The organism is Mycobacterium sp. (assembly GCF_046091765.1).
GTDB lineage: Bacteria > Actinomycetota > Actinomycetes > Mycobacteriales > Mycobacteriaceae > Mycobacterium.
This window is the reverse complement of record NZ_JBJTCF010000094.1, coordinates 1-91,433: the sequence shown is the minus strand read 5'-3', so window position 1 is coordinate 91,433 and position 91,433 is coordinate 1. Positions and strand designations below refer to the sequence as shown.

At 69.3% G+C, this 91,433-nt stretch carries 59 protein-coding genes, 3 tRNA genes and 1 pseudogene; 27 read left to right on the top strand and 36 right to left on the bottom strand.

Translation table 11 applies throughout. The annotated features are described in order from the left end of the window. The coding region (locus tag ACKOB8_RS10450) for an acyl-CoA dehydrogenase family protein (RefSeq protein ID WP_526377148.1) at positions 1–159 on the top strand (159 nt) is incomplete at its 5' end. A 123-nt stretch (positions 160–282) separates the two neighbouring features. Here ACKOB8_RS10450 and ACKOB8_RS10445 read toward each other — a convergent pair. The 4 genes from ACKOB8_RS10445 to ACKOB8_RS10430 all read right to left on the bottom strand — a co-directional run bounded on the left by ACKOB8_RS10445 (position 283) and on the right by ACKOB8_RS10430 (position 2,432). Then, positions 283–1,575 (bottom strand): HNH endonuclease signature motif containing protein, encoded by a 1,293-nt coding sequence (locus ACKOB8_RS10445; RefSeq protein WP_526377143.1) that lies wholly within the window; start codon positions 1,573–1,575, stop codon positions 283–285. Positions 1,576–1,729: 154 nt separating this feature from the next. Next, positions 1,730–2,167 carry a GNAT family N-acetyltransferase gene (locus ACKOB8_RS10440; RefSeq protein WP_526377142.1) on the bottom strand — a complete coding sequence of 146 codons (438 nt, stop codon included), beginning with the start codon at positions 2,165–2,167 and terminating at the stop codon, positions 1,730–1,732. Positions 2,168–2,232: 65 nt separating this feature from the next. Continuing rightward, positions 2,233–2,305, bottom strand: a tRNA-Arg gene (locus ACKOB8_RS10435). Between the two features lie 38 nt (positions 2,306–2,343). Beyond that, positions 2,344–2,432 (bottom strand) — tRNA-Ser (locus ACKOB8_RS10430). A 75-nt stretch (positions 2,433–2,507) separates the two neighbouring features. Between ACKOB8_RS10430 and hisC the strand changes: the two genes are divergently transcribed. Together hisC and ACKOB8_RS10420 are read left to right on the top strand one after the other, a co-directional pair. Further along, on the top strand, positions 2,508–3,614 hold the full coding sequence (gene hisC / locus ACKOB8_RS10425; protein ID WP_526377141.1) for a histidinol-phosphate transaminase: 1,107 nt from the start codon (positions 2,508–2,510) through the stop codon (positions 3,612–3,614). 10 nt (positions 3,615–3,624) lie between these two features. Continuing rightward, complete coding sequence (locus ACKOB8_RS10420) at positions 3,625–4,461, top strand: crotonase/enoyl-CoA hydratase family protein (protein WP_526377140.1); 837 nt, start codon at positions 3,625–3,627, stop codon at positions 4,459–4,461. A gap of 25 nt (positions 4,462–4,486) precedes the next feature. Here ACKOB8_RS10420 and ACKOB8_RS10415 read toward each other — a convergent pair. After that, positions 4,487–4,573: transfer RNA gene (locus tag ACKOB8_RS10415), tRNA-Ser, on the bottom strand. Between the two features lie 43 nt (positions 4,574–4,616). Between ACKOB8_RS10415 and ACKOB8_RS10410 the strand changes: the two genes are divergently transcribed. After that, positions 4,617–5,594 carry an NAD(P)H-quinone oxidoreductase gene (locus ACKOB8_RS10410; RefSeq protein WP_526377139.1) on the top strand — a complete coding sequence of 326 codons (978 nt, stop codon included), beginning with the start codon at positions 4,617–4,619 and terminating at the stop codon, positions 5,592–5,594. A gap of 12 nt (positions 5,595–5,606) precedes the next feature. Here the strand turns inward: ACKOB8_RS10410 and ACKOB8_RS10405 are convergent, their stop codons facing one another. Next, a complete protein-coding gene (locus ACKOB8_RS10405) occupies positions 5,607–6,803 on the bottom strand; it encodes a cysteine desulfurase-like protein (protein WP_526377138.1) in 1,197 nt (398 codons plus the stop codon). Between the two features lie 75 nt (positions 6,804–6,878). On the opposite strand from ACKOB8_RS10405, the gene ACKOB8_RS10400 reads away from it, so the two are divergent. Genes ACKOB8_RS10400 through wzm form a run of 5 tightly spaced genes read left to right on the top strand, consistent with a single transcriptional unit; the run spans position 6,879 to position 11,986 of the window. Then, positions 6,879–8,885: a DUF6541 family protein gene (locus ACKOB8_RS10400; RefSeq protein WP_526377137.1), complete on the top strand. Its 2,007-nt coding sequence runs from the start codon at positions 6,879–6,881 to the stop codon at positions 8,883–8,885. Between the two features lie 26 nt (positions 8,886–8,911). Continuing rightward, on the top strand, positions 8,912–9,418 hold the full coding sequence (locus ACKOB8_RS10395; RefSeq protein ID WP_526377136.1) for a proteasome activator: 507 nt from the start codon (positions 8,912–8,914) through the stop codon (positions 9,416–9,418). A gap of 14 nt (positions 9,419–9,432) precedes the next feature. Next, complete coding sequence (gene wzt, locus ACKOB8_RS10390; protein ID WP_526377135.1) at positions 9,433–10,245, top strand: galactan export ABC transporter ATP-binding subunit Wzt/RfbE; 813 nt, start codon at positions 9,433–9,435, stop codon at positions 10,243–10,245. After that, entirely contained in the window at positions 10,242–11,159 is a 918-nt protein-coding gene (glfT1, locus tag ACKOB8_RS10385; protein WP_526377134.1) for a galactofuranosyltransferase GlfT1, read from the top strand. Before wzt ends, glfT1 begins: the two co-directional genes overlap by 4 nt. Then, positions 11,156–11,986 carry a galactan export ABC transporter permease subunit Wzm/RfbD gene (gene wzm / locus ACKOB8_RS10380; RefSeq protein ID WP_526377133.1) on the top strand — a complete coding sequence of 277 codons (831 nt, stop codon included), beginning with the start codon at positions 11,156–11,158 and terminating at the stop codon, positions 11,984–11,986. Before glfT1 ends, wzm begins: the two co-directional genes overlap by 4 nt. A gap of 4 nt (positions 11,987–11,990) precedes the next feature. Here the strand turns inward: wzm and ACKOB8_RS10375 are convergent, their stop codons facing one another. Continuing rightward, positions 11,991–12,425 (bottom strand): pyridoxamine 5'-phosphate oxidase family protein, encoded by a 435-nt coding sequence (locus tag ACKOB8_RS10375; protein ID WP_526377132.1) that lies wholly within the window; start codon positions 12,423–12,425, stop codon positions 11,991–11,993. Positions 12,426–12,500: 75 nt separating this feature from the next. Between ACKOB8_RS10375 and ACKOB8_RS10370 the strand changes: the two genes are divergently transcribed. The 7 genes from ACKOB8_RS10370 to ACKOB8_RS10340 all read left to right on the top strand — a co-directional run bounded on the left by ACKOB8_RS10370 (position 12,501) and on the right by ACKOB8_RS10340 (position 26,750). Continuing rightward, complete coding sequence (locus ACKOB8_RS10370; protein ID WP_526377131.1) at positions 12,501–12,911, top strand: GtrA family protein; 411 nt, start codon at positions 12,501–12,503, stop codon at positions 12,909–12,911. A 31-nt stretch (positions 12,912–12,942) separates the two neighbouring features. Continuing rightward, positions 12,943–14,340: a decaprenylphosphoryl-beta-D-ribose oxidase gene (dprE1, locus tag ACKOB8_RS10365; RefSeq protein ID WP_526377130.1), complete on the top strand. Its 1,398-nt coding sequence runs from the start codon at positions 12,943–12,945 to the stop codon at positions 14,338–14,340. After that, positions 14,341–15,105: a decaprenylphospho-beta-D-erythro-pentofuranosid-2-ulose 2-reductase gene (gene dprE2, locus ACKOB8_RS10360; protein ID WP_526377129.1), complete on the top strand. Its 765-nt coding sequence runs from the start codon at positions 14,341–14,343 to the stop codon at positions 15,103–15,105. A gap of 1 nt (position 15,106) precedes the next feature. After that, complete coding sequence (locus ACKOB8_RS10355) at positions 15,107–16,966, top strand: arabinofuranosyltransferase (protein WP_526377128.1); 1,860 nt, start codon at positions 15,107–15,109, stop codon at positions 16,964–16,966. A gap of 42 nt (positions 16,967–17,008) precedes the next feature. Further along, positions 17,009–20,215, top strand: coding sequence for an arabinosyltransferase domain-containing protein (locus ACKOB8_RS10350; RefSeq protein WP_526377127.1), 3,207 nt, complete (start codon positions 17,009–17,011; stop codon positions 20,213–20,215). A gap of 101 nt (positions 20,216–20,316) precedes the next feature. Further along, entirely contained in the window at positions 20,317–23,511 is a 3,195-nt protein-coding gene (locus ACKOB8_RS10345) for an arabinosyltransferase domain-containing protein (protein ID WP_526377147.1), read from the top strand. Beyond that, positions 23,508–26,750: an arabinosyltransferase domain-containing protein gene (locus tag ACKOB8_RS10340; RefSeq protein ID WP_526377126.1), complete on the top strand. Its 3,243-nt coding sequence runs from the start codon at positions 23,508–23,510 to the stop codon at positions 26,748–26,750. The genes ACKOB8_RS10345 and ACKOB8_RS10340 overlap by 4 nt, the downstream gene beginning before the upstream one ends. Positions 26,751–26,775: 25 nt before the next feature. On the opposite strand, the gene ACKOB8_RS10335 is transcribed toward ACKOB8_RS10340, so the two are convergent. The 3 genes from ACKOB8_RS10335 to ACKOB8_RS10325 form a co-directional block, all read right to left on the bottom strand. Beyond that, positions 26,776–27,969, bottom strand: a complete 1,194-nt coding sequence (locus tag ACKOB8_RS10335) for a serine/threonine-protein kinase (RefSeq protein ID WP_526377125.1) — start codon at positions 27,967–27,969, stop codon at positions 26,776–26,778. A 65-nt stretch (positions 27,970–28,034) separates the two neighbouring features. Continuing rightward, positions 28,035–28,805, bottom strand: coding sequence for an SCO6745 family protein (locus ACKOB8_RS10330; RefSeq protein WP_526377124.1), 771 nt, complete (start codon positions 28,803–28,805; stop codon positions 28,035–28,037). Between the two features lie 79 nt (positions 28,806–28,884). After that, positions 28,885–29,469 carry a carboxymuconolactone decarboxylase family protein gene (locus ACKOB8_RS10325; protein ID WP_526377123.1) on the bottom strand — a complete coding sequence of 195 codons (585 nt, stop codon included), beginning with the start codon at positions 29,467–29,469 and terminating at the stop codon, positions 28,885–28,887. Positions 29,470–29,522: 53 nt separating this feature from the next. Here ACKOB8_RS10325 and ACKOB8_RS10320 point away from each other — a divergent pair, with 53 nt between their 5' ends. From ACKOB8_RS10320 to pks2, 3 genes are all read left to right on the top strand, one after another. After that, positions 29,523–30,035 (top strand): nitroreductase/quinone reductase family protein, encoded by a 513-nt coding sequence (locus ACKOB8_RS10320; protein ID WP_526377122.1) that lies wholly within the window; start codon positions 29,523–29,525, stop codon positions 30,033–30,035. 177 nt (positions 30,036–30,212) lie between these two features. After that, complete coding sequence (locus tag ACKOB8_RS10315; protein WP_526377121.1) at positions 30,213–31,955, top strand: fatty-acid--AMP ligase; 1,743 nt, start codon at positions 30,213–30,215, stop codon at positions 31,953–31,955. Positions 31,956–31,958: 3 nt separating this feature from the next. Further along, positions 31,959–38,510 (top strand): sulfolipid-1 biosynthesis phthioceranic/hydroxyphthioceranic acid synthase, encoded by a 6,552-nt coding sequence (gene pks2, locus ACKOB8_RS10310; RefSeq protein WP_526377120.1) that lies wholly within the window; start codon positions 31,959–31,961, stop codon positions 38,508–38,510. On the opposite strand, the gene ACKOB8_RS10305 is transcribed toward pks2, so the two are convergent. The 20 genes from ACKOB8_RS10305 to glf all read right to left on the bottom strand — a co-directional run bounded on the left by ACKOB8_RS10305 (position 38,500) and on the right by glf (position 78,387). Beyond that, a complete protein-coding gene (locus ACKOB8_RS10305) occupies positions 38,500–39,741 on the bottom strand; it encodes a phthiocerol/phthiodiolone dimycocerosyl transferase family protein (RefSeq protein ID WP_526377119.1) in 1,242 nt (413 codons plus the stop codon). The genes pks2 and ACKOB8_RS10305 overlap by 11 nt on opposite strands. Before the next feature lie 30 nt (positions 39,742–39,771). Then, on the bottom strand, positions 39,772–40,593 hold the full coding sequence (locus tag ACKOB8_RS10300; RefSeq protein WP_526377118.1) for an ABC transporter permease: 822 nt from the start codon (positions 40,591–40,593) through the stop codon (positions 39,772–39,774). Then, positions 40,593–41,405: an ABC transporter permease gene (locus tag ACKOB8_RS10295; protein ID WP_526377117.1), complete on the bottom strand. Its 813-nt coding sequence runs from the start codon at positions 41,403–41,405 to the stop codon at positions 40,593–40,595. The genes ACKOB8_RS10300 and ACKOB8_RS10295 overlap by 1 nt, the downstream gene beginning before the upstream one ends. Further along, a complete protein-coding gene (locus tag ACKOB8_RS10290; protein WP_526377116.1) occupies positions 41,402–42,397 on the bottom strand; it encodes an efflux ABC transporter ATPase subunit, DrrA-related in 996 nt (331 codons plus the stop codon). Before ACKOB8_RS10290 ends, ACKOB8_RS10295 begins: the two co-directional genes overlap by 4 nt. A 10-nt stretch (positions 42,398–42,407) precedes the next feature. Then, positions 42,408–46,799, bottom strand: coding sequence for a type I polyketide synthase (locus ACKOB8_RS10285; RefSeq protein ID WP_526377146.1), 4,392 nt, complete (start codon positions 46,797–46,799; stop codon positions 42,408–42,410). Positions 46,800–46,819: 20 nt separating this feature from the next. Beyond that, positions 46,820–52,216: a type I polyketide synthase gene (locus tag ACKOB8_RS10280; RefSeq protein WP_526377115.1), complete on the bottom strand. Its 5,397-nt coding sequence runs from the start codon at positions 52,214–52,216 to the stop codon at positions 46,820–46,822. Next, on the bottom strand, positions 52,213–57,648 hold the full coding sequence (locus ACKOB8_RS10275; protein WP_526377114.1) for an acyltransferase domain-containing protein: 5,436 nt from the start codon (positions 57,646–57,648) through the stop codon (positions 52,213–52,215). The genes ACKOB8_RS10280 and ACKOB8_RS10275 overlap by 4 nt, the downstream gene beginning before the upstream one ends. Then, positions 57,645–59,378, bottom strand: coding sequence for a fatty-acid--AMP ligase (locus tag ACKOB8_RS10270; RefSeq protein ID WP_526377113.1), 1,734 nt, complete (start codon positions 59,376–59,378; stop codon positions 57,645–57,647). Before ACKOB8_RS10270 ends, ACKOB8_RS10275 begins: the two co-directional genes overlap by 4 nt. A 241-nt stretch (positions 59,379–59,619) precedes the next feature. Continuing rightward, positions 59,620–60,306, bottom strand: coding sequence for a thioesterase II family protein (locus ACKOB8_RS10265; RefSeq protein WP_526377112.1), 687 nt, complete (start codon positions 60,304–60,306; stop codon positions 59,620–59,622). Between the two features lie 2 nt (positions 60,307–60,308). After that, the gene (locus tag ACKOB8_RS10260; protein WP_526377111.1) at positions 60,309–61,859 is read right to left on the bottom strand and encodes an acyl-CoA carboxylase subunit beta; all 1,551 of its coding nucleotides are present in this window, start codon (positions 61,857–61,859) and stop codon (positions 60,309–60,311) included. After that, positions 61,849–67,149: a polyketide synthase Pks13 gene (gene pks13, locus ACKOB8_RS10255; protein ID WP_526377110.1), complete on the bottom strand. Its 5,301-nt coding sequence runs from the start codon at positions 67,147–67,149 to the stop codon at positions 61,849–61,851. The genes ACKOB8_RS10260 and pks13 overlap by 11 nt, the downstream gene beginning before the upstream one ends. Next, a complete protein-coding gene (fadD32, locus tag ACKOB8_RS10250) occupies positions 67,146–69,038 on the bottom strand; it encodes a long-chain-fatty-acid--AMP ligase FadD32 (protein WP_526377109.1) in 1,893 nt (630 codons plus the stop codon). Before fadD32 ends, pks13 begins: the two co-directional genes overlap by 4 nt. Before the next feature lie 202 nt (positions 69,039–69,240). Then, positions 69,241–70,257 (bottom strand): carboxylesterase Culp6, encoded by a 1,017-nt coding sequence (gene culp6 / locus ACKOB8_RS10245; RefSeq protein ID WP_526377108.1) that lies wholly within the window; start codon positions 70,255–70,257, stop codon positions 69,241–69,243. A gap of 4 nt (positions 70,258–70,261) precedes the next feature. Further along, positions 70,262–70,780: a DUF732 domain-containing protein gene (locus ACKOB8_RS10240; RefSeq protein WP_526377107.1), complete on the bottom strand. Its 519-nt coding sequence runs from the start codon at positions 70,778–70,780 to the stop codon at positions 70,262–70,264. Between the two features lie 84 nt (positions 70,781–70,864). Next, a complete protein-coding gene (locus tag ACKOB8_RS10235; RefSeq protein ID WP_526377145.1) occupies positions 70,865–71,761 on the bottom strand; it encodes an alpha/beta hydrolase in 897 nt (298 codons plus the stop codon). Between the two features lie 110 nt (positions 71,762–71,871). Continuing rightward, positions 71,872–73,815 (bottom strand): terminal beta-(1->2)-arabinofuranosyltransferase, encoded by a 1,944-nt coding sequence (gene aftB / locus ACKOB8_RS10230; protein ID WP_526377106.1) that lies wholly within the window; start codon positions 73,813–73,815, stop codon positions 71,872–71,874. Then, positions 73,793–74,701, bottom strand: coding sequence for a decaprenyl-phosphate phosphoribosyltransferase (locus ACKOB8_RS10225; RefSeq protein ID WP_526377105.1), 909 nt, complete (start codon positions 74,699–74,701; stop codon positions 73,793–73,795). Before ACKOB8_RS10225 ends, aftB begins: the two co-directional genes overlap by 23 nt. Next, entirely contained in the window at positions 74,698–75,246 is a 549-nt protein-coding gene (locus ACKOB8_RS10220) for a phosphatase PAP2 family protein (RefSeq protein WP_526377104.1), read from the bottom strand. Before ACKOB8_RS10220 ends, ACKOB8_RS10225 begins: the two co-directional genes overlap by 4 nt. Beyond that, complete coding sequence (locus ACKOB8_RS10215) at positions 75,239–77,164, bottom strand: glycosyltransferase family 2 protein (protein WP_526377103.1); 1,926 nt, start codon at positions 77,162–77,164, stop codon at positions 75,239–75,241. Before ACKOB8_RS10215 ends, ACKOB8_RS10220 begins: the two co-directional genes overlap by 8 nt. Beyond that, a complete protein-coding gene (glf, locus tag ACKOB8_RS10210; RefSeq protein WP_526377102.1) occupies positions 77,161–78,387 on the bottom strand; it encodes a UDP-galactopyranose mutase in 1,227 nt (408 codons plus the stop codon). The genes ACKOB8_RS10215 and glf overlap by 4 nt, the downstream gene beginning before the upstream one ends. Positions 78,388–78,637: 250 nt before the next feature. Between glf and ACKOB8_RS10205 the strand changes: the two genes are divergently transcribed. Both ACKOB8_RS10205 and ACKOB8_RS10200 read left to right on the top strand, forming a co-directional pair. Further along, a complete protein-coding gene (locus ACKOB8_RS10205; protein WP_526377101.1) occupies positions 78,638–79,612 on the top strand; it encodes a hypothetical protein in 975 nt (324 codons plus the stop codon). A 159-nt stretch (positions 79,613–79,771) separates the two neighbouring features. After that, positions 79,772–81,394: an N-acetylmuramoyl-L-alanine amidase gene (locus ACKOB8_RS10200; RefSeq protein ID WP_526377100.1), complete on the top strand. Its 1,623-nt coding sequence runs from the start codon at positions 79,772–79,774 to the stop codon at positions 81,392–81,394. A gap of 23 nt (positions 81,395–81,417) precedes the next feature. On the opposite strand, the gene ACKOB8_RS10195 is transcribed toward ACKOB8_RS10200, so the two are convergent. Genes ACKOB8_RS10195 through ACKOB8_RS10185 form a run of 3 tightly spaced genes read right to left on the bottom strand, consistent with a single transcriptional unit; the run spans position 81,418 to position 83,745 of the window. Further along, entirely contained in the window at positions 81,418–82,233 is an 816-nt protein-coding gene (locus ACKOB8_RS10195) for a Cof-type HAD-IIB family hydrolase (protein ID WP_526377144.1), read from the bottom strand. After that, positions 82,230–82,976, bottom strand: a complete 747-nt coding sequence (locus tag ACKOB8_RS10190; protein WP_526377099.1) for a lysophospholipid acyltransferase family protein — start codon at positions 82,974–82,976, stop codon at positions 82,230–82,232. The genes ACKOB8_RS10195 and ACKOB8_RS10190 overlap by 4 nt, the downstream gene beginning before the upstream one ends. A gap of 1 nt (position 82,977) precedes the next feature. Further along, positions 82,978–83,745, bottom strand: coding sequence for a lysophospholipid acyltransferase family protein (locus ACKOB8_RS10185; RefSeq protein ID WP_526377098.1), 768 nt, complete (start codon positions 83,743–83,745; stop codon positions 82,978–82,980). Between the two features lie 81 nt (positions 83,746–83,826). Between ACKOB8_RS10185 and ACKOB8_RS10180 the strand changes: the two genes are divergently transcribed. Then, positions 83,827–85,377, top strand: a complete 1,551-nt coding sequence (locus tag ACKOB8_RS10180) for a Rieske 2Fe-2S domain-containing protein (RefSeq protein ID WP_526377097.1) — start codon at positions 83,827–83,829, stop codon at positions 85,375–85,377. Positions 85,378–85,384: 7 nt separating this feature from the next. Further along, positions 85,385–85,723, top strand: a complete 339-nt coding sequence (locus ACKOB8_RS10175; protein ID WP_526377096.1) for a hypothetical protein — start codon at positions 85,385–85,387, stop codon at positions 85,721–85,723. Positions 85,724–85,732: 9 nt separating this feature from the next. Here ACKOB8_RS10175 and serS read toward each other — a convergent pair whose 3' ends face one another. Continuing rightward, positions 85,733–86,986, bottom strand: coding sequence for a serine--tRNA ligase (gene serS / locus ACKOB8_RS10170; RefSeq protein ID WP_526377095.1), 1,254 nt, complete (start codon positions 86,984–86,986; stop codon positions 85,733–85,735). A gap of 95 nt (positions 86,987–87,081) precedes the next feature. On the opposite strand from serS, the pseudogene ACKOB8_RS10165 reads away from it, so the two are divergent. From ACKOB8_RS10165 to ACKOB8_RS10155, 3 genes and pseudogenes are all read left to right on the top strand, one after another. Next, positions 87,082–88,185: pseudogene (locus ACKOB8_RS10165) on the top strand (septum formation family protein); the annotation flags it as partial. A gap of 19 nt (positions 88,186–88,204) precedes the next feature. Next, a complete protein-coding gene (locus ACKOB8_RS10160; RefSeq protein ID WP_526377094.1) occupies positions 88,205–88,555 on the top strand; it encodes a metallopeptidase family protein in 351 nt (116 codons plus the stop codon). A 48-nt stretch (positions 88,556–88,603) separates the two neighbouring features. Next, the gene (locus tag ACKOB8_RS10155) at positions 88,604–88,795 is read left to right on the top strand and encodes a hypothetical protein (protein WP_526377093.1); all 192 of its coding nucleotides are present in this window, start codon (positions 88,604–88,606) and stop codon (positions 88,793–88,795) included. A 7-nt stretch (positions 88,796–88,802) separates the two neighbouring features. Here ACKOB8_RS10155 and ACKOB8_RS10150 read toward each other — a convergent pair whose 3' ends face one another. Both ACKOB8_RS10150 and pheA read right to left on the bottom strand, forming a co-directional pair. Next, complete coding sequence (locus tag ACKOB8_RS10150; protein WP_526377092.1) at positions 88,803–89,507, bottom strand: histidine phosphatase family protein; 705 nt, start codon at positions 89,505–89,507, stop codon at positions 88,803–88,805. Then, the gene (gene pheA, locus ACKOB8_RS10145; protein ID WP_526377091.1) at positions 89,504–90,424 is read right to left on the bottom strand and encodes a prephenate dehydratase; all 921 of its coding nucleotides are present in this window, start codon (positions 90,422–90,424) and stop codon (positions 89,504–89,506) included. The genes ACKOB8_RS10150 and pheA overlap by 4 nt, the downstream gene beginning before the upstream one ends. 44 nt (positions 90,425–90,468) lie before the next feature. Between pheA and ACKOB8_RS10140 the strand changes: the two genes are divergently transcribed. After that, positions 90,469–91,236: a CPBP family intramembrane glutamic endopeptidase gene (locus ACKOB8_RS10140; protein WP_526377090.1), complete on the top strand. Its 768-nt coding sequence runs from the start codon at positions 90,469–90,471 to the stop codon at positions 91,234–91,236. Positions 91,237–91,433 lie beyond the last annotated feature (197 nt).

The following is a 91,433-nucleotide window of genomic DNA, read 5'->3' as shown; positions in this document are numbered from 1 at the left end:
ATCCTCGGCGGGATGGGAATCTCCGACGAGACCCCGGTCGGCATGATCTTCTCCGACATGCGCGCCTTCCGGCTCTACGACGGACCGACCGAGGTGCACAAGTACGCCATCGCCCGCCAGGTGCTGCGCAGTCCGGCCAGCGAACCCGGTCCGGGTTAACCGGGTCTCCCCGCGGCCGGTTTCCCTTTGGGGTGACGGTAGGAGATCAGGTCCGCACATCTCTGTTGGGATGAGCGAGCCGCCCGTCGCCTGCGGGGAAATGGCGTTCTGAGCCGGTCGCAATCAGTTCGACGTAACCGTGGGTGGGGGTTCGAAGGGTTCGAAGGGTTCAAAGGGTTGGTACCACCACCAGTTGGCGCGTTCGCCGGTGGGTCCGGGATAGGCCGGCACGGCCGGCGGCGGTCCGGTGGGGGGTCGGGCCAGTGATCCGGATTGCAGAGGTTGGCCGTCGCAGTCGGTGACGCGCAGGCGGTCGGCGGGTCCGGTGATGGTGATCGCGCCCCTGTGGTGCATCCGGTGGTGGTAGGGGCAGAGCAGGACCAGGTTGGACAGTTCGGTGCGGCCACCGTCTTCCCAATGCCGGATGTGGTGGGCGTGCAGACCACGGGTGGCCCCGCAGCCGGGCACCGCACAGGTGGGGTGGCGGTGTTCCAGGGCGCGGCGCAGGCGGCGGCTGATCGTGCGGGTCGAGCGGCCCGCACCGATGGGTTCGCCGTCGCGTTCGAACCAGACCTCGCAGGTGGCATCACAGGTCAGGTACTGGCGGTCGGACTCGGAGAGCAACGGGCCCAGGTGCAGGGCGCCGATGCGTTCGCTGAGGTCGAGGTGAACCACCACGGTGGTGCGCTGGCCGTGCGGGCGGCGTTGGGCCTCGGTGTCCCAGCCGGTCTCGACCAGCCGCAGGAAGGCATCGACCGTGGTCGGCATCGGGGGATGCTCCCCGTCGGTGGTTGCGCCGGTGTTGTCCCGGTCGTGTTTCCACTCGGCGACCAGGGCATCGCGGTGAGACTGCAGCGCGGCCTCCAGAATCGCCGACTCCACCGGGGGCAAGGTGAGCCGCCAGACATCGAACCGACCGCCGGAGGTCCCGGAGGTCCCGGAGTTCTTGGTGATCGAGGCCTGCGGGTCGGGCCGGGGTTCAGGTTCAGGGCGCGGCTCCAGGCCGACCGCGGTGCGCAGCTGGCTGACCGTCGCCACCGCGGCCAGCTCCGCGTAATGCTCATCAGAGCCGTCGGCGGCGCGGGAGGCGATCACCCCGACCTGGTCCAGGGAGAGCCGGCCCTGGCGCAGTGCCTCGGTGCAGCGGGGGAACTGCGCGGCCCGCCCGGCCACGGTGGCGATGGTGTGGGCGTTGGCCGGGGAGCAGCCGGTCTTCCAGGCCACCAGCGCCGGTACCGACCGCGCCCCGGTGGCGCCCCACAAACCGTCGCGGTCGATCTCGGCGACGATCGCCACGATGCGCCCGTCGACCGCGTTGCGCTGGCCGGTCAACTCGGCCAACTCCTCGAGCAGCGCCTCACACCGCTCGGCGGGACTCACCTCCGAAACGGCGATTGACGCTGCGCGGGCTGTCATACCGTCATCATCACAGCGGCGTCCGACAGAAATCGGGTGCGGCCCCGGCACCCCCGGAGTGATTTCGCTCAGGGCGGAACTTGGTCTGCCGATGTCCCCTGGGTGAGACGTTCAGCGGTGCCGAGCCGGCCGGCTCGGAATCTGCGGCCGGTTTCTAGAGCGCCTTCTGGTACTGAACAAAGCCGCTCTTGTCCGCTATGCGGTCATACAGCAGCATCGCCTGCGTGTTGGACTCGTGGGTGAGCCACCAGACGCGCGAGGCGCCGGCCTCCGAGGCACTGGCGTACACGTGTTCGATCAGCGCGCGCCCCACCCCCTTGCCGCGGGATTCCGGGTCGGCGAACAAGTCCTGGAGATAGACATAGTCGCTCTCCGTCCAGCAACTGCGGTGCTGGATGTAGTGCACCATGCCGATGAGCCGGCCGTCGTCTTCGGCCACGGCACAGTGCATGGGCTCGGCAGGATCGTGGAACCGGGCCCAGGTGATGGCCGTGGTGGCTTCCGGGATGTCGGTCTTGTAGAAGACCTGATATCCCTTCCACAGGGGCAGCCACTGGTCGTGGTCTTCGGCTCGGGCCATTCGCACGCGCATGGGTCGACTCCTGATCCCCGTCTGATTCCCGTCGAGCTCGGCGAGACATTTCCGCAGCGAGTGAGCGCGCCCGAAGGGATTCGAACCCCCAACCTTCTGATCCGTAGTCAGATGCTCTATCCGTTGAGCTACGGGCGCATTCTTCAGTTGTTCGTGGCTGAGCTGGTCAGCCGCGGCGGAGGCGAGAGGATTTGAACCTCCGGTCCCCTTGAAGGGGGACAACTCATTAGCAGTGAGTCCCAATCGGCCACTCTGGCACGCCTCCTGAACCAGAGGGAGCCTACCGGAGTCGGCCGACCGCCCGAAGCGCGACGTCGCAGCACCCGCCTAGACTTGGCCGGTGACCGTGCGACTGCGCCCTGAGCTGGCCGATCTGCCGGCCTACACGCCGGGCAAGAGCGTGCCGGGCGCGATCAAGCTGGCCAGTAACGAGACCGTCCAGAACCCGCTGCCCAGTGTGCTGCAGGCGATCGCCGCGGCCACTGAGACCATCAACCGCTATCCGGACAACGGACACGTCGCGCTGCGCGAGCAGCTGGCCGAGCACGTGGGGTTCGGGCCCGAGCGGATCGCCGTCGGCTGCGGGTCGGTAAGCCTGTGCCAGCAGCTGATCCAGATCACCTCCAGCGTCGGCGACGAGGTGATGTTCGGCTGGCGAAGCTTCGAGGTCTATCCCCTGCAGGTGCGCGTGGCCGGAGCCGCCGCGGTCGCGGTTCCGCTGCGCGAGCACGCGTTCGACCTCGACGCGATGCTCGCCGCGATCACCGACCGCACCCGGCTGATCTTCGTGTGCAACCCGAACAATCCGACCTCGACCGTCGTCGACCCGGGCGAGCTGTCCCGGTTCGTGGCGGCGGTGCCACCGGAGATCCTGGTCGTGATCGACGAGGCGTACGTGGAATACATCCGCGACGGCCTGGTCCCGGACAGCCTCGGGCTGGCCCGGGCCTACGACAACGTCGTCGTGCTGCGGACGTTCTCCAAGGCCTACGGGCTGGCCGGGCTCCGGGTGGGCTACGCCGTCGGTGACCCCGAGGTGATCACCGCGCTGGGCAAGGTCTACGTCCCGTTCACCGCGAGCTCGGTCTCCCAGGCCGCAGCGATCGCCTCCCTGCAGGCCGCCGACGAACTGCTGGCCCGCACCGATGCCGTGGTCATCGAGCGGCGCCGGGTCAGCGACGAGTTGTCAGCCCTGGGATACGGGTTTCCGCCCTCCCAGGCGAACTTCGTCTGGCTGCCGCTGGCCGGGCGCACGGCGGACTTCGCCGCGCGCGCCGCGCAGGCCCGGGTGTTGGTGCGCCCCTACGCCGACGAGGGTGTCCGCGTCACCATCGGCGCGGCCCAGGAAAACGACGCCTTCCTGCGGTTCGCGCGGCAATGGATCAGTCATGGGACCAGTCATGGGATCAGTCATGCCGCCGACGGGATCGGGGCCGGCGCGACGTAACCTTGTCGGCATGGGCGCTGCGCTGGAGTCACTCACCGTCGAAGTCAAAGACAACGTCGCACAGGTCACCCTGATCGGGCCGGGCAAGGGTAACGCCATGGGTCCGGCCTTCTGGGCCGAGATGCCGGTGGTGTTCGCCGAGCTCGACGAAGACCCCGAGGTCCGCGCGATCGTGCTGACCGGCTCCGGGAAGAACTTCACCTACGGGCTGGATCTGTTGGCGATGGGAAACACGCTGTCCGACACGATGTCCACCGGCAAGTCCGGGCAGGTCTCCGCGCGCCCGCGCGCGGAGTTCCACTCCACCGTCAAGCGGATGCAGCGTTCGATCAGCGCCGTCGCGGACTGCCGCACCCCCACGATCGCGGCGATTCACGGCTGGTGCATCGGCGGCGGCGTCGACCTGATCAGCGCGGTGGACATCCGCTACGCCAGTGCCGATGCCACCTTCTCGGTGCGGGAGGTCAAGCTGTCGATCGTCGCCGATGTCGGCAGCCTCGCCCGGCTTCCCTTCATCCTGTCCGACGGGCATCTGCGGGAGCTGGCGCTGACCGGTAAAGACATCGACGCGGCCCGCGCCGAGCGGATCGGTTTGGTCAACGACGTGCTGCCGGATGCCGAGGCCGCCCTCGCCGCCGCGCATGCCACGGCCGCCGAGATCGCGGCGAACTCGCCGCTGGTCGTGCGCGGCATCAAGGACGTCCTCGACGAGCAGCGCACCGCCGCCGTCGCCGCGAGCCTGCGCTACGTGGCGGCCTGGAACGCCGCGTTCCTGCCGTCACAGGACCTCAAGGAGGGCATCTCCGCCCTGCTGGCCAAGCGCACGCCGCACTTCACCGGCGACTGAGACGTGATCGACGACGACCGCTGCGCGGTGGCGGAGGGATTTGAACCCCCGGACGGTTTTAGCCGTCTCTCGCTTTCAAGGCGAGTGCATTAGGCCGCTCTGCCACGCCACCGCCGTTCAGCGTAACCGGCTCGCGCCCAGGTAGCGTGGCCCGCGTGCACGCGGTGATCACCGACGATTCCGGGCAGGTGCGCTGGGGTGAGACGCCCACGCCTACCGCGGGCCCCGGCGAGGTACTCATCCGGGTCGCCGCAGCCGGGGTCAACCGCGCCGACCTGCTGCAGGCGGCCGGCAAGTACCCGCCGCCGCCGGGGGCGAGCGACATTCTCGGGCTGGAGGTGTCCGGCACGATCGTCTCCTGTGCTGCCGAGGGATTCGACGAGGGACAGCAGGTTTGCGCGCTGCTCGCCGGAGGCGGTTACGCCGAATACGTCGCCGTCCCGGCCGCGCAGGTGCTGCCGGTGCCGGCCGGGGTGGGCCTGCACGACGCGGCGGGCCTGCCTGAGGTCGCGTGCACGGTGTGGTCCAACCTGGTGATGGCGGCCCAGCTGACATCCGGGGAGACCCTGCTCGTCCACGGCGGAGCCAGCGGGATCGGAACGCACGCCATTCAGGTGGCCCGCGCGCTGGGAGCCACGGTCGCGGTCACCGCGGGATCCCCGGCCAAACTCGAGTTGTGTCGCGAGCTGGGTGCCGACATCCTGATCTGCTACCGCGACGAGGATTTCGTCACCGCGGTGCGCGAGGCGACCGGCGGGCACGGCGCCGACGTGATTCTCGACATCATGGGCGCGTCCTATCTGGACCGCAACATCGCTGCGCTGGCCAAGGACGGCCGCTTGGTGATCATCGGGATGCAGGGCGGCATCAAGGCCGAACTGAACCTCGGGGCGCTGCTGGCCAACCGGCTGCGGGTGATCGGTACGGCGCTGCGCAGCCGGCCCGTCGACGGCCCGCACGGCAAGGGCGTGATCGTCGCCGCCGTCATCTCCTCGGTGTGGCCGCTGATCGCCGACGGGACCGTCCGCCCGGTGATCGGCGCCCGGTTCCCGGTGCAGGATTTCGCCGAGGCCCACCGCGCTCTGGCGTCCGGCGAGACGTCCGGGAAGGTCATTCTCACCGTCGCCGCCTGAGCCGCACGGATTTCAGCCTAGCGACGCCAGCGTCCGAACCAGGTGGTCGACCTCGCCTGTCGTCGAATAGTGCGCCAGCCCCACGGTCACCGCGCCGCCGACCTCGTTGACCCCGAGGGTGTCGAGCACCGGTGAGGTCGAATCGGCGGTCGCCAGCACCCCGTTGTCGGCCAGTCGCTGGACGACCTGCTGTGCGGGCACCCCCTCGACGACGAAACCGACTACCGGGATGCCGCTGCCGGGGCTGCCGAGCATCGTCACCAGCGGTAGCGACCGCAGAGCCGCCAGCAGATAGGAGAAGAGTCCGTCGAGGTACTCCGCAGCGGATTGTATTGAGTGGGAGAGTTTTTCACGCCTGTCGCCTTCGGCGGCCTCGTCCAAAGACGCCAGGTACTCGACACTGGCGACAACGCCCGCAAGCAGTGCGTACTGGTAGCCGCCGACTTCGAGACGGGCCGCGCCGCGCGCGCGACGATCGGTCGACACCGATTTGAAGGTGTCGATGACGGCGGGATCGCGAAACACCAGCGCACCGATCGGAGGCCCTCCCCAACTCAGGGCGTTGAGCGCCACGACGTCGGCGGCGGCCTCATGGATGTCCAACAGCCAGTACGGCGCGGCGGCGGAGTGGTCGACGACCACCAGGGCACCGGCGTCATGGGAGTGTTTGACCACCAACCCCAGGTCGGTGATGGTTCCCAGGGTCGGCGACGCCGAACCGATCGCCACCAGCCGGGTATCCGGGCCGAGCAGGCTCTCCCACTGCCAGTCGGGCAGCTCACCGGTCTCGACGTCCACCTCGGCCCACGTCACCCGGGCTCCGTACCGATTCGCCGCACGCGTCCACGGCACGATATTGGCGTCGTCGCTGAGTCTGCTGACCACGACATCCAGACCCAGGCCGGAGCGGGACGACGACGCATCGGCCAGCGAGGTCAGCAGCGCGGCCCGGTCCGGGCCGAACACCACCCCGGCGGGATCGGCGTTGAGCAGATCGGCGACCGCCTGGCGGGCAGCCTCGAGCATGGCCAGGCTGCGCCGTGCGAAAGGGTGCGGACTCGCGACGTTGGAAGCCGAGCTACGGAACGCCGTAGCGACGGTGGAGGCGACCGATTCGGGGACCGCCATTCCCGACTGCGCGTCGAAGCGTGTCCAGCCGTCCCCCAACACCGGGTGCAGACCCCGCACGCGCGCGACGTCGTAAGCCATCCCCGAACCACCTTCGACGGTCGGCGCGGACAACCCAGCCTGCGATTATCCGAACCCCCTCACCATACTAGGGCGGTGAACTTCGGCACCGGAGTGCTCAGCGCCGTTCTTGTGCTGACCGTTCCGGGTGTCGTGGTCGCGCGGGCGGGCGGTCTGCGCTGGCCGCTGGCGGTCGCGGTCTCCCCCGCGCTGACCTATGGCGTCGTCGGGCTGGCGATCGTTCCCTTCGGTGCGGTCGGAATCCGGTGGAACGCCCTGACCGCGCTGCTGTCGTTGTCCGCGGTTGCCGGCCTGGCGTTCGAGGCGCGCCGGGTGCTGACCCGCCGGCTGGGCGGGTCAGGCCCCGCCTCGGACGCCGGTGACCGATCGGACCGATCGGACCGACCAGACCCACCGGAGTTGGCCGCCGCCGCGGGAGTGCTCCTCGGTGCGGTCGCGATCGGTTACGCCGCCTGGCGCGGCATACCGGATTGGCAGTCGATCCCCAGCACCTGGGACTCGGTGTGGCATGCCAACGCGATCCGCTGGATTCTCGACACCGGTCAGGCCTCACCCACCCACGCCGGAGATCTGCGCAACATCGAGACCCGCGCCGCGCTCTACTACCCCTCGACGTTTCACGCGCTGGCCGCGGTGCTGGCTCAGCTCACGTCTGCCGCGCCCGCGACCGCCTACACCCTGAGCTCGCTGGCCGCGGCGGTGTGGCTGCTTCCGCTGAGCGCCGGACTGCTGACCTGGCACCTGCTGATCGGCCGGGTCAGCCGGTGGCAGACCGCCGGGGCGGCGGCCACCGCGGGCGCGCTGTCGGCGTCGTTCACCGCCGTTCCCTACATCGAGCTCAACACCGCCTCGGCGCCCAACATGGCCGCCTACGGGATCGCCGTGCCGGCCTTCGTGTTGATCACCTCGTCGCTGGCTCACCGCGACCGGATTCCGCTGGCGATCCTGGCCTCGATCGGAGTCTTCTCGGTGCACATCACCGGCGGCGTCGTGCTGGCGACGTTCGTCGTGGCCTGGTGGTTGCTGGACGCCCTGCGCAACCCGGTCCGCGGCCGGGCAGCCGACTTCGCGACCCTGCTCAGCATCGCGCTGCCCACTCTGCTGCTGATGCTCCCGCAGTTCCTCGGGGTGCTGCAGCAGACCGAGATCATCACCGGCCACGAGTTCCTCACCCACGAGGGACGAAAGCGGGCGCTGCTCGACGCCGTGCTGCAGCACACCCGCCACCTCAACGACTTCCCCGTTCAGGGTGCGCTGATCGCGCTCGCCGGCATCGGCCTCGTGCTTTGTGTCCGCAAGCGGATCTGGTGGCCGGTGGCGGTCTGGCTGCTGCTGGTCATGTCGATCGTGTACTCCTCGGCCCGGTTCGGTGGCCCGGTCGGCAAGGCCGTCTTCGGCTCCTACAGCGACCTGTTCTACAGCGATCCGAGGCGCCTGTCCGCGGTGGTAACGATGCTGCTGACCCCGATGGCCGGGCTTGCGGTGTTCGGCGCGGTGGCGCTTGTGGTGGCCGGGGCGCGCCGGGTGACCGGGAAGGTGACCGCACACCCGCCGGGGCGGCCGTTCTGGGTCGGACTCACCGCGGTGTCGCTGACCGCGGTGTGCATCGGTCTGGCGGTGCACTATCTACCCCGCCACCAGTTCTTGATGGGCGACAAGTACGACCGGGTCGTCGTCGACGACAAGGATCTGCAAGCCTTCGCCTATCTGGCCGCGCTTCCCGGGGCGCACGACACCGTGATCGGCAACGCGAACGTCGACGGCACGGCCTGGATGTACGCGGTCGCCGGACTGCGCCCGCTGTGGACGCACTACGACTACCCGGTTCAGCAGGGTCCGGGCTACAACCGCTTCATCATCTGGGCCTACGCCGACGATGCCGACCGCGACCCGCGGGTGGCCGAGGCCGTGCGGGCGCTCAACATCCGCTACATCCTGACCAGTAAACCGGTGGTCAGAGGGTTCGCCATGCCGGACGGGCTAGTGTCACTAGACGAGTCGCAGTCGTGGGCGAAGATCTACGACAACGGCGGGGCCCGCATCTACGAGTGGCGCGGAGCACCGCCGAAGGACGCGCGGTGAGTGGATGCGAGGGGAATGCTGAACGAATGACGGCGAACACCGACGACGACAACATCGAGATCATCACCGGTCCCGGCGCCGGCGAGGCCGAGGACGACGCGGAGACGCGCTCGGTCACCGAGCTGGTCGAGCAGCCCGCCAAGGTGATGCGGATCGGCACGATGATCAAGCAGCTGCTGGAGGAGGTCAGGGCCGCGCCGCTGGACGACGCCAGCCGCAGCAGGCTGCGCGAAATCCACGCCACCAGCGTCCGTGAACTCGAGGAGGGTCTGGCGCCGGAGTTGCGCGAGGAACTCCAACGCCTGGCGCTGCCGTTCTCCGAGGAGACGGTGCCCTCCGACGCGGAGTTGCGGATCGCCCAGGCTCAACTGGTCGGGTGGCTGGAGGGACTCTTCCACGGAATCCAGACGGCACTGTTCGCCCAGCAGATGGCGGCGCGCGCGCAACTGGAACACATGCGCCAGGGGGCGCTGCCTCCCGGCATGATGCCCCCCGGTGGCCCGGCGGGCCACGGAACCGGGCAGTACCTGTAGAGCAGACGGTCACGTTGGCAACCGACCCCTACATCGAGACCCGCGACGCCTGGGTCGAATTCCCGATCTTCGACGCCAAGACGCGCTCGCTGAAGAAGACCGTCCTGGGCCGGGCCGGCGGGGCGATCGGTCGCACGGGCGACAACGTCGTGGTCATCGAAGCGCTGCGGGACATCACGCTGACCCTGCGCAACGGCGACCGGGTCGGACTGGTCGGCCACAACGGCGCCGGCAAGTCGACCCTGTTGAGGCTGTTGTCGGGAATCTACGAACCGACCCGCGGCCGCACGATGGTGCGGGGCCGGGTCGCGCCGGTCTTCGACCTCGGCGTCGGGATGGACCCGGAGATCACCGGCTTCGAGAACATCATCATCCGCGGGTTGTTCCTCGGGCAGACCCGCAAGCAGATGACCGCGAAGGTCGACGAGATCGCGGAGTTCACCGAACTCGGCGACTACCTGTCGATGCCGTTGCGGACGTACTCCACCGGCATGCGGGTGCGGCTGGCGATGGGTGTGGTGACCAGCATCGACCCGGAGATCCTGCTGCTCGACGAGGGCATCGGCGCGGTCGACGCCGACTTCCTCAAGAAGGCACAGTCGCGGCTGCAGGCACTGGTGGAGCGTTCGGGAATCCTGGTCTTCGCAAGTCACTCCAACGAATTCCTCGCCCGGTTGTGCAAGACGGCGATGTGGATCGACCACGGCTCGGTAAAGATGACCGGCGGCATCGAAGAGGTCGTCCGCGCCTACGAGGGAGAGGATGCGGCCCGCCACGTGCGCGAGGTGCTCGCCGAGACCCAGGGAGGGTGGGCCGCCCAGCAGTGACCGCAGCCGAAAGCGACAAGGTGTTCGCCGTGGTGGTCACCCACCGCCGGGCCGACGATCTGGCCAAATCACTGGATGCGGTGAGCACGCAAACCCGGATGATCGACCACCTGATCGTCGTCGACAACGGATCCGACGACCGTGTGCGTGATCTGGTTGCCGGTCAACCGGTGTCGACCACCTACCTCGGCTCCCGGCGCAACCTCGGCGGCGCCGGGGGCTTCGCCCTGGGCATCCTCCACGCCCTGGCACTCGGAGCGGACTGGGTGTGGCTGGCCGACGACGACGGCAGACCGGGCGACGCCGGGGTGCTGGCCACGCTGCTGGCCTGCGCGAACCGGCATGGGCTGGCCGAGGTCTCGCCCATGGTGTGCGACATCGACGAACCCACCCGGCTGGCCTTCCCGCTGCGCCGCGGGGTGGTCTGGCGCCGCCGCGTCGACGAGCTTCGGGACGGTGGCGGTGACCTGCTGCCCGGCATCGCATCCCTGTTCAACGGTGCGCTGTTCCGCGCGGAGGCCTTCACCGCCGTCGGGGTGCCGGATCTGCGCCTGTTCGTCCGCGGTGACGAGGTCGAAATGCATCGCCGGCTGGTGCGCAGTGAACTTGCGTTCGGCACCTGCCTGGACGCCGTCTATCTGCACCCCTGCGGCAGCGACGAATTCAAGCCGATCCTCGGCGGGCGGATGCACACCCAGTATCCCGAGGACCCGGTCAAGCGGTTCTTCACCTATCGCAACCGGGGCTATCTTCTGAGCCGGCCCGGGATGCGCCGACTACTCCCGCAGGAATGGCTGCGATTCGGCTGGTACTTTCTGGTCACCCGCCGGGATCCGAAAGGCCTGCGCGAGTGGGTCCGGGTACGCCGGCTGGGCCGCGAGGAAAGATTCGGGATGCCGGGAGACCGACGATGACGTTCATCGACGCGGCCGCGCAGTCCAAGACCTTCAGCCGGGCCTGGGCGGATCTGCTTGACGGCTTCGCCAAGCGGGAACTGTGGCTGCATCTGGGCTGGCAGGACATCAAGCAGAAATACCGGCGTTCGGTCCTGGGACCCTTCTGGATCACCATCGCCACCGGCACCACCGCAGTGGCGATGGGACTGCTGTACGCGAAGCTGTTCAAACTTCCGCTGTCCGAACACCTTCCCTACGTCACGCTCGGGCTGATCATCTGGAACATGATCAACGCCGCGATACTGGAGGGCTCCGAGGTCTTCATCGCCAACGAGGGTCTGATCAAACAACTGCCCACCCCGCTCAGCGTCCACGTCTACCGGCTGGTCTGGCGTCAGATGATCCTGTTCGCCCACAACATCGTGATTTTCGTCGTGATCGCCGTGATCTATCCCAAACCGTGGTCGTGGGCCGATCTGACCGTCATCCCCGCCCTGGCGCTGATCATGCTCAACTGCGTCTGGGTGTCGTTCTGCTTCGGGATCCTGGCCACCCGGTACCGCGACATCGGGCCTCTGCTGGCCTCACTGGTCCAGTTGCTGTTCTTCATGACGCCGATCATCTGGAACGCGAACACCCTCGAGCAGCAGGGTGCGCAGCGGTGGGCGAAGATCATCGAGCTCAACCCGCTGCTGCACTACCTCGACATCGTGCGCGCACCGCTGCTCGGCGCCGATCAGGAACTCCGCCACTGGGTGGTGGTGCTGACCCTGACCGCGATCGGCTGGTGTGCGGCCGCGCTGGCACTGCGCCAGTATCGGGCGCGGGTGCCCTACTGGGTGTAGCGGCTCAGCCCGGCAGATGCCCGTCATCGGGTTCGGGGCCGAACCGGAAGTGCCTGCCGCTCACTTCGGTTGGGGTGATCCGGACGTAGCGCAGCTTCTTCGTCGCGATCCACGGGAGCAGCTGGGCGCGCTCGGCCTCGTGGATCTCCTCGGCTGAGTTGAGGATCTTCGCGGTGCCCCGCACCACGACACTCCATCCTTCCGCGACGTTGTGGTCGTCCGCCTCGAACAGCACCCGTTCGTTCATCACCGTGGCGAACAGTTTCGTGCCCTCCGCGGTCCGGAAGAGCAGGGTGTGGCGCTGGGTGACGAAGTTGACCGGGAAGATCTCCAGCTGATCACCGATCGAGGTGACCAGCCGGCCCAGCGCAACACCGGACAGCAACTGCCAGGACTCGTCCTCGCCGAGGACCGTTACCGGAGCCTGTTCGACGCTCATGCGCGAAATTGTCGCGGCCCGGTTCGCCACCGCGCAAGGGTCAAACGGCCCCTGTCGCCAAGTAAGATTCCGGCGATGGCCGAGACCGCGTCGCCGACACCGCTGAGCCTGCGGACCCAGGTGTTGCGGTTCGTCCTCACCGGTGGTTTCTCGGCGGTGGTGGACTTCGGGCTCTACCTGTTCCTCTACCGCAGCGGACTGCAAGTCGACACCGCCAAGGCGATCGGGTTCGTCGCCGGCACACTGACCGCCTACCTGATCAACCGGCGCTGGACCTTTGCCGCCGACCCGAGCCGGGCCCGGTTCGCCGCGGTGATGGCGCTGTACGCATTGACCTTCGTCGTCCAGGTCGGCCTCAACCACGTGTGTCTGCGGCTGTTCGACTACCGGGACTGGGCGGTCCCGGTGGCGTTCGTAATCGCCCAGGGCACCGCGACGGTGATCAACTTCGTCGTCCAGCGGGTGTGGATCTTCCGGGTCCGCTGAGCCGGCCCGACCGCGCGGTACCCTCATCACGATGTCCGCCACCGGTCTGACCAGCACGAGGCTGCAGCACCTGAGCGGCTGGGGCCGCACCGCCCCCAGCGTCGCCCAGGTGCTTTCGACGCCGGACCCGGAGGTCATCGTCAAGGCCGTCGCCGAGGTTGCCGGCGACGTCGCCGGCGGCCGCCACCGGGGCGTCATCGCCCGGGGGCTGGGCCGCTCCTACGGTGACAACGCGCAGAACGGCGGGGGCCTGGTCATCGACATGACCCCGCTCAACCGTATCCACTCCGTCGACGCCGCCACCCGGGTGGTGGACGTCGACGGCGGGGTCAGTCTGGACCAGTTGATGAAGGCGGCGCTGCCCTGCGGGTTGTGGGTGCCGGTGCTGCCCGGCACCCGTCAGGTCACCGTCGGGGGGGCGATCGGCTGCGACATCCACGGCAAGAACCACCACAGCGCCGGCAGTTTCGGCAATCACGTCCGCTCGATGGAACTGCTCACCGCCGACGGGCAGGTGCGGACACTCGTCCCCGACGGCCCCAGCGCGCCGCTGTTCTGGGCAACCGTCGGCGGCAACGGTCTGACCGGCATCATCCTGCGGGCGACCATCGAGATGACGCCCACCGAAACCGCGTACTTCATCGCCGACGGCGACGTGACCTCCGGTCTGGAGGAGACGATCGCCATCCACAGCGACGGCAGCGAGGCCAACTACACCTACTCCAGTGCCTGGTTCGACGCGATCAGTCCGCCGCCCAAGCTGGGTCGGGCGGCCGTCTCGCGCGGATCACTGGCCCGGGTCGACCAGTTGCCGGCGAAGCTGCAGCGTGACCCGCTGAAGTTCAGCGCACCGCAGCTGTTCACCTTTCCCGACATCTTCCCCAACGGGCTGGCCAACAAGTACACCTTCGGCCCGATCGGCGAACTGTGGTACCGCAAGTCGGGAACCTACCGCGGCAAGATCCAGAACCTGACGCAGTTCTACCACCCGCTGGACATGTTCGCCGAGTGGAACCGGGCATACGGACCCGCCGGGTTTCTGCAGTACCAATTCGTCGTTCCGACCGAAGCGGTCGAGGAGTTCAAGGCGATCATCGTCGACATCCAGCGCTCCGGGCACTACTCCTTCCTCAACGTGTTCAAGTTGTTCGGGCCGGGTAACGACGCCCCGCTGAGCTTTCCGATCCCGGGCTGGAACATCTGTGTCGACTTCCCCATCAAAGCCGGTCTCAACGAGTTCATCACCGGCCTGGACCGCCGGGTGCTGGAATTCGGCGGGCGGCTGTACACGGCCAAGGACTCCCGGACGACGGCGCAGACGTTCCACGCCATGTACCCGCGCATCGACGAGTGGATCGCCGTGCGCCGCAGCGTCGACCCCGACGGCGTCTTCGCCTCGGACATGGCCCGGCGACTGGAGCTGCTCTAAATGGTCCTCGATGCGGTGGGCAATCCCCAGACCGTTCTGTTGCTCGGCGGTACATCAGAGATCGGCCTGGCGATTTGTGAGCGCTACCTGCGTAACGCGCCCGCCCGGATCATCCTGGCGGCGCTGCCCGACGACCCCGGTCGGGAATCCGCCGCGGCGCAGATGCGCGCCGCCGGCGCGACGTCGGTGACCCTGGTCGACTTCGACGCGGTGAACACCTCAACCCATCCGGCCGTCATCGACGAGTGCTTCAGCGCAGGCGACGTGGATGTGGCGATCGTCGCCTTCGGTTTACTCGGCGACGCCGAGGAACTCTGGCAGAACCAGGCCAAGGCGGTCCAGATCGCCGAGATCAACTACACCGCGGCGGTGTCGGTCGGTGTGTTGCTCGGCGAGAGAATGCGCGCCCAGGGTTTCGGGCAGATCATCGCGATGAGTTCAGCTGCCGGAGAGCGGGTCCGGCGGTCGAACTTCGTCTACGGATCCACCAAAGCCGGTCTCGATGGCTTCTACCTCGGCCTGGGTGAGGCACTGCGCGAGTTCGGAGTCAGGGTGCTGGTGATCCGGCCCGGCCAGGTGCGCACCCGCATGAGTGCGCATGTCAAAGAGGCGCCGCTGACCGTCGACAAGGAGTACGTCGCCGAACTCGCCGTCAGTTCCGCGTCGAAGGGCAAGGAACTGGTCTGGGCTCCGGGAGCCTTTCGCTACGTCATGATGATCCTCCGGCACATCCCACGGTCGATTTTCCGCAAGCTACCGATCTAGCATGCGGAGCGCGCTGACGACCGTCGCCCACATGGCCGCGGCAACCGTGGTGGCGATCCTTGTCTCGGTCCTGGCGCTGGCGTCGATCTCGCGAGTCGACTGGCCGGCTTTCCCGTCCTCGAATCAGCTGCACGCGCTGACGACGGTGGGTCAGGTCGGGTGTCTGATCGGGTTGATCGCGGTCGGACTGGCGTGGCGGCGCGGCAGGAAGGGAGTCGCGCGACTGGGTGCGGCGCTGTTTCTGTCGGCGTTCGCGGTGGTGACCCTGAGTATGCCGCTCGGCGCGACCAAGCTGTACCTGTTCGGCATCTCGGTGGACCAGCAATTCCGGACCGAGTACCTCACCCGGCTGACCGATACCGCCGCGCTGCGCGACATGACCTACTTCGGCTTGCCGCCGTTTTATCCCCCCGGCTGGTTCTGGATCGGCGGGCGGGCGGCGTCGCTCACCGGGACTGCCGGCTGGGAGATCTACAAACCGTGGGCGATCACCTCGATCGCGATCGCTACCGCGGTGGCCATGGTGCTGTGGTCGCAGCTGATCCGATTCGAGTACGCACTCGCCGCGACCGTGGCGAGCGCCGCCGTCACCCTGGCCTTCAGCTCACCCGAGCCCTACAGTGCCGTGATCACCGTCCTGATCCCGCCGGTGCTGGTGCTGGCCTGGGCCGGACTGCGGGCACCCGGAACCCGCCGCGGCTGGGCCGCCGCCGCCGGGGTCGGTGTTTTCCTCGGGTTCGCCGCGACCTTCTACACGCTCCTGCTGGCCTATACGGCCTTCACCGTAACGCTCATGGCGGCCGCGGCCGCGGTGATCCGGCGAAGCCTCACACCGCTTCTGCGACTCGCCGTGACCGCAGCCCTCGCCGTCGCGATCGCGGCGATCACCTGGTTGCCGTTCCTCATCCGGGCCGCACGAAGCCCGGTCAGCAATGCCGGCAGCCCCCAGCACTACCTGCCCGGTGACGGGGCGGTGCTGAACTTCCCGATGGTGCAGCCGTCGCTGCTGGGCGCCCTGTGCCTGCTCGGCACCCTCTGGCTGGTCTGGCGCGCCTGGTCCTCGGTTCGCGCCGCGGCACTGGGCATCGGTGTGCTCGCTCTGTACGTCTGGTCGATCCTGTCGATGCTGACCACCCTGGCCGGAACGACGCTGCTGTCGTTCCGGTTGCAGCCCACCCTGACCGTATTGCTCTCGGCGGCAGGGGTTTTCGGGTTCATCGATGTCGCGCGGTGGGCGGCCGCACGATGGAGTCGTCGGGCCCTCGGGGCGGCAGTGGCCATCGGCCTGATCGGCGCCATCGGCTTCAGCCAGGAGATCCCGAACGTGCTGCGGCCCGACATCACCGTCGCCTACACCGACACCGACGGCGACGGCCAGCGCGGGGACCGCCGGCCACCGGGTGCCGAGAAGTTCTACCGCCAGGTCGACGCCGCCATCCAACAGGCCACCGGGCGGCCGCGGGACGAAACCATCGTGATGACCGCCGACTACAGCTTTCTCTCCTTCTATCCCTACTACGGGTTCCAGGGACTGACGTCGCACTACGCCAACCCGCTGGCCCGGTTCGACGAACGGGCCGCCGCGATCGAGTCGTGGAGCGAGCTGACCGGCGCCGACGAATTCGCCGCCGCTCTGGACGCGCTGCCCTTCGAACCGCCCACGGTGTTCCTCATGCGCCGCGGCGGTGCGGCGGGCTCCGCGGACACCTTCACGCTGCGGTTGGCCGAGGACGTCTACCCCAACCAGCCCAACGTCCGCCGCTACACCGTCGAGTTGCCCGCCGGGCTGTTCGGCCCGCCGCATTTCCAGGTCAGCACGATCGGGCCCTTCGTCCTGGCGATCCGCAACCCCACCGGGTAGAGCGCGCGAATTAGGATTGCGCCCCGTGGCGAGGCTGATCTGGTGAGGCGGAGGGACTACCGGACCGCCCGTGTCGTCGCCGCCGTCGCCGGGCTGCTGGGAGCCGCGCTGGCGATCGCGACGCCGTTCCTTCCGGTGAAGCAGACCACCGCCGAGTTGACCTGGCCGCAGAACGGCACCCTGGCCAGCGTCACCGCCCCGCTGATCGGTTACGTGGCGACGGATCTGACGATCAGCGTGCCGTGCCGCACCGCTGCCGGGCTGATCGGGAACCCGACCGCGACGGTGCTGCTGTCCACGGTGCCCAAACAGGCCCCCAAGGCCGTCGACCGGGGTCTGCTGATCCAGCGTGCCAACGCCGAACTCGTCGTCGTCGTGCGCAACACCCCCGTGGCGGCGGCGCCGATGGGCCAAGTCCTCAGCCCGGCCTGCCAGAAGCTGGTGGTCACCGCGCGGGCGGACAAGGTCAGTGCGGAGTTCGTCGGCCTGGCCAAGCCTGCCGATCCGGCGGGCGGCGACGATACCGGTTCGTCGCTGCGCGGCGAACGCGGCGGATATGACTTCCGCCCGCAGATCGTCGGGGTGTTCACCGATCTCTCCGGCCCGGCACCGCCCGGGCTGAGCCTCTCGGCGACCATCGACACCCGCTACAGCAGCGCACCGACACCGGCGAAGACCGCGGCGATGGTGCTCGGGGTGGTGCTCACCGTGGTCGCCCTGATCGCCCTGCATGTGCTCGACACCGCCGACGGCGTCCGGCACCGGCGGATCCTGCCGCCGCGCTGGTGGTCGGTGAGCGGGTTGGACGCACTGGTCCTCACGGTGCTGGTGTGGTGGCACTTCGTCGGTGCCAACACCTCCGACGACGGCTACATCCTCACCATGGCCCGGGTGTCGCAGGGCGCGGGCTACATGGCCAACTACTACCGCTGGTTCGGAACGCCGGAGGCGCCGTTCGGGTGGTACTACGACCTGCTGGCGCTGTGGGCGCAGATCTCCACCGCGAGCATCTGGATGCGCCTGCCGACACTGCTGATGGCCATCGTCTGCTGGTGGCTGATCAGCCGGGAGGTGATCCCCCGGCTCGGATACGCGGTCAAGGCCAGCCGAGTCGCCGCCTGGACGGCCGCCGGGATGTTCCTGGCGGTCTGGCTGCCGTTGAACAACGGCCTGCGCCCCGAACCGATCATCGCGCTGGGCATCCTGTTGACCTGGTGCTCGGTGGAGCGCGGCGTGGCGACCAGCCGGCTGCTGCCGGTCGCGATGGCCTGTGTCGTCGGGGCGCTGACGCTGTTCTCCGGCCCCACCGGCATCGCCTCGATCGGAGCGCTGCTGGTGGCGGTCGGGCCGCTGCGCACCATCCTGCGCCGCCGCTCTGCCCAGTTCGGGGCGCTGCCGCTGCTGGCCCCGATCCTGGCGGCGGCCTCGGTGACGCTCATCCTGATGTTCTCCGACCAGACGTTCGCCGCGGTGGCGCAGGCCAACGCACTCAAGCGCGCCGTGGGGCCCAGCCTGAGCTGGTTCGACGAGCACACCCGATACGAGCGGCTGATGCTGGCAACCCCGGACGGCTCGATCGCCCGCCGCTTCGCGGTTCTGGTGCTCATCGTTGCGTTGGCGGTGTCGGTGGCGACGGTGCTGCGCCGCGGTCACATCCCCGGTACGGCGGCGGGACCCAGCCGGCGCATCATCGGCATCACCATCATTTCGTTCCTGGCGATCATGTTCACCCCCACCAAGTGGACGCACCACTTCGGCGTGTTCGCCGGGCTGGCCGGCTCGGTCGGGGCGCTGGCCGCGATCGCGGTGTCGCCGGCGGTGATGCGGTCGCGCCGCAACCGGGCGGTCTTCGCCGCTGTGGTGCTGTTCGTGGTCGCGTTGTCCTTCGCCAGCGTCAACGGATGGTGGTACGTCTCCAACTTCGGTGTGCCGTGGGGAAATCAATTCCCCGAGTGGCGGCTGGGTTTCACCACCGTGCTCTTCGGACTGTCACTGATCGCCCTGCTGACGGCCGCGTGGTTCCACTTCTCCGATCGCGACGGACCCGGGCGGCCGCGGGCGGCGCCGCTGGCCTTCGCGGCGTGGGCGCTGGTGGTCTTCGAGGTGGCTTCGCTGACCCTGGCGATGATCAACCAGTATCCGGCGTGGTCGGTGGGCCGCTCCAACCTCGAGGCACTGACCGGCAGGACCTGCGGGCTGGCCAACGACGTGATGGTCGAGCTGAATCCCAACGCCGGGATGCTCACACCCGTCGGTGTCGCGGTCGGCGCCGGACTCGGTCCGGTCACCGCAGAGGGCTTCAGCCCCAACGGTATTCCGGCCGCCCTGTCAGCCGATCCGGTGATGGAGCCCCCCGGCGGGGGCAGCCTCGTCGACTCGGCCGATGAGCAGACCGCTGCCGTTGACGGGGATACCGACGGCGGCGTCGCGGGCGGGATCCTGGCGGTGGCCGGAGTCAACGGATCCCGGGCGCGGCTGCCCTACGGCCTCGACCCGGCGACGACGCCGGTGATGGGCAGTTGGCGGTCGGGAACCCAGCAGCCCGCGGTGCTGCGCTCGGCGTGGTACCGGCTGCCGCCGCCCGATGCCCGCGGCGGGGATACCCCGCTGCTCGTGGTCTCGGCCGCCGGGCGCTTCGATCCGGAGGAACTCTCCGTGCAGTGGGCCACCGACGCCGACGCCGACGCAGGCCGGGCCGGCGGCGCGATGTCCTTCGCGGACATCGGTCCCGCGCCCGCCTGGCGCAACCTGCGCGCGCCGCTCTCGGCGATCCCGGCGGAGGCGACCGTCGTCAGACTCGTCGCCACCGACGACGATCTCGCGCCGAAGCACTGGATGGCCGTGACGCCGCCGCGCATCCCGACTCTGCAGACCCTGCAGCAGGTCGTCGGTTCGCGGGATCCGGTGCTGCTGGACTGGCTGGTGGGCCTGGCCTTCCCGTGCCAGCGGCCGTTCGGTCACGACAACGGCGTGACCGAGATTCCGGCGTGGCGAATCCTGCCCGACCGGTTCGGGGCCGAGGCCAACTCACCGGTGATGGACAACATCGGCGGCGGACCGCTGGGCATCAGCGAACTGCTGTTCCGGGCGACGACGGTGCCGACGTATCTCAGGGAAGACTGGTTTCGCGACTGGGGGGCGCTGCAGCGCCTTGAGCTCTACTATCCCGACGCCACCCCGGCCCGGCTGGACGTGGGCTCCACCGTCCGCAGCGGACTGTGGAGCCCCGCGCCGCTGCGCCCGACGTAGGTCCCGGTCGCCTACCATCGAGCCTCGTGCCCAGCGACCGCGCCGAGTCCGTCCGGATCGCCCGGCTCGTCGCGGTCGTCGCTGGTCTGGCGGGCGCGTTGATGTGCGCACTGGTTCCGCTGCTGCCGGTCCACCAGACCACCGCCGCCATCATGTGGCCGCAGGGCACCGGCCCGGACGGAAACGTCGGCAACGTCACCGCGCCACTGGTCTCGGGAGCGCCCGAAGCCCTCGAGGTGTCGATTCCCTGCTCGGCGATCGCCACGCTGCCCCCCGCGGGCGGATTGGTGTTCGCGACCAATCCCCAAGGCGGCATCGACGCCACCCGCAACGGGCTGTTCGTGCGGGCCAACGCCGATTCCGTGGTGGTCGCCTTCCGTGATGCGGTCGCCGCGGTGGCACCCCGCACGGCCGTCGCGTCCGGGGCCTGCAGCACGCTGCGGGTGAGGGCCGACCCGGCCGCGGTCACCGCGGAATTCGTCGGGATCCCCGGCGCGGCGGGCTCCCTGCCGCCGGACAAGAAGCCACAGGTGACCGGAGTCTTCACCGAACTGAAGGTGCCGGCGCAGCCGGGGTTGTCCGCGCGCATCGACATCGACACCCGCTTCATCACCAGCCCGACCGCACTCAAGCTGGCCGTGCTGGCCGCCGGCCTCGGGTGCGTCCTCGCCGCGATCACCGCACTGGGAGTGCTGGACCGCCGCAACTGCCGCGCGCCGGCGACGACCGGGCGCCGCCGCACGCCGCGGCACTGGGCCACCGACACCGCCGTCATCGGGACCCTCGCGGTGTGGCACGTCGTCGGCGCGATCTCCTCCGACGACGGCTACAACCTGACCATGGCGCGGATCTCCGGCGAAGCCGGCTACGTCGCGAACTACTACCGCTACTTCGGGACCAGCGAGGCGCCCTTCGACTGGTATCAGTCCGCGCTGGCCCAGTTGGCGTCGGTCAGCACCGCCGGGGTGTGGATGCGGCTGCCCGCCACCATGGCCGGCATCCTGAGCTGGCTGATTCTCAGCCACCGGATCCTGCCCCGACTGGGCTCGGGGGTATCGGGCCTGGCGCACAGCCGGGTGGCGGTCGCCACCGCCGGCGCGCTGTTTCTGGCCGCCTGGCTGCCGTTCAACAACGGACTGCGCCCCGAGCCGCTGATCGCGCTCGGCGTTCTGCTGGTGTGGATGCTCGTCGAGCGCACCATCGCCACCCGGCGTCTGGTTCCGGCGGCGGCGGCGATCGTGGTGGCCGTGTTCTCTGTGACACTGGCCCCGCAGGGACTCGTTGCCGTGGCCCCGCTGCTGGTCGGCTCGCGCGCCATCGCCGCGATCATCCGAGGGCGCCGGTCCACCGACGGCGTCCTGGCGGATCTGGCACCGCTGGCGGGCGCCCTGGCGGTGATCTTCGCGGTGGTCTTCCGGGACCAGACACTGGCCACCGTGGCCGAATCGGCGAGAATCAAATACGTTGTCGGGCCAACGATTTCGTGGTATCAGGACTTTTTGCGCTACTACTTCCTCACTGTCGAGGAGAACGTGGAGAGCTCCCTGACCCGGCGCTTCGCGGTTCTGGTGATGCTGCTCTGCCTCTTCGGGGTACTCGCGCTGCTGCTGCGCCGCGGCGGGGTGACCGGGGTGGCCCGCGGACCGGTCTGGCGGTTGATCGGCAGCACCGCGGTGGGCCTGCTGCTGCTCACCTTCACCCCCACCAAATGGGCGGTGCAGTTCGGGGCGTTCGCCGGTCTGACCGCCGCTCTGGGCGCGGTCACCGCGTTCGCCTTCGCCAGAGTCGGGCTGCAGAACCGGCGCAATCTGGCGCTGTACGTCACCGCGCAGCTGTTCGTTCTGGCCTGGGCGACGTCGGGAATCAACGGGTGGTTCTACGTCGGCAACTACGGGGTGCCCTGGTATGACCGCCAACCGGTGGTGGCCCACCGTCCGGTCACGACACTGTTCCTCGCCCTCGCGGTCCTGACCGGTCTGGTCGCCGCCTGGCTGCACTTCCGGATGGATTACACCGGGCGCACCGAGGCCAAAAACACCCGGCGCAACCGCGTGCTGGCCGCCACCCCGCTGCTGGTCTTCGCGACGATCATGGCCCTGCTCGCGGTCGGATCCATGGCCAAGGGCTTCGCGCAGCGCTATCCCGCCTACACCACCGCCAAGGCGAACCTCGCCGCGTTGCGCTCCGGACTCGCCGCGAGCAGTTGTGCGATGGCCGACGACGTCCTGGTCGAGGCCGACACCAACGCCGGGATGCTCACCCCCGCACCGGGGCAGACCTGGGGCCGCTACGGACCGCTGGGCGGGGCGAACCCGATCGGTTTCTCCCCCAACGGGATCAGCGACACCCTCGAGCCCACGGAGCCGTTCGTCGCGAACCCCGGCACGGTCAACTCCGACGGCTCACCGAACAAACCCAACGCCGGCGTCGCCTACGCGGGCGGCACCGGCGGGGGCTACGGACCCGTCGGCGTGAACGGCTCGCGGGTCTTCCTGCCGTTCGGACTCGATCCGGCGACCACCCCGGTGCTGGGCTCCTACCGGGAGAACACCGTGGCGGCCAAGGCCACCTCGGCCTGGTATGCGTTGGGGCCGCGAACGCCGGACCGTCCGCTGGTGACCGTCGCCGCGGCAGGAGCGATCTGGTACTACGACGAGGAGGGCGGTTTCAACTACGGCCAGTCGTTGAAGCTGCAGTGGGGCGTCCGCCGGCCCGACGGCACCTTCGAGGGCCTCAACCTGGTTCAGCCGATCGACACCATCGCTCAGAAGGCCTGGCGCAACCTGCGTTTCCCGCTGGCGTGGGCACCGCCGGAAGCCAACGTGGCCCGCATCGTCGCGGACGACCCGAATCTGAGTACCGATCAGTGGTTCGGGTTCACCCCGCCCCGGGTGCCGGTGCTGCAGACCGCCCAGCAGTTCCTGGGCACCCAGACCCCGGTGCTGATGGACATCGCCACCGCCGCGAACTTCCCCTGCCAGCGCCCCTTCGCCGAACGGCTCGGCGTGGCGGAGTTGCCGCAGTTCCGCATCCTGCCCAACCTCAAACAGGTGGTGGTGTCGTCGAACATGTGGCAGTCCGCCCGGTCGGGTGGGCCGTTCCTGTTCATCCAGGCGCTGCTGACGACCTCCACCGTGCCGACCTACCTGCGCGACGACTGGTACCGCGATTGGGGCGCGATCGAGCGCTACATCCCGGTGGTACCGGCCGGGCAGGCCCCCGACGCCGCCATCGAGCAGGGCTCCATCCGGGTGTTCGGATGGAGCCGCAACGGACCGATCCGGGCGCTGCCATGACCCAGACGCTGCCCGCCGTGGCCCGCGGGCCCGCTGCCGAGGTGACGGTCATCCGGTGGCTGGCGATCGTCTCCGGGCTGGTGGGGTTCGTGCTGTCGGTGCTGACCCCGCTGCTGCCGGTGGTCCAGACCACCGCGACGCTGAACTGGCCGCAGAACGGGCAACTGTCCAACGTCACCGCGCCGTTGATCTCCCAGGCCCCGGTCTCGCTGACGGCGACGGTGCCCTGCGACCTCGTCCGCGCGATGCCACCGGCCGGGGGAATGGTGGTGGGCCTGGCGCCCCAGAAGGGCCGCGACGCCGCACTGAACTCACTGTTCGTCACCGTCACCGGCCAACGGGTCGATATCACCGACCGCAACGTGGTGATCGCCAGCGTGCCGCGCGAGAAGGTCGCGTCACCCCAGTGCCGGCACATCGAGATCACCTCCACCCGGGCCGGCACCTTCGCCACGTTCGTCGGCCTGGCACCGGGCACCGACGAGCAGGGGGCGAACGCCGCCCAGCGCGGTGCGGAGTTCCTGCGGTCCGGCTTCCCCGATCCCAACCTGCGCCCGGCGATCGTCGGGGTGTTCACCGACCTGACCGGCCCGGCTCCCCCGGGACTGAATATCACCGCGGTGATCGACACCCGGTTCACCACCACACCGACCACGCTGAAACTCGCCGCGATGCTGCTGGCGTGGGCCGCGACGGCGGTGGCGATGACGGCGCTGTGGCGGCTGGACCGGCTCGACGGCCGCCGCATGCACAAGCTGATCCCGCAACGCTGGCGCACCCTGACCGCGGTCGACGTGACCGTCGTGAGCAGCTTCCTGGTCTGGCATGTGCTGGGCGCCAACTCTTCCGACGACGGCTACATCCTCGGGATGGCGCGCGTCGCCGACCGGGCCGGCTACATGTCGAACTACTTCCGCTGGTTCGGCAGCCCGGAGGATCCGTTCGGCTGGTATTACAACCTGCTCGCCCTGATGACCCACGTGAGTGACGCCAGCATCTGGATGCGGCTGCCCGACCTGGTCTGCGCACTGCTGTGCTGGCTGCTGCTCTCGCGTGAGGTGCTGCCCCGGTTGGGGCCGGCGGTGGCGGCCAGCAGGCCGGCGCTGTGGGCGGCGGGGCTGGTCCTGCTGGCCGCCTGGATGCCGTTCAACAACGGCCTGCGCCCGGAGGGACAGATCGCGACCGGCGCGCTGATCACCTACGTGCTCATCGAACGCGCCATCAGTTCGGGACGACTGACCCCCGCGGCGTTCGCGATCCTCACCGCGGCGTTCACCCTGGGCATCCAGCCGACGGGTCTGATCGCCGTGGCCGCCCTGATCGCCGGAGGTCGGCCGCTGCTGCGGATCCTGGTGCGCCGCCGCGCGGCCGTCGGAACCTGGCCGCTGGTGGCACCTCTGCTGGCCGTCGGAACCGTGATCCTCACCGTGGTGTTCGCCGACCAGACCCTGGCGACCGTGCTCGAGGCGACCAGGATCCGCACCGACATCGGTCCCAGCCAGGAGTGGTACACCGAGAACCTGCGCTACTACTACCTCATCCTGCCCACCGTCGACGGTTCCCTGTCGCGCCGGTTCGGATTCCTGATCACCGCGCTGTCACTGTTCGTCTCGATGTTCATCATGCTGCGCCGCAAGCGCGTTCCCGGCATCGCCCGCGGCCCGGCCTGGCGGCTGATGGGCGTCATCTTCGGCACCATGTTCTTCCTGATGTTCACCCCCACCAAGTGGGTCCACCACTTCGGCCTGTTCGCCGCGGTCGGAGCGGCGATGGCGGCGCTGGCCACGGTTCTGGTGTCACCGGCGGTGCTGCGCTGGTCCCGCAACCGGATGGCGGTGCTGACGGCGGTGCTGTTCCTGCTGGCGCTGTGCTTCGCCACCACCAACGGCTGGTGGTACGTGTCCAGCTACGGGGTTCCGTTCAACAACGACATGCCCAGTATCGCCGGGGTCAGTGTCAGTGCGATCTTCCTCGCTCTCTTCGCCCTTTCAGCCGCCTATACGCTCTGGCTGCACTTCGCGTCCCGCTCGCGCGGGCAGGGCCGCGTCACCCGCACGATGACCGCCGCGCCGATCCCCCTCGCCGCCGGGTTCATGGTCGTGGTGTTCATCGCGTCCATGGCCATCGGGGTCGTCCGTCAGTACCCCACCTACTCCAATGCCTGGGCGAACCTGCGGGCCCTGTCCGGCGGGTGCGGACTGGCCGACGACGTCCTCGTCGAACCGGACACCAACGCGGGTTTCCTGCGCCCACTGGCCGGCCAGTACGGCAGGCTGGGCCCGTTGGGCGGCACCGGGCCGGTCGGCTTCACACCGAACGGCGTGCCGGAAAAGATTGTGGCCGAGGCGATCCGGATCAACACCCCGATGCCGGGGGTCGACGGCGACTGGTCGGGTCCGACCCGCCTGCCCGCACCCGGGGTCAACGGCTCGACGGTTCCGCTGCCCTACGGCCTGGATCCGGCCCGCGTCCCGGTGGCGGGCAGCTACGTCGACTCCGCGCAGCAGGAGAGCCTGCTGACCTCCGCCTGGTATCAGCTTCCCCCCGACGACGGCGGCCATCCGCTGGTGGTGGTCACCGCCGCCGGCACCATCGCCGGCAACAGCGTGCTCAACGGCCGCACCGACGGACAGACCGTCGAGTTGGAGTACGCCAAACCGGGACCGGACGGCGGCCCGGTACCCGCGGGCCGGGTCGAGCCCTACGACCTCGGCCCGGCCCCGTCGTGGCGCAACCTGCGATTCGCGCGTTCGCAGATTCCCGCTGACGCCACCGCGGTGCGGATCATCGCCGAGGACCGGTCGCTGTCGCTGGGCGACTGGATCGCCGTCACGCCGCCGCGGGTGCCCGAACTGCGCACCGTGCAGCAGTACGTCGGTTCGGCCCAGCCGGTGCTGATGGACTGGGCGGTCGGTCTGGCCTTCCCGTGTCAGCAGCCGATGCTGCACGCCGATGGCGTCACCGAGGTGCCCACGTTCCGGATCACCCCGGACTACACCGCCAAGAAACAGGACACCGACACCTGGCAGGACGGCCGCAACGGCGGCCTGCTGGGAATCACCGACCTGCTGCTGCGGGCGCGGGTGATGGCGACCTATCTCTCCGCGGACTGGGGCCGCGACTGGGGATCGCTGCGCAGGTTCGACACCGTCGTCGATGCCGCGCCGGCCGAGTTGGTGCTGGGCAGCGCGACCCGCAGCGGACTGTGGACTCCGGGGCCGATCCGGATCAAGCCCTAGCCCGGACCCCCTCGGTCCCCGCCGGTCACGAGGCGCCGCGCAGCCGGTCGGGCTGGGTGGACCAGACCGTCGTCGAACCCGGTCCGTCGGAACGTGCGCAGTAGGCCGGGGCCCCGGTCTGATCGACCGCGGCCGCGCCGAGCACCGCGCAGTCGGCGCCGATCAGCACCACCGGCAGGTCCATCCGGGACGCGACGGCCGGCGGTGGGAGCGACGGAGCTACCGGTGGCACGGAGTCGCGACCGCCACGATGGTGACTCGACAGCAGCACCGCGGCGGTCGCCGCGCCGGCCACCAGAAGCGCTCCGGCAGCCGCGGCGGCCCAGCGCAGCCGGCGCGATCCGCGCTGCGGCATCCGGTGGCGCGGCGCCGCGCCGTGTTCGGCCCCGGCCGCCCGCAGCATCGACAGCGCGAAGTCGCGGCAGCGTTCGAAGCGATCGGCCGGATCTTTGGCCATCGCCTTGGTGAAGACCGGTCCGAATCGGGCCAGATCGGGTCGCTGGGCTGCGATGTCGGGAGGCTCGGAACTGAGGTGGTGGCTGATGACGACCGTCGGGTTGGTGTAGGCGTAGGGCGCCGCTCCGGTCAGCAGGTGGTAGGCCGTCGCGGCCAGCGCGTACTGGTCGGCCCGGCCGTCGATCTGCTCTCCCTTGAGCTGCTCGGGGGCGGCGTAGCTGACCGTCCCGATGGTCATGTCCGCACCGGTGAGATTGCTGACGCGGTCGATGTGGCGGGCGACGCCGAAGTCGACCAGCATGATCCGGTCGTCTCCGGTCTGCCGCTGGCCGAGCAGAATATTCGCCGGTTTGATGTCGCGGTGCAGCAGCTGGCGGCTGTGGGCGTAGTCCAGCGCGTCGGCGACCGCCGCGACGATGCGAATCACCTCGGCCGGTGGCAGACCTTCGGGATGCTGATGCAGCAGCCGCGCGGCGTCGATGCCGTCGACGAACTCCATCGCGATCCACAGCCGGCCGTCACTCTCGCCCCGGTCGTAGATGGTGACGATGTGCGGGTGACGCAGGGTGGCCACCGTCTCGGCTTCGAGGGTGAAGCGCTGGCGGTACTCGTCGTCATGACTGACCGAGTTGCCGAGCACCTTGAGCGCGTCCCGGCGGGGAAGGCGGGGGTGTTGCGCCAGATAGACATCGCCCATGCCGCCGGACCCGAGGGTCCGCAGGATGGTGTAACCAGCGACGACCTGGCCGTCGGCTAGCGGCATGGGGGCATCCTAGGGAATCGGACGGCGAGGGCAGACCCGGCTGCCCGGGCACGACGGCATGGTAGTCAGACGCCCATCGGCGGGGGCGCGGATGACCTCAACACCGCCAGGGCCGCGGTGCTCAATCGCGCCAACTCGTCGGCTTCGGCCCGGGTCAGCGCGCTGCGGATGAGCTCGGCCATCCGCCGGTTGGTGCTGTCCTCGACTTCGCGATAGCGCTCCTGTTTGTCCTCGGTGTCGTCGGGATAGGGCGGCTGCCAGCCCATGAACGCGGCGTACTTCGGGCCGTGCGAGAGCAGGTGGGCCTCGACCGGCGCGATACCCGAGAGGGTGAGTGCGTTGAAGTGCACGGCCGCGCGCAACTCGCGCAGTACGAACATCACCTGGAAGGCTCGGGCCGGCGCATCGTCGGCCAGCGGCATGGCCCGCCAGCCCGCGTACAGCGGCAGCCCAGGCTCAGGGGCCGCGGCGATCACCCTCTGTCCCAGTTCGGCGATGCGGTCCAGCCCGTCTGCCCCGGCCAGATAGCTGCGCGCGAAGTCGGCGACCTGCTCCCAGTACCACCGGGCGCTGGTGGACGCGTCGTGGGCAGCCACCCCCCGCTCCCACGATGCACCGGCATGACCGGGCTCGAACACGACGAACACCGCCGTGACCGTTGTCGCGGTGGCATCGCCCAGCACTCCGCCGCGACCGGCGAAGTACGCCGAGAACGGGTCGGAGTAGCCGGCCTCCATGCCCTTGGCCATGGTGCCGGGGCTGAGCATGAAGATGCCGATCGCCTCGCCCATCGCTGCGCCGAGGGTGGGGACCGCATCCGTGTCGGCGGTGCTCATCGTGAGGCTCCTCGTGTCATCCCTCGAGGGTGGGCCATCCATGGGCATTCCGTCGCGTATTCGCGCAGAGCGCACACCGTCAGTCCGGGTAGTCCATCGGGACGCCCAGGGTGTTCAACCACATGGCCAGGGCGTCGTACTGGCCGACCAGCATGACGAACTCGATGAGCTGGCGTCGGTCCAGATGGGCGGCCAACCGCTGCCAGGTCTGCTCGGAGACCGCACGGGTGGCGATGAGCTCGTCGACGGCGGTGAGCATCACCTGATGACGCGGGGCGAGTCCGTCCGCGGGCCAGGCGAAGACCGCCGCCTGGGTCTCGAGGTCGACGCCGCGCTTGAGGGCCAGCCGCCGGTGCTGCTGCAGCTCGTATTCGGAGTTGCGGAGATGTCCGACCCGAAGGATCACGACTTCGGTATCGCGCAGCGGCAGCCGGCCCCGGCGCAACAGCACGCCCCCGAACGGTCCCCAGGCCCAGAACAACCGCCGATGCTGGGCGAACACGGTGAACAGGTGGATCTCGGGGACCCCCCAGATCCGCGCGGAGATCTTGCAGAACAACCACCCGAACCAGCCCAGCTCGCGGCGCCCTCCCGGCGGGATGCGCGTGGGTACCACCGGGGGCGCGGGATCGGGTCGGTCAGCGGGAAGTCCGGGCGTGGCCACCCCACCATTCTGGCCCGCTGGCCCACAGCGGAGACGTGTAGGGTTGCGGGGCTATGAACTCCGGTTCGTTTCCGGCGGTCCGGTCGGGTCCCAGTCGCGACAACCCGCTGTTCCGCCCGCTCGACGCCTTCACCGCCTCGAAGTACGGCTCGCGGGTGGTCCGGATGCTCATCCCGATCGATCACTGGCTGATGCGCCGCACCAAGGGGCGGTTCACCTTCCTCGGCCCGCTGCGGGTGCCGACGCTGGTGCTCACCACCACCGGCCGCAAGTCCGGCGAGCGCCGCGAGATCGTGCTGACCTACATGCGCGACGGTGACCGGCTCTATGTCGTCGCCAGCAACTCCGGCGGCCCGAAGCACCCGGCGTGGTCGCTGAACCTGCTGGCCGACCCCAGCGCCTGGGTGACCATCAAAGGCCGCCAGATCCCGGTCACGGCGGCCCAGGTCACCGGCGAGGAATACGACCGGATGTGGAAGGTTTTCACCAGTTACTCGCGGGTGTTCCCGGCCTACCGCGGCCGGATGGTCCGGGAGCTGCGGATGTTCGCGCTCAGCAAACGCTAGTCGGACCGCGACGCGGATTACCCATCCGCCGGTGAACGCGGCTATCCTGACGCAAACCCGGCGTGCACCGTGGGGCCCCGGGCCGGGGCGGACAGCGTGTGCCCCACTGCGCTTCGGATCACGGCCGAGACCAGGACCGGTCACCTACCTAATCAGTGACAAGAGGGTGAGACAACGATGACCGCGCCATCGCTTCCCGCGCTGCTGCGCACGCGCGCCGCCGACCGTCCCGACGCCCCGGCGTTCACCTTCGTGGACTACGCGCTGGACCCGAACGGCTTCTCGCAGACCCTGACATGGTCGCAGCTGCTGCAGCGTTCGCTGAACCTGGCCGACGACTTGCGGCAGAGCGGAGCAGTCGGTGACCGCGCCGCCATCCTGGCCCCGCAGGGTCTGGACTACATCGTCGCGTTCTACGGCGCGCTCGAGGCGGGCTTGGTCGCGGTGCCCCTGCCGGTGCCGCTCCTGGGCGCACACGACGAACGGGTGACGGCCGCCCTGCGCGACTGCACCCCGTCGGTCATCCTCACCACCTCAGACACCGTGGACGCCATCTCCGGGTACGCCCGCGCCGACGGCGGCAACCAGGCACCCGCCATCATCGAGGTCGACTCGCTGGACCTCGACGTCCCGGCGGACGTCCCGCCCAGCACCCACTCGCCCGACAGCGTGGCCCACCTGCAGTACACCTCGGGTTCGACCGGGCAGCCGACCGGCGCCATGATCACCCACCGCAACCTGCTCACCAACTTCGACCAGATCGCCGATGCGTTCTTCGAGGACCGCGGCAGGGTGCCGCCGGCCGACATGAACATCGTCGGGTGGATCCCCTTCTATCACGACATGGGGCTGATGCTGGGCATCGCGCTGCCACTGGCCTGGCAGTGCCCCGCCTGGCTGACCAATCCGGTGGCGTTCCTGCAGCGCCCGGCGCGCTGGCTGCATCAGCTCGCCGAGTACCCCAACACCTTCTCGGCGGCACCGAACTTCGCCTTCGACCTGGCCGCCCGGCGCACCTCCGACGAGGACATGGCCGGACTCGACCTGGGGCGGGTGATGTCGATCAACAACGGAAGCGAACGGGTGAGCGCGCGGACCATCGCCCGGTTCACCGAGCGCTTCGCCCCGTTCAACCTGCCGGCTGCCGCGGTGCGGCCGTCCTACGGCCTTGCCGAGGCGACCCTGTACGTGGCCGCCCAGAAGGCCGGCGAGGCCCCGCACAGTGTGTGGTTCGTGGCCGAGCAGCTGTCGGAGGGCAAGGCTGTCCGGTGCGATGCCGGCGCCCCGGACGCCACTGAGCTGGTCGCCTACCACCTCACCGGGACGCAGCAGGTACGCGTCGTCGACCCGGACACCTGCACCGAGCTGCCCGACGGCCAGGTGGGCGAACTGTGGGTGCAGGGCGACAACGTCGGCCCCGGTTACTGGAACAACCGGGAGCGCACCGAGAGCACCTTCCACGGCTACCTGGCCTCGCCGCGCCCCGGCACGGCGGAGGGACCGTGGCTGCGGTCCGGCGACCTGACTGTCATCTCCGAGGGCGACCTGTTCATCATCGGCCGCATCAAGGACCTGCTCGTAGTCAACGGGCGCAACCACTACCCCGACGACATCGAATCGACGATCCAGGAGATCACCAGGGGCCGCGTCGCCGCGGTTTCGGTGCCCGGCGACGACACCGAACAACTGGTCACCATCGTCGAGGTCAAGAGCAAGCCGGACGACGCCGACCCAGCCGAAACCCTGCGCGCCATCAAACGTGAGCTCAGCGCGGCGGTGTCCCAACATCACGGTCTGCGGATCTACGACCTGGTGCTGGTCCCGCCCGGCGCCATCCCCGTCACCACGAGCGGCAAAATCCGACGGTCCAGCTGTGCCGAGCGGTACCAGCAGGGCGCGTTCGAACGGCTGGACGCCTAGCGTATGGCGGCGGCGTTGTCCCGCGACGAGCTGCGGCAGTGGCTGACCGACTATCTGGTGCGTACGGTCGGCTGCGAGCCGGCGGACGTGGATCCCGGGCGGTCGCTCAAGGACCTGGGTATGAGCTCCGCCGAGGCGGTGGTCCTGTCCGGGGAACTGGCCGAACTGCTGGGGCGGCCCGTCGATCCCGTCGAATTCTGGCAGTACCCCACCATCAACGCCCTGCTCGAGTTCCTGACCGCGCCGGTGTCCGCGACGGCGGGCGCGCCGGCGCACCCGGGCGGGGCCCGCACGTACGACGACCCGATCGCCGTGGTCGGCCTGGGTTGCCGGTTCCCGGGGGGCATCTCGGACCCGGATGCGTTGTGGCAGTTCCTCTCCGACGGCCGCTCTGCGATCTCGGAGGTTCCGGCCGAGCGCTGGGCGGCGTTCTCCGGCGGCTCGGCTGGCGCCCAGGCAGCAATCGCCGAGACGACCCGGTGGGGCTCGTTCCTCACCGGCCTGGAACAGTTCGACGCCGAATTCTTCGAGATCTCTCCGCGCGAAGCCGCCAAGATGGACCCGCAACAGCGGTTGCTGCTGGAGGTGGCCTGGGAGGCGCTGGAGAACGCCGGGATCCCGCCGACCTCCCTACAGCGCACGCAGACCGGAGTTTTCGCCGGCGCCTGCGCCGCGGACTACGCCTACCTGGCGTCGGCCGACCTGGCCCAGGTGGACGCGTGGAGCAATACCGGTGGCGCACTGAGCATCATCGCCAACCGGCTCTCCTATTTCCTGGACCTGCGTGGGCCCTCGGTTGCCGTCGACACCGCCTGCTCCTCGTCGTTGGTCGCTGTGCATCTGGCCTGCCAGAGCCTGCGCACCGGCGACTGCGACACGGCGATCGCGGCGGGCGTCAACGTGCTGCTGTCCCCGGCGATCTTCCGCGGCTTCGACCAGGCCGGTGCGCTGTCACCGACCGGCGAGTGTCACTCCTTCGACGCCGCCGCCGACGGCTTCGTGCGCGGGGAGGGATGCGGGGTCGTGGTCCTCAAGCGACTCAGTGACGCGGTGCGCGAAGGCAATCCGGTGTTGGCGGTGGTGCGGGGGTCGGCGATCAACCAGGACGGCCGGTCCAACGGTCTGATGGCACCCAACCCGGCCGCCCAGATGGCGGTGCTGCGGGCGGCCTACGCCAGCGCCGCCGTCGAACCCCGAGAGGTTGATTTCGTCGAAACCCACGGCACCGGAACACTGTTGGGCGATCCGATCGAGGCACGTGCGCTGGGAACGGTTCTGGGTAAGGGCCGCCCGGCGGACGAGCCGTTGCTGATCGGTGCGGTCAAGTCCAATCTCGGTCACCTCGAGGCCGCCGCCGGTATCGCCGGCTTCATCAAGGCGGTGCTGGCTCTGCACCGCGGCGTCGTGCCCCCCAATCGCGGCTTCGAGAACCCGAATCCGCACATTCCGTTCGACAGCCTTCGCCTCAGTGTCGTCGCCGAGGAACAGGACTGGCCGAAGAGGGAGCACCCCCGCCGGGCCGGTGTCTCAGCGTTCGGGTTCGGCGGTGCCAACGCGCACGTCGTCCTGGAGCAGGCGCCGGAGGGAACCGGGCCCGCTCCGCAGGGCGCATCCGACGAGCCGGCCGTGACGACCCTGGTGCTCACCGGCAAGACCCCGGAGCGGGTCGCCGCCCTGGCGGGGCGGCTGGCGGACTGGGCGGACACCGACGGAGCCGGGGTGTCCCTGGCCGACATCGCCCACACCGTCAACCACCACCGGGCGGTGCAGAAGGTGTTCGCCACGGTGTGCGCCCGCGACCGCGACCAGGCCGTCACCGGCCTGCGGGCGCTGGCACGCGGACAGGCTGCCACCGGGGTGGTCGAACCACACCCTGGACCGTGCGAGCCGGCGCCGGTGTTCGTCTATTCCGGACAGGGGTCGCAGTGGGCCGGTATGGGTCGGCTGCTGCTGGCCGAGGAACCGGCATTCGCCGCGGCGGTCGCCGAACTCGAGCCGGATTTCGTTGCCCAGGTTGGGTTTTCGCTACAGGAGGTGCTGTCCTCCGGCGAGCCGGTCACCGGTATCGACCGCATCCAACCGGTACTCGTCGGCATCCAACTGGCCCTGACGAAGCTGTGGCGCAGCTACGGGGTCGAACCCGACGCTGTGATCGGCCACTCCATGGGCGAGGTCACCGCGGCGGTGGTCGCCGGAGCACTCTCGGTCGCCGAGGGTCTGCAGGTGATCGCCACCCGCTCACGGCTGATGTCGCGGCTGTCCGGCCAGGGAGCGATGGCATTGGTCGAACTGGACCCGGCGGCCGCCGAGAAACTGATCGAAGGTGAACCGGACGTGACGGTGGCGGTGTACGCCTCCCCCCGGCAGTCGGTGCTCGCCGGGCCGCCCGACCGGATCGAGGCGATCGTCACCGACCTGCAGGCAGCCGATCGGCTGGCGCGCGTGATCGACGTCGACGTGGCCTCACACCACCCGATCATCGCCGGCGTACTGCCGGAACTGCGCACCGAGCTTGCCGGCCTGCGCCCGCGGCGCCCTCAGATCCCGATCATCACCACCACATCCGGACGGCAGGACTCAGCGACCTTCGATGCCGACTACTGGTGTGACAACCTGCGCGAACCAGTCCGCTTCACCCAGGCAGTCGCGAGTGCCGGGGCGGGCCACGCGGTGTTCGTCGAGATCAGCCCGCACCCCCTGCTCACCTACGCGATCGCCGACACCCTGGGCGATCGCCATCACCACACCCTGGGCACCCTGCAGCGCGACGCCGACGACACCCACACCTTCCACACCAACTTCAACGCCGCGCAGACCACCACACCGCCGCGGACCCCGCACCGGCCCGAGCCGCACCCGCAGGTCCCCACCACCCCGTGGCAACACGAGCCCTACTGGTTCAGCGCCGGCGATCCTGCGCCGCTGCTCGACACCTCCCGGTCGGGTGCGGTGCGAACGGTTCTGGTGCACCCCCTGCTGGGCGAGCATGTGCGCCTGCTCGAGGAGCCGGTGCGGCATGCCTGGCAAGGCGACGTCGGCACCGCGGTCCACCCCTGGCTTGCGGACCACCGGGTCGGTGGACTGCCGTCCCTTCCCGGCGCCGCGTACTGCGAGATGGCGCTGTCGGCGGCCGAGGCCGTCTTCGGCGAAGCCTGCGAGGTCCGCGACATCGTGTTCGAGGAACTCCTGTTTCTCGACGCACACACCGACATCACCGCGGTAGCCGCCCTGGACGCGCCTGCGGCGGCCGACTTCGTCGTGCTGACCGATCAGGACGGCGAACGGGTCCGTCGGTCATCAGCCGTACTGCAGGCCGTCAAGCATGATGCGCATGATGAGCATGATGAGGATGATCGGGATGATTGCCTACCCGAGCGGCGCGACATCGGTGCCCTGCTCGGTGCCCACCCCGAGGTGACGACCGGAGACGATCTCCGAATGTCACTGCGGAACAACGGAATCGACTATGGCCCGGCCTTCTGCGGTCTCTCCGCCGTGCATACCGCCGCGGAGGCCGGGACCGTGTTCGCCGAGGTGCAGATGCCCGACTGCATCGGGTCCAAGCAGAGCGGTGTCGGGATTCATCCGGCGGTACTCGACGCCTGCTTCCAGGCCGTCGCCGCACACCCGGGCCTCGCCGGCCGGCGGGGAATGCTGCTTCCGCTGCGCGCCGGTCGGATTCGCCGGTTCGGTGACTGCAGCGGTGCCCGCTACTGCCAGGTGAGCATCACCAAGTCCGACACCTCGGCCGTCGAGGCGGACCTCGCGGTGCTCGGCGTGGACGGCGCGGTGCTGCTCGAGGTGAGCGGCCTGCGGATGGGCACCGGCGTCACCAAGGGAGCCGAGCGCGAGCGGCTGCTGTCCGAGCGGCTGCTCACCATCGACTGGGAACAGCACGAGCCGCCGGCCGCCGTACCGGCCGAGGCCGGCGAGTGGCTGGTGATCGCCGCGGACGCGACAGACTCATTCGCCGACCGGTTGTCCGCCGAATTGGCCACCGCCGGCGCCTCGTGCCGGAGGGCGCAGCCCAGCGACGGGGTCGACGGCTCGGGACTGGCCGGTGTGGTGTTCGTTGCCCCGCCGGCGGCCGGCGCGCCCACCGAACGCTGCCTGGACCGCGGGCGGGAATTCGTCACACAGGTGGTGCACATCGCCCGCGGTCTGCCCGACACCGAGGACCGGCCACCGAGGCTCTACGTCGTCACACGTGGCGCGCAGGCCGTCACCGCCGCCGACGTGCCGAACCTGGACCAGGCAGGGGTGCGCGGGCTGCTGCGAGCGGTCGGCAACGAGCACCCGCCGCTGATGCCGACCCAGATCGACGTCGACACCGAGACCGCCGCCGATGCGGTGGCCCGAGAGATTCTCAGCGGCTCAGCCGAGGACGAGACGGCGTGGCGGCGCGGTACCTGGTACACCGCACGGCTGCGGCCCACTCCGCTGCGAGCCGAGGAGCGGCGCACGACCGTGGTCGATCCCGCGCACGACGGCATGCGACTGGTGATCCGCGTTCCCGGTGACCTGCAGACCCTGGAGTTGACCGCCGCCGACCGGCAGCCGCCCGGCGAGGGGCAGCTTGAGGTCGCGGTGAGCGCCTCGAGCATCCGCTTCGCCGACGTGCTGGCCGCGTTCGGCCGCTGCCCGACCTTCGACGGTCAGCAGCCGCAACTCGGCCTGGACTTCTCCGGCATCGTGTCCGCCGTGGGTCCCGGGGTCACCGGCTTCGCGGTCGGCGACCGGGTGGGTGGTTTCGCACCCGGGTCGTGGGCAACCTTCGTCACCTGCGATGCACGCCTGGTCGCGCCGCTTCCCGACTCGTTGAGCGAGCAGGACGCCGCGGCGGTCTCGACCGCCTACGGCACAGCCTGGTACGGCCTGGTCGACCTGGCCCGCCTCACCGAGGGTGACAAGGTGCTGATCCATTCGGCCACCGGCGGTGTGGGCCAGGCCGCTATCGCCGTCGCGCGCCACGTCGGTGCCCAGATCTACGCGACCGCGGGTAGCCCGGCGCGCCGGCAGTTGCTGCGGGACTGGGGCATCGAGCACGTTTACGACTCCCGGTCGACGGACTTCGCCGAGGAGATCCGGCGCGACACCGCCGGTTACGGTGTCGACGTCGTGCTCAACTCACTGATCGGTCCGGCGCAGCGGGCCGGGATCGAGCTGCTGGCCTTCGGCGGACGGTTTGTCGAGATCGGCAACCGCGACGTGTACGAGCACACCCGGGTCGACCTCTTCCCGTTCCGGCGCAACCTGGCGTTCTACTACGCCGATCTCGCGCTGATGGGGGTGAGCGACCCCGAGCGGGTCGGATCGCTGCTGCGCACGGTGTACGACGTCGTGGGTGACGGCCGTCTTCCGGTGATCGACCGGACCGACTACCCGCTGTCCGGCGCGGCGGATGCCATCCGCGCGATCAGCGCGGCCGAGCACATCGGACGACTGGTCCTGCAGGTGCCGCACGCCGGTGCGACCGAGGTGGTGGTACCCCCGACCGAGGCGCCGGTGTTCCGGCGGGACGGCTCCTACATCGTGACCGGCGGGGCCGGCGGGCTGGGCCTGTTCTTGGCCGCCATGATGGCGTCGGCCGGATGCGGGCGGATCGTCCTGTCGTCCCGCTCGCAGCCGAACCCGGCCGCGCAGAAGACTATTGCGCGGCTGCGTGCCAACGGCACCGACGTGGTGGTGGAATCCGGCAACATCGCCGATCCGGCCACGGCCGTCCGGCTGGTGGCGGCGGCGACGGCCACCGGACTGCCGCTGCGGGGTGTGCTGCACGCGGCCGCCGTGGTCGAGGACGCCAGCCTGGAGAACATCACCGACGACATGATCACGCGCGACTGGACACCGAAGGTGCACGGCGCGTGGTATCTGCACCACGCCACCGCCGAGCAGCCGCTGGACTGGTTCTGCACGTTCTCGTCGGCGGCGGCGCTGCTCGGGTCGCCGGGCCAGGGCGCCTACGCGGCGGCCAACAGCTGGGTCGACGCGTTCACACTCTGGCAGCGCAGCCAGGGCCGGCCGGCAACCGCGATCGCGTGGGGCGCATGGGCGGACATCGGTGCAGGCGCCGGCGTGGCGCAGCGCGGTGACGTCACGATGATTCAACCGGAGCACGGCGGGTATGCCTTCCGCGGCATCCTCCGGTACAACCGCGGCTACACCGGATATCTGCCGATCGAGGGCATGCCGCTGCTGACGGCACTGGCGGTGCGCACCCCGTTCGCGGCCGCCTTCCGGGATTCCGCTGCGACAGCCGCCGACGGCAGGACCGGACTGCTGGCCGAACTGGCCGGGTTGGCACCGGAGGAACGGCGGGATCGGCTGCAGCGCCTGGTGGTCGACCAGGTCAGTGTCATCCTGCGCCGCACCGTGGATCCCGCCCGGTCGTTTGCCGAGCAGGGGATGGACTCGCTGGGCAACCTGGAGATGCGCACCCACATCGAGACGCAGACCGGGGTCCGGATCAGCCCGAAGGCGATCATCACGTACAACACTGCGGGCACCCTGGCCGAGCACCTCGGCGAAATGCTGGCCGCCGACGTCAGTCGGTAGCCCAGCCGTAGTGCGCCGGGATGGCGGCGAGTTGCTCCCGGATTTTCCCGATGTAACGCTCGGGATCGACCGCGTGCGTGTGGTAGTGGATCATCAGCTGGCCGTCGTGGGTGGCGATCGAGTACATGTCAAAGCCGGCGGACGACGCGAACAGCACCTCGCCGTCGTACTCCTCGATCTGCAGTTCCGGCGGGATGCGCAGCGGCGGGGTCTCGCCGCCGTCGGTACTCATCACCACGTCGGGCAGGCCGGGCGGGTTGCCCTCGTACTGCAGACTGAAGTGCAGGAGCGACTGCTGGATGACGCCGTCGGCGATGTCGGCCCGGAAGGTGTCCACGATCTCGCGTGCCAGATCCATCAGGTCGGTGGCCGCGGTGATCTCGGCCAGGTACGTCGCCACCCCCAGCGGGTTGGTGGCCTCGGTGGGACCGACCGGCGGCGTCAGGAAGTAGCGCAGGTCCACCGGGTAGACATAGGGTACCGGGATGTGGGGGGTGCCCCGGATCTTCCACTCGGCCAACAGGATTGACGCCGCCACCACCGAGTTCACGGTCAGCCGCCGGGCAGCGCAGATCTCGGCCAGTTCCTTGGTCTCCTGGCGCGAGAGGCGGCAGCTGGCGGTGGGCACCCGCACCGACAGCGGCACGCCGCCGCCCGGGTTGCGTTTGGACGGCGGCAGGTTGTAGGCGAACATCGCGGCCATCAACCGCTCCAGGCCCGAGCGCTGCTGCTTGGCGATCCCGCGCTCGGCCAGCACAGTCTCCAGAGACTGAGGCGTCGGCTCAGCCTTCACCGGCGCGATCCCGGCACCGGTGACCACGTCGGTATACCAGCCGAAAAGCTTTTCCAGCAGGCTGAACTGGTGATGGGCGTCGGCCAGCGCGTGGTGGGTGTAGAGCGTGATCTCGGACTGGTCGGCACCCACCCGCAGCCGGAGGTTGACCAGCGCCACCGACTGATCGGGAAGCCTCTCGGCGGGCTCGTCGAGTTTCTCCACCCACACCCCGGGATGCAGGTAGTCGTCGACCACGATCTGGTGGCCGCCCTCGGCGTCTGCCTCCAGATGGCCGGCGAGCACCGGGTGGGTCTGCAGCAGGGTGTCGAAGGCCCGCGTCATGGCCGCCACGTCGAGCGCGCCGCGCAGCCGGACGGTGAATCCGATGAAGTTCTGGCCCTGCGCAAAAATTTCCTCGCTGCGGGACAGGGAGCGAATCGGCGTTCCGCCAAACATGATCAAGCCCTTTCCGGAATCGAGGACACGTCAGCGATTGGTGCTTGCCCGGCGGTACCCGACCAGCAGCGGCCACAGGCACACCAGCACGATGCCCAGACACCAGGCCGCCGTGATGGTCAGTGGCCACTGCACCGGGCCGCCGACGGCCACGGCGCGCATCGCGTCGACCGCGGGCGACAGCGGTTGGTACTCGACCAGCGGCTGCACCCAGTTCGGGTACTGGTCAAGTGGGACCAGACCGGTGCAGAAGAAGGTGGCCACCAGAGCGAACACCTGGATCGCCTCCACCAGAACGGATTTCTGCCAGTAGAGCGCGATGGTGAGCACCAGCACCGAGAAGGCGAGACCGAATGCCACCGGAATGGCGAGCCATACCACCGTCTGCGCCACCCCGCGGTGGAAGCGCAGCCCGAGGGCAAGACCCGTGGCCAGCACGATCAGCGAGGTCAGGACCAGCCGGACCGCCTCGCCGGTCAACCGGGAGAACAGGTCCGCGGCGCGGTGCAGGGGAAGGACGTGCAGCCGGGCCAGAAAGCCCGCGGACCGCTCGGCCATGAGGTCGACCACGCCCGCCGTCGACCCGGTGATCGCGCCCACCAGCGTCACCAAGGGCACGCTGCGATACAGGCCGTTCTCGCCGGTGAGGGTGGTGACGGAGTCGCCGAGCACGATCTTGACGGTGAGCAGGAAGATGACCGGCAGGATCAACGCGTGCAGGATCGTCATCGGGGTCCGAGACTCTCGGAGCAACAGCCGACCGGTCAGCACCCAGGTGTGCGACGCCAGATGCCGCAGCGAGTTCTCCGAGTACCCGGGGCCGGCCACGGGGGCCGGTGCGTGGATGACCATCAGTCCCGCCGCCGGTAGACCGCCACCGCGAACGGCAGCATCACCACGATCAGGCCGCCCACCCAGGCCAGTGCGGGTCCGACTGCCGACCAGGTAACCGGTACGGCGCCGGGCACACTGTCACCGGCGAACGCCTGCAGGGCGTTGACCAGTTGGGAGATCGGCTGGTTGCGGACTACCGGCTGGATCCATTCGGAGAACCGGTGTGCTGGCTGGATTCCGACTGACAGCAGGCCGAAGATCAACTGCGGCAACAACAACCACTGCGCGGTCGCGGCCGGGTTTTTGGATCGCGTCCCCACCACGTCGCCCATGAACGCCATGGCGACGCCTGCAGCGATCACCAGCAGACAGAATGCCGCGGTGTAGGGGAAGCTGCGGTGGAACCGGAACCCGACGACGTAGCCGCACGCCAGGGCCGCTGTCAGGCCGATGACACTGCGGTAAACGCTCGCCGAGATTCGAGCGGCCAGCGGCGTCAACGGCGGGATCGGCATCGCCTGGAAGCGGCGGTTGATGCCCTGCACGGAGTCCGTCGCCGCGCGGAACGCCGTCGAGATGGTGGCGAAGGCGATTGCCTGCAGGACGATGATCGGCATCAGGTACTGCGCGTACGAACTCAGCCCGAGATCGGGCCCATCCATCAGCTTGTGCAGCGGGATGTAAAAGCTCGCGGTCACCGCCGCCGACGCCGCCACCGCGACGCCGACCTCCCCACTGCGCAGCGTGGGGACGATCTGCCGGCGGGTCAGCACCCACCACTGGTGCAGCGCGGAGGGATCCGGCCGCGCTCCGAGCGGGATCGCGGTCACGACATCAGCTCCTCGGCGTGCGCGGCGGGGGCGTCACCGGTCAGTGCCATGAACACGTCGTCGAGTGATGGCCGACGCAGCATGATGTCCTGCAGTTCGATGTTGGCCTCCTTCAACCGCCACAGCGCAGCGGTCAGGGTCGCCGGGCCGTCCGGCGCAGGCATGACGATCCGGTCGGAACTCGAGTTGGCCGCTGCGCGGTTGACGTCCGGAAGGAGCGGACCCAGCGCCTCCACCATGGCCGGGAGCGCCCCGGCGTCGCGGGGCACGATCTCGCAGTAGGTGCCGCCGGTGCGCTCCTTGAGTTCGTCGGCGGTGCCGTGCGCGACGATGCTGCCGTGGTCGATCACCACGATGCGGTCGCTCAACGCGTCCGCCTCCTCCAGATACTGGGTGGTCAGCAGGGTCGCGATGCCGGCTTCTTTGAAGCCCCCGACGAGTTCCCAGATGGCTTGCCGGGAGCGGGGATCCAGGCCGGTGGTCGGCTCGTCGAGGAACACCACCTTCGGACGGACAACGAGGCCGCAGGCGATGTCGATGCGGCGGCGCATGCCGCCGGAGTACGTTCCCACTCGCCGGTCAGCGGCGTACTCGAGATCGAACTGGGCCAGCAACTCGTGCGCCCGGTCGCGGGCCGCAGCCTTCTTCAGGCCCTGCAACCGGCCGAACATGACCAGGTTCTCGTATCCGGTGAGCAGGTCGTCCAGGGCGACGTGCTGTCCGGTGAGCATGATGGACCGGCGCACCAGCGCGGGCTGGCTGCGCACGTCGTAGCCGGCCACGCTGGCCCGGCCCCGGTCAGGAGAGGTCAGCGTCGAGAGGATCTCCACGGTCGTGGTCTTGCCGGCACCATTGGGCCCGAGCAGTGCCACCACCTCGCCGCACCCGACGTCGAAGCTGATCTCCCGCAGCGCGTCCACGGACCCGAAGGACTTGCCGATCCCCTCGACGACAACACCTTTGTCACCGAAAACCTGATCCAACTGCGACATGGTGTTCCCCTTAATCCTCGTCGTCGAGGACGGCGGCTGAGAGGTCCACCAGAGCCAGTGCCTCGACGTCGTCAGCACCCTCGTCGTCGACGACCAGGCCGCCGATGGCTTCTTCGAGCAGGCCCATCAGGGTGGGCACGAAGCGCTCCACCACCGCGCCGATCGTCGTCTCCGACACCCGCCGGTAGTCGTACCACCAGTCGACGTGCAGGGCGCCGCCCAGGCGGTAGGCCCGGATTTCGACGGCGTGCCCGAGGCCGGGCGGGGTGTCGCGGACCGTGCGCTCGCTATCGCTGTCCCAGCCGACCGGCGCTTCGGAGTTCTGCCATTCCGGCAACATTCCGAGGTCGGAAAGATGAATGTCCGCAAGCGCGGTCCCTTCGAAGAGCCGTGCGGTTGGCGCGTGCAGATACCGCAGAATGCCGTAGCCGATGCCGTAATGCGGCACCGCCGTCATGGTCTGACCAACGTCGTCCAGGAGTTGTGTCGCGCTCGCGCCCGACAGCCCGACGCACGACACGGCTACCGGATAGAGGGTGGAGAACCAGCCGATCGTGCGGCGCAGGTCCACGTCGGGCTTGAGCACCGACCGTCCGGCACCGGTGAGGTCGACGGCGACGACGCCCTCGCCGAGGACCTCAGCCAGCACTCGGGCCAGCGCGGCTAGCAGAATCTGGTCGATACCGGTCTGCAGCATCCGACGGGCGTTATCCATCATGGAGGTCTGCTCGGGAGACAGCGCGCCGGGAAGGCGGATCAGGTCGGCAATGCCCGGCGGCCCGCTCGCGGCCGAATCCGCTACCCGCAGAGAGGCTTTGGCGACCGTGTCCATCCAGTAATCCCGCCGTTCGAGAACGGCAGGATGCGCCGCCAGTGCGGCAGCGTGTCGCGACCACTCCCGCCACGACGTAGTCGCGGGCTCCAAGGCGATGTCCCCCCCGGCGAGGCGCTGCGCGAAAGCCGCCAGTAGATCGGTCAACAGGATCTCTCGCGACATCGCGTCGTCGGTCATCTTGTGCACGGTCAGAACCAGGTAGCGGCCGGTACCGGCGGCGTCGGTGACGTAGGTGGCGGTCAACGGAAGACTGCGCAGATCCTGCGCCGCGACGGTTTCGGCAATGACGGCCGACAACGCCTCGCGTTCGTCACCGCCGGCCGGTAGTGACCGCTGCTCGAGTTCGACCGGCTCGCCGGACTCGGCGATCTGCTGCTCGGCGATGCCCGCGCGCTCAACGATTCGCATCCGCAGCGCATCGTGATGGTCCACGACCGCGTTAACGACGGCGGCGGCGTCGTCCGGGCTGACCGGCGCGTTGAGCCGCAACACCAGCGGCGCTCGCCAGCTGCCCCGCTCGGCGAGGCCGGTGTCGAGGAATCGCGCGATGTTCGGCGGCACCGGCACACCCAGCTCGACGGGGATGTCGCCGGTGAGGCCGCTGGAGGCGTAGCGGGCAATCAGGGTGTCGGCCAGCGCCGACAGGCTCTGGTGGTCGTAGAGGTCCTGCGGGGTGAGCTCGACACCTTCGTGGTTGGCGGTCATCGCCACGCCGATCGCAAGCAGCGAGTCACCGCCGATGTCGAAGAAGTTGTCACTCGGCCTGACCGACTCCACGCCGAGGCACTGGCTCCAGATCCGCTGCAACGTCTCCTGCATGTGGGCCCGCGGGTCGGCGGGTTTGGCCGGCGCGGCGCCGTTGGGTGACGCGGCGGCCGCGGCGGTGGCCGTTGGCGGCTGGTTGACCGCACGGTGCAGATCGGCAACCTCGATCCAGTGGCGTTGCCGGGCGAAGGGATACCCCGGCAACGTCACCCGCGTCGGGTGCTCGCCCTGCAGCGGGGTCCAGTCGACGTCGACACCGGCGGACCACAGCTGGCCGAGCGCCAGCAGGAAGGTATCGCGATCGTCGCGGGCCTGCAGTGGGTGGCGCATCAGGCGCACCGCCCGGTGGTGGTCGTTCCAGGCCGGTAACCGGAGGGCCGACCCGGTCAGGCTGCCGCCGGGTCCGACCTCGACCAGCAGCCGGTGCGGATCATCGAGCAGTTCGGCCAACTCGTCGGCGAAGCGGACGGTGGAGCGGACGTGCTGCGCCCAGCGTTGCGGGTCGGTGGCTTCGTCGGCCGTCATCCAGGTGCCGGTGATGTTGGACAGCATCGGGATGGCCGGCTCACGCAGCGTGACGGTCGAGAGGAACTCGGCGAAGGGTCCCAGGACAGCGTCCATCGACTGGGAGTGGAACGCATGCGACGTCCGCACCCGCCGGGCCGGGATGCCCTGCCCACCGATCCGTTCGATGAACGCCGCGATGGCATCCTCCGGACCGGCCACCACACAGCTGCCCGGGTCGTTGACAGCGGCGACGTCGACGTCGGCACCCAGGTGTTCGGCGATGTCCTGCGGGGTGGCGGCCACTGCCACCATGGCACCGCCGGGCGCGGTCTGCATCAGCCGGGCCCGCAGCGACACGATCTTCAGTGCGGTCGGCAGCTCGAACACCCCGGCGATGGTGGCAGCCACCAGTTCGCCGATGCTGTGTCCGGCCAGCGCGGCCGGTTCGACGCCGTAGGACATCGCAAGGCGCGCCAGTGCGTACTCCACGGCGAACAGCGCGGGCTGAGCGAGGTCGGTCGGCTCGAGGTCCGATCCGTCGAACACCTCGGCGGCCAGGTCGATGCCGAGATCGGCGGCGAACCCGGCGGCACAGGCGTCGAAGCTCTCGCGGAACACCGCTTCGGTGTCATAGAGCCCGCGGGCCATCCCGACGTGCTGAGCACCCTGGCCGGGGAAGAGGAAGGCGATCCGCCCGGCGCCAGACGGAACACCCTGCGGCCCCTCGGTGATCGCGACCTTCTCTTGATCGGCTGCGTTGAGCGCGGCGATCGCGTCAGACCGGTCGTGCACCACCGCAGCCAGTCGGTGCTCCTCACGGCGACGGCCGCTCAGGGTGTGGGCGACGTCGGCCAGCGCGAGTTCGGGGTTCCGATCGAGTTCGGCGGCCAGAGCGGCGCGGCAGGCCGCGAGCGACTCGGAGCTGCGCGCTGAGAGCAGCAGCACCTGCGGTCCCGGCGGTGCGGTGCTGCGAGGCGACTGCGGTGCCTCCTCCAGCACGACGTGCACGTTGGTCCCGCCGACGCCGAAAGAGCTGACGCCGGCGCGCCGTACACCGTCTGATTCCCACTCGGCGTATCGGTTCTGAACGACGAACGGTGTGCGCTCCAGATGCAGTTCGGGGTTCGGCGCGGTGTAGTGCAGGGTCGGCGGGATCGCCCTGTTCTCCAGGCAGAGGATCGCTTTGACCAAGCCGGTGATCCCCGAGGCGACCTCCAGGTGGCCGATGTTGGACTTCACCGAGCCGATGACGCAGGGCGCCGAGCGCTCGGCTTCGGAGACCTCGAAAGCCTGCCGCAGTCCCTCGATTTCGATCGGATCCCCGAGTGGGGTGCCGGTTCCGTGCGTCTCCACGTATCCGATGCTCGCGGCGTCGACCCCGGCGACGGCATGCGCCTCGGCGATCACCTCGGCCTGCCCGGCGGCGTTGGGAGCGGCGTAGGTCATCTTCACCGAGCCGTCGTTGTTGATCGCCGACCCGCGGATCACCGCGTGGATGCGGTCGCCATCGGCCAGCGCAGCGTCCAGCGGTTTCAGGACCACCGCGGCAACACCGCTGCCGAACACGGTGCCGTCGGCGCGGACGTCGAACGGCCGGCAGTGCCCCACCGAGGACACCATCGCGCCGGGCTCGTACCAGTAACCGACCTGGTGCGGCACCCGGATCGACGATGCGCCGGCCAGCACCATGTCGCTCTCGCCGGTCAGCAGGCTCTGGCAGGCCAGGTGCACCGCGACCAGTGAGGAGGAGCATGCGGTCTGCACCGACAACGCCGGACCGCGCAGGTTGAAGGCGTGGGCGACGTGGGTGGCCAGGTGGTCCTTGTCGTTCTGCAGCGACAGGTTGACCATCTCGACGGTGGCGCCCTCACCGATGATCGCCTTCGGATCACGGTGCGACATCAGGTTGTAGAGCAGATAGCCGCTGACTGAGGTGGTGCCGAAGACCCCGATCGCACCCTCGAAGGCGGCTGGGTCGTAGCCGGCGTCCTCGAAGGCGTGCCACGCGGTCTGTAGGAAGAGCCGCTGCTGCGGGTCCATCATCCGGGCGGCGTAGGGACTCATGCCGAAGAATTCGGCGTCGAACTCCTCGACGCCGTCCATCAGGGCCCCCCGGCGGACGTAGGAAGGGTTGGCAAGCGCAGCGGGGGTGACGCCGGCGGCCGTCAGCTCCTCCGCGGAGAGGTCGACGATCGATTCCTCGCCGCGGCGCAGGTTGTCCCAGAACTCGGTCACCGAGCCGGCGCCGGGGAAGCGGCCGGCCATGCCGATCACCGCGATCGCGTTCGGCGGCATGTCGGAGTCGTTCGCGTGGCTCACCCGTCGTCTCCTTTCCTTCTCCGCATCGCGGCTCCCTGGCGGGCCATGGCGCGCTGCCGGGCACGCGCTCCGAGTCCGGACGCGCGTTCGGTGGCGGCGGACTCGGCCAGACCGAGCTGGCCGATCAGGTCGTCGGTCAGCTCGCGCAGCGAGGCGCCCTGCAACAGCAGCGCAACCGGTGGCTCAACGCCGAAGTCGGCGCGGGCGGTGTTGCGGATCCGAACCGCCATCAGCGAGTCCATCCCGAGGTCGATCAGCGGTGATGTCGCATCCAGGGGCCAGTCCTCGGGATATCCCATGATAGCCAGCAGGCGCATCCGCAGCCGGTCTGCGACGACCGTGGCGGCCTCGGCGGCGTCAAGTTCCGCCAGCGCCTGCGGACCGGCCCAGTCCGCCGCGCCCTCGCGGTCGTCGAGTTCCTCGGCGAGCTCCGAGAAGTAGCCGAGGTCACCGATCTCGGGGAAGGCCGCCGCGGCACGGTCCAGCCGCAGCCGCGCCACGCCGGCGTTGACCGCTCCGGCGGCCAGCAACGCCTCGAGGGCTTCGACACCCTCAGCCGGGCTGATCGGATCGAGGACCCCCATCGTCAACCCCTGCGCCACACCGACATCCGCCCACTGGCCCCAGTTCACCGAGGTCGCCGGCAGGCCCGCTCCGTGCCGCCACTGTGCCAGGGCGTCCAACCAGGCGTTGGCGGCGGCGTAGGCGCCCTGGCCCGGAGAGCCGAGCAACGCAGCCATCGAGGAGAACCCGACCCACCAGTCGAGGTTGCGGCCGCGGGTCGCGTGGTGCAGCCGCAGCGCACCGAATGCCTTTGCGTCCCACACTCGTTCCAGGCTGTCCTTGCTCATCGTTGCGAGAATCGCATCGTCGATGACGGCCGCGGAGTGGATCACGCCGCACAGCGGCAGGCCGGTGGCCTCCGCGGAGTCGACCAGCGCCTCGGCCACCCCCGGCGTGGCGATGTCCCCGGTGACCACCTCGATCTGGCTGCGCTCGCCCAGTTCATCGAGCACGGCTTGAGCGCTCGGTGTCGGGGCGCTGCGTCCATTGAGGACCACGCGACCGGCGCCGCGGTCGACGAGCCATCGGGCCATCACCAGACCCAGCCCGCCCAGTCCGCCGGTCAGGACGTAGGAGCCGTCAGGCCGAACGACGTGGTCGTACTGCGGGGCGCCGATCGCGGTGCGGGAGAGCCGTTCGACATAGCGTCGGCCGCTCCGCCAGGCCACCACGTCGTCGCGGTCGGTGAGTTGCAGTTCGGTGACCAGCGTGGCCAGCCCATCGCCCCGGGTCTCGATGTCGACCAGTGTGGCGTGCAATTCGGGATGCTCGTGGGTCAGCACCCGCACCAGGCCGCGCAGCGCGCCAGCCGCGGGGTTGCCGGCCTCGCTGTCGGCCACCACCAGCCCGCCGCTGGTCACCAACCACAGCCGTGGCGACTGCCCGTGCCAGCCACGCGCCACGGCGCGGACCGCCGCGGCCACCGACCACACGGTGTCCCGAGTGTGGGTCAACGCTTCCACGCCGACGGGGTCCGGCGAGGTGCCGCCGACGAAGACCACCACTCCGCGCGGCGGCAGGGCCGGGTCGGCAGCCGTCTCGGCGAACGCGCGCAGCACGGCGCTCTCGTCGTGCAGGTCGGCGATGAACACGCGCCGCGACAGCGCTCCGAACTCGGCGGCCAAGTCCTCGGCCATCGGTGTCATGCCGCTGTCGGCCAGCACCAGCCAGCTGCCCGGCTCGACGGGGGCCGGGGGCGCGTCGGCGGCCGCCCGCTGGACCCAGGTGGTGCCGAAAAGCCTCTGGGACAACGGCAGAGGGACCGTGCGCCGTTCGACGCGCCGCACGTAGACGCCGGTGATCTCGGCCGTCGGGTTGCCCGCATCGTCGAAGATGCGGACGCGGCCCAGCATGCCCGCTCCGCCATCGTCGAGGCTGGTGAGCTCGGCGCGGCATATCGCGGTCGGTCCGACTTCGCCGAAGACCCGGATCGACTCGAAAGACACCGGAAGGTAGGTGGCGTCGGCACGATCGGCGATGAGATCGGCGGGAAGAGCGGCGGCGAGACCCTGCATCGCCGCGTCGAGCAGCACCGGATGGATGCGGTAGGCGGGATTGCGCGGAGTCTCCTCCGGCAGTGCGATCGCGGTCTCCGATCCGCCTGCCGCCAGCCGCGCGATCCGGGTGAGACCGGCGAACGCCGGGCCGTGCTGCTGACCGCTGTGCCGCAGCGCGGCGTAATAGTCTGCGATCGAGAGGCTGTCGGCGAGTACCGCGGGCGTGAGCGGGGTCCGATCGACCGTGGCCGGGTCGACCTCCTCGACGCGTGCGACGGCGTGGCGCAACCAGATGCCGTTGTCGGTGCGCGAGTGCACCTCAACTCGCGGGGCATCACCGGTACCGGCCGACAACTGGGTGGTGATCGGGGTGAGCTCGCTCAGCGGCAGCATCTGTTCGATCTCGAGGTGCCGCACGTCGACCGCCGCGGGCGACAACCCGAGCGCTTCGCACGCTGCCGCGAGCACGATCTCGGCGAAAGCGGGCCCGGGCAGGATCGGCTGGCCGTGGACCTTGTGGTCGGCCAACCAGCGGTTGCGTGCGGTGCCCACGTCGCCCTGCCAAACGTGCCCGGCTCCGTTGGGCAGTTCGACATGCGTGCCCAGCAACGGATGGGTCCCGCGCGGCAGTGCCTGCCCGGAAGCGCCGGCCACCCAGAAGTGGGCGTGCCGCCACGGTGTGGTCGGAATGTCGGCCAGTGCCGCGACGGCGGGTACGTCATTCGCCGGCGCGAGGGAAGCCACCTGGGTGTGGAAGAACAGGCTTTCGGGATTCCCCCGGTTCAGTGTGGGCAGCACCTGGACGCGATCGGTAGCCCCCAGGTAGTCGAGGGTGTCGTTGACCGCGTGCAGGAGCACGGGATGCGGACTGACCTCGACGAGGCAACCGTGATGCTGGGCGGCCGCGGCGATGGCCTGGTGGAATCGCACGGGGTTGCGCAGGTTGTCGCACCAGTAGTCGGCGTCGAAAGCCGGCCCGCGGTCGTGTTCACGGGCCGTGCTCAGGATCGGGATCGACGGCTGCCGCGGCGCGATGTCGGCCAGCAGCGTGCGCAGTTCGGGCAGCACGGGGTCGATCAGGGGGTGGTGGGAGGCGACGTCGACCTCGATCGGTCGGGCGAGCCGGTTCTGCGCATGCACCGCGTCGATAACGGCCTGCACCTGTTCGACCGGGCCGGCGACCACGGTCTGTCGCGGCGCGGCATACACCGCCAGCGTGACATCGGGATACTCGGCGAGCAGCGCGGTGGTGGCCTCGGCGTCGAGTTCCAGCAGGGCCATCGCACCCTGGCCGGACAACCGGGACATCAGCCGGGAGCGGGTGGCGATCACCCGCAGTCCGTCGGCGACGCTCAGCGCACCGGCCACGACGGCCGCGGTGACCTCACCCATCGAATGTCCGATCACCGCATCCGGTTCGATGCCGTAGCTGCGCCACAGTCGCGTCAGCGCCAGCTGCACGCCGACCAGCACCGGCTGGACGCGGGCGATGCCGGTGACCGGCTCGCCCGAGGAGAGCACGTCCCGGAGCGAGAAGCCGGTCTGGGCGACGAAGTCCGGCTCGAGCTCGTCGACGGCGGCGGCGAACGCCGGCTCGTCGGTGAGCAGCCCACGACACATCCCGGTCCACTGCGATCCCTGGCCGGAGTAGACGAAGACGGTGCCCCGAGCGCCGGAGTGCTGGTGCGGTTCCACCACACCCGGAGCCGGCTGACCGAGAGCCAGTGCCCGCAATCCGTCGGCGGCCTGGGTGTGATCGCCCGCGCTGACCGTGGCCACCAGCGGGTAGCGGGTGCGGTGGTGGGCCAGGGTGGCGGCGACGTCGGTGAGGGGCACGGCCGCGCCCGGCCCGCCGATCCAGTCAGCCAGCACGCCAGCCCAGTCGGCAAGCCGATCGGGTGTCTTCGCCGACACGGTCAGGGTGGTCACGGCGGACGGCATCTGGCCGGCGGGTCCGGTCGCCGGGTCGGGACCCTGCTCGAGGACGAAGTGGGCGTTGGTGCCGCCGAAGCCGAACGACGACACCGCCGCGCGGCGCGGTCCGGCACCCGGCCAGGCCATGTTGGCAGTGGGAACGAACAGCCGGGTGCCCGCGGGGTCGATGCCCGGATTCCAGTCGATGAAGTTGAGGTTCGGCGGAATGTGGGCGTGCCTGAGCGCGAGCGTGGCCTTGATGAAGCCGACGACGCCGGCGGCAGCCTCGAGGTGGCCGATGTTGGTCTTGACGGCACCGAGCGCACAGTCGCCGGTACCGCGACCGTAGGTCTGCGCCAACGCCTCGAACTCTATGGGGTCACCCAACCTTGTTGCTGTTCCGTGAGTTTCGACATAGGTCACCGACTCCGCGGTGACGTCGGCGGCGTGCAACGCCGCAGCGATGACGTCGCGTTGGGAACCGGCGTTGGGAGCGGTGAGGCCGTTGGACCGGCCATCTTGATTGACCGCGGAGCCGCGCACCACAGCCAGCACCCGGTCTCCATCCCGAACCGCGTCGGTGAGTCGTTTGAGAACCACCACACCGCAGCCCTCGCCGCGGACGAATCCGTCGGCACCGGCATCGAAGGAGCGGCACTTTCCGTGGGGGGAGAACATTCCCCAGGCAGACAGGGCCAGTTGCGTCTCCGGTCGCAGGATCAGGCTGACCCCACCGGCGAGCGCCATGTCGCTTTCGCGCATCCGCAGGCTCTGACACGCTTCGTGGATCGCGACCAGCGACGACGAGCATGCGGTGTCGAACGCCATCGCGGGCCCGCGCAGCCCGAGCAGATAGGCGATGCGACCTACGGTGACACTGTGCGCGTTGCCGGTCGCCCAGTAGGGGCTGATCACTTCGCTGTCGGCGACCGAGGCGGCCTGGTACTCGTTGTAGTAGACGCCCATCATCACCGCGGTGCGGCTCTCCGACAGCGCGTCGGGCCGGATGCCGGCGTGCTCAAGGGCCTCCCAGGTGACCTCCAGAAGCAGCCGCTGCTGGGGATCCATCGCCTCGGCCTCGCGCGGGGTGATGCCGAAGAAGTCGGCGTCGAAACCCCTCATGTCGGAGAGGAATCCGCCCCATCTGGTGTTCATCTTGCCGGGCGTCGTCGCGTCAGCGTCGTAGTAGGCGTCAATGTCCCAGCGATCGGCGGGGACCTCGGTGATGGCGTCACGCCCGTCGACCAGCAACTGCCAGAAGCTGTCCGGGCCGTGCACGTCGCCGGGCAGCCGGCAGCCGAGGCCGACCACGGCGACGGGCTCCGCACGGGCCAGTCGGGACGCCTTGCTGAACCGGTCGTCGAGTGTGCCCCGCTGCTCGCCGGTCATGGCCGAGATACGTTCGTACACCGATGTCATAGCAGGTTGTCTTCTCCAGTCGACATGCCGGCTTCCACGCTGTCGAACAGGTCGTCGAGCACGCCGAGGTCGTCGGCGGCGTCCTCGGCCGCCGGCGGGCCGGCGCCCGGATCGCCCTGCGGCGAAACACGTTCGGTGAGATAGGCGGCCAGTGCCGCGACAGTCGGGTAGTTCCACAGCATGGTGGCCGAGAGCTCGACGCCGACGAGGAGTTCGGCCTCGCGGCGCACAGACATCGCCATCACCGAGTTCATGCCCAGCTCGGCGAACGGGATGTCGCCCTGCAACTCCTGCTCCGGCAGCCGCAGCTCACGGGCCAGGATGGCGCGCAGGCCTTCAGAGACGCGCTGGTACACCTCGGCGGCGGGCAACCGCGACCAATCCGGTCGCGTGTGGGTGTGCCGTTCGGCGTCGGGTCGGTCGCCGTCGGTCACCGGGATCACGACGGCCTGGGCGACGTCGAGGGTGCTGACGAACGACCACGCCTGGAACGCCTCGTCGGCCTCGATCGGCCGGGACCCCATGCGCTCGAGTTCGGCGACCACCAGCGCCGCGTCGGCACCGAAGCCCAGCCCGCGCCACGCCACCCAGTCGATGCTCTGGGTCAGGCCACCACGGCGCGTCCGCGACCGGGCCAGGGCGTCCAGATAGGCGTTGGCGGCGGCGTACCCGCCCTGCCCGGGTACGCCGAAAACCGTTGCCGCTGAGGAGGTCAGGAAGAAGAAGTCCACCGATTCGGGTCCGAAGACGGTGTCCAGGGCGGCTGCCCCGGCTATCTTGGGCGACATCACCGCCCGCAGGGCGGTCTCATCGACATCGGTCAGCAGCCGGTCCTCGGTGATCCCGGCGGCGTGAATCACGCCGCGGATCGGCGGCGCGCCCTGTTCGTCGCGGCGGTCCACCAACGCCTGCAGGTCCTGCGCCACCGCGACGTCCAGGGCGACCGCTTCCACCGCGACACCGCGCGCTTCCAGCGCCCGGATACCGGCGATACGACCGGCCACGACGGAGTCGGCCACGGCGTCCCAATCCCGCCGCGGCGGCAGCGGCGTGCGGCTGGCCAGGATGAGCCGCCGGGCGCCGAGGTCGGCCAGCCAGGACGCGATTGCCATACCCAGCGCGCCAAGGCCGCCGGTGACCAGATAGGCCGCGTCCGGCCGGCACCGCACGGCGGGCCGGACCTCGATTGCGTCGGCGGGAACGAGCTCGGCGGCGCAGATCTCTCCGTCGCGCAGAATCATCGGGGAGGTCGCCGGTGCGCCCAGCTGCTGCAGCAGGGCAGGCAGCCACACCTCCGGCTCCGCCGCCGCATCCAGGTCGACCAGCCCGCCCCAGATCTGCGGTTGCTCGGCGGCGATGACATTGGCCAGACCCCACAAACAGCTCTGCGGCAGCGCCGTCGGCTCGGCCTCCAGGACGCCGCGGGTCAGGATCCACAGGCTGACAGGCTCCCGGCGCTCGGTCAGCCGGCGGACCCACCCGCTGAGTTCGGCCGCCACCCGGACGGCGGTGTCGAGGTCTGCGCCCGCCGGGGTGTCGGCCACGTACAGCACGTGGCGGGCTTCCTCGGGTGCGACGGAGCGCTGACCGTGGCGGCCAAGCAGGCCGGACACCCGATTGTTGGTGTCGGCGTCGGGCCCGATCACCGCGATCGCAGCCGAAACCGGCTGCACGGCGGTGCTGTCGACCGGCCGGGGCAACCAGGCGACCTGATGAACGAACCGGCGCGGATCGGCGTAATCGCCGATGGCCGCGCGGTCCAGTGCGGCGTAGCGCAGACCGCGGAGCACCAGCAGCGACGTGCCGTCGCCGGATGCCGCGACGACGTCCACCGAAGCCTCCCCGACGGGGCGGACCAGCAACGTCACCGCGTGCCCGGTGGCCTCGCTGAAGACGTGAATCGAGTCGACAGACGCGGGCACCAGCTGTCCCGAGTCGGCACCGCGCAGCGATCCCACGTGCAAAGCGGCGTCGAGCAAGACGACTGTCGACGGCTCGGCGACCGACACCTCAACGGCCGTGCCGTCGGGCGTCGTGGTCACACGCTGCACGGTCCACTCGAAGGGCGGTCCCTCGACACCGCGCTCAGCCAGGAAGTCAGCGATCGAGAAGTCTTGCGAAGCAACCGAATCGGTGGGCAGACGCTCCGGCTGCGGGGTGGGTACAGTTGCGGCGGCTGCCGCGGTCACGTGACGGACCCAGCGCTGGGTGTCGGCATCAGCCCCGGACGCCACCGTGATCGAGTCGCCGTCGGCCACCACTTGGATCGCACGCGGTGAGTCCATCACCAGAGGCTGCAGAAACGCGACATCGCGCACCCCGGTGGCGCCGCCTTCCGCCGCGGCGACAAGCACCGTGTGGCACAGCAGCGAGGCAGGTGCGACTTCCACACCATCCAGGCGGTGCCGGCCCGGGTAGGGCCTGGTCTCCGGTGCCACGCGTGACTGCCACAGGTGAGCGTGCGGTGTCACAACGGTGATGCGCTCGCCGAGCAGGGTTCCCGGCTGCGGTGCGCCACCGGACACCGAGCGACGGGGCGCCACGGTAAACCAGTGGTCACTGTGTTGCCATGGCGTGCTGGGCAATTTCGGGTGCGGCTCGGGCAGGTGCACGGTCTGCGGCGGGTGCTTGGTGTGAGCCGCGTTCAGGTTCGTGTGGAACGTGACGGTGTCGTCGGCGTCGCGCTGCAGGGTGCCGATGCTGTGATGGTGCCGGTCAGCCAGGGTGTCGTCGATGGCGTAGGTGAGCAACGGATGCGGACTGGCCTCGATGAAGATCGCGTGCCGCGTGGCCGCTTCGGCAACCGCCTGGGTGAACAACACCGGGTTGCGCAGGTTGTCGCACCAGTAGTCGGCGTCGAAGGTCGGCGCATCCCCCCGTCCGGCCGTGGTGGTGATGACCGGGATGGTGGGGAATCCCGGCATCAGGTCGGCCAGCTCCGCACGCAATTCCGGGAGTACGGATTCGATGATGGGGTGATGCGAGGCGACATCGACATCCACCGGCCGCGCGAGGCGTCCGGCGGCCTGCAGATCGGCAACGATTCGAGCGACCTTGCCGGGAGGCCCGGCGATCACGCTCTGCCGTGGTGAGGCGTAGACCGCAACGGTGAGTTCGTCGTCGCCGGCCACCAGATCCTCGGCGGCCTGCGGGCCCAATTCCACCAGGACCATGGCGCCCTGACCGGACAGCCGCGCCATCAGGCGGGAGCGGGTGGCGATCACCCGCAGGCCTTCGGCAGGCGTCAGCGCGCCCGCGACCACCGCGGCAGTGACCTCGCCCATCGAGTGGCCGATCACCGCTTCGGGCTGAACGCCGTAGCTGCGCCACAGTGCGGTCAGCGCCAGCTGCACTCCGACGAGCACCGGCTGGATCCGATCAATGCCGACCACCTCGGTGCCCTCCGCGAGGACCTGGCGCAGCGAGAAGCCGGCGTGCTCCACGAAATCCGGTTCGAGTTCGTCGACGGCCTGCGCGAACGCCGGTTCGTCGGCCAGCAACTGCCGGCCCATGCCCGCATAGTGCGAGCCCTGCCCGGAGTAGACGAACACCGCCCCCGGTGAACACGCCCCGTGATGCGGCGGCACCACCCCGGGATAGGTGCGTCCGTCGGCCAGTGCCCGCAGCCCGGCCACGGCCTCGTCGCGGGTCCGGGCCGCCACGGTCGCAAAGGCGCCCTGCCGGTTGCGGTGGTGGTTGACGGTGTGGGCGATGTGGGCCAGCGGCACGACCGCGCCGGGCCCGTCCATCCAGTCGGCCAGAGTCCCGGCCCACCCGGCGACCCGCTGCGGGTTCTTGCCGGAGACGACCAGGGTGGTGACCGGCGCCGGGGGCACCGGCAGCGGGGTGGTCGCCGGGGCGGGCGGTTGCTCGAGGATCAGGTGCGCGTTCGTCCCGCCGAAGCCGAAGGACGACACCCCGGCCAACCGGGGTCGTCCCGTCGAGGGCCACGTCGTGGGCTCATCGACGACCTTGAGCCGCAGCTCGTCGAACGGGATGTGCGGGTTGGGCGTAGCGAAGTGCAGGTTGGCCGGGATACGGCCGCGTTGGACGGCGAGGGTGGCTTTGATGAAGCCGACCACGCCGGCGGCGGCCTCCAGGTGACCCACATTGGTCTTCACCGAACCGATCAACAGCGGTGCGTCCGGGGCACGGCCGCGGCCGTACACCGAGCCGAGCCCGCGCGCCTCGATCGGGTCGCCCAGCAGGGTGCCGGTGCCGTGTGCCTCGACATAGTCGACCTCGTGCGGCTCGACGGCCGCGTCGGCGCACGCCGCCCGCAGCACCGCGGTCTGGGCGGCCGGGTTGGGCGCCATCAGCCCGTTGGATCGGCCGTCGGAGTTGATCGCCGATCCGCGGACCACCGCCAGGATCGGGTCGCCGTCGCGGATTGCCTCGGACAGTCGTTTGAGCACCACCATGCCGCAGCCCTCGCCGCGGACGAAGCCGTCGGCACCGGCGTCGAAGGCGCGGCAGGCTCCACTGCGCGACATCGCCTCGGCGGTGTCGAAGCTGCGCGTGATGGTGGGCGCCAGCACCAGGTTGACGCCCGCCGCCAGGGCCAGGTCGCTTTCGCCGAGGCGCAGGCTCCGGCACGCCAGGTGGATGGCCACGAGGGAGGACGAGCACGCGGTGTCGACGGTGACCGAGGGACCGCGGGCGTCGAGGAAGTAGGACAGCCGGTTGGCGATGATGCTCAGCGCGCCGCCGGTTCCGGTCCACGCATCGATGCGGGGCAGATCCGCCGACGCGAGAAAGCCGTACTCGCTCACGCAGGCCCCCACGAACACGCCGGTCTGGGTGCGCGCGAGTGTCTCTGCCGGGACGCCGGCGTTATCGAGTGCCTCGACGGCCACCTCGAGGAGAAGCCGCTGCTGCGGGTCGATGCGGTCGGCCTCGCCGGGCGAGATGTCGAAGTATTCGGCATCGAACGCGGCGACGTCGGCGAGGAAGGAGCCCCACCTGGTGACGCGGTCCAAAACCGCGCGGGTCTCGGGGGTACCGTCGTCGAACTGCTGCCAGCGCTCACCGGGCACCTCGCCGATGGCCGAGCGGCCGTCGGCGAGGAACTGCCAGAAGTTGTCCGAGCCGTGGATCTCCCCGGGCAGCCGGCAGCCGACCCCGATCACCGCGATCGGTTCGTGAAGGGATCCCTCGCTGAGTGCCTTGTGGGCGGGCGGCTCGGCATCGGGGTTGAGCAGACCGTGCGCCAGCGAGGTGATCGTCGGGTTCTGCCAGAAGTCCACCGGGGAGACCGTGCGGCCGAGCAGCTCGCTCAGCTCACCGGCCAGCACGACGGCATCGCGGGATCCGACGCCGAGCTCGTTGAGAGGTGCATCGAGGTGGATCTCCTCGGGGCTGCAGCCGATGGTGGTGACTAGGTAGTCGATCAACCAGTTACGCAGTTCGGCTTCGTCAGCCCACGACGTCATCCCGCGATGTCCAGTCGCTGGAAGTCGCCCTCACGATAGAGCTCAGCACACGACGAGCGGCGGATCTTGCCGCTGCTGGTGATCGGGATCGAGCCCGGCGACACCAGCACCAAGTCATCCACCTTCAGGTGGTGCGACTTCCAGACCGCGTCAGCCACTTTGTGTTTGACGGAGGCCAACTGCGGCACCGGCTTGATCTCGACGATGGCGACCAGGTTCTCCGAGGCGTCGTTCTCGACCGCGATGGCCGCGACCCGCCCGCCGGTGATCTCGCGGATCGTGGCCTCGATGTCCTCGGGATAGTGGTTGCTGCCGTCGACGATCAGCAGGTCCTTGAGCCTGCCCATGATGAACAGCTCGCCGTCGGACATCGTGCCGAGGTCTCCGGTCCGCAGCCACGGTCCGGCCGAAGTGCCCTCGGACGGGTTGTTGAGCCGGGCCCGGAACACCCGGGCGGTCAGCTCGGGCTTGCGCCAGTAGCCCAGCGCGATGTTGTCGCCGCGCGTCCAGATCTCGCCGATCGTGCCCGCGGGCTGCTCAAGGCCGGTCTCCGGGTCGACGATGCGAACCTCGTAGGCCTGCGGCGGACCGTAGCTGACCAGTTCGGTGGCGCTCCCCTGCGGGCTGTCGCAGCGCCGGGCGACGCCGCCGGCGAGTTGTTCCAGATCGAATCGGGCGGTGCGGACGGTGTCGGAGATCGGCGGCGAGGCGACGTAGAGGGTGGCCTCGGCCAGACCGTAGGAAGGCCGGATGACCTTCTCGGTCAGGCCGAACTTCGCGAACCGGTCGATGAACCGCTTCACCGTCCCGTAGTGCACCCGCTCGGCTCCGCTGAGAATCCCGTGCACGCGGCTCAGGTCGAGGCCCTCCATGTCGGCGTCGGTGGTACGGCGCGCGGCGAGTTCGAAGGCGAAGTTCGGCGCGCCGGTGAAGCACAGCGGGTTCTGCGCCATCAGTTGCATCCAGCTCGCGGGCCTGGACAGGAACGCCAGCGGGCTGGTCAGCACCGAGTCGCAGCCGGTGACCAGCGGTGAGCACACGCCCATGATCAGACCGAGGTCGTGGAAGAACGGCAGCCACGACACGACCGAGGTCTCCTCGGGCACCCTGCCGCCGAATTCGCCGAAGTAGTCGGTCACGATCTGCTCGACGTTGCTGGTGACGTTCTGGTGGGACACGATGACCCCCGCCGGGGTGCGGGTCGAACCCGAGGTGTACTGCAGGTAGGCGGGACCCGGACGCGAGTGGTCGGTGGTGTCGCGCTCGCGAGTCGCGTCGGCGTCGACGACGTCGACCTCGATGACGGTGGGCGCGGGCTGGCCGGGATTGCTGATGGCGTACTTGTTCACGTCGCCGACGTGGGCCGACGTGGTGAGCAGCACGACCGGGGCGCTGTCCTCCAGGGCGGCGGCGACGCGCTGATCGTGTGTGCCGAACATCGGCACCGACAGCGGGACGGCGATGAAGCCGGCCTGCAGCGCGGCGAAGAAGGCCACGATGTAGTCGAGGCCCTGCGGGGCGAGGATGGCCGCGCGATCGCCGGTGGTACCGCTCTTGCGCATCTCCTCGGCCAACGCCAGCACCCGCCGGTGGAGCTGCGACCAGGTCAGGGTTTCGGGGTGGCCGGTCCCGAGCACGACGCCGTCCATGAAGGTGTAGGCGATCGCGTCGGCCTGCTCGGTGGCGCGAACCTGGAGCAGGGCGGGAAGGGACATCTGGGTGCCGGGCATCTGGGGACCTCTTCGACTCGGTTCATCCTGGCGCGTCCCCGAGGCAAAGCGCAATCTCGGGCAGCAGACCTTCGGCGCAAGCGAACGACGCGCGCGAGACACCCCGTGATGCGCTGCCTACGGCAGTCCAACGGTTGTCGCGCCCGTGCCCCCGTGCGCGCCTCAGATCTCTCAGGATTTTATCAGCTATTTCGGTTCTTGGCGAATGTCCGTCGGGGTGACCGCCTCGATGTGCCCTGCGTCACACCTTCAGCCGCTCCTCCACCCACTGCGCGAGTCCCGGCAGGTTGGCGTTGATGTAGAAGTGACCGCCCGGGAAGAAGGTCAGGTCGAAGTCCGCTGTGGTGCGTTCCCGCCAGGGTGCTGCCAACTCGGCGGTGGCGATGTCGTCGTCCTCGCCGACCAGTGCGTGGATCGGACACGAGACTTTCGCCTCGGGCGCGCTTTCGTAGGCGGCGACGGCCCGCAAACCGCGCAGGGTAGGCATCAGGGTGGCGGCGAACTGTTCGTTGGCGAGAAACTCGGGGTTGGCTCCGGTGAGCCGGCCGACCAGCTTCAACAGCTCCTGATCCGACGTCAGTATCTCGGCGCGCATCGGGATCAGACCCGGAGCGGCCGACGCCGAGGCGAACAGCGCGGCGATCGGGTTGCCGGCCCTCTCGAAGCGCAGGGCCAGTTCGAAGGCCAGCAGGGCTCCCATGCTGTGCCCGAAGAACGCCACCGAGGAGCCCGGCGTCTCGGCGGGGTCGATCATCTCGCTGAGCCGGTCGGCGAGGTCGGTGATCGCGGTGTAGCGGGACAGGTCCTTGCCGCCCCGTTTACCCGGGTATTGCACCGCCACGCATCGCGTGCCGGTGCCGAACGCCTGGGCGAACGGCACATAGAAATCGGCGGTGCCCCCGGCATGCGGGAAGATGAACAGCCGCACCGCTAGATCGGGATCAGACCGTGCTTGCGCTGCACGCGCTGGATTTGTTTGCCCCGCAACAACGTCATCGACTTACGCAGCAGCAGCCGCGTCTGATGCGGCTCGATGACCGCATCGATGAATCCCCGCTCAGCGGCGATGTAGGGGATCGCCATGTTGAGGTTGTAGCCCTCGATGAAGTCAGCGCGGATCTTCTGCACCTCCGGGGCGGTCGGGTCGGGAAACCTCTTCACCAGCAGCTGCGCCGCTCCCTCGGCACCGATCACGGCGATGCGGGCGCTGGGCCAGGCGAAGTTCAGATCGGCGGTCAGCTGTTTGGATCCCATCACCGCGTAGGCGCCGCCGTAGGACTTGCGGATGGTGATGGTCACCTTCGGGATGTCGGCCTCGACCACGGCGTAGAGGAACCGTCCGCCGCGCTTGATGATCCCGTTCTTCTCCTGCTCCACGCCGGGCAGGAAGCCGGGCGTGTCCACCACGAAGACCAGCGGCAGATTGAAGGAGTCGCAGAAGCGCACGAAGCGGGCAGCTTTGTCGGATGCCTCGTTGTCGATCGCACCGGACATGAACATCGGCTGGTTGGCGATCACGCCCACCGGGCGGCCGTCGATGCGGGCGAAGCCGGTGATCATCGCCTGCCCGGCCTGGGCAGCGACATCGAGGAAATCGCCGTCGTCGAAGATCCGCAGCAGGATCTCGTGCATGTCGTAGGCGGTGTTGTCGGCGTCGGGGACCACGCTGTCGAGTTCGAGGTCGGTCTCGGTGATCTCGGGCTCCAGGCCCGGGTTGATCACCGGCGGGTCGTCAAAGAGGTTGGGCGGCAGGAATTCCAGGAAGTCGCGGACATAGGCGAAGGCTTCCTTCTCCGAGTCGACGACCTGGTGGATGTTGCCGTACCGCGCCTGGTAGTCGGCGCCCCCGAGCTCGTCGAGGGTGACGTCCTCGCCGGTCACGTCCTTGATGACGTCCGGACCGGTGACGAACATGTAGCCCTGGTCGCGCACCGCGACCACGAGGTCGGTCTGAATCGGCGAGTACACCGCGCCGCCGGCGCACTTGCCCAGGATGATCGAAACCTGGGGCACCACCCCGGAGAGCAATTCGTGACGCCGCCCCAGCTCGGCGTACCAGGCCAGCGAGGTGACCGCGTCCTGAATGCGCGCCCCGCCGGAGTCGTTGATGCCGACGATCGGGCAGCCGACCATGGCCACCCACTCCATCAGCCTGGCGACCTTGCGGCCGAACATCTCCCCCACCGAACCGCCGAACACCGTCTGGTCGTGGGAGAACACCCCGACCGGGCGGCCGTTGATCGTGCCGTGCCCGGTCACGACGCCGTCGCCGTAGAGCGCGTCCGGATCGCCCGGGGTGCGGGCCAGCGCGCCGGTCTCCAGGAAGCTTCCCGGATCGAGCAACTCGTGGATGCGGGCGCGGGCGCTGGGTATACCGCGCTTGTCCCGCTTGGCGGCCGCGGCAGCACCGCCGGGCTCGGCGGCCAGTTCGAGCTTCTCGCGCAGCTCGGCCAGCAACTCGGCTGTCGGCTTATCTGTCACCGGCCCTGCTTTCGCTCTCGACACGGCTGAGCGCTTCGCTCAGGTGTGCGCCCACCTTCGCAATATAGGGCTCGTCGATGGCCTGGATGTGCTCGCCGCCGATCGGCACCACTTCGAGATCGCTGACGTACTCGCCCCAGCCGCCGTCGGGCTTGCGGGTCGCGTAGCGCGGCTCGAACATGATCGCGTCGTCGTGGTAGCGGTCTGCCAGGTACAACGTGACGTGACCGTCGTAGGGCTCGATCTTGGCGGTGTCGATGGCGCGGTTGTCCAGGTAGGACGTCCGCTGGTGCTCGATGATCCCGCCGGGGATGTTGACACCGCTCTGTTTGACCGCGTCCAGAACGAACTGCACCTGCCCGGCATCGTCGAGCGACTCGAGTTGCTCGTAGGGGATTTCGGGAATCTCGACATTGAAGGTCCGCTGGGCGAACAGCGCGTAGCGATCCCAGCGGGCGCGGATCTCGGCGCTGGTCTGCGGGATCTCCTCGCCGGCGCGCACCGCGTCGATCAGGCCGACGAACGCGACGTCGGCCCCGGCCCGGTGCAGCCCGATCGCGCTGGCGTAGGCCAGCACCCCGCCGAGCGACCAGCCGACCAGGACGAACGGGCCGTTGCCGCCCAACTCCAGCAGTTTGGGTACGTACTCGGCGGCGCGTTCCTCGATGGAACCCTCGACCCGCTCGAAGCCGTACATCGGGGTGTCGGCGGGCAACCGTTTGAGCAGCGGTTCGTAGACCACCGTCGATCCCCCGGCCGGATGGAACACGAACACCGGGACCTTCCCGGAGCCGGGTTCGGGTGCCCGCAACGTGCGGACGAAGCCGTCGAGTTCGCCGGACTCCAGATACTCCCGTGTGGTGGTGGCCAGTTCCTCGATGGTGCGGGCCGCCTTCACCTGCTCGGCGGTGATGGTGCCCTCGACCCGCTCGGAGAGGCGCGCGGCGATCTTCGCGGCGGTGTCGTCGTCGATCGTGGGCAGCGGGTTGAAGATCCCGCCCGGTGACTTGCCGGTGACGATCGCCCAGGTGGCGAAGGTGACGCGCTCGGCGGCTTCGCGGGGCGGCACATCGGTGCCCAGGGCGTCGACGACGGCCTGCTGGGTGAGGACCTTCGCGGCGGCCCCCGCCGCCGAGGTTTCCGCATCCGGCCCGGCCGGGTTGGTCGGCGGCGGCGGGATGTCCGGGTGGGCTTCGGGATGCTTGGCGGCGAGCTTCTCGGCCAGGTCCGGCGAAATCTCACCGGCCATCAGCTTGGCCTGTTCGGCGGCGATCTGCTCGGCCGTCATGCCCTTCTGGTGCTCGTGCAGGGCGGCGACCTCGTCGCGGTGCTCGACGGCGTAGATGATCAGTTGCTCGACGGCATTGAGGTTGGCGTCGCGCACCGCGGTCAGCTGGATCGGCGGCATGCCGAAGTCGTACTCGACGCGGTTTTTGATCCGCACCGCCATCAGCGAGTCGAGACCCAGTTCGATCAGCGGCACCTCCCACGGCAGGTCCTCGGGCTCGTAGCCCATCGCGCTGCCGACGATCAGGCCGAGGCGGTCGTGCACGGATTCACTGGAATCCGGCGACCACTTGTCCAGGCTGGCGGCCACACCGGCGCCCGCCGCCAGATTGTCGTGCAGGATCTCGGCATCGGCGTCGGCGTCACCGGCCGCTTCGGACTCGGGCTGGACCGAGACCTGCTGGGCGACCGCCGCCCCGGTGGCCACGGCCACCGGCAGAGCCGACGGGGCGCCGGCGCGGCTGACGATGGCGTCGTAGACCAGCGTGAAGGACTCCTCGATCCGGGCATGGACCTGAACCGATGCACCGCCGGGATGGCGGGTCAGTGTGGTCACCAGCCGGGCACCCTCCCCGGGCAGCGCACGCTGCTCGGAGGCGGTCAGTGTGGCATCCGGAAGTACTTGAGCCGCAGCTGCTTTGACCAGACCGGCCAGGTCGGTGTCGCCCTGTGCCGCGTACTCCCACACGTGGCGGCCGTCGGGCATGGCCACATGGGTTCCGGGAACGATCGCCGAGCCGTCGGCGGAGAAACGCGCATTGAGCCAGTGCTCCTTGCGCTTGAACCGGGTCGGGGGAATCTCGGCGTAATCCCCCGGGCTTGACGCCGGGTCGAACAGCGTGCGCACGTCCAGGTCGTGGCCGCAGACGTAGAGCTGGGCCATCGCCGACACCATGGATTCCACTTCGTCCTGCTTCTTGGCCAACGTGGGTATCAGCTGACCGTCGTGCAGGCCGGCGGCGGCGGTCGTCAGTCCGACCTGCATCAGTGCCACCGGATTGGGAGCCAGTTCCACGAAGGTGGTGTGGCCGTTGTGCACGGCATTGCGGATGCCCTGGGTGAAGTAGACGCTGTGCCGAAGGCCCTTCTTCCAGTAGTCGACGTCGTGGATGGTTTCCCCCGGGCGAATGTAGGAGCCCTCGTGCACGGTGGAGAAGTAGCCGGTCTTGAGCGGCCCGGCGGCGATGCCCTGCAGTTCGGCAGCCAACTCGCCGAGCAGCGGATCCATCTGGGTGGTGTGGCTGGCGCCCTTGGTCTGAAACTTGCGCGCGAACTTCCCCTCGGCCTCGCAACGCTCGATGATCGCGTCCACCTGAGCCGGCGGTCCGCCGATCACGGTCTGGGTGGGGGCGGCGTACACGCACACCTCGAGGTCGGGGAAGTCGGAGAACACCGTCGCGATCTCGTCCGCCGAGTACTCGACCAACGCCATCAGCCGGATGTACTCCCCGAAGAGCATCGCTTCGCCCTCTCCCATCAGGTGGGAGCGCGCGCAGATGGTCCGGGTGGCGTCGGCCAGCGACAGGCCGCCGGCGAAATAGGCTGCCGCGGCCTCCCCCAGCGACTGGCCGACCAGGGCGGCGGGCTTCGCGCCGTGGTGCTTGAGCAGCTCACCCAGGGCGACCTGGATGGCGAAGATCACCACCTGGGTGGTCTCGATGCCGTAGTCCTGCGCGTCGTCGAGAATGAGCTCGACGATCGAGTAGCCCAACTCGTCCTGGATCAGCGCATCGACTTCGTTGATCCACTCCGCGAAGACCTCGTCGCGCAGGTAGAGGCTCTTGCCCATCTTGCGGTGCTGGGCGCCGAAACCGGCGAGCACCCAGACCGGCCCGCTGGTGACCGGTCCGTCGGCGGAGAACACCAGCGGGCTCTGCTTGCCCTCGGCGATCGCGCGCAGCCCCTTGACCGCTTCGTCGTGGTCGTGCGCCATCACCACCGCACGGGAGCGCCCGTGGTTGCGTCGGGACAGTGACCGGCCGATCGATTCCAGCGACGACGCCCGGCCCGCCGGGCTGTCGATCCAGTCGGCCAGGTCCGCCGCGGTCGCTCGTTTGCGGGAGGTGAGGAAACCCGAGACGGCCAGGGGCACCACCGGAACCGGCTTCTCGGCGGCTTCCCATTGCTCGCGGGCGATCTCCAGCAGCCGCACGGCTTCGTCGGTCAGGCCCGGTAGGGGTTCGGCGGCCCGGGCGTCCAGGGTGTGTGCGCCGATCACGGCGTACTCATCCCCGAGGGGCTCGTCGAATTCCGCGTCGTCGTCCACCAGCACGCCGCCGACGTAGACCGCGTCGGCCGCCGGCGTCACGGGCGCTGTTTCGGGCTCCGGCTCGGGTTCGGGGTCGACGAGATCCTCGGGAAGCACCTCCCGCAGGACCAGGTGCGCGTTGGCGCCGCCGAAGCCGAAGCCGGACACTCCGGCGATCGCGTGCCCGCTGTATCGGGGCCAGTCGGTGATCGTGTCGGCGACGCGAAGCCGGACGGCGTCGAAGTCGATGTAGGGATTGGGACCCGAGTAGTTGATCGAGGGGGGAATCTTGTTGTGCGACAGCGACAGAGCAACCTTGGCCAGGCTTGCCGCCCCTGCCGCCGACTCCAGGTGGCCGAGATTGGACTTGACCGCGCCGAGCAGGGCGGGCTGATCGGCCGGGCGGCCCCGCCCGATCACGCGGCCCAGGGCGTCCGCTTCGATGGGGTCACCCAGGATGGTTCCGGTGCCGTGGGCCTCGATGTAGTCGACCGAGCGCGGATTGATCCCGGCGTCTTTGTAGGCCCGGCGCAGGACGTCGGCCTGCGCGTCGGGATTGGGCGCCAGCAGGCCGTTGGAACGCCCGTCGTGGTTGACCGCGGTGCCGGCGATGACCGCGATGATCTGGTCGCCGTCGCGGCGGGCGTCGTCGAGTCGTTTGAGCACCAGCATCCCGCCGCCTTCGGAGCGGGCGTACCCGTCGGCGTCAGCCGAGAACGACTTGATCCGGCCGTCCGGCGCGAGCACGCCGCCGACCTCGTCGAAACCGAGGGTGACCGCCGGGGTCACCAGTGCGTTCACCCCGCCGGCCAGTACGACATCGGCTTCGCCGGCGCGCAGCGCCTGGACACCCTGGTGCACGGCGACCAGAGACGACGAGCAGGCGGTGTCGACGGCGACGGACGGCCCGCGGAAGTCGAAGAAGTAGGACACCCGGTTGGCGATGATCGAACTGGCGGTTCCGGTGATCGCATAGGGGTGCGCGGTGCGGGGGTCCATCATCGCCAGGTAGCTGTAGTCGTTGGTGGAACTGCCGACGAAGACTCCGACGCTGCCGCCGCGCAGGCTCGACGCCGGGATGCGGGCCTGCTCGAGGGCCTCCCAGGTCAACTCCAGCGCCATCCGCTGCTGCGGGTCGAGGTTGTCGGCCTCCATCTTCGACAGCGCGAAGAACTCCGCGTCGAAACCCTTCAGGTCACTCAGATATCCCCCGCGCGTGCGGGCCCTGGCGATCCGCTCGGCCAGGCGCGGCTCTTCGATGAACTCGGCCCAGCGTCCCTCGGGCAGGTCGGTGATGGCGTCGTAGCCCTCCAGCAGCGCCTGCCACATCTGCTCGGGGGTGTTCATGTCGCCCGGGAATCGGGTGGCCAGTCCGACGATGGCGATGTCGGCGACGTCGCGCGCGCGGGTCCAGTCCTCGGCGTCCAGGTCGGCGTCGTCCAACTCCGGCTCGCCCTCGACGATCACCGTCGCCAGCGACTCGATCGTGGGGTGGCGAAACGCGACCGTCGCGGTCAGGGTGACCCCGGTGAGGTCCTCGATATCACTGGCCATCGCCACCGCGTCCCGGGAGGACAGGCCCAGTTCGACCATCGGCACCGATTCATCGATGGCGTCGGCCGGCTGACCGGTCGCCTCGGCCACCCAGTTGCGCAGCCAGGCGCGCATCTCGGGAACCGAGATCTCGGTGCGCGGTGCGGCCAGCTCCTTCTCGGGAGCCAGGATGATCTCGTCTCCGGTCGGCTGGTCGGTCATTCCGCCTCATCCGGGAAGGCGTTGGCCACCTTCCCACTGCGGAGGCTGCCGTCCAGGTAGGCCGCGCGGCAGGCGCGCCGGCCGATCTTGCCGCTGGAGGTGCGCGGGATCGCACCGGCCGGGGTGAGCAGGACGTCGCGGACGGTGACGCCGTGACGCACGGCGACCGCCGCGCGGATCGCGTCGGCGACCGGTCCGAGGTCGAGTTTGTGGGCGCCCGGCGCCCGCTCGGCGACGATGACCAGTTGCTCGGAGGTGTCCTCGCTGTCGCGTTTGATCGCCGCGTGCGCGTTGGCGAAGACCTCGTCGGGGAGCTGATTCGCCGGCACCGAGAACGCCGCCACGAACCCGGTTCGCACCGCCTTGGTGGCCTCCTGGGCGGAGTACTCCAGATCCTGCGGGTAGTGATTGCGCCCGTCGACGATGACGAGATCCTTGGTACGCCCGGTGATGTAGAGCTCGTCGCCGCAGAAGGCGCCGAGGTCTCCGGTGCGCACCCAGGTGGCGTCGTCGGCCGCGCCTTCGGCGCGCGAGGGATCGGTCCGCGACTTGAGGATGTTCTGGAACGTCGCGACGGTCTCCTCGGGCTTGTTCCAGTACCCCGTCCCCATGTTCTGACCGCTGATCCAGATCTCGCCGATCTGCCCGTCGGGAAGTTCGGAGGCACTCTCGTGATCGACGATCACCGCCCATTCGCTGATGCCGACCTTGCCGGCCCCGGCTTGCGCGACGGCCGTCGGGGAGTCGTCCGGCACCGGCACGAAGCGCCCCGCGTTGAGTTCGTCGCGATCCACGGAGATGATGGTCGGCTCCTCCGCGGACGGCGTGGTGGAGACGAACAGCGTCGCCTCGGCCAGTCCGTAGGACGGCTTGATGGCCTTGGGCTGAAACCCGAAGGGGCCGAAGGCTTCGTTGAACCGGCGCACGGTGGCCGCTGAGATCGGCTCGCTGCCGTTGAGGATGGCCTTGACGTTGGAGAGGTCCAGCGGCTCGTCGCCGTCTTTGGGTACGCCGCGCGCCGCAGCGTGGTCGAACGCGAAGTTCGGTGCGACAGAGATCGTGCCCCCGGTATCGCCGGGGCGGCGGGCGATCTCGCGCATCCACCGGATCGGGCGGCGCACGAACGCGGCCGGTGTCATGAAGGTGAAGTAGTGACCGATCATCGGTGACAGCAGCGCGGTGATCAAGCCCATGTCGTGGAAGAACGGCAACCAGCTGACGCCGCGGTCGCCCTCCTCGCCCTCGAGCGCCTCGATCACCTGCACGACGTTGGTCGCCAGGTTGAGGTGAGTGATCTGAACCCCGGTCGGAATCCGGGTGGAACCGGAGGTGTACTGCAGATAGGCGATGGTGTCCTCGTCGACGTCGTCGAAATGCTCCCACGTCGCGCCGACCTCGTCGGGCACGGCGTCGACCGCGATGACGCGGGGCCGTTCCTTGGCGGGCCGGGTGCGGAAGAAGGTGCGGACCCCTTCGGCGGCGTCGGTGGTGGTCAGGATGGCCGCGGGCTGGCAGTCGTCGAGCACGGCGTGCAGTCGACCGACGTGACCGGGCTCGCCCGGGTCGAACAGCGGCACCGCGATGCGCCCGGCGTACAACGCCCCGAAGAAGGCGACCATGTAGTCCAGATTCTGCGGACACAGGATCGCCACGCGTTCACCCGGCTCGGTGACCTGCTGCAGCCGGGCCCCGATGGCGCGGTTGCGGGCTCCGAAATCGGCCCAGTGCAGATCTATCGCCACCCCGTCGCGCTCGGTGGAGAAGTCCAGGAAGCGGTAGGCGAGTTTGTCGCCACGAACCTTTGCCCACCGTTCGACGTGCCGCACCAGGCTCGCACCCTCGGGGAAGGTGATCCGTCCATCTTTGATGAACGGGTTGTGGAACGGCATACCACTCTCCTGTCAGAACACAGTTCACGCCGGGCTGTGTCGGGCTGGGTCGGGCCGGGTCAGGCCGCTCCATTGTGGGCCGCGGCCGACAGACGGCGCGTCGTCAGTCGCCGAGTGTCGTGGCCCCGACCGATGGTATCGACCGCGAGTCTTTCACAAGCCCTTATTGTACTCTTAATTTTGGCCGTTCCGATAGTGCCGGTCACCCGTGCGGAGGGGACGGGGCGTTGTCGATGAGGGCGCGTGCCCAGTTGAGGGTCCATGCGGTCGCCGGTTGACCGTCGAGATTCCAGAACTCCGGGGTGTTGTAGAACGCGTGGACAGGTTGCCCCGCCCCGCCGGCCAGCACGTCGAGCGTCCGGGGCAGATTGGCGATGTTGAACGCCGACTGCGGCGCCGCGCAGATCAGATCCCCGGCCGCGCAGATCTGATTGGTGCGGGTGTCGAGTGCCCCGAAACCCCCCGGGCGCTCACCGGTCATCGTCAAGCCCAGGGCTGACAGCGTCGGGACCTCCTGCAGGGTGATCTCAGCGCCCTGCCCCGGCGGGTTGGGTCCGATGTCGCGCCCGACACCCTGTTGGCGGCGGCCGTCGGCGATCAGCGTGACGCCCAGGACGAGGTCCTCGTCGATCGGCCCGCGCCCGTTGCCGATATCGCTGGCCAGGTCTCCGGCGATCACAGCGCCCTGCGAGAAACCGACGATCAGGTAACTGGTCAGCGGACACCGGTCGTTCATCGCGGTGAGTTCCCGCACGGCGGCCGACGTGCCCTCCGCGCGGCTGTCGTTGTAGGACATCTGCTTGTCCGCCGACAGCGGATTGTGGAACTGCGCGGTGTAGGGAACGGTGAACACCGCCACGCGGTCCCGGCCGAACTGCTCGGTGATCGGTCGAGTGACGTTGAGCAGCAAGGCAATCGGGAACTGCACCGGGTTGAGCGGATCATCGGTCGGCGAGGACTCCCAGGTCCCGGGAATGGCGATCAGGCTGACGTCGGGACAGTCGGCGCTTTGGAAGGCGGGCCGCGGCTTCTTGACCGGCTGACTGGTCGGCGGAACGGCGCTGGGCGGGATCGCGGTCGTCGAGGGTGCCGGCCGGCGGACGACGATCACGACGATGGCCACCACGAGGGCAACCGCGACGGCAACGGCCGCCGCCGCTACGAGTGCCAGGATCCGATGGCGGCGGCGGCGGGCGCTGGTCCGGGACTTGCGGGCCATTCGGTCAGCAGAGTCGCGCGACGGCGATTCGGACGTAGGACGCGATCGCCGCCTCGGCGGGCAGTGCGGACTGCGCCGACTGCGGGGTCGACAGCTGGGAATCCGCGAGGTCGCTGCGCACCATGGGCGCGATGTGATCCCAGACCGCCCGGTCACCCTGCCCGGCCGAGCGTGCCTGGCAGACGAAGGAGCCGATGCTCAACGCCCGCAACTCGGTGGAGGGCCGGATGCCCGCCGCGGTCAGGTCGTCGAGATAGCTGCGCTGGGCCGTAGTGAGGTGCAGTTTGCCCGATTGCGGATCGATGTCGGAGGGCAGGATCGCGTCGACGCCGTTGACCGGACGGGGGGCCTGCTGCGCGGGCAGGGCCACGTTGCTGATCAGATCGGCGCCCGAACCACAGCCGGTCAGCAGGCAGGCCACCGACCCCGAGGCCCCCGCGAACAGCAGGAATCGGCCCGCCGAGCCGGGCCGGCCGGAGGTTCCGATGAGTTTGCCGGCACGACCGCCGGCGAGACGCCGCACCATTTCACAGTACCGGCGCAGGCTGACAGGTCCACCCTCCGCCGGGTTGCGGAAACTTAACAGTTCGACCCCCCGCGTGCCGCGCTATCCCAGGGCGGCGGAGAGGTCGCCGACCATCGCGCCGAGCTGTGCAGACCAGTTGCCCCAGTCGTGGTTGCCGCCGGCCGGGAAGTTGAACTGACCGTTGCGTCCGCCCATCGAGCGGTAGTGCGCGTAGAAGGTGCGCGCACTGCCCTGGGCCTGGTCGCAGCCGCCGATCATCGCCGCCGGGTCGCTACAGGTGACCGCGATCGGGCTGAAGACCCACAGCCGGGTGTTGTTGGCCACCAGCAGGTTGGCGTGGACGTTGGGGTCGTGGAACTTCCAGCGTCCCAGCTGGGGCGCGCCCCACATCGCGTCGATGTTGCCCCCGGACTGGTTGATACCGGCCGAGATGAGTCCGTTGAGCTGGGTGTTCGATGGTGTCAGGAAGCCCGACAGCGACCCGGCGTAGCTGTAGCGGTCGGGACGGAAGGTGGCCAGCGTGAGCGCGCCGGTGCCGCCCTGGGAGACGCCGACGATGGCGTGCCGGTTCGGCGCCAGCCCCTTGTTGGCCGCCAGCCAGTTCGGCAGCTCGTCGGCCAGGAAGGTCTCCCACTGCTTGCTGCCGTCGAGTTCCCAGTTGGTGTACATGCTGTACGCGCCGCCGGCGGGCGCGGCCACCGACAGTCCCGAGCCGGCCAGGGTGTTCATCGCATTGCCCGCCGTCACCCAGTTGCTCACGTCGGGGGCGGCGTTGAAGGCGTCCAGCAGCACCACCGCGTGCGGTCCCCCGGCCTGGAAGGCGACCGGGATATCGCGGCCCATCGCCCCGGAGGGCACCATCAGGTACTCGACGCCGGCCGCCGGGGCCGGCGGGGCCGCCGACACCGCCAGCCCGGACATTCCGGCTGCCAGGACAACCGAGCACAGACCCCGGAACAGTTTGACCAGACCGCTCATACCCACCTCGCGTCCCTCTGCACGGCGCACACCATCGCTTGAGCAGTGAATCACACCCGCCACCCGGCGGTTCCGGGTTTTGGCCGCAACCCCGTCACGATCTCGGCCGGTCAGGGTCCGGCGGCGGGCATCCCGGTGTAGGGGGGGCTTTCCGGGACCGGTTCCTCGAGGCCGCATCGGGCCAGTTCGTAGCGGGGGACCCGGTCGATGCGGTAGCGGGTGAACGGGAGTGCGTGGCGGATGTTGGACAGAACCCGCCGCAGGGTCAGCGGTGCCCGGATGGCATCGAGGCGGGCCTTGGTTTGCGGGCAGGTCAGCGCGACCTCGGCCGCGCGGATCCACTCCTCGTCGAGGTAGGCCGGAATGTAGGGCCTCTCCTTGAGCCACGGCCCCTCGGCGACCGCCCAGTCCGGGAAGAGGTTCTTGTCGTGCCCGATCCGGCCGTCCTGGAGGCGTTCGGTGTGCGCGGCGATCGGGTTGGCCAAGCCGATCTGGTCGATCACCCGGGTGGCGAGGCCGACGTTCATGCCGACCATGCCGAGGTTGGTGAAGAACACGGTGTGCGGCGCCACCTGATACCGCCAGCTGTCCATCGACACCCCCGGCGGCGGAGGCGGGGGCGGGACGGCCGGGACCACGTCCCAGACGTCGTAGTTCCCGGCCGGCAGCAGCAGCGCCCCGTCGGGGGTGTTGTGGATCGCCACCACGATCGCACGCATGCGCGGGTAGTCCAGGTAGTCGGCCGCGGTCAGCGGGTGCGCGTGGCCGGTCGCCTGGGCGTAGAAGCGCCGTTCGTCGACGATGCCCGAGTAGGTGACGCGGGTCGCGTCGTAACCCATTCCCATCGAGTTGGCCGCCCACAGCGACCAGCCGGCCACCGCCAGCCACAGCGACGCCACCGCGATCGGCAGCCGCCGGAGCCGCGGACCGGCACCCTCCCACGGCACCGCGATCGCGATCACCGAGACCGGGGCGAGCAGACAGAACAGCGGGGCGAGCAGGACCCGGCCGTGCATGAAGTCCCCGCCCTGGCGGATCCAGTAGAGCGCCTGCAGCACGCCGCTGACGAGGATGAAGGCCACCACGGCCGCCGGGCGCCGGACCCGGTCGGCCAGCCGGTGGCCGCCCGCGGGGTGGCGGCTCGCGGCAACGCCGACGGTCATGGCGGCCGCCAGCGCCGTCAGCAGGACCGCCGGCACCCACAGCGCATACGGTGCGGCGAAGTTGGCCAGGTAGGTGAATCCGGGTCCCCACTTACTGCCGGAGGCGTCCTTGGCCAGCGCGGTCTGCGGCACCAGCAGTCCGTAGTACCCCATGCGGAAGATCTGATACCCCACCGGCAGCAACCCGCCGGCGAGCACGATCAGCACCCGGCTTCGACGATCGGGGGCCGCGAGCAGCATCATGATCAGCGCCAGCCCCCCGATGAGCGCCAGCTCCGGGCGCACCAGCACGCCCAGCCCGGCGACGAAGGCCAGCGCGGCATCGGACTCGGACCGTCGCCGCGCCCCAGCCGGCGCCTGCGACCAGCAGACCATCATCCACCAGATCAGTCCCAGCCAGGCGGTGACCAGACCGTTCTCCAGACCGGAGGTGGCGAAGTCGCGCGCGGGCGGGATCGCGATGTACACCAACGCACCGGCCGGCAGGATCACCGCGCGCTTGCCGTCAAGCCTCGGCGCATACAGGCGTGCGGTTCCCAGCATCACCATCGCCACGCCGGCGACACTGAGGAACAGGCTCAGCGCCAGCGCGACGTACTCCAGGCGCATCGGGCCGCCGACCACACTGCCCAGGTAGACCAGGTAGGTCCAGGCGGTGGAGGTGTTGGATTCCACCCGCTCGCCGGCGTTGAAGACCGGGCCGTTGCCGGCCAGCAGATTGCGGATGGTGCGCAGCACGATCAGGCCGTCGTCGGAGATCCACCGGCGCTGCCAGGCACCCCATGCCCACAGCACGCAGACCACCCCGACCCCGAACCACAGACTGAGCCGGGTCAGCGACCACCGGCCCGCCGCGGCGATCGGCAGGCTAGCTGAAGACGACGGCGGCAACGACGGTTCCGATCCAGGCCAGGGCGAGAAGTTGCAGGACCCGATCGCGCAGGGCAATGTCCTCGGGCTCACCGGCCAGTCCCCCGTCGACGTCCACCGCGTAACGCAAAATCGCGACGGTGAACGGGATCATCGAGACGGCGAACCAGGAGCCGTCGTTGCCGTCACGCTCGAATGCCCACAGTCCGTAGCAGAGCACCACCGCGGTGGCCGACAGCGTCCACACGAATCTCAGGTAGGTACTGGTGTAGCTCTCCAGCGACTTGCGGATCTTGGCACCCGTCCGCTCGGCCAGCTGCAGTTCGGCATACCGCTTTCCGGCCGCCATGAACAGCGAACCGAATGCCATCACCAGCAGGAACCACTGGGATAACGGGATACCGGCGGCGACGCCGCCGGCGATCGCGCGAATCAGGAATCCCGAGGACACGATGCAGATGTCAAGCACCGCTTGGTGTTTGAGTCCGTAGCAGTAGGCCAACTGGATCGCCAGATAAATCGCCATCACCAGCGCCAGTCGCGGGGTCAGCCACCACGAGATCGCCAGCGACCCGGCCCCCAGAGCGAACGCGATCCCGCAGGCCAGGCCCACCGGAAGCACTCCGGCCGCGATCGGGCGCATCCGCTTCGTCGGGTGCGCGCGGTCGGCCTCGACGTCGCGCGCGTCGTTGACGAGATAGATCGCCGATGCCGCCATGCAGAAGACGACGAAGGCGACGGACACCTTAATCGCGACGTCGCGGTAGTCGTAGGTGATGTTGCCGCCCAACGCGGCCAACGGCGCGACGAGCACCAGCAGGTTCTTGACCCACTGACGAGGCCGGACCGCCTTGACGATTCCGCTGAGCAGGTTGGCCGGCGGGCCGGTCACCGGTGCCTCACTCACTGCCGCGCACCCCCCGTCGAGGTGCGGTGTTGCTCGCCGCCCCACCGGGCGGTGGCGCCGGCCACGCCGGCGCCCAGCACGATCCCGGCCAGGACGTCGGTCGGGTAATGCACACCGAGCACCAGCCGGGAGAGGGCCATCAGCCCCACGATCACCAGTGGCAGCGGGGAGCGGGTGGCCCGGCACAGCAGGATTGCCGCGGCGGTACTCGACGTCGCGTGGGCCGACGGGAAGCTCAGGTCGCTCGGGGTGGCCACGTTGACGACGATGTCGGGGTGGCTGGGCCGGCGCCGGCGCACGACCAGCTTGACCGCGATCGCAGCCGCGTGCGCGGCCACCGCTCCGATACCGACCAGCAGCCAGTCCCGGCGACGACCCCGGGTCAGCGCCGCACCGAGGACGCCGAGCGCCACCCAGCCGGCGGCGTGCTCGCCGAAGTACGACATCAGCCGTGCCGCGGCGACCACCGGCGGCTGCGCAAGACTCGCCTGCACCGCCACCAGCGCGGCGGTCTCGGAGGGGGCAGCGGCGGCGCCGTCAGGCATCACACGATCCGTCGAAGAGCACCATCTCCCACTTCTGCTTGCTCGCCAGCACCGGCAGCGCCTCCCGGTAGACCTTGCGCATGCGGGTGTACCGCCGCGCCAGCTCGAGATGGCAACGGATCGAGGCCCGAAGCAGCGCGAGCATCTTGGCCCGGTCGCGCTGGCGGAAAACCACTCCGCGCCCGTCGGCGGTCGTGACGGTCACGCCGTCGACCTTGCTGAGCAGAAACCAGCGCGCGTCCTGGGTGGGAATATTGAGTTGCGGTGTTCGGTGATGCTCGGGGTCTTCCCGGCGTAGCTGGTGGAGGACACCGCGGGCCAGCCGCAAAGCGATGGCGGGCGGCGAAACCGGCGGTTTGTGCATCCTGGTCCGCCCACTCGGTGCGGGCAGCGAGGTCGCACCCGCCAGGACCACCGCGTCGGGGTAGTCCTTTCGCATGGCGCGGATCTCCGGAAGTGCCGACTTGAGGATGTCGAAAATGTGCTCGGGTCCGGCCAGGAAATCCGCAATGGCCCGGTTCTGGATCGCCACGGTCGAGTATTCAAGGCAGAGCAGATGTTTGACGGTGGCTTTCACCGAACTCAGCAGAAGGCCGCGGATCGGCGCGTCCCAATGCAGCGCGGAGACCACGAGCCGGTTGCGGAGATGGAAGTACGCCTGCCAGTCGATCGCGTCGTCCTTGTCGCTCCAGGCCATGTGCCAGATCGCGGTACCGGGCATCGTCACGGTGCCGTAGCCGTGCTCACCGGCCCGCAGGCCGTAGTCGGCGTCGTCCCACTTGATGAAGAGCGGCAGCGGTTGGCCGAGTTCCTCGGCGACCTGGCGCGGGATCATGCACATCCACCAGCCGTTGTAGTCGACGTCGATGCGGCGGTGCAGCAGCAGGCTGCGCTCCTCCTCACCGTCATCGAGCGGGTACTTGGCGAAGTCGTGGTCGTACTCGGTGAAGGGAGCGTTGGTCCACATGAAATTCGAGCGGTCGACCACCTCGCCCATGACGTGCAGGTGTGAGGGCTCCTGGAGGTTGAGCATCTGCCCACCGACGAGGATCGGCGTCTTGGCGAACCGGCTCAGGGCCAGTGCCCGCAGGATCGAGTCGGGCTCGATGCGGATGTCGTCGTCCATGAACAGGATCTGTTCGCAGTCGGTGTTCTTCAGCGCCTCGTACATCACCCGGCTGTAGCCGCCCGATCCACCCAGGTTCGGCTGGTTGTGGATCGAGAGCCGATCGCCCAGTCGCTGTGCGGCCGCGGTGAATTCCGGATTGTCGACGGCCTTGTCGGTTCCCTGATCGACGACGATCACGGCTCCGATCACCTCGTCGACAAGCGGATCCGAGGTCAGCGCGCGCAGGGCGTTGACACAATCCGCGGGCCGGTTGAACGTCGGAATCCCGACCGCGATGCCGGCCCTGCCGGGTGCGGGCGAGGAGGCGTACCAGGCCGCGTGGTGCACGGTGACCCGGCTGTCGGTGGTGATGTCGAACCAGATCCAGCCGCCGTCCTCGAACGGTTCGAGCTCTATCTCGAACTCGGCGGCCGCCGGGGCGGCGGCGGTGCCCGAGACTGCCGAGCCGCCGACGCTGATCCGGGCCCCGGTGGCCTTGGACCGGTAGACGTCGACACGGGCACTGCCGATCAACTCGACGCGAAGCACCACCGACGTGAGCGTCGACCACCTGCGCCAGTAGCTCGCCGGGAAGGCGTTGAAGTACGTGGCGAAGGACACCTCTGATTCGGGGCCGATCTCCAGCGTGGTGCGACTGGTGGCGTGGGCGCGTCTGGCGTTGGTCTCCGATTCCTCGATGTAGAGCTTGCGCACATCGAGCGGTTCACCCGGGCGGGGCAGGATCACGCGGGCGAGCAGGCTCGTCGCCCGTGACTGCCCCTGGAGGGGTCCCGAGGGAATCTCACTCATGTGTCGTCGCCTTCGTCGCCGTCGCCGGTCGCCAGCGGCGCACCATCGCGCAGATGGGGCACCAGGACGTTGTCGTACATGGTCAACGCGCTGGCGATGGCCATGTGCATGTCCAGGTAACGATAGGTTCCCAGCCGGCCTCCGAAGAGGACCCCCGCCGAAGCGGTTTCCGCTTTCGCCCGACGCCGGTAGGCGCCCAGCATCGTGCGATCGGCGTCGGTGTTGATCGGATAGTAGGGCTCGTCGTCGGCCTCGGCGAATCGGGAGTATTCGCGCATGATCACCGTCTTGTCGGCCGGGTAGTCCCGCTCGGGGTGGAAGTGCCGGAACTCGTGGATGCGGGTGAAGGGGACATCCGGGTCGTTGTAGTTCATCACCGGGGTGCCCTGGAAGTCTCCGCAATCGGAGAGCACCTCGACCTCGAAGTCCAGGGTGCGCCAGCCCAGACGTCCCTCGACGTAGTCGAAGTAGCGATCCAGCGGTCCGGTGTAGACGACCGGAGCCCCCGGGGACCCGGCGCGCAACTCCGCGCGCACGTCGAACCAGTCGGTGTCCAGCCGCACCTCGATCCGATCGTCGTCGGCCATCTTCTCCAGCCAGGCGGTGTAGCCGCGGACGGGCAGGCCCTCGTAGGTGTCGTTGAAGTAGCGGTTGTCGAAGGTGTAGCGCACCGGCAGCCGGCTGATCGTGGACGCGGGTAGTTCCTTGGGGTCGGTCTGCCACTGCTTTGCGGTGTAGCCCTTGACGAATGCCTCGTAGAGGGGCCGGCCGATCAGCGAGATGGCCTTCTCCTCCAGGTTTTGGGCGTCGTCGGTATTGATCTCGGCGGCCTGCTCGGCGATGAGCGTGCGGGCCTCGGTCGGGTTGAAGTAGCGCCCGAAGAACTGGGACACCAGCCCCAACCCCATCGGGAACTGGTAGGCCTGGCCGTTGTGCAGGGCGAACACCCGGTGCTGGTAGTCGGTGAACTCGGTGAACTGACGCACGTAGTCCCAGACCCGCGTGTTGGAGGTGTGGAACAGGTGGGCGCCGTAGCGGTGGATCTCGATGCCGGTCTGCGGTTCGGGCTCGGAGTAGGCGTTGCCGCCGATATGCGGGCGACGGTCGAGGACCAGAACACGCTTGCCCAGCTGGGTCGCGACGCGCTCGGCGATCGTGAGGCCGAAGAAGCCCGAGCCGACGACGAAGAGGTCGTAACGCCCGGCAGGCTGATCGGCGCTCATCGGCGCAAGGTTATCCGACAGCGCTGATCGACAGCGCACGGCAAACGGTCCGTCGCGGCGGAAATCGCCCCCGCCCCCGCAACACGCTGGGTCGCGATTGGCTCACGATTCCGCATCGTCACTCCTGTAACAAAAACCTCAGCCGTACCATCGACATGTTGGCTTCCGGGCAGGTGACGCACCCGGTCCAGGGGCTGGCGAAACAGGTTTGACAACTTGAGATTCAAGTCCAGATTGAGGAGACCTTTCCGTGCCTAATCGACGTCGACGCACAATCTCGACAGCCATGAGCGCGGTCGCCGCCCTAGCCGTCGCAAGCCCCTTCGCGGTGGTCGGTCTGTTAGCGGCCACCGCCGACTCCGGCGCTGCCCAGCACCGGGAGTTCACCCGGGCCGCAGTCGTCACCGACCTGCCCAACGAGATCCTCTCCGCGCTGCAGCAGAGCCTGGCGCAGTTCGGCATCAACATCCCGCCGCTGCCGACGGGTCTAAGCCCCGCCGGGGCCCAGCCGGTGCAGACCGGTCCGGGTCTGACCACACCCGGGCTCACCACGCCGGGCCTGACCACGCCGGGTCTCACCACGCCGGGCCTGACCACGCCGGGCCTGACCACGCCCGGCCTGACCACACCCAGCCTGACCACACCCAGCCTGACCACACCCAGCCTGACCACACCCAGCCTGACCACACCCAGCCTGACCACGCCGGGTCTCACCACGCCGGGCCTGACCACACCGGGGCTGACCACGCCGGGCCTGACCACACCCGGCGGCGCTGTCCCGCCGGCAGCGGCGTCGACCCCGTCGCTGACCGATTCAGCGCTGACCAACCCGTCGCTGACCGATCCGGCGATCACCGCGCCGGGCCTGACCAGCCCGCAGCTCGGACCCAATCCCGCGCTGACGAGCCCCACGGTCACCGGCATCGGCCTGCCCACCGAGCAGCCGATCAGCGCTCCGCTGGGGCCGGTCGCGGGGACCTACCCGATCCTGGGCGATCCCTCACTGGCCGTGCCCTCCACGCCGACCAGCTCCGGCGGGATCGTCAGTGACCTGAGCAGCGCGGCCAACCAGCTCGGTTTGGGCCAGGCGATTGACCTGCTCAAGGGGGTCGTGGTGCCCGGAATCACCCAGGCCATCCAGAACGCCTCCGCAGCGGCCGCGGCAGCTCCGGCCGCAGCTGCACCGGCAGTCGAGGCCGCCGCCGCGGCCGCACCCACTGCCTGACCACCGACCTGCATCTAAACGGCACCGCAGGGTGGGACCGGCCCGTTGAGGGCCGGCACCCGGAAACCCCTGCGGTGCCGTTGCAGGCGATTATCACAACACTCTCAAGAGCCCGTGTCGAAACGCTGGCACCACAGAACACATACGTAACATCGCTGTGTGTCGTCCCGCCGCCGTACACCGAAGACGCTGTTCACAGCGGTCGCGGCGACCGTGGTCATCCTCCCCTGGGCGATCAGCGGCGTGCCGGGATCCGGCGATAACCACCCGCCGCGGGCCGAGGACACCGTCCTGAACCAGCAGCCACTCACCGACGTCGGCGGCGGGGAGACCGTTCGGGACGTCAGCCAGCCGACGCCGTTCTCGATGGTGGCGGTGACCGGGACGGACCTGAGCGGAACCTCTGCCCGGATTCGGGCGAAACGCGCGGACGGATCGTGGGGTCCCTGGTATCACACGCATCTGGTCGATCACGGCGGCCAGGACCCGACGGACGTGCCGCGCGGGACCGACCCGGTGTACGTCGGCGAGACCACTTCGGTGCAGATCGCGATCCGGCGGCCGGCCGGGGCTCCGGTCACCTCCGCGCCGACGGTCAGTGGCATCGACGCCGGGCGCGATCTGGGCTACCGACCCGCGAACGCCGAGGAGCCGCTCGGGCAGACCCTGTCGGCGGTGCTGATCACCCCGCCGCGCGCGCCGGCCGAGACGCAGTGGACGCCGCCCCCGACCGCCGCGCTGGGCCCGGGTCAGCCGCCCAACATCATCAGCAGGGCGGACTGGGGGGCGGGCAGCGGTCTGCGCTGCGGCGGGCCGTCGTACGGGTCAGGGGTTCGCGCCGCGGTCGTCCATCACACCGCGACGGGCAATGACTACGCGCCGGAGGATTCCGCGGCGATCGTCCGGTCGATCTACGCGTACCACACCATGACGCTGGGCTGGTGCGACATCGCCTACAACGCGCTGGTGGACAAGTACGGCCAGGTCTTCGAGGGCCGGGCCGGCGGGATCACCAAGGACGTGCTGGGCGCGCACACGGGGGGATTCAACAGCGACGTCTGGGGGGTGTCGATGATCGGCGACTTCGAGGAGACCCCGCCCCCGGACATCATGGTGAACACCCTCGGGCGGTTGCTGGGCTGGCGGCTTGGCCTGGACCGGGTCGATCCGCAGGGGACCATCGCGCTGAAGTCGGCCGGCGGGACCTACACCCACTTCCCGGCCGGGGCGACCCCGGAACTGCCGGAGATCTTCGCCCACCGAGACGTGGGCAACACCGAATGCCCGGGCGATGCCGGATATGCGGCCCTCGTCGCGGTCCGGGATATCGCCGCCCGGTTCAACAAGCCGCCCGATGTGATGGACTCGCTGCGCGGCGGCGCGATCCTGGCCCGCTGGGAAGCCGACGGCGGTCCCTCGAGCCCGCTGGGCATGCCGACCTCGCCGGAGGCCGCCGGCGACGGATCCACCCGGTACGCCACCTTCGAGCGGGGCGCGATGTACTGGTCCCCGGAAACCGGCGCGCAACCGCTCACCGGCGCGATCTACGAAGCGTGGGCGTCGCTGGGTTACGAGCGCGGCGCTCTGGGCATGCCCACCAGTGGTGAGATCGCCGAGCCGCTGTGGGTCGTGCAGAACTTCGCGCACGGCACGCTGAACTTCGACCGCCAGACCCACAACGTGTTGCGCGTCATCGACGGGGTCACCCTGGTGATGCCGCCGCCGTCGCTGGACGGCCCGCCGACCCAGCTGGAGCGATTCAGCCGGGTTCAGTCACGCTGAGCGTCTGTCCGGCGGCCAACCGGTCACAACCACCAGCGTTCGAGGACCCGCGCCAGCCCGTCGTCATCGTTGGGTGCGGTGACCTCGTTGGCCGCGGCGATCGCCTCCGGGTGCGCGTTGCCCATGGCCACCCCGTGCCCGGCCCAGCGCAACAGCGGAACGTCGTTGGGCATATCGCCGAAAGCCAGGACCTCGTCCGCGGCGATCTCCAGGGGCCGCGCGACGTCCTCGACGCCGACGGCCTTGCTGATCCCGATCGGGCTGATCTCGATCAGCCCGTCGTTGGTCGAGTAGGTGACGTCGCCCTGGATGCCGACGTGCTTGGCGAGGATCGCGGCGAGTTCCGAGCTCGGCATTCCGGGCTTGCGCACCAGCAGTTTGACGGCCGGCGCGCTGAGCAGGTCCTCGACCGACACTTCGGTGTTGTCCGGGTTGAGCCAGGCGTGCTCGTAGCCCGGTGCGCTGACGAACTGAGGCGTCGCGGTGTCGTGCGCGCTGGCTCCGACGCGCTCGACCGCCAACCCGGCGCCCGGAACCAGCCGCGTGGCGATCTCGGCAAGTTCGGTCAGTGAATCCACCGACAGCGTCCGCGCCGAGATCACCCGGTCGGTGGCCGAGTCGTAGATGACGGCGCCGTTGGCGCACACCGCCAGGGGGGCGAATCCCAGCGCGTCGACGACCGGGGGAATCCAGCGGGGCGGTCGGCCGGTGGCCAGGACGAAGTGGGTGCCCGCAGCGGCGGCCGCCTGCACCGCCTCCCGGGTGCGGGGCGTCACGCGCTCACCGGGATCCAGCAGGGTGCCGTCGACGTCGCTGGCGATCAGAGCGGGCAGCATCAGGATCGCTTCGCCGTTCGCCGCGCGCGCTCGGCCATTTCCTCGTCATCCAGCCGCGCGGCTTCGGCAGGTGTCGGCGCGGCACCGCCGAGACGGTGGGGAACCCAGAACGCACCCGCGGGATGTGGGTGGCGCTGCTGGACCTGATGCAGCATCACCGTCATCGACTGCCGCAGCCGCTGGTCGAGTTCGGCCGGGGTGCCGGTCGGAGACAGGGCCTTGCCCACCGCGACGGTGATGGGAATCTTGTTGCGGCCCAATTGCTTCGGGTGGTCTTTGGTCCACATCCGATGGGCTCCCCAGATGATCATCGGCAGAATCGGGACACCGGCCTCCAAGGCCATCCGGGCCGCGCCGCTCTTGAAGCCCTTGAGTTCGAAGCTGCGGCTGATGGTGGCCTCCGGATACACCCCCACCAGCTCGCCGTCGCGAAGCTTGCTGACCGCCTCGGCATACGCGGCGGCACCGGCCGTGCGGTCGACCGGGATGCAGCGGGTCCTCCTGATCAGGAAGTCGACGAACCGGACATCCTGCATCTCGGCCTTGAGCATGTAGCGGATCCGGCGGCGGCGCTGCCGGGTCGCCAGGCCCGCGGGCAGGAAGTCGATATAACTGGTGTGGTTGATGGCGACCACCGCTCCCCCGCTGGCGGGGATGTTCTCCAGGCCGGTGAACGTCAGCGTGGTGCCCGTCAGACGCGCCGCCACGGCGGCGGCGATCTCCAGGGTGCGGAAAACCGGTTCCATCTCAGTCGCGGGAGCCCGACCGGCGCTGCCGGCGCGCCGCGCGATCGGCGGCCTCCCGGGCCTCGATCTCGGCGGCCACGGTCGGCGTCGGCGCACCGCCGCCGAGTCGGTGCGGAACCCAGAACTCACCGGGCGGGTACGGCCCGTAGGCGTCCTGCACCTGTTCGAGCAGATGCTGCATGCGGGTCCGGAGCAGCTCGGTCAGTTCGGTGGGGGGAAGGGTGGGCAGGATCGGGGCACCGACGGCCACGGCGATCGGAACCTTGGGTCGCCACATCTTCCGGGGATGGTCTTTGGTCCAGATCCGCTGGGCGCCCCACACGACGTGCGGCACGATGGGGACGTCGGCGGCGATCGCCATGCGGGCCGCCCCGGACTTGAACTCCTTGAGCTCGAAGCTGCGGCTGATCGTCGCCTCCGGGTACACCCCGACCAGCTCGCCCGTCTTCAGTGCCTGGCAGGCCGCGTCATACGACGGCCCGCCGCTGTCGCGGTCGACCGGGATGTGGCGCATGCTGCGCATGAGCGGGCCGCTGACCCGGTGGTCGAACACTTCCTGCTTGGCCATGAAGCGGACCTTGCGGCCCAAGCCCTGCCGGTAGGCCGGCAGACCGGCGAAGGTGAAGTCCAGATAACCCGTGTGGTTGATGGCCACCACGGCCCCGCCCGTGCGGGGCAGGTTCTCCACGCCCGTCACCGTGAACGTCAGACCCTGCAGACGAAAGAGCGCAAGAGCCGCCCGGATAGCGGTCCCATACACCGGCTCCACAGCGTCAGCTTAGTGCTGGGCGAAGCCGCTAAGCTCGTCTTCGGTCCGGCTACCACCTGAGATCGAGGGCGGAGGCAGTTCGTGCAGGTCACCAGCATCGGTCACGCCGGCTTTCGGATCGACACCGAAGCCGGCAGCATCCTGTGCGATCCGTGGCTCAACCCGGCCTATTTCGGATCCTGGTTCGTCTTCCCCGACAACAGCGCCCTGGACTGGTCCGCGCTGGGTGACTGCGACTACCTCTACGTCTCGCATCTGCACAAGGACCACTTCGACCCCGCTCTGCTCGCCGCGCACGTCAACAAGGACGCCATCGTCCTGCTCCCCGACTTTCCGGTGCCCGACCTCAAACGGGAACTCGAGCAACTCGGCTTCCGGCGATTCATCGAGACCACCGACTCGGTCAAACAGCGCGTGAGCGGACCCAAGGGCGACCTCGAGGTGATGATCATCTCCCTGCGGGCACCCGCGGACGGGCCGATCGGCGATTCCGGGATCGTCATCAGCGACGGGACCACCACGCTTTTCAACATGAACGACTCGCGACCGCTGACCCTCGATGCGCTCGCCGGGCAGTTCGGCCACGTCGACGTCCACATGCTGCAGTACTCGGGGGCGATCTGGTATCCGATGGTCTACGACATGCCGGCCCGCGCCAAGGAGGCGTTCGGAACCCAGAAACGCCAGCGCGGAATGGACCGGTGCCGCCAGTACATCTCCGATGTCGGCGCCACCTGGGTCATCCCGTCCGCCGGCCCGCCGTGCTTCCTGGACCCCGACCTGCGCAGCCTCAACGACGACCACGGTGATCCGGCCAGCATCTTTCCCGACCAGATGGTGTTCCTCGAACAGATGCGGCTGCACGGCCACCACGGTGGACTGCTGATGATCCCCGGTTCGGAGGCCGATTTCACCGGGGCGCAGTTGAATTCGCTGACCCACCCGTTGCCGATGGCCGACATCGAGGAGATCTTCACCACCGGCAAGGCCGCCTACATCGCCTCCTACGCCGAGCGGATGGCGCCGGTGCTGGCGGCGGAGAAGGCAACCTGGGCGCCCGCGGTCGGGGAACCGCTGCTGGAGGCACTGCGCGCCCGATTCGAACCCCTCATGCTGGCCAGCGACCAGATCTGTGACGGCGTCGGCTATCCGGTGGAGTTGAGGATCGGCGCCGAAACGGTCGCGTTGGACTTCCCGAAGAGGACGGTGCGCGAACCGATCGCCGACGAGAAGTTCCGCTACGGTTTCGACATCGCTCCCGAACTTGTCCGCACGGTGCTGCGCGACAACGAGCCCGACTGGGTCAACACGATTTTCCTGTCGACCCGTTTCAAGGCCTGGCGGGTCGGCGGATATAACGAGTATCTCTACACCTTCTTCAAGTGCCTGACCGACGAACGCATCGCGTATGCCGACGGCTGGTTCGCCGAAGCGCACGACGACAGCTCGACGGTCATCCTCGACGGTTGGGAGGTGCAGCGGCGCTGCCCACATCTCAAGGCGGACCTGTCCCGATTCGGCGTTGTCGAGGGCACCACGTTGACCTGCAACCTGCACGGCTGGCAGTGGGATCTGAGCACCGGACGGTGCAAGACCAGCAAGGGCCACCCGCTGCGCTGCCGGCAAACCTGACACGGCCGTGACGAAACCACCGCGGCAGTACTACGACGACGGGCTGGTCCAGCTGGATCAGCGCGCTCTGACACTGCGTCGCTATCACTTTCCCTCAGGGACATCGAAAGTCATTCCGCTACAACTGATTCGGGGTTACCGAACCGAGCCGCTGGGTCTGGTAAGCCAACGTTTCCAGATCTGGGGAAGCTCGGATCTGCGTCGCTGGCTACCCCTGGACGTTCGTCGGCCGCTGAAATCGACCCTGGTGACTCTCGACATCCCGGGGACCTGGCCCAGCCCGGCCTTCACCCCCGCCGATCCGGCGGTGTTCCTGGCGATGTTCGACGAGATACTGCAGCACTGAGGGCCGCGATCACGGCTTGAGCAGGTCGGTTCCCACGAAGGGCACCAACGCAGCAGGCACGCGCACGCTGCCATCCGGCTGCTGATGGTTCTCCAGGATCGCCGCCAACCAGCGCGTCGTCGCCAAGGTGCCGTTGAGCGTGGCGGCGATCTGCGGCCGTCCATTCTGATCCCGGTAGCGGGTGGCCAATCTGCGCGCCTGGAACGTGGTGCAGTTCGATGTCGAGGTCAGTTCGCGGTAGGCACCCTGGCTGGGCATCCAGGCCTCGCAGTCGAATTTGCGCGCCGCAGAGGCACCCAGATCGCCCGCGGCCACGTCGATCACCCGGTAGGGCACCTCGATCAGGTGGAGCATCTCGCGCTGCCAGCCCAGCAGTCGCTCGTGTTCGGCCTCAGCCTGCTCGGGACGGCAGTAGACGAAGGCCTCCACCTTGTCGAACTGGTGCACCCGGATGATTCCCCGGGTGTCCTTGCCGTAACTGCCCGCTTCCCGGCGAAAGCACGACGACCACGCCGCGTACCGCAACGGACCGACCGACAGTTCCAGAATCTCGTCCGCGTGATAGCCGGCAAGGGGAACTTCGGAGGTGCCGACGAGGTAGAGGTCGTCGGACTCGATGCGGTAGATCTCCGAGGCGTGCGCGCCGAGGAAGCCGGTGCCTGCCATGACCTCCGGACGCACCAGAACCGGGGGGATCATCAGCGTGAAACCGGCGTCGGTGGCCATCCGCGCGGCGGCCTGCAGGAGCCCCAGTTGCAGCAGGGCGCCGCGGCCGGTGAGGAAGTAGAACCGCGAGCCCGATACCTTCGCACCGCGCTCGACGTCGATCAGGCCCAGCGCCTCCCCGAGTTCGAGGTGGTCGCGGGGATCGGCGATCTCGCGCGGCTCACCGACGACATCGAGGACCGCGTAGTCGTCCTCGCCGCCGGCCGGGACTCCCTCGATGACGACATTGGGGAGCGCCAGGTGGACGGCGGTGAACGCGGCCTCGGCCTCGTCCTGCCGGGCCTCGGACTGCCGGACCTGTTCAGCGAGTTCCTTGGCCCGTTCCAGCAGGGCCGGGCGGTCGTCGGCAGAGGCGGAGCCGACCTGGCGGCTGGCCGCTTTCTGCTCGGCGCGAAGCTGATCAGCCTCAGCGATGGCCGCACGGCGGCGCGCGTCGGCCTCGAGCAGTGCGTCGACGAGGGCGGGATCATCACCGCGACTGCGCTGCGAGTGGCGCACCGCGTCCGGGTTCTCGCGCAGCACTCTGAGGTCGATCACGCCCTAGACCATAACCGGGCTCACAGCACGACCCCGTAACAGAAGGCTCGCATCACTTGTCACCCCGTCAGCGGCGCCTGCGACAATGGGCGGTGATGGTGCAGATGACTGAGTGCGACGACACCGACGATCAGGTCGAACCCGACGCGAAGCGCAACCGGCTCAGCCCGTGGCAGGCGTCCTCGGCGCAACGGGCGCTGTTGCTCACGGCGCTGGGCGGTCTGCTGATCGCGGGGACCCTCACCGCGCTGGGATCGTGGGCCGGCCCGTTGGCCGTTCGCAGCGGCGGTCAGGACAGTCCGCTGGCCGCCGAGCGGGCCGCCACGGCCGCGGAGTCGGCGTTCGCCGACGCCAAACCCGGCGACTGCCTCACCTGGCCGGACAACCAGCCCGAAGCGGCCGCGATCGTTCCCTGCTCTGAGGATCACCGTTTCGAAGTCGCCGAGTCAGTCGACATGCGGACCTATCCGGGGATGGAGTACGGACCGGAGGCGGCGCCACCGTCGCCCGGCCGCATTCAGCAGATCAGCGTCGAGCAGTGCGAACCGGCCGTCGAGCGCTACCTGGCCGGCAAGTACGACCCCAACAGCCGTTTCACCATCAGCCTGCTGTGGGCGGGTGACAAGGCCTGGCGGGATTCCGGCGAGCGCCGGATGCTGTGCGGCTTACAGCTGCCCGGACCCAACAACCAGCAGCTGGTCTTCCGCGGCAAGGTCGCCGATCTCGACCAGTCGAAGATCTGGCCGATCGGCACCTGCCTGGGGGTGGATCCCGCCACCAACCAGCCCACCGACGTCCCGGTCGATTGCTCGGCACCGCACGCGATGGAGGTCACCGGGGCGGTCAATCTCGCTGAGAAGTTCCCGGCCGGCCTTCCCTCCGAACCCGACCAGGACACGGTCATCAAGGACGCCTGCAACCGCATGACCGACGCCTACCTCGCCCCGGTGCAGTTGCGGGACACGACACTGACGCTGATCTACAGCACGATCTCGCTGCCGAGCTGGACCGCGGGCAGCCGCCAGGTCTCCTGCAGCATCGGGGCGACCCTGGGTAACGGCGGCTGGGCGACACTGATCAACAGCGCCAAGGGTCCGCTGCTGATCAACGGCCAGCCGCCCATCCCCCCGCCGAGCATTCCGGAGAGTCGGCTCAACATCCCGTTGCCGCCGATGTCGTTCGCCCCGAGCCCACCTCCGCGCTGAGGGCGCCGACGCGGTGCCGGTAGAGATGTCCCCCGAGCGCTTCGAAGAGCTGGTCTCCGAGGCGCTGGATCTCATTCCTCCCGGGTTGTCCGCCGCGATCGACAACGTCGTGATCCTCGTCGCTGACCGCGATCCCGAGGATCCCGAGCTGCTGGGTCTCTACGAGGGAATCGCCCTGACCGAGCGGGACTCGATGTACGCGGGCAACCTGCCCGACGTCATCACCATCTACCGCGACAGTCTTCTGGAGATCTGCGACACCGACGACGACGTGGTGCAGGAGGTGGCGATCACGGTGATCCATGAAGTCGCCCACCATTTCGGGATCGATGACGATCGTCTGCACGAGCTCGGCTGGAGTTGAGCGGCGCGTCACCGCCGGCGGATCGGACAGCGGTGCTAAGCAGTACCGGTGAGCGAGTGCCGCGAGTGCGCCGCCGGGCGGTCGCACTGCCACGGGACCCTGATCCAGCATCCGGGACAGCCCTGGCACTGCACCGACCCCGACTGCGTGCAGCCCGAGATCCTGCTGCACGGGCTGGCGATCGACTGCCATGCCCTCGGCTGTCGCTGCGGTGTGCTCGAGGACAGGCTCGCGGTCTGAGCGCTCGCTAGCCGGTGTCGGTCGCCTTGGGCGCGTCCTCGACCGACTGCGCGTCGAGCCGAGGGCCGAGGGGCGGCGTCCGCGATCCCCACTGCACACACCTCCACCGTCGGCTACCGAGCGGGTGCAGCACCACCGCGTCGAGGTTGGCCAGGGGGTGATCGACGGCGAAGCCGCTGTCCACACCGGCCAGCACCGCGGCCACCAGTCGGATCGCCCCGCCATGGCTGACCACCACGACATCGCTACCGGTGCCGCCGTCGAGATGGCGCGACCGCACTTCGTTCGTTGCCAGCTCCGTTGCCAGCTCGATTGCCGGCAGGTAGCGATCCAGGACGGCGCGGCCGGTCTCACCGCCGGGCATGGCGGCGTCAAGATCGCCCTCGTGCCATCGCCGGTACACGGCCCGGTACTGCGCGATCGCGTCGTCGTCGCTGCGGTCTTCGAGATCACCGGCCTGAACCTCGTGGATTCCCTCCAGTGGTGCCGGATCCAGGCCCGATTCGGTAGCGATCTCCCCGGCGGTCTGAGCCGCCCGAACGGCCACCGAGTGCAGGAGCAGACCCGGGCGGGCCAGCCCGGACCGGGCGAACGCCCGTGACTGTTCCCGGCCGAGCGCGGTGAGCTCGGCGCCCGGCGGGCGAGTGTCGAGGCGACGCTCGACGTTGGCGTGGGTCTGGCCGTGCCGCACCAGGATCAGGCGCCCACTCACCGCTTACCCTCGCGCAGCAGCGCAAGCCATCGGTCGGCCTCGTCCACTCGCGGCGGCACGCTTCCGGCCGCCGATCCGGTCGGCCAGGAACCCAGGAAGCGCACATCGGCGCACCGGCGGTGCAGAGCCTTGAGCGCCTCGGCCACCGCGCTGTCGTCGATGTGGCCGACGCAGTCCAGGAAGAACATGTAGGTGCCCAGTTCGATTCGGGTGGGACGCGACTCGATACGGGTCAGGTCGATGTCGCGGATGCCGAACTCGTTCATCGCCGCGACCAGAGCGCCGGGAGTGTTGTCGATCCGCAGCACGACCGAGGTCCGATCGGCTCCGGTCCGGGCCGGTGGCGGAGCGGGTCGCCCGACCAGAACAAACCGGGTCCGCGCGTTGGGTTCGTCGACCACCGCCTCGGCGAGCGCGGACAGGCCGTAACGGTGGGCGGCCAGGGCCGTACTCACCCCGGCGTCGGCTCGACCCTCGGCGACGTCGGCGGCAGCGGCCGCATTGGAGTTGGCCGGCACCACCTCGGCACCCGGAAGGTGAGCGGCCAGCCACCGCCGAACCTGGGCCGCGGCCATCGGGTACGCCGCGACGGTGCGGACGTCGGCCGCCGCCGTCGCGGGCCGGGTCACGATGCTGAAGGCGACGTCGAGAGTCAGTTCGGCGTAGATCTGCAGCGGAGTCCCGTCCGCGAGGCTGTCGAGGGTGGGCAGCACGCTGCCCTCGATCGAATTCTCGATCGGCACGCAGGCGAACTCTGCGGCACCCGAGCGCACCGCCTCGAGTGCGGCCGGCGTGCTGTCCATCGGCTGCGGGTCCGCATGCGCGGCGTCATGCGGCAGCACCTTTTCGGCGAGCATCCGCAGCAGTGCCGCTTCGGTGAACGTTCCCTCCGGTCCGAGGTAGGCGATGCGGGCCACTGCTCAACACTATCGGTGCGCCGCAGCGGGGCTACCGTTGCGGGGTGAGCGTGGTCCCGGACGATTCCGCGGGCGCCGACCGGCGGGCGATCCGGCTGGAGATCGGCGTCATGCTGGCCGTCACGTTCGGTGTCAGTGCCATGGTTGCGCTGCTGCGACTGGCCGACGCCCTATTGTCCGGACTGCCCGGCTATCGGGTCCGGATGAATCCGAACCTGTCCCGCTACGACCTGATCAACCTGGGCCTCAACCTGGTGTCCCTCGGCCAGTTGGTGGCGTGGGGTCTCTTGGCGCTGTATCTGCTGTGGCGCAGCGGGATCGGGCCGACTCGCATCGGGCTGGGTCGCCTGCGGTGGCCGGGCGACGTGATCGGCGGGGTGGGCTTGGCCGCGCTGATCGGATTGCCCGGGCTTGCGCTGTACCTCGCTGCCCGCACGCTCGGCATGAGCGCCGATGTGGAGCCCGCGTCGCTGGCGAGTTCGTGGTGGCGGATCCCGGTGCTGGTGCTGGCCGCCTTCGCCAACGCTTTCGCCGAAGAGGTCGTCGTGGTGGGTTACCTGATCACCCGACTGCGGCAACTGGGACGCACCCCGGCGCAGGCGGTGCTGGCGTCGGGCGTACTGCGCGGCCTCTATCACCTCTATCAGGGCTTCGGCGCGGGACTGGGCAACCTCGTCATGGGCTTGGTGTTCGGGTACGCCTGGTGTCGGTGGGGTCGGCTCTGGCCGCTGGTGATCGCGCACGGGTTGATCAACAGCGTGGCCTTCGTGGGGTACGTCGTGCTCGCGGGACACCTGACGTGGCTGCGTTGACCCTGGGTTGACGCCGGGGCGTTTCGGCACTGACCCCGCACACCGTGACCCGTAGATTGGCGCCGTGACCTACTGGCCGGCCGCCGCGGACGCGCCCACCGAACCGCTGCCGCGGCTGCCCCCGCCCGAGCCACCCCCGACCCTGCGCCGCGCGGCTCCCGGAGCGCCCCGCCACCGTCGGCCGCTTCCAATTCCCC

Bases quoted from the DNA above. Each gene is read 5' to 3' on its own strand.
- dprE1 (WP_526377130.1), top strand. From the start codon at position 12,943: ATGTCCGCCACCGGTCTGACCAGCACGAGGCTGCAGCACCTGAGCGGC.
- ACKOB8_RS10340 (WP_526377126.1), top strand. From the start codon at position 23,508: ATGACCCAGACGCTGCCCGCCGTGGCCCGCGGGCCCGCTGCCGAGGTG.
- glf (WP_526377102.1), bottom strand. From the start codon at position 78,387: ATGAGCGCCGATCAGCCTGCCGGGCGTTACGACCTCTTCGTCGTCGGC.
- ACKOB8_RS10305 (WP_526377119.1), bottom strand. From the start codon at position 39,741: ATGTTTGGCGGAACGCCGATTCGCTCCCTGTCCCGCAGCGAGGAAATT.
- wzm (WP_526377133.1), top strand. From the start codon at position 11,156: ATGACGTTCATCGACGCGGCCGCGCAGTCCAAGACCTTCAGCCGGGCC.
- culp6 (WP_526377108.1), bottom strand. From the start codon at position 70,257: ATGGCCCGCAAGTCCCGGACCAGCGCCCGCCGCCGCCGCCATCGGATC.
- ACKOB8_RS10315 (WP_526377121.1), top strand. From the start codon at position 30,213: ATGACCGCGCCATCGCTTCCCGCGCTGCTGCGCACGCGCGCCGCCGAC.
- ACKOB8_RS10370 (WP_526377131.1), top strand. From the start codon at position 12,501: ATGGCCGAGACCGCGTCGCCGACACCGCTGAGCCTGCGGACCCAGGTG.
- ACKOB8_RS10445 (WP_526377143.1), bottom strand. From the start codon at position 1,575: ATGACAGCCCGCGCAGCGTCAATCGCCGTTTCGGAGGTGAGTCCCGCC.
- ACKOB8_RS10440 (WP_526377142.1), bottom strand. From the start codon at position 2,167: ATGCGCGTGCGAATGGCCCGAGCCGAAGACCACGACCAGTGGCTGCCC.
- ACKOB8_RS10280 (WP_526377115.1), bottom strand. From the start codon at position 52,216: ATGACATCGGTGTACGAACGTATCTCGGCCATGACCGGCGAGCAGCGG.
- ACKOB8_RS10275 (WP_526377114.1), bottom strand. From the start codon at position 57,648: ATGACGTCGTGGGCTGACGAAGCCGAACTGCGTAACTGGTTGATCGAC.
- fadD32 (WP_526377109.1), bottom strand. From the start codon at position 69,038: ATGCCGTTCCACAACCCGTTCATCAAAGATGGACGGATCACCTTCCCC.
- pks2 (WP_526377120.1), top strand. From the start codon at position 31,959: ATGGCGGCGGCGTTGTCCCGCGACGAGCTGCGGCAGTGGCTGACCGAC.
- ACKOB8_RS10330 (WP_526377124.1), bottom strand. From the start codon at position 28,805: ATGAGCACCGCCGACACGGATGCGGTCCCCACCCTCGGCGCAGCGATG.
- ACKOB8_RS10345 (WP_526377147.1), top strand. From the start codon at position 20,317: ATGTGCGCACTGGTTCCGCTGCTGCCGGTCCACCAGACCACCGCCGCC.
- ACKOB8_RS10375 (WP_526377132.1), bottom strand. From the start codon at position 12,425: ATGAGCGTCGAACAGGCTCCGGTAACGGTCCTCGGCGAGGACGAGTCC.
- pks13 (WP_526377110.1), bottom strand. From the start codon at position 67,149: ATGACCGACCAGCCGACCGGAGACGAGATCATCCTGGCTCCCGAGAAG.
- ACKOB8_RS10235 (WP_526377145.1), bottom strand. From the start codon at position 71,761: ATGAGCGGTCTGGTCAAACTGTTCCGGGGTCTGTGCTCGGTTGTCCTG.
- ACKOB8_RS10220 (WP_526377104.1), bottom strand. From the start codon at position 75,246: ATGCCTGACGGCGCCGCCGCTGCCCCCTCCGAGACCGCCGCGCTGGTG.
- ACKOB8_RS10285 (WP_526377146.1), bottom strand. From the start codon at position 46,799: ATGCCGCCGAACGCGATCGCGGTGATCGGCATGGCCGGCCGCTTCCCC.
- ACKOB8_RS10290 (WP_526377116.1), bottom strand. From the start codon at position 42,397: ATGTCGCAGTTGGATCAGGTTTTCGGTGACAAAGGTGTTGTCGTCGAG.
- ACKOB8_RS10270 (WP_526377113.1), bottom strand. From the start codon at position 59,378: ATGCCCGGCACCCAGATGTCCCTTCCCGCCCTGCTCCAGGTTCGCGCC.
- ACKOB8_RS10355 (WP_526377128.1), top strand. From the start codon at position 15,107: ATGCGGAGCGCGCTGACGACCGTCGCCCACATGGCCGCGGCAACCGTG.
- ACKOB8_RS10300 (WP_526377118.1), bottom strand. From the start codon at position 40,593: ATGGTCATCCACGCACCGGCCCCCGTGGCCGGCCCCGGGTACTCGGAG.
- ACKOB8_RS10405 (WP_526377138.1), bottom strand. From the start codon at position 6,803: ATGGCTTACGACGTCGCGCGCGTGCGGGGTCTGCACCCGGTGTTGGGG.
- dprE2 (WP_526377129.1), top strand. From the start codon at position 14,341: ATGGTCCTCGATGCGGTGGGCAATCCCCAGACCGTTCTGTTGCTCGGC.
- ACKOB8_RS10190 (WP_526377099.1), bottom strand. From the start codon at position 82,976: ATGGAACCGGTTTTCCGCACCCTGGAGATCGCCGCCGCCGTGGCGGCG.
- ACKOB8_RS10420 (WP_526377140.1), top strand. From the start codon at position 3,625: ATGGGCGCTGCGCTGGAGTCACTCACCGTCGAAGTCAAAGACAACGTC.
- ACKOB8_RS10335 (WP_526377125.1), bottom strand. From the start codon at position 27,969: ATGCCGCTAGCCGACGGCCAGGTCGTCGCTGGTTACACCATCCTGCGG.
- ACKOB8_RS10320 (WP_526377122.1), top strand. From the start codon at position 29,523: ATGAACTCCGGTTCGTTTCCGGCGGTCCGGTCGGGTCCCAGTCGCGAC.
- ACKOB8_RS10395 (WP_526377136.1), top strand. From the start codon at position 8,912: ATGACGGCGAACACCGACGACGACAACATCGAGATCATCACCGGTCCC.
- ACKOB8_RS10215 (WP_526377103.1), bottom strand. From the start codon at position 77,164: ATGAGTGAGATTCCCTCGGGACCCCTCCAGGGGCAGTCACGGGCGACG.